The organism is Cohnella rhizoplanae (assembly GCF_948329515.1).
GTDB lineage: Bacteria > Bacillota > Bacilli > Paenibacillales > Paenibacillaceae > Cohnella > Cohnella rhizoplanae.
Window position 1 is genome coordinate 1 of sequence record NZ_CAOJCN010000005.1, and the last position, 115,343, is coordinate 115,343.

General features: G+C 62.3%; 88 protein-coding genes (1 of these 88 running past the window's edge). 17 read left to right on the forward strand and 71 right to left on the reverse strand.

The features are described from left to right. Positions 1 to 319: 319 nt before the first annotated feature. Positions 320 to 1,063, reverse strand: a complete 744-nt coding sequence (locus tag PQG80_RS10190) for an IclR family transcriptional regulator (protein ID WP_271751203.1) — start codon at positions 1,061 to 1,063, stop codon at positions 320 to 322. A gap of 211 nt (positions 1,064 to 1,274) precedes the next feature. Between PQG80_RS10190 and PQG80_RS10195 the strand changes: the two genes are divergently transcribed. From PQG80_RS10195 to PQG80_RS10205, 3 genes are all read left to right on the forward strand, one after another. Beyond that, entirely contained in the window at positions 1,275 to 2,315 is a 1,041-nt protein-coding gene (locus PQG80_RS10195; RefSeq protein ID WP_271751204.1) for an alpha/beta hydrolase, read from the forward strand. An 89-nt stretch (positions 2,316 to 2,404) separates the two neighbouring features. Continuing rightward, positions 2,405 to 3,562: a superoxide dismutase gene (locus PQG80_RS10200; protein WP_271751205.1), complete on the forward strand. Its 1,158-nt coding sequence runs from the start codon at positions 2,405 to 2,407 to the stop codon at positions 3,560 to 3,562. Between the two features lie 210 nt (positions 3,563 to 3,772). Continuing rightward, the gene (locus PQG80_RS10205) at positions 3,773 to 5,377 is read left to right on the forward strand and encodes a M4 family metallopeptidase (RefSeq protein ID WP_271751206.1); all 1,605 of its coding nucleotides are present in this window, start codon (positions 3,773 to 3,775) and stop codon (positions 5,375 to 5,377) included. Between the two features lie 133 nt (positions 5,378 to 5,510). Here PQG80_RS10205 and PQG80_RS10210 read toward each other — a convergent pair whose 3' ends face one another. The 3 genes from PQG80_RS10210 to PQG80_RS10220 all read right to left on the reverse strand — a co-directional run bounded on the left by PQG80_RS10210 (position 5,511) and on the right by PQG80_RS10220 (position 16,985). Continuing rightward, positions 5,511 to 13,868: a cadherin-like beta sandwich domain-containing protein gene (locus tag PQG80_RS10210; RefSeq protein WP_271751207.1), complete on the reverse strand. Its 8,358-nt coding sequence runs from the start codon at positions 13,866 to 13,868 to the stop codon at positions 5,511 to 5,513. A 230-nt stretch (positions 13,869 to 14,098) separates the two neighbouring features. Next, positions 14,099 to 15,712, reverse strand: coding sequence for a sensor domain-containing diguanylate cyclase (locus tag PQG80_RS10215; RefSeq protein ID WP_271751208.1), 1,614 nt, complete (start codon positions 15,710 to 15,712; stop codon positions 14,099 to 14,101). 196 nt (positions 15,713 to 15,908) lie between these two features. Beyond that, positions 15,909 to 16,985: a Gfo/Idh/MocA family protein gene (locus PQG80_RS10220; protein ID WP_271751209.1), complete on the reverse strand. Its 1,077-nt coding sequence runs from the start codon at positions 16,983 to 16,985 to the stop codon at positions 15,909 to 15,911. Positions 16,986 to 17,214: 229 nt separating this feature from the next. On the opposite strand from PQG80_RS10220, the gene PQG80_RS10225 reads away from it, so the two are divergent. Next, the gene (locus tag PQG80_RS10225; RefSeq protein WP_271751210.1) at positions 17,215 to 17,967 is read left to right on the forward strand and encodes a GNAT family N-acetyltransferase; all 753 of its coding nucleotides are present in this window, start codon (positions 17,215 to 17,217) and stop codon (positions 17,965 to 17,967) included. A gap of 55 nt (positions 17,968 to 18,022) precedes the next feature. On the opposite strand, the gene folE is transcribed toward PQG80_RS10225, so the two are convergent. From folE to PQG80_RS10260, 7 genes are all read right to left on the reverse strand, one after another. After that, positions 18,023 to 18,616: a GTP cyclohydrolase I FolE gene (gene folE / locus PQG80_RS10230; protein WP_271751211.1), complete on the reverse strand. Its 594-nt coding sequence runs from the start codon at positions 18,614 to 18,616 to the stop codon at positions 18,023 to 18,025. A gap of 59 nt (positions 18,617 to 18,675) precedes the next feature. Then, positions 18,676 to 18,912: a YneF family protein gene (locus PQG80_RS10235; protein ID WP_271751212.1), complete on the reverse strand. Its 237-nt coding sequence runs from the start codon at positions 18,910 to 18,912 to the stop codon at positions 18,676 to 18,678. 134 nt (positions 18,913 to 19,046) lie between these two features. Next, positions 19,047 to 20,066, reverse strand: coding sequence for an HD-GYP domain-containing protein (locus PQG80_RS10240; RefSeq protein WP_271751213.1), 1,020 nt, complete (start codon positions 20,064 to 20,066; stop codon positions 19,047 to 19,049). 150 nt (positions 20,067 to 20,216) lie between these two features. Next, on the reverse strand, positions 20,217 to 21,368 hold the full coding sequence (queG, locus tag PQG80_RS10245) for a tRNA epoxyqueuosine(34) reductase QueG (RefSeq protein ID WP_271751444.1): 1,152 nt from the start codon (positions 21,366 to 21,368) through the stop codon (positions 20,217 to 20,219). Between the two features lie 87 nt (positions 21,369 to 21,455). Beyond that, entirely contained in the window at positions 21,456 to 22,040 is a 585-nt protein-coding gene (lepB, locus tag PQG80_RS10250) for a signal peptidase I (RefSeq protein ID WP_271751214.1), read from the reverse strand. Next, complete coding sequence (locus PQG80_RS10255; protein ID WP_271751215.1) at positions 22,037 to 22,633, reverse strand: DUF402 domain-containing protein; 597 nt, start codon at positions 22,631 to 22,633, stop codon at positions 22,037 to 22,039. The genes lepB and PQG80_RS10255 overlap by 4 nt, the downstream gene beginning before the upstream one ends. Before the next feature lie 148 nt (positions 22,634 to 22,781). Then, positions 22,782 to 23,204 carry a GNAT family N-acetyltransferase gene (locus tag PQG80_RS10260; protein WP_271751216.1) on the reverse strand — a complete coding sequence of 141 codons (423 nt, stop codon included), beginning with the start codon at positions 23,202 to 23,204 and terminating at the stop codon, positions 22,782 to 22,784. 479 nt (positions 23,205 to 23,683) lie between these two features. Between PQG80_RS10260 and PQG80_RS10265 the strand changes: the two genes are divergently transcribed. Next, the gene (locus PQG80_RS10265) at positions 23,684 to 24,295 is read left to right on the forward strand and encodes a superoxide dismutase (RefSeq protein ID WP_271751217.1); all 612 of its coding nucleotides are present in this window, start codon (positions 23,684 to 23,686) and stop codon (positions 24,293 to 24,295) included. A gap of 72 nt (positions 24,296 to 24,367) precedes the next feature. On the opposite strand, the gene mutY is transcribed toward PQG80_RS10265, so the two are convergent. Continuing rightward, positions 24,368 to 25,822 carry an A/G-specific adenine glycosylase gene (gene mutY, locus PQG80_RS10270; protein WP_271751218.1) on the reverse strand — a complete coding sequence of 485 codons (1,455 nt, stop codon included), beginning with the start codon at positions 25,820 to 25,822 and terminating at the stop codon, positions 24,368 to 24,370. Beyond that, entirely contained in the window at positions 25,819 to 26,724 is a 906-nt protein-coding gene (locus PQG80_RS10275; protein ID WP_271751219.1) for a helix-turn-helix transcriptional regulator, read from the reverse strand. Before PQG80_RS10275 ends, mutY begins: the two co-directional genes overlap by 4 nt. A gap of 79 nt (positions 26,725 to 26,803) precedes the next feature. On the opposite strand from PQG80_RS10275, the gene PQG80_RS10280 reads away from it, so the two are divergent. Then, complete coding sequence (locus PQG80_RS10280; RefSeq protein ID WP_271751220.1) at positions 26,804 to 27,175, forward strand: c-type cytochrome; 372 nt, start codon at positions 26,804 to 26,806, stop codon at positions 27,173 to 27,175. Between the two features lie 241 nt (positions 27,176 to 27,416). Here PQG80_RS10280 and acpS read toward each other — a convergent pair whose 3' ends face one another. From acpS to PQG80_RS10305, 5 genes are all read right to left on the reverse strand, one after another. Then, positions 27,417 to 27,812 carry a holo-ACP synthase gene (gene acpS, locus PQG80_RS10285; protein WP_271751221.1) on the reverse strand — a complete coding sequence of 132 codons (396 nt, stop codon included), beginning with the start codon at positions 27,810 to 27,812 and terminating at the stop codon, positions 27,417 to 27,419. A gap of 7 nt (positions 27,813 to 27,819) precedes the next feature. Continuing rightward, on the reverse strand, positions 27,820 to 28,629 hold the full coding sequence (nadE, locus tag PQG80_RS10290; protein WP_271751222.1) for an NAD(+) synthase: 810 nt from the start codon (positions 28,627 to 28,629) through the stop codon (positions 27,820 to 27,822). A 129-nt stretch (positions 28,630 to 28,758) separates the two neighbouring features. Next, positions 28,759 to 29,193: a BrxA/BrxB family bacilliredoxin gene (locus tag PQG80_RS10295; protein ID WP_271751223.1), complete on the reverse strand. Its 435-nt coding sequence runs from the start codon at positions 29,191 to 29,193 to the stop codon at positions 28,759 to 28,761. A gap of 131 nt (positions 29,194 to 29,324) precedes the next feature. Continuing rightward, a complete protein-coding gene (locus PQG80_RS10300; protein ID WP_271751224.1) occupies positions 29,325 to 29,453 on the reverse strand; it encodes a hypothetical protein in 129 nt (42 codons plus the stop codon). Between the two features lie 63 nt (positions 29,454 to 29,516). Then, positions 29,517 to 31,187 carry an ATP-binding protein gene (locus tag PQG80_RS10305; RefSeq protein WP_271751225.1) on the reverse strand — a complete coding sequence of 557 codons (1,671 nt, stop codon included), beginning with the start codon at positions 31,185 to 31,187 and terminating at the stop codon, positions 29,517 to 29,519. Positions 31,188 to 31,335: 148 nt separating this feature from the next. Between PQG80_RS10305 and PQG80_RS10310 the strand changes: the two genes are divergently transcribed. Next, positions 31,336 to 32,646, forward strand: a complete 1,311-nt coding sequence (locus tag PQG80_RS10310; RefSeq protein ID WP_271751226.1) for a BaiN/RdsA family NAD(P)/FAD-dependent oxidoreductase — start codon at positions 31,336 to 31,338, stop codon at positions 32,644 to 32,646. A gap of 345 nt (positions 32,647 to 32,991) precedes the next feature. On the opposite strand, the gene PQG80_RS10315 is transcribed toward PQG80_RS10310, so the two are convergent. The 5 genes from PQG80_RS10315 to xylA all read right to left on the reverse strand — a co-directional run bounded on the left by PQG80_RS10315 (position 32,992) and on the right by xylA (position 38,813). Beyond that, positions 32,992 to 33,390: a hypothetical protein gene (locus tag PQG80_RS10315; protein ID WP_271751227.1), complete on the reverse strand. Its 399-nt coding sequence runs from the start codon at positions 33,388 to 33,390 to the stop codon at positions 32,992 to 32,994. 65 nt (positions 33,391 to 33,455) lie between these two features. Then, complete coding sequence (locus PQG80_RS10320) at positions 33,456 to 34,859, reverse strand: ABC transporter permease (protein ID WP_271751229.1); 1,404 nt, start codon at positions 34,857 to 34,859, stop codon at positions 33,456 to 33,458. After that, positions 34,856 to 35,626, reverse strand: coding sequence for an ABC transporter ATP-binding protein (locus tag PQG80_RS10325; RefSeq protein ID WP_432432746.1), 771 nt, complete (start codon positions 35,624 to 35,626; stop codon positions 34,856 to 34,858). The genes PQG80_RS10320 and PQG80_RS10325 overlap by 4 nt, the downstream gene beginning before the upstream one ends. A gap of 331 nt (positions 35,627 to 35,957) precedes the next feature. Next, complete coding sequence (gene xylB, locus PQG80_RS10330) at positions 35,958 to 37,454, reverse strand: xylulokinase (RefSeq protein WP_271751231.1); 1,497 nt, start codon at positions 37,452 to 37,454, stop codon at positions 35,958 to 35,960. Positions 37,455 to 37,493: 39 nt separating this feature from the next. Continuing rightward, entirely contained in the window at positions 37,494 to 38,813 is a 1,320-nt protein-coding gene (gene xylA / locus PQG80_RS10335) for a xylose isomerase (RefSeq protein WP_271751232.1), read from the reverse strand. Between the two features lie 189 nt (positions 38,814 to 39,002). Here xylA and PQG80_RS10340 point away from each other — a divergent pair, with 189 nt between their 5' ends. Next, a complete protein-coding gene (locus PQG80_RS10340; RefSeq protein WP_271751233.1) occupies positions 39,003 to 40,169 on the forward strand; it encodes an ROK family transcriptional regulator in 1,167 nt (388 codons plus the stop codon). Between the two features lie 661 nt (positions 40,170 to 40,830). Here the strand turns inward: PQG80_RS10340 and fucU are convergent. The 9 genes from fucU to PQG80_RS10385 form a co-directional block, all read right to left on the reverse strand. After that, a complete protein-coding gene (gene fucU, locus PQG80_RS10345; RefSeq protein ID WP_271751234.1) occupies positions 40,831 to 41,265 on the reverse strand; it encodes an L-fucose mutarotase in 435 nt (144 codons plus the stop codon). 258 nt (positions 41,266 to 41,523) lie between these two features. Beyond that, complete coding sequence (locus PQG80_RS10350; RefSeq protein WP_271751235.1) at positions 41,524 to 41,982, reverse strand: RrF2 family transcriptional regulator; 459 nt, start codon at positions 41,980 to 41,982, stop codon at positions 41,524 to 41,526. 145 nt (positions 41,983 to 42,127) lie between these two features. Continuing rightward, positions 42,128 to 43,792: an extracellular solute-binding protein gene (locus tag PQG80_RS10355; protein ID WP_271751236.1), complete on the reverse strand. Its 1,665-nt coding sequence runs from the start codon at positions 43,790 to 43,792 to the stop codon at positions 42,128 to 42,130. Further along, on the reverse strand, positions 43,789 to 45,219 hold the full coding sequence (locus tag PQG80_RS10360) for a response regulator transcription factor (protein ID WP_271751237.1): 1,431 nt from the start codon (positions 45,217 to 45,219) through the stop codon (positions 43,789 to 43,791). Before PQG80_RS10360 ends, PQG80_RS10355 begins: the two co-directional genes overlap by 4 nt. Further along, the gene (locus tag PQG80_RS10365; RefSeq protein WP_271751238.1) at positions 45,197 to 46,954 is read right to left on the reverse strand and encodes a sensor histidine kinase; all 1,758 of its coding nucleotides are present in this window, start codon (positions 46,952 to 46,954) and stop codon (positions 45,197 to 45,199) included. Before PQG80_RS10365 ends, PQG80_RS10360 begins: the two co-directional genes overlap by 23 nt. Positions 46,955 to 47,158: 204 nt before the next feature. Beyond that, positions 47,159 to 48,949 carry a type 2 periplasmic-binding domain-containing protein gene (locus PQG80_RS10370; protein WP_271751445.1) on the reverse strand — a complete coding sequence of 597 codons (1,791 nt, stop codon included), beginning with the start codon at positions 48,947 to 48,949 and terminating at the stop codon, positions 47,159 to 47,161. Between the two features lie 162 nt (positions 48,950 to 49,111). Next, on the reverse strand, positions 49,112 to 50,008 hold the full coding sequence (locus PQG80_RS10375) for a carbohydrate ABC transporter permease (RefSeq protein ID WP_271751239.1): 897 nt from the start codon (positions 50,006 to 50,008) through the stop codon (positions 49,112 to 49,114). Between the two features lie 24 nt (positions 50,009 to 50,032). Continuing rightward, complete coding sequence (locus PQG80_RS10380) at positions 50,033 to 51,010, reverse strand: ABC transporter permease (protein ID WP_271751240.1); 978 nt, start codon at positions 51,008 to 51,010, stop codon at positions 50,033 to 50,035. 668 nt (positions 51,011 to 51,678) lie between these two features. Next, complete coding sequence (locus tag PQG80_RS10385; protein ID WP_271751241.1) at positions 51,679 to 52,926, reverse strand: MFS transporter; 1,248 nt, start codon at positions 52,924 to 52,926, stop codon at positions 51,679 to 51,681. A gap of 275 nt (positions 52,927 to 53,201) precedes the next feature. Here PQG80_RS10385 and PQG80_RS10390 point away from each other — a divergent pair, with 275 nt between their 5' ends. Continuing rightward, complete coding sequence (locus PQG80_RS10390; protein ID WP_271751242.1) at positions 53,202 to 53,825, forward strand: peroxiredoxin family protein; 624 nt, start codon at positions 53,202 to 53,204, stop codon at positions 53,823 to 53,825. A gap of 134 nt (positions 53,826 to 53,959) precedes the next feature. Further along, complete coding sequence (locus PQG80_RS10395) at positions 53,960 to 54,958, forward strand: acrylyl-CoA reductase family protein (RefSeq protein WP_271751243.1); 999 nt, start codon at positions 53,960 to 53,962, stop codon at positions 54,956 to 54,958. 401 nt (positions 54,959 to 55,359) lie between these two features. On the opposite strand, the gene PQG80_RS10400 is transcribed toward PQG80_RS10395, so the two are convergent. Together PQG80_RS10400 and PQG80_RS10405 are read right to left on the reverse strand one after the other, a co-directional pair. Beyond that, entirely contained in the window at positions 55,360 to 56,043 is a 684-nt protein-coding gene (locus PQG80_RS10400) for a queuosine precursor transporter (protein WP_271751244.1), read from the reverse strand. Positions 56,044 to 56,208: 165 nt separating this feature from the next. Then, positions 56,209 to 58,557 (reverse strand): S-layer homology domain-containing protein, encoded by a 2,349-nt coding sequence (locus PQG80_RS10405; protein ID WP_271751245.1) that lies wholly within the window; start codon positions 58,555 to 58,557, stop codon positions 56,209 to 56,211. 184 nt (positions 58,558 to 58,741) lie between these two features. On the opposite strand from PQG80_RS10405, the gene PQG80_RS10410 reads away from it, so the two are divergent. Beyond that, positions 58,742 to 61,372 (forward strand): winged helix-turn-helix domain-containing protein, encoded by a 2,631-nt coding sequence (locus tag PQG80_RS10410; RefSeq protein WP_271751246.1) that lies wholly within the window; start codon positions 58,742 to 58,744, stop codon positions 61,370 to 61,372. A 273-nt stretch (positions 61,373 to 61,645) separates the two neighbouring features. Here the strand turns inward: PQG80_RS10410 and PQG80_RS10415 are convergent, their stop codons facing one another. After that, positions 61,646 to 61,852: a helix-hairpin-helix domain-containing protein gene (locus PQG80_RS10415; protein ID WP_271751247.1), complete on the reverse strand. Its 207-nt coding sequence runs from the start codon at positions 61,850 to 61,852 to the stop codon at positions 61,646 to 61,648. Then, entirely contained in the window at positions 61,849 to 62,295 is a 447-nt protein-coding gene (locus PQG80_RS10420) for a hypothetical protein (RefSeq protein ID WP_271751248.1), read from the reverse strand. The genes PQG80_RS10415 and PQG80_RS10420 overlap by 4 nt, the downstream gene beginning before the upstream one ends. Before the next feature lie 190 nt (positions 62,296 to 62,485). Between PQG80_RS10420 and PQG80_RS10425 the strand changes: the two genes are divergently transcribed. After that, entirely contained in the window at positions 62,486 to 63,784 is a 1,299-nt protein-coding gene (locus PQG80_RS10425; RefSeq protein ID WP_271751249.1) for a WD40/YVTN/BNR-like repeat-containing protein, read from the forward strand. 83 nt (positions 63,785 to 63,867) lie between these two features. On the opposite strand, the gene lspA is transcribed toward PQG80_RS10425, so the two are convergent. The 13 genes from lspA to PQG80_RS10490 form a co-directional block, all read right to left on the reverse strand. After that, positions 63,868 to 64,443 carry a signal peptidase II gene (gene lspA, locus PQG80_RS10430; RefSeq protein ID WP_271751250.1) on the reverse strand — a complete coding sequence of 192 codons (576 nt, stop codon included), beginning with the start codon at positions 64,441 to 64,443 and terminating at the stop codon, positions 63,868 to 63,870. Between the two features lie 111 nt (positions 64,444 to 64,554). Beyond that, positions 64,555 to 65,394, reverse strand: a complete 840-nt coding sequence (locus tag PQG80_RS10435) for a M56 family metallopeptidase (protein WP_271751251.1) — start codon at positions 65,392 to 65,394, stop codon at positions 64,555 to 64,557. A gap of 2 nt (positions 65,395 to 65,396) precedes the next feature. Then, positions 65,397 to 65,816 (reverse strand): BlaI/MecI/CopY family transcriptional regulator, encoded by a 420-nt coding sequence (locus PQG80_RS10440; RefSeq protein ID WP_271751252.1) that lies wholly within the window; start codon positions 65,814 to 65,816, stop codon positions 65,397 to 65,399. Positions 65,817 to 65,966: 150 nt separating this feature from the next. Continuing rightward, positions 65,967 to 66,416 carry a CBO0543 family protein gene (locus PQG80_RS10445; RefSeq protein ID WP_271751253.1) on the reverse strand — a complete coding sequence of 150 codons (450 nt, stop codon included), beginning with the start codon at positions 66,414 to 66,416 and terminating at the stop codon, positions 65,967 to 65,969. 28 nt (positions 66,417 to 66,444) lie between these two features. After that, positions 66,445 to 66,903 (reverse strand): hypothetical protein, encoded by a 459-nt coding sequence (locus PQG80_RS10450; protein WP_271751446.1) that lies wholly within the window; start codon positions 66,901 to 66,903, stop codon positions 66,445 to 66,447. After that, on the reverse strand, positions 66,903 to 67,691 hold the full coding sequence (locus PQG80_RS10455; RefSeq protein ID WP_271751254.1) for a hypothetical protein: 789 nt from the start codon (positions 67,689 to 67,691) through the stop codon (positions 66,903 to 66,905). The genes PQG80_RS10450 and PQG80_RS10455 overlap by 1 nt, the downstream gene beginning before the upstream one ends. Positions 67,692 to 67,986: 295 nt before the next feature. Continuing rightward, complete coding sequence (locus PQG80_RS10460) at positions 67,987 to 76,581, reverse strand: glycosyl hydrolase (RefSeq protein WP_271751447.1); 8,595 nt, start codon at positions 76,579 to 76,581, stop codon at positions 67,987 to 67,989. Between the two features lie 408 nt (positions 76,582 to 76,989). Further along, positions 76,990 to 77,823, reverse strand: coding sequence for a carbohydrate ABC transporter permease (locus tag PQG80_RS10465; protein ID WP_271751255.1), 834 nt, complete (start codon positions 77,821 to 77,823; stop codon positions 76,990 to 76,992). Next, positions 77,820 to 78,713, reverse strand: coding sequence for a carbohydrate ABC transporter permease (locus tag PQG80_RS10470; protein ID WP_271751256.1), 894 nt, complete (start codon positions 78,711 to 78,713; stop codon positions 77,820 to 77,822). Before PQG80_RS10470 ends, PQG80_RS10465 begins: the two co-directional genes overlap by 4 nt. Positions 78,714 to 78,833: 120 nt before the next feature. After that, positions 78,834 to 80,171 carry an ABC transporter substrate-binding protein gene (locus PQG80_RS10475; RefSeq protein ID WP_271751257.1) on the reverse strand — a complete coding sequence of 446 codons (1,338 nt, stop codon included), beginning with the start codon at positions 80,169 to 80,171 and terminating at the stop codon, positions 78,834 to 78,836. 367 nt (positions 80,172 to 80,538) lie between these two features. Next, complete coding sequence (locus PQG80_RS10480; protein WP_271751258.1) at positions 80,539 to 81,609, reverse strand: LacI family DNA-binding transcriptional regulator; 1,071 nt, start codon at positions 81,607 to 81,609, stop codon at positions 80,539 to 80,541. 151 nt (positions 81,610 to 81,760) lie between these two features. Then, complete coding sequence (locus PQG80_RS10485; protein ID WP_271751259.1) at positions 81,761 to 82,756, reverse strand: Gfo/Idh/MocA family protein; 996 nt, start codon at positions 82,754 to 82,756, stop codon at positions 81,761 to 81,763. Between the two features lie 191 nt (positions 82,757 to 82,947). Continuing rightward, complete coding sequence (locus tag PQG80_RS10490) at positions 82,948 to 84,069, reverse strand: Gfo/Idh/MocA family protein (RefSeq protein WP_271751260.1); 1,122 nt, start codon at positions 84,067 to 84,069, stop codon at positions 82,948 to 82,950. 129 nt (positions 84,070 to 84,198) lie between these two features. Between PQG80_RS10490 and PQG80_RS10495 the strand changes: the two genes are divergently transcribed. After that, the gene (locus PQG80_RS10495; RefSeq protein ID WP_271751261.1) at positions 84,199 to 85,104 is read left to right on the forward strand and encodes an AraC family transcriptional regulator; all 906 of its coding nucleotides are present in this window, start codon (positions 84,199 to 84,201) and stop codon (positions 85,102 to 85,104) included. Positions 85,105 to 85,281: 177 nt separating this feature from the next. Here PQG80_RS10495 and PQG80_RS10500 read toward each other — a convergent pair whose 3' ends face one another. The 8 genes from PQG80_RS10500 to PQG80_RS10535 all read right to left on the reverse strand — a co-directional run bounded on the left by PQG80_RS10500 (position 85,282) and on the right by PQG80_RS10535 (position 94,140). After that, positions 85,282 to 87,411, reverse strand: a complete 2,130-nt coding sequence (locus PQG80_RS10500; RefSeq protein ID WP_271751262.1) for an alpha/beta hydrolase family protein — start codon at positions 87,409 to 87,411, stop codon at positions 85,282 to 85,284. Between the two features lie 349 nt (positions 87,412 to 87,760). Next, positions 87,761 to 88,219: a NanQ anomerase/TabA/YiaL family protein gene (locus PQG80_RS10505; protein WP_271751263.1), complete on the reverse strand. Its 459-nt coding sequence runs from the start codon at positions 88,217 to 88,219 to the stop codon at positions 87,761 to 87,763. Further along, complete coding sequence (locus PQG80_RS10510; protein ID WP_271751264.1) at positions 88,216 to 89,244, reverse strand: ROK family protein; 1,029 nt, start codon at positions 89,242 to 89,244, stop codon at positions 88,216 to 88,218. The genes PQG80_RS10505 and PQG80_RS10510 overlap by 4 nt, the downstream gene beginning before the upstream one ends. Next, complete coding sequence (locus PQG80_RS10515; protein WP_271751265.1) at positions 89,241 to 89,948, reverse strand: N-acetylmannosamine-6-phosphate 2-epimerase; 708 nt, start codon at positions 89,946 to 89,948, stop codon at positions 89,241 to 89,243. The genes PQG80_RS10510 and PQG80_RS10515 overlap by 4 nt, the downstream gene beginning before the upstream one ends. Beyond that, on the reverse strand, positions 89,935 to 90,876 hold the full coding sequence (locus tag PQG80_RS10520; RefSeq protein WP_271751266.1) for a dihydrodipicolinate synthase family protein: 942 nt from the start codon (positions 90,874 to 90,876) through the stop codon (positions 89,935 to 89,937). The genes PQG80_RS10515 and PQG80_RS10520 overlap by 14 nt, the downstream gene beginning before the upstream one ends. A 30-nt stretch (positions 90,877 to 90,906) precedes the next feature. Further along, positions 90,907 to 91,746 (reverse strand): carbohydrate ABC transporter permease, encoded by an 840-nt coding sequence (locus PQG80_RS10525; RefSeq protein ID WP_271751267.1) that lies wholly within the window; start codon positions 91,744 to 91,746, stop codon positions 90,907 to 90,909. A gap of 10 nt (positions 91,747 to 91,756) precedes the next feature. Next, positions 91,757 to 92,659 (reverse strand): carbohydrate ABC transporter permease, encoded by a 903-nt coding sequence (locus PQG80_RS10530; protein WP_271751268.1) that lies wholly within the window; start codon positions 92,657 to 92,659, stop codon positions 91,757 to 91,759. An 80-nt stretch (positions 92,660 to 92,739) separates the two neighbouring features. Beyond that, positions 92,740 to 94,140, reverse strand: a complete 1,401-nt coding sequence (locus PQG80_RS10535; RefSeq protein WP_271751269.1) for an ABC transporter substrate-binding protein — start codon at positions 94,138 to 94,140, stop codon at positions 92,740 to 92,742. A 217-nt stretch (positions 94,141 to 94,357) separates the two neighbouring features. Between PQG80_RS10535 and PQG80_RS10540 the strand changes: the two genes are divergently transcribed. Together PQG80_RS10540 and PQG80_RS10545 are read left to right on the forward strand one after the other, a co-directional pair. Further along, a complete protein-coding gene (locus PQG80_RS10540) occupies positions 94,358 to 96,010 on the forward strand; it encodes a helix-turn-helix domain-containing protein (RefSeq protein ID WP_271751270.1) in 1,653 nt (550 codons plus the stop codon). A gap of 4 nt (positions 96,011 to 96,014) precedes the next feature. Then, positions 96,015 to 97,847, forward strand: a complete 1,833-nt coding sequence (locus tag PQG80_RS10545) for a cache domain-containing sensor histidine kinase (protein ID WP_271751271.1) — start codon at positions 96,015 to 96,017, stop codon at positions 97,845 to 97,847. A 125-nt stretch (positions 97,848 to 97,972) separates the two neighbouring features. On the opposite strand, the gene PQG80_RS10550 is transcribed toward PQG80_RS10545, so the two are convergent. Continuing rightward, on the reverse strand, positions 97,973 to 98,848 hold the full coding sequence (locus PQG80_RS10550) for a helix-turn-helix transcriptional regulator (RefSeq protein ID WP_271751272.1): 876 nt from the start codon (positions 98,846 to 98,848) through the stop codon (positions 97,973 to 97,975). A 150-nt stretch (positions 98,849 to 98,998) separates the two neighbouring features. Between PQG80_RS10550 and PQG80_RS10555 the strand changes: the two genes are divergently transcribed. Further along, positions 98,999 to 100,969 (forward strand): alpha-amylase family protein, encoded by a 1,971-nt coding sequence (locus tag PQG80_RS10555; RefSeq protein WP_271751273.1) that lies wholly within the window; start codon positions 98,999 to 99,001, stop codon positions 100,967 to 100,969. A gap of 61 nt (positions 100,970 to 101,030) precedes the next feature. Here PQG80_RS10555 and PQG80_RS10560 read toward each other — a convergent pair whose 3' ends face one another. From PQG80_RS10560 to PQG80_RS10600, 9 genes are all read right to left on the reverse strand, one after another. Then, a complete protein-coding gene (locus tag PQG80_RS10560; protein ID WP_271751274.1) occupies positions 101,031 to 101,591 on the reverse strand; it encodes an NADPH-dependent FMN reductase in 561 nt (186 codons plus the stop codon). Positions 101,592 to 101,693: 102 nt separating this feature from the next. Beyond that, complete coding sequence (locus PQG80_RS10565; RefSeq protein ID WP_271751275.1) at positions 101,694 to 102,692, reverse strand: type I glyceraldehyde-3-phosphate dehydrogenase; 999 nt, start codon at positions 102,690 to 102,692, stop codon at positions 101,694 to 101,696. A 64-nt stretch (positions 102,693 to 102,756) separates the two neighbouring features. Then, on the reverse strand, positions 102,757 to 103,728 hold the full coding sequence (locus PQG80_RS10570; RefSeq protein ID WP_271751276.1) for a ring-cleaving dioxygenase: 972 nt from the start codon (positions 103,726 to 103,728) through the stop codon (positions 102,757 to 102,759). Positions 103,729 to 103,781: 53 nt separating this feature from the next. Beyond that, positions 103,782 to 104,186, reverse strand: coding sequence for a DoxX family protein (locus PQG80_RS10575; RefSeq protein WP_271751277.1), 405 nt, complete (start codon positions 104,184 to 104,186; stop codon positions 103,782 to 103,784). Positions 104,187 to 104,495: 309 nt separating this feature from the next. Continuing rightward, positions 104,496 to 105,695, reverse strand: a complete 1,200-nt coding sequence (locus tag PQG80_RS10580; RefSeq protein WP_271751278.1) for a low temperature requirement protein A — start codon at positions 105,693 to 105,695, stop codon at positions 104,496 to 104,498. A 67-nt stretch (positions 105,696 to 105,762) separates the two neighbouring features. Next, complete coding sequence (locus PQG80_RS10585) at positions 105,763 to 106,647, reverse strand: DMT family transporter (protein ID WP_271751279.1); 885 nt, start codon at positions 106,645 to 106,647, stop codon at positions 105,763 to 105,765. A gap of 142 nt (positions 106,648 to 106,789) precedes the next feature. Continuing rightward, positions 106,790 to 108,202 (reverse strand): alpha-galactosidase, encoded by a 1,413-nt coding sequence (gene melA, locus PQG80_RS10590; protein WP_271751280.1) that lies wholly within the window; start codon positions 108,200 to 108,202, stop codon positions 106,790 to 106,792. Between the two features lie 24 nt (positions 108,203 to 108,226). Then, positions 108,227 to 109,276: a Gfo/Idh/MocA family protein gene (locus PQG80_RS10595; RefSeq protein ID WP_271751281.1), complete on the reverse strand. Its 1,050-nt coding sequence runs from the start codon at positions 109,274 to 109,276 to the stop codon at positions 108,227 to 108,229. A 5-nt stretch (positions 109,277 to 109,281) separates the two neighbouring features. Then, a complete protein-coding gene (locus tag PQG80_RS10600; protein ID WP_271751282.1) occupies positions 109,282 to 110,367 on the reverse strand; it encodes an FG-GAP repeat domain-containing protein in 1,086 nt (361 codons plus the stop codon). A 154-nt stretch (positions 110,368 to 110,521) separates the two neighbouring features. On the opposite strand from PQG80_RS10600, the gene PQG80_RS10605 reads away from it, so the two are divergent. Continuing rightward, positions 110,522 to 111,355: an AraC family transcriptional regulator gene (locus PQG80_RS10605; protein WP_271751283.1), complete on the forward strand. Its 834-nt coding sequence runs from the start codon at positions 110,522 to 110,524 to the stop codon at positions 111,353 to 111,355. A gap of 3 nt (positions 111,356 to 111,358) precedes the next feature. On the opposite strand, the gene PQG80_RS10610 is transcribed toward PQG80_RS10605, so the two are convergent. The 4 genes from PQG80_RS10610 to PQG80_RS10625 all read right to left on the reverse strand — a co-directional run. Then, entirely contained in the window at positions 111,359 to 112,252 is an 894-nt protein-coding gene (locus tag PQG80_RS10610) for a hypothetical protein (protein ID WP_271751284.1), read from the reverse strand. Between the two features lie 204 nt (positions 112,253 to 112,456). Next, positions 112,457 to 114,016: an extracellular solute-binding protein gene (locus tag PQG80_RS10615; protein WP_271751285.1), complete on the reverse strand. Its 1,560-nt coding sequence runs from the start codon at positions 114,014 to 114,016 to the stop codon at positions 112,457 to 112,459. Positions 114,017 to 114,091: 75 nt separating this feature from the next. Further along, positions 114,092 to 114,979, reverse strand: a complete 888-nt coding sequence (locus PQG80_RS10620) for a carbohydrate ABC transporter permease (protein ID WP_271751286.1) — start codon at positions 114,977 to 114,979, stop codon at positions 114,092 to 114,094. Positions 114,980 to 114,981: 2 nt separating this feature from the next. Continuing rightward, positions 114,982 to 115,343, reverse strand: partial view of an ABC transporter permease gene (locus tag PQG80_RS10625; RefSeq protein ID WP_271751287.1) — the 3' portion only. The gene runs 589 nt beyond the window's last position; only the last 362 of its 951 coding nucleotides appear in the window; the start codon falls outside the window, past its right edge; the stop codon is at positions 114,982 to 114,984.

Here is a 115,343-nt window from a genome sequence, read left to right on the forward strand (position 1 = left end):
CACCTCGAGCTACTGTGCAGGTGGAGTTAGTGCCCTAATGACACTATCGACGCCCCTCAAACGACTGTGCAGGTGGAGTTAGTGCCCTAATGTCACTAACGACGCGACCCGAGCTACTGAGTAGGTGGAGTTAGTGCCCTAATGGCACTATCGACGCCTCTCGAGCGACTGTGCAGGTGGAGTTAGTGCCCTAATGACACTATCAACGCGCCTCAAGCTACTGTGCAGGTGGAGTTAGTGCCCTCATGACACGATCGCCGCGCCCCAAGCTACTCTGCAGGTGGAGTTAGTGCCCAAATGGCCTCAACGGGTGCCCCGGCTAATCCAGCAGCGCGCCCATGCGCGTCGCCGCCCCGATGATCGCAGGCGCGCGCTCGTGCATGACGTCCGGCGTCAGGCGGTTGGACGGCCCGGAGACGGCCAGCGCGGCGAACAGCTTGCCCGAGCGGCTGAAGATCGGCGCCGCGACCGCGGCGGCGCCCGGCTCCCTCTCCTCGAAGCTCGTCGCGTAGCCCGCGGCCACGACCTCGTCCAGCTGCGCGGCGTAGGAAGCGCCTCTCAGCCCCGCCGGCCAGGCGGGATCGTTAAGCAACAGCTCCCGCGTATCGGGATCCGCGAACGCCAGCAGCACCTTGCTGGAGGCGCCCACCGACAACGGCAGGCGGATGCCGACCTGCGCCACCCGGCGAATCGCCTGCCTGCTCTGCACCGCCTGAATACGCACGCGCTCGAGGCGGTCGCGTATGTACAGGCTGACCGTCTCCCCGAGCTGGTCGCGAAGCTTCTCCATCTCGCCGATGAGGACGATCGTCGGGTCGTCCGATCTCGCGAAGTGCGCGGACAACTCCAGTATGCGCAGTCCCAGCCTGTACTTGTCCGTCGCATCGTCCCTCACGACGAAGCCTTTCTCCTCCAATGTCGCGAGCAGCCGGTGCACGGTGCTCTTGTGGAGACCGCATCTCGCCGCGAGCTCGGTCAGACTCCATTCGCTGCCCGTCGTGAACACGAGCAAAATATCGAGCGCGCGTTCGACGGCGCGTACCGTTTTCTTTTCCTCTTCCACAGGGCCTACCTCCGTTTCACCACATGAAACCTTGTTACACTGAGTATAACTCACGATCGAATGAACGTAAATCTCCAAAACTAGTATTACAGTTCGATTACGCCTGCTTAACAATTCGACAAAGCCCGTTGACGGTTTAGGCCGTAAGCACTAAATTTGAATTATCAGATAATAATGCGCTTTCAGAAGTAGATTGATAGGAGGCGATCCCATGAGCACCACTGTCCTGACGCCTATGCCTCTACACGCCGGATCGCTTCACCTCGAGGAAGATTCTCCCCGTCTCACCGCGGCCCGCCGCCTCGCCCGGATCTTCGGGTTCGCTACCGCGTCGCTCGCATTCGCGTCCGTGCTGCTCGTGTTCGGACTTTACGGCTATATGAGCTGGCAGTTCACCCATCCGCCGATCGCCGCGCTCCATACGGATCCGATGTCCGCCAAAGGACTCGCCTTCGACGAGATCTCCTTCCAGGCCTCGGACGGCGGGCGTCCGTCGGACGGCTGGTGGATACCAGCCGTAGGCGCCAGTGCTCGCACCGTCGTGCTCAGCCACGGCTTCGGCGCGAACCGCGAGGAGTACTGGGTGCCGATGTACGATATCGCGGAAATGCTGCATATGCAAAATTACAACGTATTGATGTTCGACTACGGCTACGCGGATCCCAATCGCAGGACGGCCGCGACCTTCGGCATAGGCGAATCGAAGCAGCTCGTCGGAGCGCTTGAATATGCGCGCGACCGGGGCTCCGAAGAGCTCGTCGTGTGGGGATTCTCGATGGGCGCCGGCACAGCGCTTCAGGCCGCTCTGCAGACGTCCCTGATCGACGGCATGATTCTCGACAGCACCTTCGTGACGAACGCGGACACGATCGCCTACAACCTCAAGCGTTACGGCGCGCTGTCCTCTCGTCTGACGATGGACCTGCTCTCGCTCTTTACCCCCGTGTGGGCGGGCGTCAGGCTCGATCAGATTCCGTCGGACGAGATTCAATCTACGGCTTACAGTTTCCCGCTGCTGCTCATCCACGGCAAACTGGACGACAAGGCTCCGTCCGAGATCTCCGAGCGGATCGCCAAGGCGCAGACCAATGCGGACTCCTCGCTCTGGCTCGTCCAAGACGCGATTCACGAGATGGTCTTCCGCACGCATCCCGAAGAATACGTGAAGCGCACGACCGCCTTCCTGGAGACCGTGGACATGGATGCCCGAGCGAGCCGCGCCTCGAACATGGGCATGCTGGAGTCCGCTTGATGGCATAGAAATGGGAATGGGAATGGGACGATTCTCCCCCCGCATACGATGGAACGAAGCCATCAACCGGGATAAGGGAGGCCAGGCCCATGTTGCCAGGCAAGCTGTTGGCGCAATTGATCGACTATAAGTGGCGGGAATACCGGCATGCGCAATCGCTGCGCGAGACGGTGCCCGATCTCGAGCCGCCCTATGCGGAGCTGTTGCGGCAATGGGAGACGGCGCTGGGCGGGACCCTCTCCGCAGCGCAGTTCGCGGCGCAGGAGCAAGCCGCGGACGACGCGCAGGGCGTCTACGCGCATGCGCCGGCCAGAGAGGCTCGGCTGCGGAGCCTCATCGCCGAGTCGATGCTGCAGAGCCGCGAGTTCGACAAGCATCTGCTGCTCCTCGGGAGCGGCAGCGAGGCCGTGCGGCGGTTCGGGCAGAACATTCGCCTCGTCGCGGGGGACGATGCAGCGCCGTCCAACGACGACGGCTACGGCGGGCCCGAGCCTGCCGACGCCGAGCGCCGGGAGGGTGCGAAGAACGCGAAGAGCCAGGCATCCTCGCCGGCCGCATCGCCGGCGGCCGGCGGCGGCGCTGGCGGCGTCTCACCCGGCATCTCCGGCGCCGGCGCGGCCCCGGTGCCGATCGGCGGCCACAAGCTGCCGCCGCTGCCCTACGCGTACGGCGCGCTGGAGCCGCACATCGACGAGGCGACCATGCGCATCCATCACGACAAGCATCATCAATCGTACGTGGACGGATTGAACAAAGCCGAATTGAAGCTGGCCGAAGCCCGCCGCAGCAACGACTTCGAGCTGGTTAAGCACTGGGAACGCGAGCTCGCGTTCAACGGCGCGGGCCACTACCTCCACACGCTTTTCTGGGATACGATGGCCCCGGGCGGGGGCGGCAAGCCAGCCGGACCGCTCGCCGACCAGATCGCCAAGGACTTCGGCAGCTTCGACGCCTTCAAGCGTCAGTTCTCCGAAGCCGCAGGCAAGGTCGAAGGCGGCGGCTGGGCGATCCTCGTCTGGAGCCCGAGAGCGCATCGCCTGGAGATTCTTACCGCCGAGAAGCATCAGAACCTGTCTCAATGGGACAACGTGCCGATCCTGCCGCTCGACGTATGGGAGCACGCTTACTATCTCAAGCATCAGAACAAGCGCCCGGACTACGTGAAGGACTGGTGGAAAGTAGTGAACTGGCCTTACGCCGCCGCCCGGTTCGAGGAGGCGCGGAAGCTGAAGTGGCAGCCTTTCTGAGCGACGGGACATGCGGAAAAGCCTCGCCGTGCCGAACGAATCGCGTTCGGCATGGTGAGGCTTGTTTTATGATAGGACATTATCGCTACAGGAATATAATGGATACATATTTTATGACCTATATCCTTTATATGGTGTATAGTTAATTTACAAGCATTGAACGGCGTGCGACCGTTACGGTCAATGAAGAAATCGCATCAGGAGGCGCATATGATCTCAAGACGCACTCGCATTCAAACATTTGGTTTTCCATTCGCTCGGCTCGCTCTCGTGACGCTGACGGCGGCCATGCTCCTTCCTTCAACCGGACTCGCCTCCCCCGCCGGCACCGCGCCAGCTGACGCCCAAGTGGACTCCCTCCCGTCTGCGTACGCGGACGATCTCGTCGTCTATCGTTCCGCGGACGCTGACGGCGGCGCCGGACTACTGCTTCAGTCGCAATATCAAGGCATACCCGTATACGGAAGCTATGTGCGTCTGGACAAGCAGGCGGAGGCCGATACGTATGAAGTCCGTCAGCTCTCCGGCGGAGCGGCCGATCTGTCCGGCTTAGCCTCGACGAAGCCCGCGATCCAGGCAAACGAGGCGATAGCGGCTCTGAAGTCCGTGTTGGAAAAGGATCTTAGCGGCGCCATCGGCGCGGATCCTGCCGACGGAGACGTGCCGGGTCCGGTCGCGAAGCTCCTCGTATATCCGAATCGCGGTCAAGCGCACCTCGCGTACGAGGTACAGCTTCGGTTTACGCGCCCCGTCATCGGCGATTGGATCGGCTACGTAGATGCTACGACCGGCGATATTATCGATCGCTACGATCGTCTGAGCGCGGCGCAGGCTGCGTCACCGATCGGCTACGGCAAAGGCCGGTCAGGCGCCGCGCAGTATTTCTACGTCAAGCCGCGCGTGGACGCGGGCAAGACCGTCTATCAGATGCTGGACGCCACCCGCCCCGCTGCCATCCAGACGTTCGATTTCCGCAAGCCGTCGGCGCGCAAGGATCTTCCGGAAGGCTATGACTATGTCACTTCCGCTTCGAAGGGGTTCGCCGACGCCGCGGCGGTGGACGCGCACGTGAATGCCAAGCGAGTATACCTTTTTTATAAAAACAAGTATGGCCGCAACAGCATCGACGACAAAAACATGGCCATCCGCTCCTACGTTCATGCGGGCGGCAACGCGCAAACCCGGAACAACGCCTTCTGGAGCGGATGGGCGATGTACTACGGCGACGGCACGGGTCTCAAAAACGGCGGCGTCAACTGCACCTCCTGCGCCTACGACCTCGTCGCCCACGAGCTGACCCACGGCGTCACGCAGCACACGGTCGGACTCGAGTACCGCGGACAATCGGGCTCCTTGAACGAAGCGGTCTCGGACATCATGGCCGCGGTGATGGACGCGGACGATTGGGAGATCGGCGAGGATACGGGAGCGGCCGTCCGGAGCCTGGCCGATCCGGGCAAGTACGGCCAGCCCGCCCATATGAACGACTACGTCAACTTGCCCGTCGACGCCCTGCATGATAACGGAGGCGTTCATATCAACAGCGGGATCCCCGCGCATGCCGCCTACCTCATCGCCCTCAAGATCGAGAACGCGGATATCGGACTCGGCGGCCGCGACACGCTGGGACGGCTGACCTACATCATGCTGCGCGATCGCTTGATCTCGCCGACAGCCGACTTCTACGAAGCGCGCGACGGCTACGTCGCCGCAGCCGGCCGGCTGTCCGGATTAACGGCCGCGCAGAAGCGCACCGTGGCGCAAAAGGTCCAGGATGCCTGGACCGCCGTGGGGATCGAGGCACGTCCAAGCTGAAGTAAGTTGCATACAGGGAAAGGAAGGCCTCGGCGGGCATGCCGGGGCCTGTTTTGATGCGATTTCCCAGAATAATAAAACGCCTTTCCGGACCGATTGCTCCCGGAAAGGCGTTTGGTCTTGCAGCCTGCTATTACTTGTCCTGTATCAGCTTGGACCGGATCAACAGATTGCGCAGCATCGCAGCGGTCTCTTCACGGGTGACCGTGCGCAGCGGCTTGACGCCGCCGTCCTCGTAACCCGAGATCAGGCCCAGCTTGAAGGCCGATCCGAATGCCGGGCGAACCCAGACCGGGATGTCCCCGTTGTCCGGGATTCCGGCCAGCGCTGCAGTCGCTTCGCTCTCGACTGCGGCCGCTTGGCCGGCCAGCGTCCAGGCCTTGCCGACGATCGCGACCGCTTCGGCGCGGGTGATCGTCTGCTTCGGACGGAACGTGCCGTCCGGATAGCCGCTGATCAAGCCGTACGACTTGGCCGCGGAGACGAACGGCGCGTACCAGTCGGCTGCCTTCACGTCCTTGTAGACGCCGTCCGTCTTCGCCGGAAGTCCCAGCGCCCGGACGATCATCGCCGCGAACTCGGCGCGCGTGACGCTGCGCGCGGGCTCGAACGTGCCTGCGCCGGTGCCCGTCAGGATCGTACGGGACGCCAGATCTTCGATCGCTTGCTGCGACCATCTGCCCGCCGCGTCCTTGAAGCTCGCCTTGTTCACGATCAAGGCGTATACGCTGTTGGTGAAGCTGTTCATGACCGCCAAATCGCGATCTCCGTCCTTCTTCACGAAGGTCGGGACGTGATACAAGCTTCCGTCCTCCAGAATGCGAACGCCGGTCGTGACTTTGCCTGCGTCACCCGCCGGCAGCTCGATCGCGCGCTCCACGTATTGCGAGAAACGGTCTGCCGCGATCGTCTTGCCGTTGTACGTGTACGTCACGCTGAAATCAGTCGGCGTGCCGATGACGGAGGCGCCGGACTTCGCGGCTCTCTTGCCAATCGCTTCCTGCTCGTCCTCGCCCGGATGCTTGATATCGATCGTGACCGCTACGTTCGCCAGATCGTCCGGCGCGAAAGTATTCTCGATCTGCGCGATGTTCAGCGCGGACGCCGGCAGCGTGTAAATCGAACTGCCCGCATCGATATGCAGTACCGCTTCTTTCTGCTGCATGCTCTTCACCAGATCCGCGGTCAGGCCGGTCACGATCCGGTCGATCCCCGTGCCCGCGTTGATCTTGATGATCGGCTTGTCGCTGCCGGACGCCAGCAGCTTGTTCAGTTCATCCTTCACGAAAGAGATGCGCAGCACTTGGATGCCGTTCTCTTCCGTCTTCTTGCCCTTCGCGACCCTGTTGTTGCTGTCGTCGTTGACCTTGACGACGAATTCATCGGTCGGCGCCGCGTTCGTCGCGTTTCGTACGATCGCGATGGAGTACAGGTTGGTTTCATTCGTATCCGGCGACTGTACCTGCACTTGCACGGCGTTGATTCCTACCGCGAGCGATGCGCTAGCGGATCCGTCTTTGTCCGTCGCCTTGCCGTTGACCTTGACGGTCGCGCCCGTCGCTTCCGGCTTCGCGATTACCGTGATCGTGTCGTTATAAGTGCTCTCCTCGACCCGGTAGTTTCTCGTCAGCGGGTTGAACTCGGTCGTCAGCTCCATGTCCTTGACGGACAGCTCGCTCAGCAGGAGCGAGGAAGAGAATGCCGTATCGCGATAGATCACGAGCGAATACGACTGGACCGTTCCGTCCGCCGCGTGAACTTCGAGCACGAAGCGGTTGGTTCCCGCCGCGAGCGCGAGGGTCTCGGTGCCGGCGGCGCTCTTGGCCGCGCCGTTGATCCACACGGTAGAGGTCGCATCCGCAGCCGCGAAGCTCAGTTGCGCGGTAGCGGTGCTCGCGCCGACGCGGGCGTTGTAGTCGAGCACGGCGCTGTCGAACGCGCCCGGCGTCAATGCGATGCCGGACAGCGCCAGCTGCTTCAGGCTCGCGTCCGAGGCAACTTTGCGTTCAATGGCGATCACGAATCTCTTCGCGTGCGTCCAGTCCGGCGTTGCCGCCTTCGCATCGTTCGGCGACAGCACCTCGATCGTGATTGTCTTAGTCCCTACCGCCAGCGCGATCGGCGCGGACAGTTGGCCGGAGGATACCTGCACGCCGTTCAAGCGGATCAGCGATCCAGGCGAAGCCTCCTCCGGCTTCACGCGTACGGATGCGATCGCATTGTCGACCTGCGCCGTGTAGTTGACCGTATTCTCGGCGAACGCGGCTCCGTAATCCTTGCTCAGCTCGACGGCTTCGGCGGCAACCGCCCCGCCTGCGTCCAGTCCGGACACCTCGAGCGACTTGAGGCCCGCGAGACCGGATTCGGTCGTCACGTTCAAGCTGTACGTACGGGTCGTATCGCCGTTCTTGACGACTGCCTGTACGGCGCTGCCGTTCGACATGTCGATAACCGCGGAGAACTGTTCGTCGACCGGCTTACCGCCGATCGTGACTTCCGCCTCCTGATCGACAGGTACCGCCCATACCCGAGTCTGCTTCTCGCGCACGTCGATCGAAGTCTTGTACGTCGTCTGGCTTGTGAGGAATAGCGCGTCCAGCACGCCCTCCCCGGTCCCGAACGCCGCCAGGTCCGCATTCGATTCGCCCGCCGCGCTCGCGCCGCTGGCGAGAACTTCAAGCTTGTGCAAGGTCTCGTTGCCGGCGGCATCGGTCGCCTTGAGCTCGAGCGGCAGCACGCCGTCTTCAGGGAATGCCGCGTAATAGACGAAGCGTCCGATCGCGTCGACCGGCACGACGGTGTCGTTGACGGTGAGCACGGTGCCCGCCTCGGTCGCGCCTTCGAGTCTGGCGCGGCTGCCGTCTACGATCGCGCCGTTCGTCGGCGTCTTCAGATACAGGTACGGCGCGGTGCGGTCCACGATCAGCTGGCTGTAGCTGTAGCTGGTGTCGCCGCCGGCGTTCGTCGCCTGAATCTCGATGCGATATTGTCCTTCTTTTAGGGTGCCCAGATCGAATGCCTTCGGATCGCCGCTAGTCGCGACTTCGGCGTCATCCAGATACAGCTTGAGCGTCGCGGTCTGATCGCTGCCGACGTGAACGACGACGTGATCGGAATCCGTCACGACAAGCGTATGCTGCAGCGCTTGCTTCTCCTCGTCGCTCAGGCCGGCCAGCGTTTCTTCCTTGACTTCGTAAGGATAGTACTTCTGCTCGGACGGCACGCCCCCGCCCGTCTCGTACGATACGTCCAGCTTGGCCGGATTCGGCTCGGGCAGGAATACCTCGGCCCCGTCGGACAGCTCGCTGACGAGGAGCGACTTCAGCGTCTCTCCGTCCGGCTCGTAGGCCGCGCGCACGATCATCACGCGCAGATTGTAGGTCTGCTCCGTCGTGAGCCCCGCCAGTACGAAGCGCTGATTCGCGCCGAGCGTCTGGTCCGGTTGGAATTCGAACGATTTGCCGTTGTAGTCCACGTTGCCGTCGGCATCGGCCGGATAGACGCGGTAAGCGGTGGTGCTCGCGTACCCGGCATCCGTGAAGCTGATCGTTACGCCTGCATCTCCGGTCGCATCGGCCTTGACGCCGGCCGGCTTGGCCAGCATCTGAGAAGCCTTGTAGGAGATCGGCTGCGCCAGGGTCTTGAACACCGGCGCGTAGGACTCGCTATCCGCGACGAGCGCCAGATAGTAGTCGCCCGGCAGGTTGTTCGCAGGCAGCGTCACCGTGACGATACCCGAAGCCGGGAGGTTCTCGGCGAGCACTTGACCGACGGGTTCGTCGGCTTCGTTCGCCATGATCAGCTTGACCTTGGTGTCCGGCTTGGCGTTGTCCACGCGCCAGGTCACTTCATAGGCGTTGCGTTCCGATTGGGCGGCTGCCGTCAGCTCGGTTACCTCCGGAATCGGAGTAAGCAGATACGACTGGATCGTCGTATGACCCTTCGACTGTACCTTCAACATGCCGATCGTCTTGACGTCTACCGTAACCTTGAGGCCTTCGTCGTCCAGAATCGCGTTGCGACCCGCCGCATCCTGCGTCGCACTGATCGCGATCTCGCGACCGTCGATATCGTAGATCTTCGTGCTCATATCGCCGCCGGCGATATCGAGCAGATATTTGCCCTTTTCCATCATCGACAAGGAATACGTATATACGGCTTCGGGACCGTACATATCGGCCATCGTCGACTTTTGCAGCAGCGTCATGGCGTCCAGATCGGCGAAGCCGTTCGACTTCACAGTCCAGATGCCGTCCTGGTCGATGTCGATCAGCGCGCTGACCACGCCGTGCTGCTGGTCATATATCGCATTCCAGTCGGACGAGCTCTTGTCGAAGTTCAGCGGATACAAGGTGCCGTCGGGACGGTAAAGCTTGCTGTCCTCGTTGCCGCCGTAGATATCGAGCGTCGCCTGGAATCCCTCGAGATCCGTAAAGTTCGCCGCGGCAGCGAACTCCGAACCGCTGCGCCATGCCATGGTTTCGTTCATCGTAGCGTCGGCGCGCATGCGGTACAGATTCACCTTCGCGTCCATTCCCGCATCGACATACCAGCGCTCCGCGCCGGGCGCTTCGATGAGCATCCACGTCGTGCCGTCCGCTTCGTCGCGCTTGACGTTCCAAGCTGCGTCTGCCGCGTCGGCTTCGGTGGCATAAGCGCGCCCGTCCGCCTTGATCAGCGCGGCGTCGGCTGTGCCGCCGACGATCTCGACCAGGTATTTGCCTTGACGGACGATGTCCAGCGGCACCAGATTCTTGGACGCGTTGCCGTACAGGTCGCCCGCGATCTCGTCGATCGCGCGATCCTCGCCAGCGTACAGAACCTTGTGCACCGCGATGCCGAGGCTAGCTTCAGCCATGACCTTCCAAGTGCCCGGCGTCAAGGCCGCCTCGATGACGAGCATGCCTTTATCCGCATCGTAGTAAGCGTTCGGCGACTTGCCGTCCTTTTCTTCGAATCGAATGCCGTACTCGGTTCCGTTCGAAGAGATCAGCTTCATGCCGTCCGCGGCGCCTTGAATGGAGATAAGCGCATGATAGGATTCGTTTACGGAAAACTCGTGAGAAATTTTGCCGTCCGCCGTTCTCGCCACGGTCGGATTCGTCGCCGTGACTTCGGTCGCGATCCGGCCCTTCTCGTACGTTCCCAGCAGCGAAGCGCGAATGCCGCTCTGGCTGAACAGCTTCTCGCCGACGATGCCCGGCACGTCGCCGAAGTCGGCGGCCGTCGATTCGCTTGCCGCGTTCGGGTCGATGTACCAGAACCAGCTTTTCACTGCATTTACGACGGACTTGCCTGCATTGACGACTGCGCCGCCGATGTTCTTCAGCGTCGAGCTCATATCGACATCCCAGTCGAAGCTGCGCGTCGAGAACGGATACTTCACGACGAACCCGATGCCGATCACGGATAGCGCCGCTCTGAAGCGCGAGGAATCGACGCCGACTTCGGCTCTCGAGATGCGCTGTCCGCCGACCAGCGGCACCGACCGCGGAATCTGGACGCCCGCGCTGGCATAGCCGGTGAACGAGGAGCCCTGGAAGTACTTGACGACGATCTGGCCGACCAGAATGTCGAGCACGTTGATGTTCGCGCCCATATCGAAGCCCGCGCGGTCGTAGCCGCGGTATCCGGTCGGATTGAACACGATGAACATATCGACGCCGGCTACGTTGATCGAGTAGATGGCCAGCTTGCCGGATGCGCCGAAATGGTTGGCCGACAGGTCTACGCGCAGATCGTTGCCGTTGACCATGTAGTTCCCGCCGAGCTTCGGCGTGAGGTAGTCGGACAGTCCGCCGAGCACCGAGAACGTGAGCGGGGTGTCGGCCAGCGCGGACATGCCGCTGACGCCGCCGCCGAGCTTGGTAATCTGCGCGCCCGTGGAACCGATCTTGATTTCTTTTTTGACCGCGAAGCTGATGGAGTCCAGCTTCTTGTCCTTGAGCAGCAGGTCGATATCGAAGCCGACCTTCGCCTTCTTGAGCTCGGCCGATGCGCCGACGCCGAATTCCGGCGTGCGGGTATCGATGCTGAACCGGAGCTCGGCCGCTTCGAGCGGTCCGCTCTTGAAGTCCGCGCCGGCTTTGAAGTTGGCTGCCAGATCGAAGCGGTTTTTCATGAAGTCGAGTGCCTTCACGTCGGCGCTGGCTTTAATCTTGGCGCCACCCACCTTAAAGCCGAGGTCGGCGTTGCCGGTAATTCGGATGCCGCCCTTGATGAAGGTGAACGAAGTTATGCTCACGGGCATATTCATGCCGGTGTAATCCAGCGCCTTGGAAGCCAGCGATGGAAGCTTGAATACGAAGTTTTGCGGATCGAGCTCGAAGTCGCCTTCGAGTACGGTGTACGTCGACAGGATCGGAACCGTGTTTTTGCCGTTGACGTACAGCCTGCCCTTGCCGCGAATCACTTCGTGCGTCGGGTCGGTCTTATCGACGACCAGCTCGGTGCCCTTGAATAGCAGGTTGTCGTTGAGCGTGACGACCGCATTCGTATCGCTAAGCCTGAATACGCCTTTCTCGGACGCGTTCTCGACGAACGGACCGCGCAGCTCGATGAAGTCGACCTCAGTCGGGTCGCGCCGGATCGACTTGTTCTCTACCTTAACGACATCGTAGTTAATCGAACGGTAGGCCTTGTCGTCCGTCAGTTCGATCGCGGAAGTAAAGGTCTTGTCGTCGAAAAATTCGTGCTTAATCTCGACGTCGTATACGCCGAGCGGAAGCTTGGCGCCGTTCGGTGCGGGTAGCTTGATCTTCAAGCCCGAGGTGCCGACCGACTGAATGTCGGCGCGCGGTATGGTGTACGTCTGCCCGCCGCCGCTGATCTTCACGCTAAGGTCGGAGTACGGCAGACGCTTAAGCAGCCAGTACAGGTTCTCGCCGACGACCTGCACGGACTCGGCGTCTTCATAATAGACTTTGGAGGGACCGACGCGCGTGTACTTGACGCCGTTTTGCGGCATCGGGATTTGCACGGCGAACTGTACCGGATCGCCCTCGGAAGTGCCTTTGCTATTGGTCGCTACGGCCTTCGCCTCGTAATACGTGTCCTCCTTCAGGTGCTCCAGCGTGACGCTGTAATTGCCCGAAGAGTTCACGACCGGAGGAACGGTGCCTTCGGCACTTAGCCAGACGCCGCTGTTGTCGTCTTTCTTCTCTCTATATTTGACGCCCCATGTCGCGCTCGCGCCACCGCTGTTGATGACGTTTACCGGTATGGCGGCTCTCTGTTCGTTGGTATTGTCCGCATTATACAGCGGTGCGGGCGTGCCCGTCGCGACTTGCGGCGGTGTCGTCACTTTGACGTCGTAGTAAGCGCCGTATTCCGTCGAGATCCGGAACGTCGGGATCGGCTGCGTCGCGTCGATTGCCGTATAATAGTAGGTTGCATTGCCATTCTCGTCCGTCTTCAAGCTCGGCTTCGAAGCTAGAGGCGCGAACTCGTTGTCGGGATCGAGGAAGATCGTATTTTGCGGGTTATCTACAAACAGATCGATATCTTTTCCGGGATTCTTTTTAGAATCCTTCAGATTCAAATCCGCTTTGTAATACACGGCATTTTGCACGCTGTTCTCCGTGTTCTCGGAGCTCGGCGGATTGTAAACCGCGGCGTTCACCGACATGATACTGGGGGCTTCCACGTAAGAAGCGCTGTTCAGGTCGATCGGATCGTATTTGTTCGTGAAGTACCATTGTTTAATCAAATGGTTTTGCCAGGCGCCCCCGGTCGCCGCGGTGAAGCCGACGTATACGTCCTCAGATTTGATTACGTTCTGAAGATCGAGCCCCGTATAAGTAAGCTTCGGCGTGCCAGGTCTTGTAGTAGAGTTGCTGTAGAAGACTTCCAGCGTCTTGTTTGCCGTCTTGTAGTCGATCCAGACGTTCACATCTTGTCCCGAATTAAAGTCGATGCTCGGCTCGGCGTACACGCCTTGGCTGCCGTGGGATACGGAGCCGTTCAGATCGACCGCGACATGGTTGGCGCTCGGATCGCCGGTCTCCGATGCGTTATCGTACGTATCGAACTCGACGCCGACGCTGTTCTGAATGCCGCCGAAGCCCATCCCGACGCCGACGCTGCCCGCGCTGTTCGACTTGGTTTGTACGGCGAACACAATGCCGTCGGCTCCGGCCGGCGGGCCGCCGCCCGGATTGGTCATCTTGAACGTAAAATAAGTACTGAAGCCGCTGTTATCGCGCAGCGACACCTTATCCCAATTAAATACAGTGCCGTATTGGTTGCCGCCATTCGACGTCAGCCGCAAGCTGCCATCGGCCGTAAACGTCGACGCACCATTAAATGACAGCCGATTGGCCGCCTCTTTAAAATCCGTATACAAGAACGTAATATACTTCTGAGGCTTGTCCGCCGCATGGGCCGTGCCTCCGAACGAACCGAACCCCGATAGCGCCATCTGGAACATAAGCAAAAACGCGAGCACGGCCGCAATTCTGCGGCGGCTGCCTATTGCCGTGAAGATGCTCATTAAGATAGTCTCCCTCTCTCTAACTAAACTATTGTTGCGAGTCGGCTTTCCTATATGAATCGCGTTCTCCCGCCCCTCCTTGAATATCGATAAGTGGGACTATTATATTAAAACCCGCTTAAAAAACACTAAAAAAAATGGAAGAATTACGCATATAAAGGCGTTTTATGTAGAAAAAAGGCCGCCAGAACGAGGCTGGCAGCCCTATAACCTTAAAATTTCATTAAAAATCAACCGATCTCATCCTCTCGGCAACCACGCTCCCGGTCGTGCAGCATCGTCCGGTTCCGCCCGCCTTCCTTGGCCCGGTAGAGCGCTTCGTCCGCGCCATGTATTACTTCCGCGGCGCTCTCGCCATCCTGCGGGTAAGCGGCGATACCCAGCGACAGCGTGACGGGCCTGCCGATCGGCGCGTCCTCGTCGGCCATCCGGATGCGCAGACTCTCCGCGAGCAGGTACGCCAGCTCCTTGTCCCCATAGGGCAGCAGCAGGATGAACTCCTCGCCGCCGTACCGGCAAGCGTAGTCGCAATCCCGCTTCTCCTCGTGCAGCCGCGCCGCGAGGAAGCGCAGCACCTCGTCGCCCTTGAGATGGCCGTACGTGTCGTTGACGATCTTGAAGCGATCCAGATCCATGAGCACGACCGCATACGGAATATGCTGGCGGTCCCACGACGCGAGGATCGAATCGAGAAAACGCCGGTTGCGCAGTCCCGTAAGGGCATCCGTATGCGCTTCCAAGGATAGCGCTTCCGTCCGGTCGCCCATCATCCTGAACGCGTCAATCACCGCACGGTTCAGCTCATTGGCTTCATAGAGCAGATGGCGGGTCTGAACGGGGACTTCGGCCGTCTCTCCATTGTTTAACAAGGAAGCGTATCCCGCTAGCTTGCGCAGCGGATAAGTGAGCCGGTGCGACGCCCAGATCACCAGCAAGGCGATGACCGCGACGAATGGCGCGGAGATTAACGCCATACGGAGGACGATGCCTTTGACGCTGTCCGTCACGTTCGAGGCGGGCGTCTGGGAGACGATGCCCCACTTCACCGAAGGAACGACGGCGTACCCCGCCAACACGTTCAGCCCCCTCGTGTTCGTCGTCGCCATCTGGCCGCCCTTGCCCTGCATGATCTCGGCGACGGCTTTATTTTCGGCTACATTTTCGCCGATCCTGGATTTGTCGGGATGATAGATAATGTTGCCGCGATTGTCGACCACATAATAATAAGAGCCGTTCATATTCGCTTCCTGCGTGCCCAGGATCGTCTGCACGACATTGCCTTCGTCCAGGTAGATCGAGCCGCTGACGAAGCCGCGGTAGGTCGCTTGCTCATCGAAGATCGGGTAAGTGACGAGTACGATCAGACGCTTGGTCACCGCGACGTAAGGCTCGGACACGAGCGGCTGGCGCTCTCGCAGCGCCTGTTGGACGCTTACCGAGGTCAGCACCTGTCCCACCAGGTCCCCGTTGTCCGGCGATATCGCCTTGACCTTGCCATGCTCGTCTACGAGTGCGATTGAATTAAAAAAGGACATGCTGCCCCTCATGAAATCCAGCCACGAGCTCGCGTCCCGATCCCTCATATCGTTGGCGGAGAAATGCGCGCTCGCCATCTGGAGGGACTGCGTCATCGAGCCGAATATCGTATCGACGGCGACGCTCAGTTCGTTGGCCGTGATCCGGTTCAGTTCGAGCGTGGTACGTGAGAGCGAATCCTTTTGGGCCTGATAGCCTACGATCGTATTGAGCGCGGCCGTAAACGCGATGGACAGCAAAACGACGGCGGTGAGGATCACCGAGAGATGGATGCCCTTCTTTCGCCGCAAGAGCCTAAATCTACGCATGAACGTTCTCCAGTCTGTATATTAACGTGCAGCATGTAATCTACACCGTTCGACAACCTTCCGACCAAACCGTATTCTACCACAGATTGCTAGATCAATATAGTGAAAGTAAAACAACCCCGGACCGAAGCGCGGGCTTCGATCCGGGGTTGCGCGCGCGGCAGGGGCCGCGGTGCGAGTTGATAAGCATTTGTACTTAGAGCGACCAGTCCAGCTTGACCTCGCCGCCGGTACGCGACGATTCGTAGATCGCGTCGATGATCAAGTTGCTGCGCAAGCCAGTCTCGGCTGACGTCATCGGCGTGGCGCCGGTGCGCACGCAGTCGATGAAGTGGCGGCTCAGCTTGACGCGCGCGCCCTCGTCCTCGATCGGGGCGATGAGCGGGATGTCGACAGCCTGGTCGAAGCGTTCGGTGAGGAACTTGCCCTCGTTGCCCTTCAGGAAGGCGCCGCCGTCGGAGCCCATCAGATGGACGAACGGCGCGCTGTCGGTATCCATATGGACCGCCCAGCTGACCTCGAGCGTCAGCGAGGAGCCGTCCTCCATCTTGATGATGGCGGTCGCCAGGTCCTCGACGTCGTAAATGCCGTTCCAATCCGGCTTGCCCCAGGTGCCGATGCCCTTCTTGCGGGGACCGAACTCGGCGTAGGTCGAACCGTACACCGATACCGGCTTGGGTTCGCCCATGAGGAAAAACGCCAGATCCAGCATATGCACGCCAATATCGATCAGCGGACCCCCGCCGGATTGCCCGTGCTGCGTGAACCACGTGCCCCAGCCAGGGATGCCCTTACGGCGGTACCAGCCTGTCTTGGCCGTGTAGATGCGGCCCAACTCGCCCCGGTCGATCTGCGACTTCACGAGCTGCGGGAGCCACTCCCATCGCATCTGGTGCGCGACCATGACGGTCTTGCCGCTCTTGTGCTGCGCGCGCACGATATCCTTGGCGGCAGCCGCGTCGAGACCCATCGGCTTCTCGACCAGGACGTGCTTGCCGTGCTCGAGCGCGCTGATCGTCAGCGGCGCATGGCTCTGGTTGGGCACGGCGACGATCACTGCGTCGAGGTCGAGGCGCTCGATGAGCGCTTGCGGAGACGGCGATACCGTCTCGATGCCGTACTGCTGCGCCCTGGCTTCCGCGAGCGGCAGATATGTATCGGTGATGGCCGCGATCTCGCAGATCTCCGCCAGCTTGCCGAATTCCTGCAGATGCACGTTCCCGATGTTGCCCGCGCCGATGAGGCCGATGCGGATTTTATCCGATTTTCCCATAAGCTTGCTTCAGCCTCCAATGATTCCGAATTCGCTTTTTAGTGTTACCGCTATCATATCTAAATTACCCAACTCGTATCATGAACGATTTAGCCCTGTTCTTATTCGCGTTAGGCCTGGGCCAAGCATAATGACTCCGTTTGCATATTTATTAATATTTATGTATATTTATTCTTAACGACTGTACCGGCCTTTTACCGGACTCATTCTTACCGAAGGAGCGTGCGTCATGCGCGAAGATATCCGCGCCGTCGAAGACAAAGCGCTGAGCGCCTGGCCTGCCCTGCAGCAAATGACGCACGGCGGCTGGCTGCTCAGGCAGTCGCGAGGGTACACGAAGCGTTCCAATTCCGTGCAGCCGCTCTGGACCGAGCCAGGCGCGGACCTCCGCGGCATGGTCGGTTACTGCGAGGACGCTTATCATCGGGCCGGCCTGCCTACGATATTCAAGATCACGCCGCTCTGCGAGCCTTGCGGCTTGGACGGCCGCCTGGACGAGTACGGCTATGCGTTGACCGACCGCTCCCAGGTTTTGATCCGCTCCTTGGAGGAGCAGTTGGCGGTGCCATCGGCGGACGGACTGCGGGTCGACGCCGTCTTGACGGAGGAATGGCTCGCAGCCGCCTCCGCGATACTGCCGCTGAAGCCCGGGCAGCGGGAGACGGCGTCCGCGATGCTGGCGGACAGTTCGCTGCGAAGAGGCTTCTTCCTCCTCAGTTCCGGCGACATGCCGGTGGCGATCGGGCTCGGCGTCGTCGACGACGGATATCTGGGCTTGTTCGATATCGCGACGTCCCCGGCGCACCGGAACCGAGGACACGCCGAACGGCTCGCCAGACACATTCTGTCGTGGGGTCAAGCCCATGGCGCGCATAGCAGCTACCTGCAGGTCGTGGATGGCAACGTCCCTGCGCAGCGACTGTATGCGAAGCTCGGCTACGCGCGATTATACGACTACTGGTATCGCATGCGTTGGCCATAAATGGAAGAGCCTTATCTCGGCCGTCGTATGCGGCGGAGATAAGGCTCTTGTCGTCTTAATCCTTAAGCAGGGAGAGAAACTCGGACCGCAGCGCCGGACTTCCCCGGAACTGCCCCCGCACGGCGGAAGTGACGGTCTTGCTCCCGTACTTCTTCACGCCGCGCGAGCACATGCACAAGTGCTCCCCGTCGACGACGACCATGACGCCGTGGGGCTTCAGCGCGTCGTCTAGGATATCGGCGATCTGCGAGGTGATCCGCTCCTGCACCTGGAGCCTGCGCGTCACGGCTTCCACGAGGCGAGCCATCTTGCTCAGCCCCACGATCTTGCCGCTCGGAATATAGCCGATATGCGCCTTGCCGAAGAACGGCGCCATATGGTGCTCGCACTGGCTATAGTATACGATATCCTTCACGATGACGAGCTCCTCGTGATGCTCGTCGAACGTGACGCCGAGTGCGTCCCGCGGATCGATCGCATAGCCGCCGAAGATCTCTTCGTACATGCGCGTGACGCGCGCCGGCGTCTCCTGCAAGCCCTCGCGCTCGACGTCCTCGCCGATCAGCTTGAGAATCTCGCGTACGTGATGCTCCACCTGCTCGCGGTTTCGCGTGACGTTCGTATTCAGATAGTCCTTTAATCCGGCCATCCTGGGACCCTTCTTTCATCATGGCGGCCGGACGGATCGCCCGCGCGCCGCCGCATCGATTATTTGCGGGGTTTAAAGTTTTGGTTCTGGTTCTGGTTTTTCATCATTTGCTGGGCCTTTTGCAGCTGCTGCTTGTTCATATTGTAGCCCATCTGCTTGGCCATCTTGGCCAGCATGTCCGGGTTGCTCTGCATTTTCGTCATCTGGTTGCGCAGGTAGAATACGCCGCCGAGGAAGCCAAGCACAAGCCCGACGATTAACGTCAGAACCGGAATCAGAATATCCCAAAAGCTCATCTGCCATACCTCCAAATTTTACGCATGATTGCGGCTGTCCGTCGACATGGGCATGCGGGACAGCCAGCCTATAATAGCATGAGCCCAACCGACTAATCAACCCGGCTGCGGCGCGACTGCAGCGGGACGCCGGATCAATTGAGGACCGACTCGACGAACAGCGTGGGCAGCTTCGCGAGATCGAGCTCGCGCGCGGCGGAGGACTCGCCCTCCCTGGCGATGACCCGGACGATCGGCCTGCCCGGCAAGCCCCGGTGCTGCGCGACGACGATGCCGATCAACCGGTTGGAGAGTCTCACCGAGACGCCGTTCGGGTAGACCGACACGATCTTGAGAAATTCGATCAGCACCTCGCGGTCCAGCGCCGTCCCCGAGAGCGCCAGCAATTGCTCGACCGCCTCGTGCGGCTGCATGCGCGGCCGCTCCGGCGTCCCGTGCACGAGGTTGTCGTACGTATTCACGACCGCCGTGATCTTGGCGTAGACGTGAATCTCGTCGCCCGACAATCCGCGGGGTTGTCCGCTCCCGTCCGGCGCCTCGTGATGCTGGAACGCGACGTGGGCGGTCAGCAGGCTGTATTCCCGCTTGAGCTTGAGCAGCTCGAACCCCCGCCATGCATGGTGCGAGCGCCCCTCTTCGATGCCCGGCGCCCCCAGCTTCCCGATGTCGTGGAGCAGCGCGCCCATGGCAAGCTCCTTGAGCTGAATCATGTTGAGTCCCATATTGGCGCCGACCATCGTCGCCATCATGCAGACATTCATGCTGTGAATGTACATCTCGTTGTCCGCGGTACGGATATCCGAGAGCTGGACGAGCACGTTCTGGTTGCGCAGCACATCCTCCATCAGTTGATCGACCGACAGGCTGATCGCCCTCGCGTTGAACTCCTTGCCCGAACGCAGCGCGTTATAGGTGGCGGACATCTGCGCGATCACTGCCTGCTTGGTCTGCTCGGACAGCACCTCGTCCTGCGGAATCTCCTGCTCGCCCGGCTCCGTGATGTACACCATCGGGACCCCGAGCCTGTGAAGCGTGCTGATCATGAATACCGTCAGTTGAACGCCGGCCGAGAGCAGCACCGTACCGTTTTCCGAGAATAGCGTCCTGCCGAGCAGCTGCCCCGGCTCGACGCTATCGATGTCGACCAGCTTCATAGTTACGCTCTCCCATGGATGCAACGGCATATGCCGATTTTTTCTTTCTACTTTATATATTATCGGCTGGCAGGCCCGTTATAGCAAATAAAGAAATGGAGCGCCTGCGTCCGTTCGAAAAAAAACCGCAGCCGGCGGGGACGCGTCCCCTCAGCTGCGGTCTTCCGCGCGAACGCTCCCGCGGCGCCTCGGCGCCGGCTCCGCGAGCGCGGCCAACCCGCGGACGGCCGCGGCGCGCACCCGCTCGTCCGCGTCCGCCGAGGCGGCCTCGGCCAGCGCCGCCTCGGCGATCTCGCCGCGGATGCGGCCGAGCGCCCAGGCCGCGGTCGCGCGCAGCTCGAAGCGCGGATCCTCGCGCAGCACGCGGGCGACCTCACCCGCGGACGCCTCGTCGCGAAAGTTGCCGAGACCGATCAGCGCGTTGCGCTGGATCGGCTTGCGTCCGCGCCAGGACGCGCTGCTCGCGCCGAACGCGTCCTTGAACGCCCGGTTGCCCATCTGCAGCAGCGGCAGCAGTAGGGGCTTGGCTACCTCCGGATCGGGCAACGTCTCCGCCTGATGCCTCGAATCGATGCCCCGGTTGATCGGGCATACGATCTGGCAGGTGTCGCAGCCGTACAGCCGGTTGCCCATCTTGACCATCGCGTCCTCGTCCAGGAGGCCCTTGCTCTGCGTCAGATAGGAGATGCACTTCTGCGCGTTCAGCTGCCCGGGACCGACCAGCGCGCCCGTCGGACAGGCGTCGATGCAGATGGTACAATCGCCGCATTGGTCCGCGAGCGGCGCGTCCGGAGGCAGCGGCAGATTCGTGATCATCTCGCCGAGATACATCCATGAACCGAGCTCGTCGTTCATGATCATGCAATTTTTGCCGCTCCAGCCGATGCCGGCGCGCTCCGCCACGGCGCGGTCGGAGAGCGCGCCGGTATCGACCATGGACAGCCAGCGCAGCTCCGGCGCCCGCTCTGACAGCCAGGCGGCCAGCCGCTCCAGGCGTCTGCCGAGCACGCGGTGGTAGTCTTCCCCCCATGCCGACCGAGACAGGATGCCGCGGCGGGCGCCCGGCTCGGATACGGGCGGGTTCTTCAGCTTCGACGGGTACGCGACCGCGATCGCGACGATCGAGCGGGGCGCTTCGAACAGCAGCGTCGGCTGCGTCCGCTTGTCCAGATCCGGTTCCTCGAAGCCCGACTCGTAGCCGAGCTCCCGATGAACCGCGAGCCTCTCCCGCAGCTCCGGGAAAGGCTCGGCAGACGTCACGCCGATCCGGTCGATGCCCAGCGACTTCGCCGCGGCCAGCATCTCCCTTTTCAACGACGACCAATATGCGGGGCTGCGGCCGGGAGCCTCGACGCCCTTCGTATCCAAGGTAACTACTCCCTCCTCGCGCTACAGGCCCTTCCAGCGTACGATGGGCCACATGATGAATTCCGTACGGCCGAGCAGCAGCGAGGCCGGCACTTCGCCGAACGTACGGCTGTCCTTGCTCGCGCCGAGATGGCGGTTATCTCCCATGATAAAGTATTTCCCGTCGCCGACCTTCACCGGTCCGAAGTCCCCGTCCTCGATCGGACTGTCCGTATAAGGCTCGACGCGCAGCTCCCCGTTCACGTACAGCTGACCCCCTCTGCCCTCGATCGTATCGCCGGGCATGCCGATGATGCGCTTCACGAGATACTTCTTCTTGTCCGGCCCGTCGCTGGGATCCTTGAGTATGACGACGTCGCCCGACTTCGGATCGCCGAGCTCGTAGGCGACCTTGTTCACGAACAACCACTCATGCTCGTACAGCGTGGGCTCCATCGACTCGCCCTTGACCGTGGACAGCCTGAAGACGAAGGCCCACAGCAGGATGACGATCGTAAAGGCGATGCCCAGCGCGCGCAGCCACTCCCACAGCTCGCGGCGCCAGGCGGATGCGGGCTTGGCCGAGCGGGTCCTGCCGGTCTGAGGGATGCCAGATGTCTGCTTCATATGAACGGCTCATTCTCCTTCGCCTGCGGACTGTCTCTCCACTCCCGGTAATACCGTCTCGCTTCATCGTCGCCGAAGGGATGTCCAAACGCCGCCACCCGCTCGTGCAGCGCGCGCAGCCCTTCCTCCACCTGGCTCCGTACGGATGCGCTGTAACGGTACTCTTCCTTGTGCTTGTCGTATTCGTCCCGGTCCAGATCGAGCACCGTGCCTCCTGGCAGCAGCACCACGTCCAGGTCGTAGTCGATATAGGTGAGCACGTCGTGGTACCGGTAAGGCGGCGAAGCGACGTTGCAATAATATCGTACGCCCCGGTCTTCGAGCAGCGCCACCACGTTAAACCATTCGCCAGGCAGAAAAAAAGAAACGGCCGGCACCCGGCTGATCCATTCCTTGCCGTCGGCTTCGCGAATCGGCGTATGGTCGTTCACGTACACCATGATGCCCGCTTCCCGGTGCGCGGGATGGAGCCTGTCCTCGGGGACCTTCCAGTTCTCGAGCCACATGCGGTGGAGCGAGCCGTTGTGCTTGAAGCTCTTGATCGTACAGCTCTCGTATATAGATGTAGATAATAGGCCGCCGCTGCGCTCCATGCCAAGCCCCCTGCCGTAGAACCAATTAAGATAATATAAGAAAAGCATATCTTATGGCCAAAAGCAACCGGTATTCGGCGCCTGTCGACACGTAAGATATGCTCTCCTGATTGCAATGCGGTCCAGCGAGGTTCGAGCGTTGAGGCGTTCAGCCTGCTACGATGGATAACGGACGTTGCGGCGTCACGAGATCGAGCATCTGCTCGCTCACGGATTGATAGAACGGAAGCAGCAATTCATTGTGCTTGTCCACCGCGACAAACACCTTCAGCACGTTGCGCTGGCGGAAACGCGCATTCATGGCGGTCACGAGCGCGCGGCCCACGCCCTGGCGGCGACGGTCCGGATGAACAGCGATCCGGTACACATAGCCCTTGCTCTGGTCGATCGTGCCGATCATGATCCCGGCAAGCTCGTCGTCCTTAAGCGCCACGAGCACGAGCTCGCTGTCCCAGGACAACTGGCGGGATAACGCCGACATCGTCTCTTCACAGCATTCCTCCGACAAAGCCACTTTCAGAAGCTCGGATACGGAACGGTAATCCGACAATTGAAAAGTCCGAATCTGCATATGCTTGTCTCCCCGGATTCAGTTAAAGTAGAGGCTGAACTGTGAACATCGCTTTAACGTCTTTTTATATTACGACAAATTCGTGATTATTTCATGCTATTTTAGGAATATCGCATAAATTATTTTGGAGAAACGCCGCGCAAAAGAGTGTAAACGCTTTAAATAAACCGCTTACATATGGTTTTACCGAAATATTCACCGAAAATCGCCGAAAACGCGCTAAAATCGACTTTTAACCGACACGGGTCTTTATTACTTCCATGCCAGTTATATTATGTAAAAACGAGGGCGCAGCAGGAATGCCTGGCGAAAGTTGTATCGAATAAATCCGCAAAGCGTGGAAATGCTGTTGGAGCGACGCGAGCGCCGTTGGCCCCGGCGACTTTCTATACACCCATGTTGATTTAGTATCCGAAATCGGAGATAATACAAAAGAAGATTTCCAAACCAGATTCATACTTAGAGGAGGCTGTTCCATTATGGCACACGTTCTGCCCGCTCTTCCTTACTCCAACGACGCACTCGAGCCGCATATCGACGCGCTCACGATGGAGATCCACCACGACCGCCATCACAATACTTACGTAACGAACCTGAACAAGGCCCTCGAATCCGCTCCGGAACTCGCGGACAAGAGCCTGAACGACCTGATCTCCGACCTGAACGCCGTACCGGAGGCCATCCGCACGGCCGTTCGCAACAACGGCGGCGGCCACGCCAACCACTCCCTGTTCTGGGAGACGATCGGCCCGAACGCAGGCGGCGCCCCGACCGGCGCGCTGGCTGCCGCGATTGACAGCGAGCTCGGCGGCTTCGACAAGTTCAAGGAATCGTTCGCGGCTGCGGCCACGACTCGCTTCGGCTCCGGCTGGGCGTTCCTGGCCGTCGACAAGGCCGGCAAGCTGAAGGTTTACAGCCTGCCGAACCAAGACAGCCCGATCTTCGAAGGCGAGACGCCGATCCTGGGCCTCGACGTATGGGAGCACGCTTACTACCTCAAGTATCAGAACAAGCGTCCCGACTACATCGGCGCGTTCTGGAACGTCGTCAACTGGGAAGAAGTCGGCAAGCGTTACGAAGCTGCCAAGTAAGATAAGCATGGAAAAGCCAGCGCCGTAATTTGAGGCGCTGGCTTTTTTGTGCGGTCGTCGCAACTCGGTGCATTAATGCTCCGAGCCGGCGTTCAGCGGACCGAGCTTGCCGGCGAAGTGGGCGCCGAGCAGCTTGCTGAACACGTTCGGCCACGCAAGCCGCTCGAACTCGGCCGGACCGATCCAGCGATAGCCGGCGGGCAGCGCGGAATCGGAAGCGTTCAGTTGCGCGTTCGGTTGCAGGACTGCGTCGGATAGCGGAGCTGCGTCGGATACCGGAGCTGCGCCCGGCTGCTGGTCTTCGTTCGAAGACTGCGCGGCAGGCAAGCCGCGCGGTTCCCCGGCGAATGCAGCCTCGGGCAGGTAGGCCGTTTGCCCTTCAGCGACTTCCGCCGATTCCATCGCTATTGCTGTTTCCGCTTTTACCGCTGATTCCACCGCCACTGCCTTTTCCGCCGTTATTACCGGTTCCACCGCTGCTGCCGTTTCCTCCGTTGCCGCTGCTTCGGCGGCTCCCGTCCATTCCGCGGCCTCAGCCGCCGCCTGCGCTGCTCCCCCGTGCACGCGCAGATGCCAGTGCAGATGCGTGAACACATGCTCTGCGTCGCCCAAGTGGCGCAGCGACTCGGCACGGATGCCCGCGAGCCCCTCGGCGGCCAGCGCAGCCGAGAGCAGCGCCTGCCCCAGCGCGGGAGAATCCCACGCGTCGCGCTCGGGAGCCACCACATGCGGCAGCTCCCACATCCGCGCGAGCAGCCCGCTCTCCGGGCGCTGGCGCACGAGCACGCGCCCCTGCGCGTCCTGGATGAGCGCCGCCAGCCGATGCTCGGGCCGCGGCGGCTTGGCCTTGCTCTTGACCGGCAGCTCGGTCTCGCGGCCGGCCAGGCGGCCCTGGCAATGCGCCATGACCGGGCACAGCAGGCAGCTCGGCGACTTCGGCGTGCAGACGAGCGCCCCTAGCTCCATGAGCGCCTGGTTGAAGTCGGACGCCTCGCCCTCCGGGATCAGCTCCCGGGCCAGTCCCTCCATGCCGACGCGCACGGCCGGCCGCGCGATATCCTCGTCGATGCAGAAGTAGCGCGACAGCACGCGCATGACGTTGCCGTCCACCGCGGGCTCCGGCCTGCCGAACGCGATGCTCATGATCGCCCCGGACGTGTACGGACCGATGCCCTTCAAGCCCGCCACGACGCTCTTGTCGTCGGGCAGCAGGCCGCCGTGCTTGTCCGCGATCTCGCGGGCCGCGGCCTGCAGATTCCGGGCGCGCGAGTAGTAGCCGAGTCCCTCCCACGCCTTGAGCACGTCTTCCTCGGGAGCGCCGGCCAGCGCGACGATTGTCGGGAATTTCTCCATGAAGCGGTTGAAGTAAGGGATGACCGTGTCCACTCTCGTCTGCTGAAGCATGATCTCGGACACCCAGATATGGTAGGGGTCCCGGCTGCGACGCCACGGCAGGTCGCGCTTCGCCTGCTTGTACCATTGCAGCAGTTCCCCGCTGAAAAACGATTTGATCTCGCGCTCGTTCACGCTTCTCCGCCTTCCTGGTCCTGCGATTCCGCCGTTCCCGCGTCTTCCTTGGCCGCGCCGCCTCCCGCGCCGTAGCCGAGAACCAGCTTTTTGTATCGGCTGGGGGTCAATCCCGTATAGGCCTTGAACATCCGCGAGAAATAGTAGATTTTCATGCCGATCCGGGCGGCGACGTCCGAGACGTTGCTGGACGGATCCGCGAGCAGCGTCCGGGCCACCTCCAGACGCCGCTGGTTCACGTACTGGATCGGCGAACAACCCATCAGCCCTTTGAAGAATACGATAAAGTAGTTCGGATGCAAATAAATGAGCCCGGCCAAATCCTCCACCGTGATCGTGTCGACGAGATGCTCGTCTACATAGCAGAGCACGGTCTCCAGCTTCTCGATCTCCGGCGAGAGCGGCGCCCGATGCTCCGAAGCCGCCACGAAATGATCGATGTAAATGGAGATCAGCTCCATGAAGGAGGTCTTGATCCTAAGTCTTGCGGTCGGCTGCGCGGAGAGCAGGTTGGCGCGGATGCGGGCGAACATGGCGGTCGCCTTGCCGAGGTCGGGGATGCGCACGTGCTCGGGCATGCCGATCGCCTGATAGAGCGCCCGGTCCGAGTAGCTCGCGCGGAAGTGGCACCACCAGTAAGACAGCTTCTCTCCGCGCTTCGCCTCGATCCAATGCGCCTTGCCGGCGAGAAGGAAGCTGAAGGTCCCGGCGATCATGGGAAAAGACCGGTCGTCGATGTGCAGCAGTCCGCTGCCCCCGGTTACGAGCAGCGCCCGGTTGCAATCGTATATGTCCGGCCGGCCCTCTTCCACCCCCCCGTACTCGTCGAACGATGCCGCGGCGACCTCGAACTGCATCTTTTCGAGATGATTCATTAATATGTTAAAATAGCGTATGCTCATGCTTTGCACTCCAGGAAGCTTGTCATAAGATGTCTAGTCGGTTCTATTTATTATACTTAACATTGGGGGCCGGGTAAATTTGCAAAAATATGCCTACTTCAGCCGGTTATGGCGAACCGCCGCGGTCCTCTGCTGCGTCGGTTCGCTCTTCCTCGCCGCGGCATGCGGCGGCCGGGAAGAACCACGGAGCGGCGCGGCTTCGGCAGCTCCGCTGTCCGGACCTGCGGATACAGTGGCGCTGTACCGAAGCAACTGCATCTCCTGCCACGGTACCGGTCTCGCGGGCAATATGGGAGCGGACAGCGACCTTCGCGCCGTCGGCTCCCGTCTCACCGAGGCGCAGATCGCGGCGCAGATCGCGAACGGCGGCGGGCTGATGCCGGCTATGAAGGACCGCCTGACCGCGGAGGAGATCGGCAAGCTCGCCGCTTGGCTGGCTGCCAAGCAATGACGGGGATCGCGCTTCCGCTGCGACGCAGAAGCTCCCCGCAAGGCCCGAACATAATACAACCGTCAGGAGACAGGTTCCTGACGGTTTTTTAAGTTGCCGCCGCGATGCGGCCTTCCGCTTTACGGCAAGCGATCCTGCGCGCGAGCGATCCCGGCATCCGCGCCGTGAACGCTTCGCCTTGCGCCGCCCGGAAGCGCCGCAAGCCGAGCCCGGGCGGCGCCACCGTGCTCGGCTGCTTCGATTATTGGATCCGCTCCACCGTGGCCGTAGCGGCCGCCAGGCGACGCTCGTGCGTGATCGCCACGTGCACGCGGTAATCCCGCTCCGCCAGCCCGAGCCGCGACCAAGCCTCCGGCGAGAGCCGGCAAGCCGGCCGCCCCCGCTCGTCCGGCAGCACCTCGATGTCGCGGAATCCGACGCAGCTGCCGATGCCGCAGCCGAGCGCCTTCACGACGGCCTCCTTGGCCGCGAACCTGCCGGCCGCGAACTCCACCGCGCGGCGCGGCTGCATCTGCGCGTACCGCTCCAGCTCGCCGGCCGTGAGCACGCGCGCCGCGAACCGGCCGCCGCTGTCGTCCGCCAGCAGCCTGGCCATCCGCTCCATCTCGACGACGTCGATTCCGATTCCCTCGATCATCCCCGTCTTAAACGCCGGGAATCGCCTGGCGTTTGTGCTGCGTGCGCCGGTAATGCTTCTCGAGAATCTCCCGCGCCGCGTCCGGGATCGCTTTGCCTTCGAGATAATCGCTGTTGTCGTCGTAGCTCACGCCCAGCTCGGCCTCGTCGGTCTGGCCCGCCCACAGGCCGGCTGTCGGCGCCTTGTCCACCACGTCGGCCGGCACGCCGAGCGCCCGCGCCACCTGGCGCACCTGACGCTTGTTGAGCGAGCTCAGCGGCGTGATGTCGACCGCGCCGTCGCCCCACTTGGTATAGAAGCCCGTCAGCGCCTCAGAGGCATGATCCGTGCCGACGACCAGCAGATTGAGATCGAACGCCAGCGCGTACTGCACGACCATGCGCGTGCGCGCCTTGACGTTGCCCTTGCCGCCGCGGCTGATATGGCGGGACATGCCCAGCGACTTGAACGCGTGCTCGGTCTCGAGCGCGATCTCGTCCACCGCTTCTTCGATGTTGGTCTCGGCCTTATACTTCAGGTCGAACGCTTCGGCCACCGCATAGCTGTGGGCGATATCTTCCTGCTGCCCGTATGGCTGGAATACGCCGAGCGTCATGTATTCCTTGCCGGTCTCCGCGGTCAGCTCGTCCGTCGCGCGCTTGCACAAGCCGGCTGCCACGGCGCTGTCGACGCCGCCGCTGATCGCGATCAGCAAGCCGGACGCGCCCGCCTTTTGCACGTATTCCTTCAAGAATCCGACCCGCTTCGCGATCTCCGCTTCGGGATCGATCGACGGCTTCACGCCCAACAGGGAAATAATCTCTTCCTGCAAACTCATATGAACGCCTCCATTCGGTTGTTCTTCTACATATGTAATACGGCCGCGCATCGCTGAAACAAAAAGCGCCGCCGCCCTCGCATACGAAAAAGCCGCGGATGCGCAAAGTCATCCGCGGCTGCGCCCTGATTAGCGGCAGAAACGATCGAAAGCGTCGGTCAGATCGGCGGCGATATCCTCCGCGCTGCGGTTCTCGATCTGATGGCGTTCGATGAAGTGCACGAGCTCTCCGTCCTTCAGCAGGGCGATGGAGGGAGAAGAAGGCGGATAAGGCGCGAAGTACTCGCGAGCCTTCGCCGTGGCTTCCTTATCCTGACCCGCGAACACGGTGTACAGGTGATCGGGCAGCACTTCGTGGCGAAGCGCCTCGGCTACGCCCGGACGCGCTTGGCCGGCCGCGCAGCCGCATACGGAATTGACGACGACGAGCGTCGTGCCCTTGCTGTCCGGCAGCGCCTGCTCCACTTCCTCCGGCGTTCTCAGCTCCGTAATGCCGACACGGGTCAAGTCGTCGCGCATCGGTTGGACCATGTCCAGCATATATCGTTCGAATGACATCGACATGTCTATCCCTCGCTTTCGATAGAATCGCTATTCGGCGGGCATGCCGCTTACCTTATTATAGCGCGGCCATGCGCGAGCCGTCAAAAGCGGCGCGCGCCCGGCACGTCCCGGACCCGCCTCGATACCGATCCTTAAACCGAAGGACGATTGGGACCGTCGAGCTTCTTGTCGTATCCCGCCGACTCCGGAGAGGTTCCCTCTCTCGCCTTCGACGAAGCAGGCGCCTCCGAGCGTCCTTTTTGCTTGGGCTGCTTGGCCATCGCTATCCCTCCTCCCGCCGCTTGTGAATGTATCGGAGGTAGTGTAAGCCGCAGGCGGTCCGCTTATTCGGCGGAGGCCCAGCAGGCATAGCCGCTCTTGCAGAACGACACGATAAACGTCGTTCCCTCGTCCACCTTGGACTGCACCTCGATGCGTCCGTCGTGACGCTCCGCGATGCTGAGGCAGAGCGCGAGGCCGAGTCCCGTCCCCTGTTCCTTCGTCGTATAGAACGGTTCGAACAGCCGCTCCACCTTTTCCGGCGGGATGCCTTTGCCGATGTCGGACACGAGCAGCTGCACCCGATCCTCGAGATCGCGCGTCTCGATCCGCAGAACCCCTTTGTCGTCCATCGCCTCGAGGCCGTTGCGCGCCAGATTCAGGATCAGCTGCTTGATCTCCTTGCCGTTCAGCTCCAGCACGTCCTGCTCCTCGCAGAGCGCGAGCTCGACGGACTGGCCGCGCAGGTTCGCGTCCGCCCAGATGAGCGGCAGCATATCCTTGAGCACCGACTGGAGGCTGCTCGTCTCCTTCTCTACGATGCGGTTCTGGGCCAGCGACAAAAAGTCGTTGATGATGGCATTGGCCCTGTCGAGCTCCTCCATGACGATCCGGAAGTAGGAGCGCTGATCCGGAGGACTTCGTTCGTTGAGCAGCTGGACGAAGCCCCGGATCACCGCCATCGGATTGCGAATCTCGTGCGTGATGCTGGCCGCCATCTGGCCGACCAGGCTGAGACGCTCCATTTTATCCAGCTCGTCCTTCAGCCGCTGCGTGTCGGTCACGTCCTGCGCGATGTAGACGACGCCTTCGGATACGCCCTTGGCGCCCTTCTCGTCGATGGATCTGGCCGTCGCGAGCAGCGTACGGCCCTGCATCTTGAACATCTCCGAGGATATCCCCTCGCCCTTGTTAAGAACCTTGTTGATGATGGAGGCGGTCGCGTCGAGACCCATCAAGCGGGCCAGCTCCGAATAATGCAAGCCGACGACGTTGTCGGCGACCCGCTTGCCCATCTCCAGCGCGATCTCGTTCACGTGCGTGACGACGCCCTTGGCATCGATAAAAATGACGGCGAGGGGCACCATATCGAGAAATTGGCGCATACGGACCGACTCTAGTTTGTATTCGCGGGAGAGCTCCAGCAGCTGGGTCTGCAGACTCACGCGTTCGTAAGCGATTTCGATAAAATAGACTGATAAGTGGGGTATGAGGATGAGCGCGGTCAAGTACGCGACGCAGAGCAGGACGAACTGCGCATCCCATTGCACCGAATCGTGGACGTAAGCCATGACGAGGGATGCCAAGAAGGAGATCGAAGCGAAAGACCACAGAAAGGCGATCGACCGCATCTTCGGCCCCCGGCCCCTGGAACGGAAGGTCGACGAGGCCTTGTACAGGACGATCATAAACAAGAGAAAAAAAACGATCAAGCCGACGATGACGCCCTCGTCCTCGACCGATGCGGCCTGCAGCAGAACATATGCCGCGCCGAGCAGCACCGCGAACGGGAAGCCCCCGTACAACGATGCGACGATAATGGCGACGAAGCCTAAATCAAGAATAACTGGGCCAAACTGTATCGTATAACAGTGGCCCAGGAGCATGCTGAAGCCGCTAACGATGCCGATGAACAGGCGGGAGTGCTTCAGTTGGCGCTGGCGGGTGAACCAGACCTGAAAAGTGCCAACGGGCAGCAGGGCGATTAGCACTTGAAGAAGCAGGCCGTTAACCAACAGAAATCCCCCCGCACGATCGTCCTTAATACTAGAGCAATTCATTCTGATTAAAACATATAAACATTCCGCTTACAATAATAGGAATATAGTTTAGACTATATTATCGAGAATTAAAACTGCGGTTACGAATCGGAGAGGAACGCGCGTGGAATACAATCTTAATAACCGAAATACGGAAAAATATAACATCCTTGTAATCGGCGGCGGATCCGCCGGTCTCATGGCGAGCATCGCGGCCAGCCGTTCCGGCGCGAGCGTCCTGCTGCTGGACAAGGGAGACAAGCTGGGCCGCAAGCTCGGCATCTCCGGCGGCGGCCGGTGCAACGTCACGAATGCCAAAGAGACGGACGAGCTGATCCGGCATATCCCGGGCAACGGCAGGTTCCTGTATTCCGCGCTGTCGGTATTCGGCAACCGGGATATCGCCGCCTTCTTCGAAGGGATGGGCATCCGGCTGAAGGAAGAGGACAACGGCCGCATGTTCCCGGTATCGGACAAGGCCAAGACGGTGGTGGACGCGCTCGTGCGCAAAGTGAGGGATCAGGGCGTGCGGATCGAGACGCATGCCCCGGTCGCCGAGGTGCTCTACGAGGACGGCAGGGTCGCCGGCGCAAAGCTCGCGGACGGACGCGTATTCCGCGCGCCCTCCGTCATCGTCGCGGTGGGCGGCAAGTCGGTGCCGCACACCGGGTCGACCGGCGACGGCTACGCTTGGGCCGAGCAAGCCGGACACACGATATCCGAGCTGTTCCCGACCGAGGTGCCGCTGACCTCCTCCGAGCCCTTCATTCGCAGCCGCGAACTGCAGGGCTTGTCGATGCGCGACGTCGCGCTCACGGTATGGGGAGACAAGGGCAAGCCGCTCGTCACGCACCGCGGCGACATGATCTTCACGCATTTCGGCCTGTCGGGGCCGATCGCGCTGCGCTGCAGCCAGTTCGTGGTCAAGCAACGAAAAAAGACGGGCGGCGGTCCGGTGCGGCTCACGCTAGATCTATTCCCGGACCTGAGCGCTGCGGAGGTGTACGACCGTACGTATGGCCTGACCACGGAAGAGCCCAAGAAGGCCGTCAAAAATATATTGAAAGGCGTTGTCGCCGAGCGACTGCTGCCGCTGCTCCTGGCGGGGGCCGGCCTGGACGGCGATACGACGCACGCCAATATCCCGAAGCAGGCCTGGCAGGGTCTGTCGGGGCTGCTGAAGGCGTTTCCGATCGAGGCCGACGGCACGTTGTCCATCGAGGAAGCGTTCGTGACCGGCGGCGGCGTGAGCCTGAAGGAGATCGATCCCAAGACGATGCAATCCAAGCTGATGCAGGGTCTGTTCTTCGCGGGAGAGGTGCTGGATATCCACGGCTATACCGGGGGCTATAATATTACGGCGGCGTTCTCCACCGGCTACGTGGCCGGGCTGAACGCCGCCGAGTACGCGGAAGCTGCGAGTAGCGAGGAATAACATGCGGGTGCAAGGCGGTCTGCGGCGTGATAGCGGAACTTTTTTCCGCTATCGCGGATGCCAGGCGACTCTGCGGCGCGATAGCGGAGCTTTTTTCCGCTATTGCGGATGCAAGGCGGCTCTGCGGCGCAATAGCGGAACTTTTTTCCGCTATTGCGGATGCAAGGCGGCTCTGCGGCGCGATAGCGAAACTTTTTTCCGCTATTGCGGATGCAAGGCGGTTCTGCGGCGCAATAGCGGAACTTTTTTCCGCTATCGCGGATGCAAGGCGGCTCTGCGGCGCGATAGCGGAACTTTTTTCCGCTAATCGCTCATCCCGAGTCGGTTCCCGGGCGCTTGCTCGCCCTAATACGCTTCGAAATGGTTGTAGCTGCCATCGTCGGCATCCTCGTCTCCGGTCAGCGCGCCGGCAAATTCGTCTCTCCCGGTCCCCGCACCGACCCCGGTGCCGAAATAGGCGGGATCCCAGTCCTCGTTGACGGTGTGCGCGGGAATCTGGAGCTCGTCCAAGGCGTAAGCAACAGCGGTCAGCTGGGCGTCGTCGGCCGCCGCTTCGGAGATCAGTTCGCCGCCGTGGCTCTGGGCGATCTCCAGCGCGCTCGCGAGATTTTCCCCGTCGACATGAATGTGGAGCCGGCCGACGCCATGCGGCTGCGGTTCGTACCCGAGCTCGTCGAGCGTGCCGCACGCCTTGTGCGCGCTGTCTTCGTCAGGGAATTGGAACATCAGTGCTCGGTAAGCCATTCGAAAAGTCTCCTCTTCTAGGTAGCGGATTGGAATGCTTGTAGCATATCCGCTCGCGGCCGGCTTCATGTAGCATCCCCGGCATCCGACCGCGATTTGCCCGCCAGCCTTAACGCGAGTACCGAAGTCGCGGCGCCGTTAATCCACCCTAGCAGCAGGTAACCTGCAGCCGGCAGCAGCGCGACCGCGAGCCACCAGAGCCCGCCGTACATCCATCCGGCATGCGTGCCGATCACTACGCACCAAGCCAGTCCGATCGCACGAAGGAGCAGCAGGCGACCGATGGCCCCGGAAGCGTCCCGCACATCATCGCGCCACTCAAAGAGCGCCATGTATCGTTCCCCTCGCCACCTGCCCCACAAGCCGTTCAGCCAAAGCAGCAGCAAACCGCACATGCCGGTCCATGCGATCGCCGCTAACCAGAGCGGGGACAGCCAGAGCGCGATCATGCCGAGAAAAGCGAAGTAGAGCAGCGTCCGCGCCGTCTCCCATTCCCGGAGCAAGCTGCGCAGCCAGAGCTCGGCGATCCGCAAAGGTTCGTCGCGGCGCCTAAGCAGCGGCTTCGGTCTGCGCAGCACCCAAGGCCTGCGGCCCGCGGGCGGCATCTTCGCCTGCTCCGTGTCGATCAGCACCCAACCGACGTTTTCCCCGTAGGCCCGCTGCTCCGCTTCAAGCTCGTGCGCGAACGTGCCCGATACGCCGAGGCGGCGCCACCCAAGCCCTATGCACGCCGCTGCCAATGTGGCAATGGCAACAACGGCGACGACCGGATCGTTCCGGCTTAAGGCCCATGCCGCCGACGATACCCAGGCAGTCATGAACGCCGCCCGCAGCGCCAGCAATGCCGCTACGCGGCGCAGGCCCTGCCAACGTCGTTCGGCCGCGTCGCGAATCGCCGTCCAGACAAAGCCCGACAGGCCGGCGGACAAAGCGAGCGCGGCGCCCGAGCCGAGGCTCCAGCCCGCCGAGTGCGCCAGAAGCGGCAGCAGTAATCCCGCCGCAGCGAACGACACGGCCAGCCTTGCGGCCAATGTATAGGTTAGGCCCGCTGCCGTCATCCGCCTAACCCATCTGCCGCTCGAACGCAGGAACAGCCCGTCGCCGCGTTCGGCAAAAGTCCGCAGCCTGGCGCGCACCATGAGCAGAGCAAGGATCGCGGTCGGGGTCTGCGCGGGCACGCGGTCGATCCAGGCCGGCGGATGCCGCAGCAGGTCCGCGTACATCCCCCCGATCACCCACAGCGCCGGCAAGACTAGATAGAGCACCACGGTCCAGTCCAAAGTGAGGCGCCAGGCGCGAACCGACTTGAGCCAGAAAGCGCCGCAGCGCAGCAGGACTAACCTCATCGGACTATACTTCCCGTGAAGGCGTGCAATCAGGCTGCCGGCGGGCGGCGACGCTCCGGCGACGGGCTTCGCGGCGGGCGGCGCGGCGGGCGGCGCGGCTGCCGGCTTTGATGCGGGCTTCATGGCGTTTCCGCCGTCCGGGTCAGCCTGTGGAAACAATCGAACAACGGCGTCCCTTCGGGCATGCCGGCCGCAGCCCGAATATCGGCGACCGTGCCCGATGCGGCCGCGCTCCCCTCGTGAACGAGCACGAACCGGTCGCACAGCCGCTCGGCCGAGTCGAGCACATGCGTCGTCAGCAGCACGCCTGCACCCCTTGCGCGCTCCTCGTCGAGGGCCTCGAGCAGCTCCATGATCGCGGCGGGATCGAGGCCGATGAATGGCTCGTCTACCAGATACACGCTTGGCTCCAGCAGGAACGCTGCGACAAGCATCGTTTTTTGCTGCATACCCTTGGAGAACTTGACCGGGTAATCGTCTTTCACGTGCCGTAGCCGAAACCTGGCCAGCAGCCCATCCGCCCGCTCCGCGAGCCGCTCCTCGGATATGCCGCACACCGCCGCGGCCAGCTGAAGATGCTCCCACAGCGTGAAGCGGTCGTACAAGATCGGCATCTCCGGGATATAAGCGAGCCTGCCGTTCATGGCGCCGCCGGACTCCGCGCCGTCCCGGCGACTGCCTTGACCTTTCCTCCGACCTTGCTCCCCTCGCCATTCAACGTCCGCCACCCAATACGGCAGCTGTCCCAGCAATCCCTTCATGACCGTGCTCTTGCCCGCTCCGTTCGGTCCGAGCAGACCGACGCGCTCCCCGGGCCTGACTTCAATCGCTACGTCGCGAAGCACCGCTTTGCCCTGCTCGTATCCCGCTGCCTTGATCGCGGCGCGCATCAACCAGTCTTCTTCACCGACGTCCTTCACGTCCTTCACGTTCTTCACGCTCTTCACGTCCTTAACGTCCTTAACGTCCTTCACGCCCTTCACGCCCTTCACGTGCTTCATCGGTTTCATCGGCCCCCACCTTTGCCTTACGTGTCTTCTGTTGCGAATAACTACGAGTCGGCGGCGCGGGCGGTTGCGTAGCCGGTACAGCGGGCAGCGGATAGCGCCACGCCAAAGAGCCCCCACCCGGCTACAAGCCGAAATGGGGGCTCTCTCTTCCTGCCGGGAGGCCAGCCGTCCGCGAAGACAAGCTTCTCCCGTCTATACTATAACTGCCCGCTTAGCTGCGGAAGGCGCGCAGCGCCTCGTTCAGGGGCTTCGTGCTGGCGTACACTTCCCGGTAAATGCCGAACAGCTCGCCGTAGCGGCGGGCCCGCGCATCGTCCGGCACATAGGAGGCCGCCTGCTTGACGAACGCTTCCGCGCAGGCTTCCAGGCTGCCGTACCAGCCGCCGCCCGTCGCCGCCAGCATCGCCGCCCCGAGACCCGGTCCCTGCTCGCTCTCGAGCCGCACGACCTCCGCGTCGAACACGTCCGCCTGCATTTGCAGCCAGTCGGGATTTTTGGCGCCGCCTCCGATGGAGACGACCTTGGACACCGACTTGCCCGCCTTGCGGAAGACGTCGACGGACTCGTTAAGCGAGAACGTGATGCCCTCGAGCACCGCTCTCGCGAAGTGCGACCGCGTGTGCGCGCCGTCCATGCCGACGAAGCTCGCGCGGATGACCGCGTCCGCGTGCGGCGTCCGCTCGCCGACGAGATAAGGCGTATACAGCAGTCCGCCCGCGCCAGGCGCGATGTCGCCTACGCCGGCCAGCAGCTTGTCGTAGGATTCGCCAGCCGCGAACGTATTGCGGAACCAGCTCAGGCTGTAGCCCGCCGCGAGCGTCACGCCCATCGCATAGAACGCACCCGGTTTGCCGTGGTTGAAAAAATGCACCTTGCCCGCATAATCGGCTGAAGCGTCCGGCTCGTGCGTGAGCACCACGCCCGAGGTGCCGATGCTGCAAAGCGTCAGGCCGGGCTTCAGAATTCCCGCGCCGATGGCGCCGCATGCGTTGTCCGCGCCGCCGGCGAACACGCGCGTCGAGGCGGGCAAACCCGTCTCGCGCGCCGCCCGGTCGTCTAGCGTGCCCGTCTCGGCGACGGACTCCACCAGCGGCGGGCAGAACGAAGCGGGGATGCCGAACGCCGCCAGCACCTCCGAGCTCCAGACACGGCCAGCGACATCCAGCATCAGCGTGCCCGCCGCATCGGACAGATCCATATGCACGGCGCCGGTCAGCCGGTAACGCACGTAATCCTTGGGCAGCAGGAACGACTCGGCTTTCTCGTACAGCTGCGGCTCATGCTCGCGCACCCACAGCAGCTTGGGCAGCGTGAAGCCCTCGAGCGCCGGGTTGCGCGTCAGGCGCAGCAGCGCGTCCCCGAGCTTGCGTTCGATCTCGCGGCACTGCTCCGTCGTGCGCGTATCGTTCCAGAGGATCGCCCGGCGCAGCGGCCGCATATCCCCGTCCAGCAGCACGAGGCCGTGCATCTGGCCGGAGAAGCTGATGCCGTCGATCTTGCCGCCCGCGGCGACCGTTCTGTCGCCCAGTTCCTTGAGTACCTCGATCGTCGCGCGGACCCAATCCTCGGGATCCTGCTCGCTCCAGCCCGAGCGGTCGTGGTACAGCGGATACTCGCGGGAGGCCTCGGCCGCGACCGCTCCATCCTGCCCGACGAGGAGCGCCTTGACGGCGCTCGTGCCGAGATCGATGCCGATGACATAGTTCATGTAGGCCCGTCTCCTTCGATCTTCATTTACGCCGACTTCTTATACGCTGAAAATAACTTCGTTCACGGCCTGGCGAATTTGCTCCAGACGCCCGGAACGGTTCACGATCGGCTTCTGTCCGCTCAGCACGTAGGCTTCGAGCGAAGCGAGGGTATGCTTGCCCGCCACGATCTCTGCGCCTACGCCTTCGCCGAAGCTCGCATAGCGGCTGTCGACGATGCCGTCCAGCACCTTGTTCTCGATCAGCTTGGCGGCAGCCTTCAGGCCGTGCGCGAACGAGTCCATGCCGGCGATGTGGGCGTAGAACAGATCCTCGTCCTCGAAGGAAGTCCGGCGTACCTTGGCGTCGAAGTTGACGCCGCCTTTGCCGATGCCGCCCTCGTTCTTCAGAATCTCGAACATCGCGAGCGTCGTGGAGTACAGGTCGGTCGGGAATTCGTCCGTATCCCAGCCCAGCAGGTAGTCGCCTTGGTTGGCGTCGATGGAGCCCAGTGCGCCATCAAGACGGGCGACGCGGAGCTCGTGCTCGAACGTATGGCCGGCCAGCGTCGCGTGGTTCGCTTCGATGTTCAGCTTGAAGTGGTCCTTCAGGCCGTATTTGCGCAGGAAGCTCAGCGTCGTAGCGGAGTCGAAGTCGTACTGGTGCTTGGTCGGCTCCTTCGGCTTGGGCTCGATCAGGAATTGGGCGCCGAAGCCGATCTCCTTGGCATAGTCGACGGCCATGTGCAGCATGCGCGCCAGGTTGTCGAGCTCGAGGCCCATGTCCGTGTTGAGCAGCGACTCGTAGCCTTCGCGGCCGCCCCAGAAGACATAGTTCTCGCCGTTAAGTTCTTTGCCGACCTCGAGCATCTTCTTGATCGTAGCGGCGGAGTACGCGAATACGTCGGCATTGTTGGAAGTTGCGGCGCCGAAAACGTAGCGCGGGTTCGTGAACAGGTTGGCCGTGTTCCAGAGCAGCTTCTTGCCCGTAGACTGCTGGAATTCCTTGAGCTTCGCGACGATGACGTCGATGTTCTTGTTCGTCTCGGCGAGCGTGGCGCCTTCGGGCGCGATGTCGGCGTCGTGGAACGCATAGAACGGCACGCCCAGCTTCTCGAGCAGCTCGAAGTTCGCTTCGACGCGCACCTTGGACTTGTCGAGCGGGGACAGCGAATCCCAGCTGCGGACAGCCGTGCCGGCGCCGAACGGATCGGTGCCGTTGGCGTTGAACGTATGCCAGTAAGCGACGGCGAAGCGCAGGTGCTCCTCCATCGTCTTGCCGAGCACGACTTCGCTGGCGTTATAGTGTTTAAAGGCGAACGGATTGTCGGATTTGCGGCCTTCGTACTTAATCTGCGGTACATTCGGGAACAGGCTCATAGTGGGGATTGCCTCCTCGGTTGATGGTATGAATTCGGTTACATGCTGAACTAAGCATAGCACCTGCAACTTAGTTTGTCTATCCAATAAACTAAGTTTTATGTTATCATGACGTTAAACATTAACGACGCGAACGGAACGCTGCCCCGCAAACGGAAGCACACGAGAAATAGAAGGAGCCTACGCCCCATGAAGACCCCGACCGGAGACCAAGCGCTCATCAAAAGAATGAATACCGCCATCGTGCTCGAATCGGTGCTCCGGGACGCCCCTCTTTCCCGCGCGGACATCTCCGCGCTGACAGGATTGAACAAGGCGACCGTGTCCAGCCTGGTACAGGATCTGATCGACAGCGGCCTGGTCCGGGAGATCGGCACGGGGCAATCCAGCGGCGGTCGCAAGCCTGTCCTGCTCGAGTTCGTGGCGGAGTCCGGCTACGCCGTCGGCGTCGATCTCGGCGTCAACTACGTGCGCGGCGTGCTGACGGATCTGCGGGGCGGCGTCGTGCTGGAGCGGACGGCGCAGCTGCCCCGAACTTCGCCGGAAGAAGTATTCGGCATTTTGCGTCCCTTTATCCAAGCGCTCGTCGACGAGGCGCCGGAGAGCGCGTTCGGCGTCGTAGGCATCGGCGTCGGCGTGCCGGGTCTCGTGGACCGCGGCGGCTCCGTGCTGTACGCGCCCAACCTCGGCTGGCGCGACGTGCCGCTGCAGGATGCGCTGTCCCGCGCCTTCGGTCTCCCCGTGCTGATCGACAACGAAGCCAACGTCGGCGCGATCGGCGAGCGCCAGTTCGGGAGCGGGCGCGGCATCGGCAGCATGATCTACGTGAGCGTAGGCATGGGCATCGGGACCGGACTCATTTTGCAAAAGGAACTGTACAAGGGGGCGGCGGGCTTCTCGGGGGAACTGGGGCATCTGTCGATCGAGGCGAACGGTCCGGCGTGCCGCTGCGGCAACAGGGGGTGCTGGGAGCTGTACGCCTCCGAGCAAGCGCTGCTCGCCCGCGCGGCCGAAGCCGGCCTCGGCGAGGGCACCCTGGACAGCCTGCTCGCGCTTGCGGAGCGGGGCGACGCGCGGACGCGCGCGCTGTTCGCGGACATCGGCGAGTCGCTCGGCGTCGGCATCGCCAATATCGTGAACGTCTTCAACCCCGAGGCTGTCGTCATCGGCAACACGATGAGCCGCGCGCGGCCATGGCTGGAGGAGGAGATGATCCGCACGACCGAATCTCGGGCGCTGAACTTCCATCTCCGTGGCATCCGCTTGCTCTTCGCCGAGCTGGGCGACCGCTCCGCCGTCATGGGCGCCGCAGAGTCCGCGATCTCAGCCTTCTTCAAGCGGCTGCGGTCGGCTTGACGGCAACTTAGCACGACCGCCTTCTGATAGGAGGCGGTCGTTTTAATACGGGAGGTCGTTTGCGGATTCGGCTGACGTCCGAGTTACCTCGAAAAACAAGCTAACTCGCTTCTTGCCACGCTGCAGAAGTCCGAGTTACCTCGAAAAACAAGCTAACTCGCCCCCAGCCACGCTGCTGAAGTCCGAGTTACCTCGAAAAACAAGCTAACTCGCATCTCGCCACGCTGAAGAAGTCCGAGTTACCTCGAAAAGCAAGCTAACTCGCATCTCGCCACGCTGCAGAAGTCCGAGTTACCTCGAAAAACAAGCTAACTCGCCCCAGCCACGCTGCAGAAGTCCGAGTTACCTCGGAAAACAAGCTAACTCGCCCCCAGCCATGCTGCAGAAGTCCGAGTTACCTCGAAAAACAAGCTAACTCGCTTCTTGCCACGCTGCAGAAGTCCGAGTTACCTCGAAAAACAAGCTAACTCCGCCCCAGCCACGCTGCTGAAGTCCGAGTTACCTCGGAAAACAAGCTAACTCGCCCGCAGTCACACCGCTGAGGAGCAATTTCCAAGCCAGCAAGTCAGCAAGCCCCCACGCGCCTCCCCTAAAAGCCAAGAGCCGGACACACCCCCGCGCATCTGCGCTAGAGAACGTATCCGGCTCCTCCGGTCACCCGTTATTCGGGTGCAATGACGCCCTTTTTAAGAATGATGTTGGCGTAAATGGCGCTCTCGCCCGTCGCCACGATCGCATACGCCTGCTTCGCCCGCTCATAGAACGCGAACCGCTCGACTTCCTCGAACGGCTCGGTCAGACCGGTCCGCTCGCGCACGATGTCGCCGTACCTGGCCCAGATCGGCGTCTCGGCCGTATCGCCGGGCACGACCTGCATGAGCGCGGCCGGCCGCGCCGAGTACTGGTCGAGCGGCATCAGCTTGAGCACCGCGTCGAGCAGCTCCGGGACGCCGTGTCCGTCGCAGCGCACGAGGCGTCGCGCGTGGCTGGCCGCTGGGAAGTTCCCGTCGCCGAGCACGATCTCGTCGCCGTGCCCCATTTCCATCAATATCTTCAGCAGCTCTGGCGACACTATCGCCGGTATTCCCTTCAACACTCCAATCGCCCTCCCGCCGGGTTCTGCGCATGTCTACGGTCAGAACGCGCGGGCCGGAGCTCCCGATTCTGCCGTCTTCTGCCAGTATAACCGAAGCGGTAAGCGTTGTCTTCACTTCCCCGAGCCCCCTAGCGCGCCCGAGATAACCTATACAACCGACCCTGCGGGCGACCGCCCAATCCGGCCATCTCCCGGATGCCCAGGCAAATTGACTCGGCCTTCTCCATAAAGATAAGGGGCGGCAGCGCCGCCCCTCCGTCATACCTTCTGCCCGAATACCTGCTCGATCATGTCCGCGATCGTGCGGCCGTCGAGCACCTCCATCATCTTGCGCTCGGTCTCGCGGATCACGTCGCCGAACGCTTCCTTCATGCCGGAGCCGAGCGCGGTGCAGTCGTCGGCGCTGTGCAGCATCCCGCTGTGCAGCGGCTCCGCGATCTCGAGCGCCCGGTACACCTCGCCGAGCGTGATGGCCTCGGGCGCCTTGAGCAGGAAGTATCCGCCCTCTCTGCCCTCTCGCGCCCCGACGATCTGCGCCCTGGCGAGCCGCGACAGGATGCGCCGCATCAGCGTCGCCTCCGTGGCGCAGCCACCCGCGATCTCCCCGCTCGGACAGCGGTCGTCCCGGTCGGCGTGATGGGCCAAGTAAACGAGGGACTGCAGCGCGTACCCGAACCACCTCGGCGTCGCCGCGCCTCCGCATTTATCGATTGCCATGTCCGCACCTCCATCCGACGTACTCGCTTTTTAACAGTATAGCTCATGGGGGCACGCAATGTCTCTATAAAGGAATTTCCTGTGCAAGGAAAGCACCCGGCCGGGGCGGACCGTCGCATGCAGCCTTGGGTCGAATAAGCTGTTCCTACTGTTCCGCCGCCGCCCGCACGGCTTCGGCCATCAGAGTGCCGCCCTCCGCGTACCATCGCTTGACGTAGTCGTCGAACGCAGACAGCGGCAGCTCGCCCGTGATGATCTTCGCATACGTCTCCAGCTCCAGGCTCAGCAGGCTCGACCACTTGTCCGCCAGCGACGGGGGCGGGTCCGCGAAGAAGCTCTCGATCTTCACCGTGTCGGTCCGATCTACGCTGCCCCACAGCTGATAGGCCGTCGAGCCGCTCCAGGCGTCCAGATTTTTGCGCGGAGACTCTCTCTCCGTCAGCGAGTCGTCGTACAGCCGCTTGGTCTCCTGGTCGAGCTGTCCCGGATCGAGCTTGCCGTCCAGCGCCTCCGCCAGCCGGTCGTGCCGCTGGGCGATGGCGTCGGGATAATCCAGCAGCAGGTCGAACGGATAGTAGTTGCGAAGCTGCGTGTCGAGCTGCTCCGTCACGGCGAGCATGCGCCTCGCCGCCGGGTCTTGATTGCGCTCGAGGCGCGTGAAGACGTTCAGCAGCTTGATCGCCGCCTCGGAGTGCGCATAGCCCTTGCGGACCACCAGGTAGCGGTCCGTGACCGGCGCTTCGCTCACGTTGAACCGTCCCTTCCCGTCGAGCGGCGCGGCATAGACGCGCCAATCCGCCTTGGTGTCCTGCGAGATCGACTTGGACAGCGGATAGTAGGGCGCCCACCACGGCCCGAAGAAGATGCCCGTCTGATTGTCCGCCACCAGGTCCTGCGGGTCCTGACGCAGCATGAACTGCTGATCCAGGACGCCGGTGCGGTACCACTCCGCGAGCAGCTTGAGCGCCTCCTTGGCCTCCCGCTGCACCGAGCCGTACACGGGCCGTCCGTCCGATCCGGCGATCCACTTGCGAGGATAGGCGCCGAAGGCCGCGAACACGCTGTTCAGCCCGTTATTGCCCGTCTTCTCGCCGTACGCCATCCCGCGGTCGACCGGAATGCCGACCGTGTCGCCCTTGCCGTCGCCGTCGCGGTCGATCCCGCGGAACGCCGCCGCGATCCGGGCAATATCCTCCAGCGTCCTGGGCGGCGCGAGCCCGAGTTTGTCCAGCCAATCCTGCCGCACCCACAGGTACGTAGGCGCGTCCGCCTCGATCGCGACATTGGGCAGCCCGTACAGACGACCGCCAATGGAGGCTTCCTGCAGCGCTTTGCCGCCCGTCGCGTCGTAGAACGACTTCACCAGCGTGGACGCGTACCGGCCGTACGCTTCGTTGAGATCCGCCAGCACGCCCGCTTGCGCCAGCTCCCGGAACTGCTCTCGGTCGACCACGAAGGCGTCCGGCAGATCCCCGCTGCGGATGGCGTAATCCATCTTGGCCGCGTACTGCACGCCGCTCGGCGCTTCCCACGCGTACTTGATCGAGACGCCGGTCAGGTCGCCGATGTAACGGCTCACGAAGTTATTCTCGCTCGTATCGCCGTCCGGCAGCGCGATATCCGAGAATTGATGCGGGATGCGCAGCGTGACCGGCGTCTCGTACTTGGCATAAGCAAGCCGGTCGGCCGCCGCGACGGCCGCTTCAGCGCCTTCCTTGGGCCTGCTCCCGCCTCCGTCCCCGCCGAAGCAGGCGGTCAGCGCGAGCGCGCAGACGGCCAGCGCCGCCGACAGCTTCCCCGCGGCGGTCACGGAAGACCGCCTTCCGCCAGATCCTGCCGCGCGCTCCGGTATTCGGATGGGAGCACGCCCGTCCGGTCTCGGAACAGGCGGCTGAAGTACTTGTCGTCCTCGAAGCCGACCCGGCCCGCGATATCGCGGATCGGCAGGTCCGTCCCGCGCAGCAGCTCCTTCGCCGCGGCCAGGCGCAGCTTGCGCAGCGCGTCGCCGAACGCCTCGCCGGACGCGAACTTCTTGAAGCACTGGCTGAAGTAGCTGCGGCTCATGCCGATGCGGCGCGCGACCTCGTCCTGGTTCAGGTCCTGCCCCGCATGGCCCTTCATGTAGAGCACGGCCCGGATCAAACTGCCGAACACCTCCCGCGACAGCGACAGCTCGGCGAGCCGCTGCTGCGTGAGGAGGGCGGCGGCGGACAGCCAGCTTTTCCACTGCTTCCAGGTATACAGCTCGCAGGGGTCGCCGAGCGCGTCCGCCAGCGCGGCCTCGTCGCCGGCTTCGCCGCGCCACCCTAGGTACTGCGCCCACTCGGCTGCGAGCGAGCGCAGCCAAACCTGCAGCCGCATAGGGTCGACCTGCCACTGCTCGACCTGCGCCGCGAATCTGCGCCAGTCCTCGCCGTACAGGAGCCAGCGGCACTCGGCCCACTCTCCGAACGCCGCGTCGAGCTCCGCCGGCGACGCCCCTGCGTCCGCGCGAAGCTCGCTCAGCGCGACGGCGCGCCCCGCGGCCTCGCCGCCGCCGCGGTAGAACAGATGGAGCGGCAGCCGCTCCGCGATCGCCCGTTCCGCCTCCCGGGCCGAGACGCGCTCGTCCGAGCCGGCCGTCACCCACGCCGCCTGCCACTTGCCGGCGATATGCGCCGGCAGCTCGCGCAGCCACTCCTCCGCCTGCTGCGCCTGCGCCGTCCAGAGCCACAGCCCGCCGCCCAGGCGGCGCGGCTTGCCTTCGGACGCCAGGCTTACAGGCGGCGGCGCCTCGTCCGGCAGCGCTTGCCCCTTCGGCGCGAGCACGACCGCGGACTCGAACGGCCGCTGCGTCCCGCCCGCCGTATGCCGGCGCTCCCATTCAAAGCGCTTCACGATGCGCTGCAGCGTCTCGTCCACGTTGCTCTTGTTGAGAAGCGTCTTGACGATGTAGTCGATCGCGCCGAGCCGCAGCGCCTCCTGCACGTAGTCGAACTCGTGATGGCAGGTGAGGATGACGGCCTTGGTCTTGGGATACCGGCTGCGCGCCTGGTCGATCAGCTCGAAGCCGGACATGCCGGGCATGCCGATGTCGACGAACATCATGTCGATCTCATGCTCGCCGAGCAGCGCCATCGCGGCGTTGCCGTCCTTGGCCTCGCCGACGATGGAGATGCCGTAGGCGGACCAGTCGGCCAGCGCGATGAATCCCCGCCGCACGCGTTTCTCGTCGTCAACGACCAGCGCTTTGATCATAGAGCTCCACCTCGCTTCGAATCGGTATGTTCACGGACAGGGTCGTACCCTCCCCGGGGGCGCTGCGGATGCGCAGCAGGTCGCCGCTGCCGTAGTAGCTCTCGAGCAGGCGCTTGACGTACTTGAGACCGATGCCCATCCCGCGGCGGGAAGCGCCCTGATCGTCTTCCAGCAGCGCGGCGAGCGTCTCTGCGTCCATGCCGGGACCGTTGTCCGTCACGCGCAGCGTCAACATGTCCGGCGCGTCCTTCACCCGCTCCACCGCGATATCGATCGCGCCGCCTTCCTCGCTGTGCCCGTGATAGATGGCGTTCTCCACGAGCGGCTGCAGCAGGAAGCGCGGCATGGCGATCCGCTCCGTGCCCGGCTCCACGGCGATGCTGAACGTAAGCTCGTCCTCGTACCTGTAGCTCTGCAGCTCGATATAATGGCGGAGCGCCTCGAGCTCCTGCCCGACGGTGACGATCAGGCTGTTCTTGCCCATATTGTACTGCAGCACCTGCACGAGCAGCGTCACGATCCGGTCGATCTCCTCCTGGCCGCCCGCGCGCGCGACCCACTGCACCGTATTGAGCGTGTTGTGCAAAAAATGCGGGTTGATCTGGCTCAGCAGCTTCTCCGTCTCGAGCTGGTACTTGGTCCGCTCGTTGTGGCCGATCTCCCGGATCAGGTCGTTGACCGTCGTCTTCATGTCCTGGAAGCTGCCAAGAAGCTGGTCGAACTCCTCCACCTTCATATACTGGACGGGCGCTTCGCGGTCGCGGGTCATGCGCACGATCTCGCGGTTCACCTTGCGGATCGAGCCGTACACCTTGCGCCAGATCAGCATCGCCAGCAAGATCGCGAATCCGAAGGCGAAGGCGAACAGCAGCGCGAGGCGCCGGAACCAATCATTGATCTCCCGGTTGAACGCGTCCTTGCTGACGGCGGTCATCAGCTTCCAGCCCTGCGGACTCTCGTAGCCGAACAGATAATAGCCGCGGTAAGGCCCGCCCCCCGATGCGGCGATCTCCTCGTAGCGCAGCCGCTCCGGGTCGAGCGGCGGCTCCCCGTCGTCCGCGAACAGCGCGTCTCCGTTCTCGTCGATCAGATAGTGCGACACCTTCATGCCGTAGAGCGCTTCGTTCAGAATCTTGCGGAACAGATTGTAATTCGATTCCAGATAAATGTAGACCGGCCGCGCCTGGTCCGTGCGCACGACGCGCAGCGACGAGATGACCGTATTGTCGCTGTTCTTGTACTGCGTCCGGTGCGGCCCGCTGAATACGGCGCCCTTGTACTGTACGAACGGCGGCAGACCCTCGATCGAGAAGCCTGCGGTCACCGGCAGGTTGTTGAACAGCACCGGCTCCGCGGCTTGGGGCATATAATAGACGGTCAAGCCCACGTTCGGGCTCGTGAAGTTGACCAGATTCAGGCTGTCCTCGATATCCTGCTTGATCTCCGCCTTGTCATAGGTCTGGCTCGCCGTCAGATAGCTGTTGATCAGCTCGGCCAGCCGGCCGTCCAGCGCGAACTGCTTGGAGACGAAGTCCAGGTCGTTCAGCATGTTTTCCATCCCCGTCGCCTCCTGCTTGAGGCTGGCGTCGATGCCGCTGCGGATCTTGCCTGTCAGGATCGAGTGGAGCGACGAATACGTATAGGCGGAAAACAGGATCGGCGGAAACAGGCAGGCGATCAGCAGGTAGACAACTAGCGTGCGCCTGAGCGTCCCCTGTTTGAAGGGATGAGGCATCTTCATATATCGCGACAGGAACAGTGGCTCGCATCCCCTCTCGTTGCATCTGACTCGCCGTTCCTGTATACGCTTTCTATCTATTCTAGCAAATCGCGCGGCATCCCGACAGCGGAAGACACTTCCTCCCCGCAATGCGGGAAAAGCTTACCGCCGTCCCTAACGAGGGCGGCGATAAGCTTCAGGCTGCTGCGTTCTCGACTATTACTTGGCGCGGTACTCGAACACCTTTTCGTTTTGCTGCTTGTTCCAGTTATAGACGTCGTCGTAGCCGAGGCCTTTGGCCTTGGTGATCAGTTCCTTCTTCAGCTTGTCGAACTCGGCCTCGTTCTTCGCGAATACCATTTTCCAGGAATACTGCTTGATGACCTGCGCGACCTGGCCTTGCTTCTGCGACAGATCGTCGGAGATGACTTCAGGCGCGGTGCCGGTGAAAATCTGCTTGTTGATCGCGATCTTGTCGTTCTTCTGCAGGTAATCCTTGGCGCTCGTCGCGCCGCCCATCGCGGCTCTCCAGTTTTCCTCCAACTTGTTCGGCGCCTGGGCCAGCGTCGACGTCCACAGCGTGTAGTCGAACGGATCGCCGGTCTCCGGGTTGATGCTGGTCAGCTTGAGCGTCGTGTTGTTGATCTGATTCTGGCCGTCCTTCCACGTGCCGCCGCCGAATTCCTCAGGCACGGCCGCAGGGTTGGAAGGGAGCGCCTCCTTGCCGAAGTCCGTCAGAACCGGCTTGCCGCCTTCGAGCTTCCATACGAGACCTTCGGGGCCGTAGTTGGCGACCATCGTGCCCTCGGGGCTGTACATCCAGTCGAGGAATTCGAGCACGCGCTCCGGATGCTTCGCCTTGGCGCCGATCGCCCAGACGCGGTTGCCGCCGTACGGATTGTAGCCGTAGGAGAACGTGCGCTCCTCCTCGAACGGCACGAGCGCGAAGCCCTTGCCTTCGGCCAGACGCTCAGGCGTATTGTACGTGTTGAGCCACGGGAACCAGGTGAACAGCAGCTGGCCGTCCGTCATCTTGTTGACGACGTCGTCGAACTTCTGCGTCATGGAGTCCGGATCGACCAGACCCATCTGGTTCGCGTCGAAGTACAGCTTGAGGCCGCGCATGTAGTAGCCGTCTTCGTCGAGCACGCCCTGAACCTCGTTCTTGTCGGCCGAGATGAGCGTGAAGCCGCCGTTGTTGAAGCCGTCCGTCTCGTCGAAGCCGTTAAGCCCCGCCCATGCCTTGGTGTTCATCATCATGTTGCCGTCCCAGTCCTGCCACATCGAGAAGGCGTACGTCGGCCGTCCCGAATCGCTCTTGGGCTCCAGCTCCTGCATCTTCTTGAGCACCGGGAGGTAGTCTTCCATCTTGGTGATCTTCGGACTGCCCGCCTTCTGGTACAGGTCGAAGCGCAAATTCGGATTGTAGGTCATGTCCTTGCCCTCGGAAGGACCGTCCCCTTCGCCGACGTCGAAGCCGATGCCGTATACCTTGGAGCCGCCGCCGAAGTTGACCTTGTTCTTCTCGATCGCCTTGGATGCGTACTTCATCAGGTTCTGGCCGTACTTGTCCAGCAGGCCGTCCTGCGTCCAGTCGAGCAGCATGCCCGCCTTGATCGCGTCCTGGTACTTCTGGCCGTCGTCGCCGAATACGACCAGGTCGCCCAGATTGCCCGCCGACATCATCGCGGAGAACTTCACGTCGCCGCCGCCCTCGAGATTCGAGGAGATGATGTTGAGGTCGAGGTTGAACTTGTCCTTGACGACCTTGGCGAACCAGCCCTGCTGCTCGCCCGAGAAGTTGGACAGCATCGAGAACACGTCGATCTTGTATTCGTCGCGCTGCGGCGCGCCGGAAGCGGAAGCGCTTGCAGAGGCGCCGGACGAGGCCGAGCCGGACGGCGCGGCGGACGAGGCGGCGTTGTTGTTATTGTTGCCTCCGGAGCAAGCCGCGAGGCTCGTCGCGAGCAGGACGGCGACGGACGCGGTGAGCGCCTTTTTCTTTTTCATTTGTGGCACGGGGTAGTCCTCCCTTTATATGTTGGCTGATGGCGATGCGGTCTGGCATGGAGCGTCGGGCAGTTCAGGTCCGATTGCGGCCTCCGTGCTCACCTCCTTATAGGGTCGTTGCCGCGGGCGTTCGCGGCTTGGCGCCGCGAGCTCCCGGCGTTCTTATCCCTTGACGGCGCCGATCATGATGCCCTTGACGAAGTACCGCTGGAAGAACGGGTAGACGAACAGGATCGGGATAACGACGATCATCGAGACGGTCGTGCGGATCGAAGTGGCCGTCTGCATTTTGGACAAGTCTACGTTGGCCGATCCCCCGCTGCTGCGGATGATCGCCGCGAGCGAGTTGGACTCGTTGAGGTACTTGTAGAGCACGAACTGCAGCGTGTAGTACTTCTGATCCGTCATCAGGAACACGGTGTCGATAAACGAGTTCCACTGCGTCACGGCGGCGAAGATGGCGATGGTGGCGGCGATCGGCATGATGAGCGGCAGGATGATGCGGAAGAACAGCGTCATCGTCCCCGCCCCGTCGATTTCGGCCGACTCCTGGAGCACCTCGGGCAGCGACTCGACGAACGTTTTGACCAGGATCACGTAGAACGGCGACACGATCATCGGGAGGATGTAAGCCATGAAGTTGTTGGTCATGTTCAGCTTCATCATGATGACGTACCAGGGGATAATGCCCGCGTTGAAGTACATCGTGATCATGATGAACCGGTACCAGAACGTGCGCGCCCACATCTTGCGCTTGGTGAAGATGTAGCCGAGGAACGCCGAGCCTGCCACAGTAGCGACAGTCCCGATGACCGTCCGCCCGACCGAGACGATCGCAGCCTGTGACAGGCCTTTGAGCTTTAGCACCTGCACGTAGTTATTGAAGTGAATCTCCTTCGGATACCACATGACGAGGCCCCGGGAGCTCAGGTCGTTGCTGCTGATCGTGTTGATGAACAGATAGTAGAACGGGAACAGGCACAGCAGCGTGAAGATGGCGAAGAACAGGTAGTTGAACGTGTGGAACACTTTGTCCCCGGTCGTGCTGCGGATCTTCAAGTTCGGCCCCTCCTTTGCTTTTGCTTAGATGATCGATTCGCCGCGCACCCACTTGGACAGCCGGTTGGCGAAGAACAGCAGGCCGATGCTGATGATCGACTTCAGCATGCTGACGGCCGTCGCGAACGAGAAGTTGGTGCCGAGCATGCCCGTGTTGTAGACGTAAAGGTCGAGCACCTCGATGTGGTCCTTGTTGATCGGGTTCTGGAAGACGAAGTACTGCTCCATCCCGTTGTTGATAAAGTTGGCGATCGAGAGCAGCAGCAGCACGAAGTACGTCGGCATGATGCCCGGCACAGTGATGTTCCACATCTGGCGGAAACGGCCCGCGCCGTCGACCTTCGCCGCATCGTACTGCTCCTGGTCGATCCCGGTGATCGCGGCGATGTACATGATCGCGCCCCAGCCGAGTCCTTTCCACGTTGCCCATAGAATCATGGCGAGCCATGTGTGGCTGTCGTTCGCCAGATAGTTGTAGCCGCGTTCCTGAATGCCGAGGTCGATGAGAAGCCGGTTGATGAGACCGTTGTCGACGTTGAACATCATGAAGGCGATCGCGTACACGAGCACCCAGCTGATGAAGTTCGGCAGCGTCGTGAGGATCTGCACCGTCTTCTTGAAGCGCATCGAGCGGATCTCGGAGAGCAGGATGGCGAAGGCGACCGGCAGCACCGAAGTTACGATGCCGAGCGTGCTCATCGCGACCGTGTTCTTCATGACGCGCAGCACCTCTTGGGTCTGCGTCGGGTTAGCGAAGATCGAGCGGAACCACTGCAAGCCGACGAACGGCGTGTCGCTCAGCTTGAAGCCCGGACGATAATTGTACAGCGAGTAGATCCAGCCGTAGAGCGGCATATAGCTGAACATGAACACGAGCACGAGAAAAGGAAGCGCATACAAAAACAATCGGTAACGCTCCGGAATGCCACGCCTTCGTGCGGCGGCGGGCGGTGCGACGGGCTGAGAGAGCGGCGAGGCGTTCGTGCCGGCAGCCGGATTCATAAGACTCCTCCTTCTAGAGATGCGGGTTGGGCTAGTTGCTTGTATGGGGCCGGCGGCTTCGGCTGGCGGCTTCGGCCGGTGGCTTGGGCCGGTGGAGCGGCGGATAAGCCGAGCACGATCGACCGCTAAAGGAACGGACGGTTGGAAATCGTTTTCCAAGCAGGGGCTGCGACTCCGTCGTTCCTCTCTCCTACGCCTCTTATTGTATAAACAGCGAGGAATGTAAGGGGATACAAAACGGTTTTGCGTTTTGGAAAGCGGTTGCGAGAAAGCGAACAAGGTTCCACCTGCGGCGAACGAAAACCTACCCTGCGTCCGAAAAGCGCCAGCAAAACACCGCGTTTTCAGTGCATGACTAGGTTTGTTTTTTGCCGTTTTAACGATATCCCCTTTAGTCAGGCGGGGCTTCGCTGCTAGGGGCACCTCTCTCTGTCTCAAGGCCCGTAGGTCACTGGGCACCTTGCTGCGCAAGGGAACTAAACTGCTTCCTCCGGCGGTGAGCTAGCGGAACTATTTTCCGCTATTGCGGGGTCGGTGAGGGCTTGCGGGGCGATAGCGGAACTATTTTCCACTATTGCGGGGTTGGTGATGGCTTGCGGGAGCGACGGACGTAAAAGGCACCCTCTTTCCGTCAAGCGACGGAGTCGAGGGTGCCCGCACCATATAAACTAGGCGACGCGCTTGCGGTCGGACGGGAGCAGCATGGCGAGGAAGCCGACGACCGGCAGAATGCCGATGGTGCGCATAACCTCGGACATGCCGTAGACGTCGGCGGCCTTGCCGAGCACGACTGCGCCGATGGCGCCCATGCCGAAGGCGAGGCCGGTCGTGAGGCCGGAGGCCATGCCGACCTTGGTCGGCAGCAGGTGCTGCGCGTAGACGACGGCCACGGAGAAGCCGGATAGCAGGATGAAGCCCATGATCGCGATGACCGGATAGACGGCCCACAGCGGGAGATACGGCAGTGCGAGCGAGAATGGCAGCGCGCCGACGATCGAGAGCACGATCATTTTTTTCAGTCCGATCCGGTCCGCCATCACGCCGCCGAAGAAAGTGCCCGCCACGCCGGTAGCCAGGAAGAGGAAGATGGGAATCTGGGCGGATTCCTTGGGCAAGCCGTAGTGGTCGATCAGGTAAAACTGGTAGAATCCGCTGATCCCCGAGTGGTACCAGGAGCGTCCGAAAACGATGAAAACGAGCAGCGTCATCGCGAACAGCGCACGCGGATGATTCGTTAGCTCCGCCGCGACGCTGCCGCCCGCTTTGCGCTTGGCGCTAGCTGCCTCGCTTTTCTCCCGCCAGGCGTTCAGCTGTCCCTTGTACCACGGCATCAGCCACATTAGCGCGGCGATGGCGAGCGCAGCGAACAAGGTCATCCAGACGGCGCCATGCTGACCGAAGGGGATAAAGATAGCCGCGGCCATGAGCGGCGCGAGCGAGCTGCCCGCGTTGCCCCCGACCTGGTAGATCGACTGGGCGCGACCCCGCTTGCCGCCCGCCGCGAAGTAGACGACGCGCGAGCCTTCGGGGTGGAAGATCGCGGAGCCGAGGCCGATGAACATGACCGCGAGCAGCACGCTCCAGAACGCGGGGGCAAAAGCGATGCCGACCATGCCGACCAGGCTGAGGCACATGCCGAGCGGCAGCAGGTACGGCCGGGCGGTCTTGTCCGTGTAGGAGCCGACGACCGGCTGCATGACCGAGGACGTCATATTGAGCGCGAACGTGATCCAGCCGACCTGGGCGAACGAGAGGCTGAGCGACTTTTCCAGGACGGTGAACATCGCCGGTACGACCGCCTGCATCGAGTCGTTCATCATATGCACGAAGCTGATGCAGAGCAATACGGGCATGACGGCGAGAGAGGCGTCGCGGGCGCTCCCCGGCTCGGCTCGCGTCGATGCGGTGGATGACATGATGATTCCTTCTTTCGGGTTTTCCGGTTGATGACAATAAAGTTTAGGAGCCGCGGTCCGCGAAGTCAAGCGGAGAATATCGATTAAGGTTATCAAAGAAACACGCGCCTACCGCCGGCATCGTCCCGCCTCCTGCATTTCCTCGTTCCACGGATGGATTGTCGGCGTTGGTTGCGGACATATTGAGTATTGAATAGTGAATACTGGGATGCGCTTCCTACTCTTCATAGGTGTGGAAGACGTATCCATGATCATGTGGAAAAAGGAGTCTGGACATGTCCAAGCAAGTTGTCCGCGATTGGGCGATGCTCGCCGTCTTCTTGACGGTCGCGCTCGTATTGCTGCTGCTCCATAGGGATCCTGCGCACGGGGCGCAGAGCCGCGAGACTCCCGCTCTTGCCGGGTCGGCGCGTGAAGCCGCAACCGCCCAAATCGCTTCACTGTCCGCCCGCTCCGCGGCGCCGAGGCTTCATGCGTTCGCCCCTGACTTTACATTAGAAGGACTGGACGGGGCGATGCATTCGCTGTCCGAATATCGTGGCAAGCCCGTCGTACTCAACTTCTGGGCCTCCTGGTGCGGACCTTGCCGGGACGAAGCGCCCGTACTCGTCGGTACGGCCGCCAAGTACAAGGACAAGGCGACCATCCTCGCCGTCAATCTGACCGCCTCCGACGACGAGTCCGCCGCGCGCTCGTTCGCCGAGGGGCAGCGCTTCCGGTTCCCCGTGCTGCTCGACCGCCTTGGCACCGTCGGGGAGCTGTACCGCATCCGTCCAATTCCGACGACGTTTTTCATCGACGCGCGTGGCGTCATCGCAGGCGAAGCGCTCGGCTCGCTCGGCGAGGAGGAGCTGGATCGAAGAATCGATGCGCTGCTGCAGCCTGCCGATCGACAGTAGTTCTGCTTGCGGAGCCTCGCCGCATCCTCTTGCAACGCCTCCTTGGACGGTTAATAATGAAGGAATGCGGTTTTACGCGCGGTGAGGCCATCGCGAAGAATGCCGTGCCATCAACGCCGGGGAGGCATGCAAGCATGGAACGATATCGGGCATTGGTCGCCAGAGCGGACGGTGAAGAGATCGCCTCATCGGTCGAGGAATTGGAGACTGCGCCGTTGCAGGAAGGTTATGTGCGCATTCGCGTCGCTTACTCGAGCGTCAACTTTAAGGATGCGCTCGCGGTCACGCCTCGCGGGAATGTCGTCAAGCAGTATCCACACGTGCCAGGCATCGATCTGGCTGGCAGCGTGACCGCGACCCGGGACGCGCGCTTCCGCGAAGGAGACACGGTACTCGTCACGGGATTCGGACTTGGCGTATCCGCCCCCGGCGGCTATGCCGAGATCGCGCAGGTGCCGGCCGACTGGGTCGTCCCGCTGCCCGGCGGAATGACGGCGCGGGAGGCGATGGCCTACGGCACGGCGGGTTTCACGGCAGCGCTGTCCGTGCTGCGCCTCGAAGAGGCGGGCCTTGCGCCAGGCGGACAAGGGCCGGTGCTCGTCACGGGCGCCACCGGCGGCGTAGGCAGCGTCGCGGTGTCGATGCTGGCCGGCCTCGGCTACGAGGTCGCGGCCAGCTCGCGCAAGGCCGACGCCGAGGCGCAGGCGCTGCTGCGCAGACTGGGCGCGAGCGAGCTCCTGGCGCCGGACGCGCTGCGCATGCCCGAGGGCAAAGCCATCGTGCGCGAGCGTTGGGCCGGCGTCGTGGACCCCGTCGGCGGCGTGGCGCTGCGGGACGTGCTCGGCTCGGTCCGCTACGGCGGGGGCGTCGCGCTGAGCGGCTTTACGGGCGGCGCGGACTTCGCCGCGAACGTCTATCCGTTTATCCTGCGAGGCGTGAAACTCCTCGGCATCGACTCGGTGCTCTGCCCGATGCCGGAGCGCTTGCGCGCCTGGGAGCGCATGGCCGGCGACTTGAAGCCCGCTGGCCTGTTGGACGCGATCGCGAGCGAGACGACGCTCGAGGCGTTGCCGGAAGCGCTTCGTGCCATCCTGCGCGGCGAGATGCGCGGGCGCGTGGTCGTAGCGCTATAACTTTCGGTGCCGCTGGCGCATCGCGTCTCGAGTTACGCTGTTTTCCGAGCTAACTCCCCCGCCGCAGCCTGTGCCAGATTCGAGTTACGCTGTTTTTCGCGCTAACTCCTCGGCTGCGGACTTCTGCGACTCGAGTTACGCTGTTTTCCGCGCTAACTCCCCCGCCGCAGCCTGTGCCCGACTTGAGTTACGCTGTTTTCCGCGCTAACTCCTCAGCTGCAGCCTTACGCGACTCGAGTTACGCTGTTTTTCGCGCTAACTCCTCAGCAGCGGCCTGCGCGTGACTCGAGTTACTTTGTTTCTCGCGCCAGCTCTTGTGCCCCGCCGTGTTCCCAGCATTACCGACAGCGCAAAACGCCCCGCATCCGGCTACCTGGCCGTTTGCGGGGCGCTTCATTTATTTAACGCTCATCCGCGAACTTGAAGCTGCGCGCCAGATAGATGACCGGCGTCGATGCCGCGGAGATGACAAACTTGAGCACGTAGGTCGTGATGGCGATCTCCCACCAGACTTCCCATGGGTATTCGCCCGCGAAGGCGATGAGACAGAAGATGAGCGTGTCGACCAGCTGGCTGAGACCCGTGCTGCCGTTGTTGCGGATCCACAGTTGCGAGCGGCTCGGATACGCGACCTTCAGGCGGCTGAAGATGCGGACGTCCAAGAACTGGCTGACAAAGTAGGCGCACAGGCTGCCAAGCACGATGCGCGGCGTCATGCCGAAGATCGTCTCCAGCGCATCCTGGCTGATATCGTCTATGCCAGGTTTAAAGTGCAACACCATCTGCATGATGATGAGCGACATGATCATCGTGAAAAAGCCGAACCAGACCGCCTTCCGCGCTTCCTTCTCCCCGTACTTCTCGTTGAGCAGGTCGGTGGTGAGGTAGATCGTGGCGTAAATCGTGTTGCCGAGCGTCATGACGATGCCGAAGATCTCGATCGTCTTGACGACCTGGATGTTGGCGAGCAGGGTGGCCGCGCCGATCCAGGCGTACAGCCCGTTCTTGCCGAGCAGGCGGTAGCAGACGAGGAACAGCGCGAAGTTGACCGCGACGAATCCCACGCCCCAGAGCAGATTGAACATATTGTACTTCCTCCTAGTTTTGATGACGCGGGAGGTCCCGAACCGCGGCCCCGTGTCCCGGAGCAATGCCTACCATTATAGCATAGCGCTCTGCGCGCGCCAGTAGAAAAAATCGGCTGCCGCGGCGCCGAAAGGCGCCGGGACAGCCGGCGAGCGAGAAGTGTGTTATTCAGACGGCGGCAGTGGAGGCGGAGGCGGGGGCGCGAGCGTGCTATAATCCACCGCGTTCGATTCCCCCTTATTGTATCCGCCAATGACGATCAGCTGGAGCTGATAATCGACGCCGGCAGCGAGGTTTTTAACCCATACGCGGCCTTCGCCCCATTCGAGGTTCCCGTCGGACCATCTGGTGACGTTATTGCCTTTGATGACATACACCCACAATTGATTGCTGTCCAGCGGTTCGGTAAAGGTAAGGTGCACTTGGGTCTCGTCGTTGTCACCGGTCGGATCGATCGCCAGATCGTCGATCTGCCCGAGCGAATCGTAGGCGACATGAATGTCTTCGGGCACCAGTTCGAACAGTGCGTCCTCTTCCTCCGGAGCGGAGGCGTCGGCTACCCAAGCTTTGAGCTTCAAGTCCCGGTCTATCGTGGAGGTGCCGATATCGACGGAATACGTAATATCGAACGCCGCCTCATGCGGCAGCGAATAAGGCTCCTCCGGATAATGCCCGATAAAGCGATCCGTGCCTTCGACGCGCTCCAGTTCGAACCAGTCGTTGACCGGCCCGTACCAATAATAGACTTCCACTGTGTCGCCATCGTAGTTCGGAAGCGTCAACTCGATTCCGTTAACGGCATTATAAAGATCAAGTCCGGTGTTTTCGACATGAACCTGCACTCTGAGCTCGCCGTCGAACTTATAATATTGGCGGAAATTGGTGCTGAGGCTTACGTCGGCAGAGAGCGTGAATTGAATCGACGTTTCGCCGCCCTCGTTATTCGTGGCCACGAGCACATAGACGCCGGTTTCGGACAATTCGTCTCCGAATTGATAGCCGACGACCGGAACGCCGTCTTTGGTCAGCGAGTAGGATTCTGCCGTCTCTCCTTCGCCGAGCTCCGGCGTCACGGCTGCCGTGTAAACTTGGCCGTCATCTACGCCGATAATGGCTGGTCCAGGAGTGGGGCTTGGTTCCGCGCTCGGCGACGGGCTTGGCTCCGTGCTTGGCGACGGGCTTGGCTCCGTGCTCGGCGACGGGCTTGGCTCCGTGCTTGGCGACGGGCTCGGCTCCGTGCTTGGCGAAGGGCTTGGTTCCGCGCTTGGCGACGGACTCGGCGACGGGCTAGCGCTGGGTTCAGCCGAAGGCGTCGAGCTCGGCGATGGTGTAACGCTCGGTGCAGGCGTCGGCGTCGCGCTACCGCCGGAGGACGACCCGCCGGAGGCAGACTCGCCGGCGAGCAGCACGCCCGCCTCGCGCTCTAAGCTGCCCGGCGCTTGCTCGAACGAAGAGCCGGATACATAGAGGCGCGCTAGGGCGATCTTGCCCGTGCCGGTTACCTGAATGATCGCGTAGGCGAAGAGGCTGCCTACGGACGAACCGGACGGCACGATGAGCAGGCCAACCGTGCGAAACTCAAGCTTGGCGATGTTCGTCGTCCCCTCGAGCACGAGACGCAGCTTGCCGCCCGGCTTGTTGACGACGACTTGGCCGAGCACGGCGTTCGACAGATGCACGCTGCGCTCGCCGCCGCCGGCCAAGGTCAGCGTCCCGCCAACGGTGACGCCCTCGAGCGTCGCGTCGCCTTCGCCTACCTCCGCGCCGATCGTCAAGTCGCCGCGAACGGCCGTATTGCGCAGAGTCACGCCCGGCGCCTTGATCACCACGCTGCCGGCAATTTCCTGCGTGCCTTCGGCGGGACCATATATACCGGCCTTGTCGTACACGGTCGTGCGCGACCGCTCATGCAGCGCCCATGCCTTGTCCAGCGCGACGACGGCTTCGGCCCGCGTCATCGCGCGCGCCGGGCGGAACGTGCCGTCCGGATAGCCGCCCAGCAGCTTCGAATACACCGCTGCGCCTACGGACGGCTTGCTCCACGACCGGAGCTCCACTGCATCCGAGAACGAGGACTCCGCGCCACCGGCTTCGGTCAGTCCGTTCAATTTCGCCAGCATTACGGCAGCTTCCTCCCGCGTGACGCTCCGGGTCGGACGGATCGTCCCGTCCGGATAACCCGTCAGAATACCCGCCTCCGCCGCGGCATCGATCGCGCCCGCGTACCAGCTGCCGTCGCGAACGTCGCTAAAATTTGCAGTCGCATCGCCAGCTTGCAGCCCGAAAGCTCTGACCGCCAGCGTGGCGAATTCCGCCCGCGTGACCGGCTGGTCCGGCTGAAGCTCTCCGCCGTTGCCTCCCGCGAGCCATCCTTTGCCGACCCATGCGTTCAGCGTCTCCTGCGCCCAGTGCTCCTCCGGCGCCGCGGCCGAGACCGCGCCTCCCCAGCCGGTACCGATCATCGATAACGCGACGGCGCACGCCGCGAATCTAACCCCTTGTCCCCATGCCATCCGCTATTCTCCCTCTCCTTCAGAGCTTCATCTAGATGCTTATCCTATCAGGAGAGGGGCGGCGAATCGATTTACTTTCGTTAACTTTCGACAGCTTCTGCCAAAAGGGAATTGCCCCTTTCGTGCCGAATACCTTTTTGATACCAACTGACGCTTTAAAAATTGTCGAATCGAGGTAGTAAAATTGCCTTCCGATATCATACTGCGAACGAAAATTCGCATACCGCCCGTCCGCGGCGACGGCGTCATCCGGACGAGGCTGCTCGACCGGCTGGAAAAGGCCGTCCGCGGCAGACTCACTCAGCTCGTAGCGCCGGCCGGATTCGGCAAGACCACGCTGCTCGCCCAATTCCTGGCGGACCGGTCCGAACGGTCGGCCTGGCTCTCGCTCGACGACACCGATAACGACCCCGCCAAGTTCTGGCGATACTTCATCCATGCCCTGGGCGCCGCCATCCCCGAGCTTCCCGGGCGTGCTCTGCCGCTGCTGGACGCCTACCCCAACGTCTCGCGGGAGACGATGCTGGACATGCTGCTGCGCGAGATCGACGACCACGCCGAGCGGACCGGGCAGCGCCTGTCGATCGCGCTGGACGACTACCATGCCGTCCACGACGAAGGTATTCATGACAGCCTGTCCTACTTCATCGACCACTTGCCGGACAGCGCGCATCTGATCATCGCAAGCCGCCGGCAGGCCCCCGTCAAGGCATCGAAGTGGCATGCGCGCGGCCAGAGCAGCGAGATCACAGGCGGCGAATTGACGTTTACGGCCGAAGAAACCCGCCGATTCTGCGAGCATACGGCGCAGCTCAGCCTTACCTCCGAGCAGGTCGACCGGATCATGGCCTGGACGGAGGGGTGGGCGGCGATCGTTCAGATTGTGTCCGTGTCGCTCGAAGGGCGCGATCCTCGCTCCCTGGACCGGATGACGGGAGAGACGGCAGGCGATCGCGACAATATTATGGAATATCTGGCGGAGGAGGTGCTCTCGCAGCTGCCGGACGACCTCCGACGGTTCGTGCTGGACACCGCCGTGCCCGAGCGGTTCGATGCCGGCCTATGCGACGCGCTCACGGGCCGCGACGACGCCGTCCGCATGCTGGGAGACCTGCGCAGGCGCAATCTGTTCCTCGTACCGCTGGACGACGGCGGCGCCTGGTACAGATATCATCACATTTTCCGCGACTTTCTGCGGGAGCACCTGCTCCGCGAGGACCCCGAGCGCGCGAGTCGCCTCAGCCGAATCGCCGCCCTGCGCTTCAGCGAGCTCGGCCTGCACGAAGAGGCGATGGAACAGATCCTCGGAAGCGGCAACGACGAGCTGGCGGCCCAGCTGCTGCAACGCAGTCTGTTCGTGGTGCTCGGACGGGGCGAGTTCACGACGCTGCTGCGCTGGATGGGCGCGGTCTCCCCTGCGGCGCTGCCGGCCGAGCTGCATCTTCTCCGCACGTTCGCGCTCGTCGTCACGGGACAGTACGCTGCCGCGGAGGAAGCGCTGCTCGCGCTCGAGCGGGACATCCAGGCGCTGCCGGATGACGCCAGGCGCGGGGAATTGCAGAGCGGCTTGTTTTTCGTCAAGGTGAACTATGCATTTTCGACCGGCGATTACGACCAATGGCTGCGCTATGCCGACCGGATCCCCGACATGCTGCCGGAGAGCCCGCTTTTCTACAATTTGAATTACAACCGGAGCGAGCCGTTGGTGAGGCGCACGCTGTTCGGCCTGAACGGCGCGATCCCGCCGAATACGAACGTCATCGCGCTGCGGATGATCGATATCATGAACGCCCACGGCTGGAAGCAGTCGCTGTTCTCGCAGTACGTGCTGCAGTCCGTGGCGGAAGGCTACTACGAGTGGGACCGGCTTACGGAAGCCGAGCAGCTGCTCAGAGAGGTAGAGACGGTCGCTTACTTGAAACGGTGCGCCGGCCTGTACGTGCCCTGCAGAGTCACGATGGCGCGCGTGCTCCATGCGCGCGGACGCGGAGACGAAGCACGGGGCGTGCTTCAGGCGACGGCGGAGACGACCGGCGGGTGGGGCGAGCCGCGCTGGGAAATGCCGTTGGCCGCCTACGAAGCCCGCATCGCGCTGGCCGACGGCGATCTGGGCGGGGCCGAGAGACTGCTGAAGCGGACCGGCGTGGCCGCATCCGATACGCCCACGCTCTATCGGGAGACGGAATACATGACGCTCGCCCGGCTGCTCGGCGCGCGCCGCAAGGAAAAGGAAGCGCTGAGGCTGCTCGAAGGCCTCGCCGCGCTGGGCGCCCGCGAGCGCAGCCTGATCACGACGGTCGACGCCGCCGTGCTGCGGGCGCTGCTCGAGCGGCAGCGCGGTCGGCGGGACGCGGCGCTCGACCGGCTGCATGAGGCGCTGGCCGCAGGCGCCGTGAGCGGTTATGTGCGCAGCTTTATAGACGAGGGTAAACCGATTCTCGCGCTCCTCCAGGCATACCGCGCGCAGCGCCTCGGGTCTCAGGGTGCAGTTGAGCCGCAGGCAGGTTCGGGCGTCCAGGTGCCGGGCGTCTATGTGGATGGGCTCATCGCCCGGCTGGAGACCGAGCTTGAAGCGGCGGCAGCCGCAAGTGAAGGCGACATGGGCGGCGAGCGGCTGATCGAGCCGCTCACGGACAAGGAGCTCGCGCTGCTGCAAGAGCTGGACCGTGGCGCGCCCAACCGCGAGCTGGCGGCCAAGCTGCAGCTGACGGAGGGCACGGTCAAGGTGTACCTCAGCCGCGTCTACGCCAAGCTCGGCGTCTCCTCGCGCACCCAAGCGCTGAGCCGGGCGCGGGAGCTCGGCATGCTCGATTGAACGTACAGTAAAAACCGTCAGGCGCATGATCGCCCGACGGTTCTTTCGCGTGGTGCGCATCGCCTCTCCTAGTGCAGGCGATCCGCCTCGCGTACGCTCAGCCAGCCCCATCGGCTCTCCTAGTGCAGGCGATCCGCCTCGCATACGCTCAGCCAGCCCCATCGCCTCTCCTAGTGAAGGCGATCCGCCTCGCACACGCTCAGCCAGCCCCATCGCCTCTCCTAGTGAAGGCGATCCGCCTCGCGTGCGCTCACCCCGCCGACTCAACCCAGCTCAGGTATCCGCCTTTTTAAACGACAACCCCTGCTCCGCCAGCGCCTGCTCCAGCGTATCGATCCCCTTGCGGCCCATGCCGTGCAGCTTGAGGACATCCTCCGCGCGCCAGTTCGTAAGTTGCTCGAGACTTTCGATCCCTGCGCCGGCCAACGCCCGCAGCGAGGGCTTGGACATCCCTCTTGGCCAATCGCCAATCTGATTCACTTGGACGCCTCCTCGATCCATCGGTTAATGGTCAATCCGTATCGCTGAAGTCTCACGCCCGCCCACATCAGCAGCGAAGGCACGGCGAAGAACCAGAACGTCCCCTCCGGCCTCGGCGAGAAGCCGCAGATCGACGATAGGGCGAACGCATACATGTTGTATCCCAAAAAAATCATCCAGTGAAAGCCCATCATGCCGGGAAACGCCCAGAAATACAGCCCCATCGCCAAGCCGATCATGCTGGGCGCGCCGGCCGAGTACAGACTCCATGCACCGGATCTGATAGGTCTGAGCAGCTTGTAGCCCAAGACGACATATCCTGCGAACGATGCGGTCATGACGAGAGCGAGGGAAAACGCCGCCGGACTCGACAGGTAAAAGGGAATGGCGGCCATCGAAATGCCCAAGTGCAAGGCCAGGGAAAGCAAGAGATTGCGCAGCATAGCTTCGCCCCCTTCACCCATGAGACTCGTGCCCGACTGCTTTCATCTTAACTTGATTTACATTTTTCTTCCATACATAATCTTCGCGCGCCTTATTCCGACAATCGCATGGCAACCTCTTCTCGATGCGATTCGTCTAACTACTTGAAGGATAAACTACTACCACCATGAAGAAACGGAGATGAATCGTATGTCGACCACTTTAACCTCTAAATGGCTCAGCCTCCTGCTGGCCTCGTTCATACTCGCCGTGCCGCTGACCGCATGCGGCAGCACGCAGGCTGCCGACGGCGGCTCGCAAGCCACCGCCACTACCTCTCCCGCCGCTACCGCTTCGGCCTCGCCGACGTCGTCCGCGACCGGCGCAGGCGCAGCCTCGCCGTCCGCCATTCCGGCGCAGACGGCCTCGGCCGAGCCGACCGCCTCGCCATCCCCATCGCCGACCACGGTCGCATCGAACCCGCAAACCGTCGTCCTGGGCACGCCGACCGCGCTGCGAATGGCCGACTTCAAGCATGGCTGGGCAGGCGGCGCCGGCTGGATTGCCAGAACCGACGACGGCGGCAAGACCTGGAGGACGCAGTTCAAGCAAAAGTATGAAGTGCAGCAGATCTTCGCCCTGAACGAACAGAAGGCTTGGGCCACCCTCGATACCGGCGACGCCAAGTCCGTCAAGCTCGTGAAGACAACGGACGGCGGCAAGACCTGGAGCGAAGCCGGTCAAGCGCCGGGCCACGACTTCGTGCATTTTGTCAGCGACAAAGAAGCATTCAGCGGCCAATGGACGACGACCGACGGCGGCAAGACGTGGAAGGCGCTCCAGGTGCCTGAAGGCCAGGTGGGCGAAGTATACTTCCATGACCGGAACAACGGCTGGGCCGTGACGCAAGCGGCAGGCAAGAAGTTCAGCTTCCTGCGCACCAAGGACGGCGGGAAGTCCTGGCAGTCCGTCTACTCCAAGGCTTGGGAAGAACCGTTGAACGGAGCCGTCATCCGCTCGGCCGGCCAGAACGATGCATGGATCGAGCTTATCGGGGGTTCGGGCATGTCGCAAACCTCGTACTCGCTGTTCCACACGGCGGATGGCGGCAAGAGCTGGCAGCCCGTCGTCGCCAACAGTACGGCCGGCGCCGGACCCGCGCCCGGCTTCAAGACGGACGACAAGAGCGTGCCGTCCAACGCAGGCAGCAAGCCGGGCACCCTCTACGTCGTGGACACGAAGACGGCGTTCCTGGGCGGCCAATGCCCTGCGTGCGACAACGGAAACACCCTCGGCTACACGACGGACGGCGGCAAAACGTGGGTCAACGACAAGCCGCAGCTGCCGGGCTACGGCAAGCAGCTGATCGCGGCGGCGGATGCGAAGCATGTATGGTGGATCCTCACCGACGCCGATAACCCATCCGTCATGTACACGTCGACGGACAGCGGCGCGCACTGGACCAAGGCGCACTCGTTCGCGAAGCCGAATAGCGGCGCGGCAAAGTAATTTAAGGTGCGCAAAAAAGAAGCATCCCCGCTCGCGTTGACGAGCTGCGGGATGCTTCTTTTTTGCAACCCTTCATGCCGGCATTACCGGGCTTCGCATTCCTTCGGCTCCACAGGACCTGTCTCCTTGCGCGCTCTTCTCGAAGCGAGCAGCATCCCCGCGATTCCGAGCAGCACGCCGACGTTGATCGCGAGATCCGCCAGATTCATGATGCCTCTGCTGCCCGTCCATTCCAGAAAGTCCGTCACTCTCGCGAAGAGCAGGCGATCGATCGCGTTGCCGACGGCCCCGCCTGCGAAGAAGCCGGCGCCTGCGGCGAACCATGCGTTCTCGAGCTTGCCCCGGCGCTGCGCGTAGATCACCCAGGCGACAACGGCGATGGCCACCGGGATGAACAACCGGCCCCATCCTTCGAACGAGCCGCCTGCGGCACCCGTATTCTCGATATGCGTGAACTGCAGCACGCCAGGCCAGAAGGCCTGGGTCTCGTCGATCGGCAGCCAGCGCCGAACCGCGATCTTGGACAGCTGATCGACCGCGACGACGGCAGCTAGCACAAGATACACGACACGGGATTCAATTCGCCTCCGCCTCGAACCTTCGGAAATCTGCTCCGCTGTCATGGCGTACGCTTCAGCGGCTTGACGCTCGTCTTGCATGGCAATTCCTCCTCTATGCCTTTGATACGCGTGCCGGAAGCACTCCGTTGCGGCGAACCGACAGCCCGCGATAGTCATGCCCGATGGGCAAGGCTTCGGCGATCCGCTCCTTTAGCCGTGAGCGGCGAGGAGCAGCAGCCCCAGCATCGCGAGCGATAGCAGCGTCGAACGGACCGGCGGCCGCAACGAGGGCCTGTAGTGCGGGTCGAGCAGCAGCCGGATGCGGACGTTGACCGATGCGTCGGCGAACGATGCGCTCGCTGCGGGCCCCGCTGCCGCGCCGCCCTGACGAAGCAGCTTGAGCAGCGCGCTGCCCAGCGCCTTGGCGCTGCCGGAAGCCGCGATCGCGTGCCGGTCGGCCATCACCTCGATCGCCATGCGGTACTTATCCTCGGTCCAGCCTATCAGCGGAACGTACCACAGCGCCCTGCGCATCAGCGACAGCGCGAACAGGGCGAGCGGATCTCTGCGCAGCATATGATGCCGCTCGTGCGCGATGACGGCCGCGATCTCGGATGGATCGAGCAGCCGCAGGAGACCCGTCGACAGCACGATCCGGGGGCGCACGAAGCCGATGGTCATCGCGACGGGCGCTTCATCCCGGATCACCGTCAACTCTCGCTCGCCGAAGCCGAACCTGCGCGCATACCTGCGGGTACCGCGCCGGTCGGCCGCGTATCGAAGCATACGGCCGAACCGCCGGGAGAAGCCCGCTTCGCGGATCGCGAACCGCAGACATACGGCGAGCGTGGACACGATGACCGCGCTCATCAAAGGAAGCGATATCGGAAAACCTAAGTAGCGGAACCCGGCGACGCAGTAGTCGAACAGCACGAATGGCATCCGTACGCAAAATACGACCTTCAGCACGAACATGGCCATCTGCGCCACGACGAACGCCGAAGCGGCCAATGAGGCGGCCAGCAGCCATCTCGAGCGGGCTTCCCACATGATTATCGTTCCTTTTTGTGTTGTTTAAGCTGCCGTTCCAGCTGCTCCAGCAGATCGGGGTCGACCTGCTCCAGCGCATCGACCATATGCGCGACCGCGCGCGAGCCGAACTCCTGCACCAGCTCGAAGGTCAGCTCCTTGGACTGCGCTTCGAGAAATGCGTCCCGGGTAAGCACGGGTAAGTAGCGATGGGACTTGGATGCCGTCTTCTTGCTCAGGACCCCCTTGTCCACCAGCCGGTTCATCACGGTCATCACCGTGTTAAAGCTCATCGCCTTATCCTGGTTCAGCGCCTGCTGCACTTCTTTGATGGTCAGCTCGCCGGGAGCGTCCCACAGCGCGCTCATGATCCGGGCTTCCAGCGGGCCGAAAAACCGTTCAAGTCCGCTGCTGCCGTGAAACCTGAAATTTTGTAGCTTCATCGCCTACACATCCTTCACACTACGGATTATAGTTTTCCGGCGGCTTCCCAGTCAATGTTCGGAGCATTCCCCCTCGAAAGTCGCCGTTCCACGCAAAAAAGACTTCGCTCCGAGCCTGCCGGAATGAAGTCTGCCTTCGCTTTATCGTCGTTAGTCCGCTCTGCGGATAAAACGCAAATGCCACCGCAGGAACAAGAGACCGAGCACGTAGACCGGCAGCGAGTAATACCACTTCCAGCCCTTGTATTCCAGGTAACTGGTCTTGATCGACACCCACTCGAACACCAGCGCGAGAGCGGTGACGAGGATCAGGTATCCGATGAACCGCTTGGCGCCGTCCGGCATAAAGTTCAAGGCCAGTACGCCGGCCGTCGGCGGGAGCGCGATCTGCAGGATAAGGTCCGACGTCGAGATGTCAGGATTGATGAAGTCGTACAGGTCGAGCACCAATCCGCAAAAGAGATCCGTGTAGATCGTCAGGGAGATCATAACAAAATACGTAATATAGATTTCCCTTCCCGTAAGCCGCTTGGGCAAAAAAATCAATGCGGCGATGGCCACGACGGCGCTGGCGTAAGCAAGCAGATTCCCTGAATGCATCGGATCACCCTGTCCTCCGTAATTCGGTTTATTTCGTTTTGGCCAAGCCGAGCGCTCTGTGATCCCATAGGATGTCTGACGCGAGCGACGCTTGTTCTTCTTCGCAGGTGACGACCAGGATGACGTCCCCCCGCTTGCCCTTGAGGAGAGCGGTACGATTTCTGCGACGCGTCCGAAGATAGAGGAGCCCATTGATGGCCACGCCGAGCGTGAACCCGACCGCTCCCCCGATAATCCCCCAGATCACCGGCCCCCAAGTCCATACGAACCCTTTGCTTGCTCCGACCGTAGCGAACATGAAGGCGAGGACCATCCCTTTGTCCATAAAGGAGAAGCCATCCGCGCGGTGCAGGCTGTCCATCAGCCGCGGCTCCTCCTTGCGAAGGTCCAGCGGCACGGCATATATCGACGTTATGCCATGCGACTCCAGCTCGGTAATGGCGAGCTCGAGAAAGGTCGAGTAATCAAAGGTCGCGAAGATCTGCATCAATCCACTTTGCTCCCGATCGTCAGTTTGACGCCTGACGGCTGATAGTTCCGAATTAAGTGATTCTTGAGCGCGTGGTCGAAAAGCTTGTTGTTCTCGACGCAGCTGACGTACGCATCGTAAATCGTAAAAAAGTAAAAGGACGGCACATACAGCAGCCACTGTGCGTCCACTACCTTCGAAGCGGAACGCGCATCCCCGAGAATGAGGTCATGCACGGCGAGGATCAAGTGAGATTCGCGCACGAGCACGATGGTACTCATCAGGATAAAGACCGCCAGTACGATGCGATGGAGATACAGCTGTCCGACGCTGGGTATGCCCATCGACCAGATGGCCGCGACCCACGGCTTGCGCTTATCGAGATAATTCACCTCGAGCGCTCCGATGCTGAATTCGCTGAATATCGCGTTTTCCCGCCGGGCGAGCGCGTACACCTTGTTCATGTCCACCGCCGTCCGATAGCTGTCCCAGATCGCGAACATATAGACTGGAATGTAGAGGGACATGAACCGCGGGTCGAGAACGTCCCTGGCCGCTTGGAATTGACCGTTGAACGAATAAACGATGGCGAGATTCAGGTGGATTTTCTGATTGATGAAAACCTCCCATAATACCAGCGCGTACCCGCGAATGTACTTGTTCAGCAGCAGATGGCCGAAGCCCGGGAACGCCGTCGACCAGCAGGCGATCGTGAACGGATTGCGCTTGTGGATCTGCGTCGTACCGAACATGCTGACGTAAGCGAGATAGCGTTTGGCGCGAAAGGGATTGGAGAAATTGTTCATCGGTTCACTCCGCAGTCCGTGTCCGGCGTTAAGCAAAATACGCGATTCGGCTGAACCGCACGGTTGTAGATTGTCCCTGGGCCGGATAAATTATCCGATGCAAATCTTCTAGCGAAAATATGCATGGCGATCGAGCCAGGCTGATTTGTTAGTCGTTGGCGTTGACATACGACAAAGAGGCTGTCCTCCGGGTCATTTGCATAACCGAAGGAAAGCCTCTTTGTGCGCATAGCCTAGTGACCGGTCAAAAAAGAAAGTGCCCTTCCCGTGTTCCTTCGTTCCTTGAGGTTGCTGGTTACTTCAAGCCCAGCAGCTTGTAAATGACCTGCGCCGCCTGCGCCCGGGTCGCCTGACCCTTCGGCGCGAACGTGCCGTCCGCGAAGCCGTTGATCAGGCCGGCTTCGGCCAGTTCTTGCACCGCTTCGCGGGCATAGTCGGCGATCGAAGCCTGATCTTTGAAGGCTGCGGCCTGACCGGACGCAGACTGCGGACCCGCCGGCGCGAGCGCTCGGGACAGCATCACCGCCATATCCTCGCGCGTGATCGTATCGCCTGCGCCGAAGGTGCCGTCGGCTCTGCCCTTCACGATGCCGAGCTTGGCTCCCGTCGCGACCGCGCCGTAATACCAGGCATCCGTCGCCACATCATCGAACGACGCCGTTGCCTGCGCGTCCTTCAGATCAAGCGCTTCGAGCAGCAGCTGCAGGAACTCCGCCCGCGTCACCGCGCGGCCCGGCTCGAACTTGCCGGCTCCCGTGCCGCTGGCGATCTCCCGCGCCGCCAAAGCCTCGATCGCCTCCTGCGCCCATGCCGCACCGGCCAGGTCGCCGAACGTTACGTCCGCATAGCCGATCGCATAGCGGCTGAAATGCTGCGGTTTGAACGCGATCGTGCCCGCCGACGCATCGACTGCCGTCCGCTTGACCGGCGCAAGCGTACCGTCTTCCGCGATAGGGTACACGACGAGCTTGTGCGCCTGCTCGCCCGCCTTCGGCTTGTAATCCAACGTCACGCTTACCGCGCCGCCGTTCACGCCGAACGATGCCGGCTTCGCGCCGTCGACCGTCAGATTCAGCTCGTAGACCGGACGGTCGCCGATCTTGCTCTTCGCGTCAGCCGACAGCGAAGCCGCTTCGACTTTTGCGATCGTCAGCGTCAACTGCTGCGCATTCGCTGCGAGCAGGCCCGCGTCCGTCCGCACGACGATCGTCGCGCCGTTCGCGGTGACTGCGATCTCGCCGACGCCGCTCGCCGCGGCTGCGCTCAGAATATCCTGCAGCGGCAGTCGGACCGTCGCCGTGCCCGCGATGGATGCCGCGCCCGTTTCGATCGCGATCTGCAGCCTGCCGTCCTTCGCGCCTGCCACCGCCTTTTTCACATCGTCCGCGCTCAAGGTAACCGCGATGTTGCCCTGCGCGTCCGGCGTCGCCTTTACGGCGACCTTGCCATCGGACACGACTGTGCCGGCATTGCCCGCCGGCGGCGTCGCCGTGCCCGGATTGCCCGTATCCGGATTGCCCGTGCCCGGGTCGACCGGCGGCTCCTGCACGCTATTGTCCCGCGTCGCGAAGCGCGGCAAGCCTTCGATGCCGATGCTGTTCCGATAGAAGGCCTCCATCGCGTCCTTGGTGTTGTAGTTCCAGGTGCGGATGCCCCACGGCATCGCCAGCGTCCAGTCCGGCTGCGCCGCCTGCTCCTCCTGCGTCGGGAAGACGAACGTCTCGCCGATGATCATCGGCTTGCCGTCGGCCGCCGCGATGCGCTTGGCCTGCTCGTAGTGACGCTGCTGGTATCCGAGCGGATCGTAGAAGTCCACCGACAGGATATCGTAGTAGTCCTTGCCCGGATTGAAGCTGTTCCAGTCGTTCGCGTCATACTCGGCCAGACCGCCGTCCAGACCTTCGTAACGGTCGAACTTGGCGTCGCCGTCGGCATAGCCGTAGTTGTCCGGCAGGTCCTGGATATTCCACACCCAGATAATATTGGTGAGACCCTTTTCCTTTTCCATGTAATCGTGGAACATCCGGTACAGCGCCGCGCTCCCTTCTGGTCCCGGGCGTCCGCCCCACCAGAAGACGTGCTGGTTCATCTCGTGGAACGGCCGCAGCATGACGGTCACGCCCGCGTCCTCGAGCTGCTGCAGGAACTTCGCGTATTCGTCCATCCGCAGCTTCCAGTTGGCGTTGAGCTCGGTGCCGTCGGTCAGCAGATCCTTCCATTGATCGTTGTAAAGATAGCTGAAGATGCGGTTCGGACTCGGCAGCGTCTCCGGCGCCGTGTCTCCGCCCCAGCCGCCTTCCGCCTCTTGGGCGACCGTGTACTGCGGCGGCGAGACGTGGAACATGATCTGCACGAGACTTCCGTTCGTCCACTGGCGCTTGATCTCGTCGATCATGTTCTGCCGGTACGGCACCGTGCCTCCCGTCAGGAAGTCCGCGCTGTACAGCGCCGGATACACGCCGAATTCGTTGGCCACGCGCTGATGCAGCACGTCATTGGCCGCCGGGTTTGAGTAAGACTGATCGTGGTGCATCGCGGACAGCATGCCGTGCCCGGTGAGCTGCTTCAAGTAATCGACCACGTCGACGGCCGGCGCCAGATGGCCCACCGCGACGCTCAGCTCGGCATTGACGTCGATCGTGAACGTCGTGCCGTCCTGGTACAGCTTTACCTGCTTCAGCGTGATATTCGTATGCCCTTCCTTCAGGAAGTCGCCCTTCGGCACGAAGCGATCGAAGTTCGGCAATACCGACGCGTCCGAGGATTCATAAGTAGCCTGGACGATCTTCGCGCCCGCCGGGAGCGTCGCATGCTCGTTCAGCAGCGAGATCAGGTTGCCGACGCCGTCGGCCTGAAGCTCCGTCTGCGCGAACGAGATCTCAGGCAGCACCGGCTTCTCGCCGAACACCAGCTGAATCTCATCCAATATCAGGGCACCTCCCGTAGCGTTGCCCACCTTGTTCACGTACAGCGCGAACGAGGCGACGCCCTTCGTGTTTAGCGTACCGCTGCCTTCCTTGCGCTTGAACTCGCCGATCGGGATGACGAGATGCTGCGGCGCTGTCGACGTCTTGTCGAATCCTGCGACGTTGTTCAGATGCGCTTCGTACGAAGCGCCGTCCGACAGCTGCAGCAGGATGTCCTGTCCCTTGCCGTCCGTCTGCACCCGCAGCTCGACCGCCTCGAGGCCCGGCCAGTAGCCGTTCACCGTGCGCGAGCGGCCGGAGTAGCCGTTCGTCAGATCGTACTCGAAATTCATCGCGTTGCCCAGACCTTCGCCGAACGGCGACGGCACGAGCGTCAGCGTGTTGTTGCCGCCGTTCGTATTGCGTCCATAGACGCCGGAGAGCTGCGCGCTGTCCGCATAAGCCGAGAAGTCGTCGAGCGCAACCTTGTACTTGCCTGGATCGACAGGCCCGCCGCCGTCCAGCGACTGCGCGAACAGCCAGTCGAACGGCTTCGCGCCGTACTTGGCGTCGGAGGCGTTGTCCAACACCGGCACCCACGATTGATGCCCGTCATAGGTGACGCCGTCGTACACGACATCCGCGAACTCGGTATAACGGATGTTCCCGCCCAGCGCGGTGAGCGCCTCGCTCGCGGCACGGCTGTTCGATACGCCTATGGTTGTATCGCTGGCCGCATGGAACAGCCAGATCGGCACGTCCTTCAGCTTTTCATAATCGGCCGTCTTCAGGTCGAGATTGCCCGGCACGGTCGTCGTGCTGGCGATCGCGATCGCCCCGGCGTACAGCTTGGGCTCCTGCAGCAGCAGCTTCCAGGTGCGCGTGCCGCCGGCCGATGCGCCGACGAGGTACACCCGCGACGGATCGATCCGGCTGTCGTCCGCCAGCAGCTTTTTCACGAGCGCGGTGACGCCGTCTACGATGTCGTCCGCCGCCCCGTGCGCCGCGCTGAACTGCGGCGCCAGCACGTACATGCCGCCGTACGCGGCCTGTGCGGCAGGCTCCGCGAACGCAGTCGCGCCCTTGCTCGAGAGCATCGGCAGCAGACCTTCGCTGCCCCGCTCGCCGTTGCCGTGCAGCCAGAGCACGAGCGGATACTTTTGCCCGGCCTGCTTGTTCTTAGGCACGAACAGATTGTACGCATGCTCGCCGTTCGCGTCGGCATACGTGCCCTGCTCGAAGTCGTCGACGATCAGGTTCGTCTGCTTGCCCTGGACGTACTTGGCGCCCAGCGGCAGACGGGAACCGATCGCGGTCTTCTGCTTGACCGCGTAACCCAGATTGAGCAGCGTCGTCTGCCTCGCCGCCCCGTCCCAGGAGGTCGTCGCCGCTTCCGGCAGGTCCTTGCCGGTCTTGAATTCTAGCACGACGTAACGTCCCGCGGACGTACCCGCGCCGTCGATCTTGCCCGTGTCGTTGACGTAGGCATTCGTGGTCGTGCGGAGGCCTTCGTAAGCGACCGCGCCCGTGCCCGTCGCGTTGCGGACGGACACTTCGAAGGTGTTCTTGCCAATGTCCGACGCGTTCACCTTGGCGCCCATGTCGATGACGAGTCCCTTGACGTTCTGGCCCCAATCGTAGACTTCGGTCACCAGATCGTAGTTATAGGTTTGCGTCTCGACGCCGCCGCCGCCCTTCAGCGTGGAGGCGAATACCGGCGTATCGAGCAGAGACACCGTGTTCTTGTAAAAAGTACGCAGCGCATCGTCGGTGTTGTACACCCAGGCGTCGTCCGCCCAAGGCATCATCATCGCGTAGTCCTTGTACTTCGCCAGTCCCGCCGTGTCGAGCAGCTTGAAGCTCTCGCCGATGCCGATCGGCTTCGGCCCTTCGGCGCCGCCCGCGTCCGCCGCGAACTGCTTCATCTGGGCGTAGTAGTCGTCGCCCTTGCTGCCGAGGCCGTTGGTGTAGGCGTCCAGCGTCAGGATGTCCCAGTAGTCGTTGCCCGGATTGTAGTCCTGCCAGTTCATCCGGTTGTCGAAGTCCTGCATGTTCCACATCCAGATCATGTTGTCCAGACCTTTGACGTTCACCAGGTAGTCCTTGGTCAGGCGGTAGAGCGCGGCCGTATTCTGCGGCACGCCGGCCCACCAGAAGGCATGCTGGTTCATCTCGTGGAAAGGACGGACCATCGGCACGACGCCGGAGTCCTCCAGCTGCTGCAGGTACTTGGCGTACTCGTCGAGACGCAGCTTCCAGTTGGCGTTCAGGTCGCCGCCGTCCGTGAGCAGGCTGGTCCATTGCTCCGGCGTAAGGTCGGTCTGCACCGCGTTCGCGCTGCCGGACCAGTCCGCGCCCAGCTTCTCCTCCTCGACCGTCCGGGTCGCGGACGGGACGTGGAACATGATGTTGATGAGCGCGCCGTCATTCCACTGGCGGATCGCTTCATCGATCATCCGCTGCCGGTTCGCGACGTCGTCCTTGAGGAACAGGAAGTCCCCGCTCCAGATGGCCGGTGTGACGCCGGTCGTCTCCATGATGCGGTCGGTCGTGATGCGCGGCCGCTCGTTCGGCTCTTTGTTGTGCATCGCCGACAGCGTGCCGTTGCCGGTCAGTGCCTTGAGGTATGCGAGCACGTTCACCGGCTCGGCGAGATCGCCGACGTCGATCGCGACCGTGCGGTTCACGTCGATATAATGCTGCTTGTTGCCTGCATACACGGTTACCTGCTTGATCGTGACCTCGACCGTGCCAGACTTGCGGAAGATCCCCTTGGAGGAGAACAGCCCCTCGTTCTTCAGGATCTCGTCGTCGCTGCTGTCGTACAGCACCTGGAAGAGGTACGGCGTGGCGCCCGTCGTTCCCGCGCCCAGCGCGGCGATCGTCGTGTTGGCCTTGAGCAGCTTCATCAGCGTGTCGCTGCCGGTCGCCTGCCAGGCGTCGCTCTTGAAGTCGATCTTGAAGCTCGGCGCTTCCTTGGCCGGCGCGAGCTTGGAATATGAGATGCTATCGATCGTCAGCGTACCGCCGCGGTTCTCCCCGCCGAGCTTCTTGACGTAGAAGCCTAGGCCGAGCAGCTTGGACGGGTCGAAGGTCGTGCCCGCGGTCAGCGGCTTGAACGCTTCGATCGGAATCTCGAGATACTGCGGCGTCTTGGCGGTGGCGCTGTAGCCGCGCAGGTCGAGCAGATCGAACTCGAACCAGCGGTCCGGCGCGCCGGAAGCGAGACGGATCAGCACGGTCTGGCCGCTGTTGCCGTTGCCCTGGAACCACAGCTTGATCGTCTTGGCGCCCGTGATGTCGAGGTCGAGCGCGCGGGAAGTCCCCGTGTAACCGTCCGGCCCGTTCGTGTTATAGGTCATCGCGAGCGCCTGCTTGCCGCTGCCGCCGAGCGGGGAAGCCTGAAGCGCGACGGAATTGGCGCCTCCAGTGACGTCCCTCGTGTAGGCCGCTGCCAGCGCGGCGCTGTCCGCATAGCCCTCGAAGTCGTCGATGGCGATCGTGCCGACCCTGCGCGTCTGGAAGGCCGGCGTGTCCTGGAGCGTCAGATTCGACTGATAGAACGTCTTGATCTTTTGCGCCGAGTTGTAGTCGAACGTATCGCCAGCCCACGGCATCGCGAACACCCAGTTCGGCTGCGCCGCGAGCTCTTCCTGCGTCGGCAGCACCCAGCACTCGCCGATGGCCATCGGCTTGTCGCCGGCGATCGCTACCGCCTGGTCGTAGTTGGCCTGCGTGTAGCCCTTGGAATCATATACATCCAGCGCGAACACGTCCCAATATTCTTCGCCCGGATTGAAGGAAGACCAGTCCGCGGCATCGTAGCCGTAGCTGTCGCCGTAGTTCTCGGGCAGATCCTGCACGTCCCACACCCAGATCAGATTATCCAGTCCCTTGACGTCGACGAGGTAGTCGTGCGTCAGCCGGTACAGTTCCTTCGTATGCTCGGGATTGCCCGCCCACCAGAACACATGCTGGTTCATCTCGTGGAAAGGACGGAACATCGCGGTCACGCCCGCCTGCTTGAGCTGGATCAGGTACCGGTAATATTCGTCGAGGCGTTTCTTCCAGTTGTCGTTCAGCTCGCCGCCGTCGGTCAGCAGACTGTCCCATTGCGCTTCGCTGAGGTATGCCTGCACGCCGTTCTGATCGGCGGTCGCCGTACGGTCGTCCCAAGTGGCGCCTGCCTTTTCCTGCTCGACCGTGCGGTTCGGCGGCGCTACGTGCAGCATGATATTGACGAGCGCGCCGTCGTTCCATTGGCGGATCGCTTCATTAATCATCGTCTGCCGCGCGTTCACGTCCCGCGCCTGGTACAGGAAGTCGCCGCTCCAGATCGCGGGCGTCTCGCCCGTCGCGGCGAGCAGCCGGTCGGTCGTCTCGCGCGGGTTCGTGTTCGGCTCCTTGTTGTGCATGGCCGTCAGCACGCCTTGGCCTCGCAGCCCCTTCAGGTAATCGAGCACGTCGACGGCCGGTTCCAGATTCGAGACCTCGATCGTGAGCTCGCCGGTCACCGCGATCTCCTTGACCGAACCGTTAATCTCGGCCTGCACGGACTGCAGCTTGACGCGCACGGAGCCGGGCTGGCGGAACAGTCCTTTGTAGACATAACCGTTGACGTTGGCCAGAATCTCGGGCTTGCTGCTCTCGTACTTGACGCCCACGATGCGCCCGTCGTCGGATACGGTCGCGGCGGCGTTCAGCACGGACAGCAGGTTGTCGCTGCCTTGGGCGGTCAGGCTGGTCTCGTCAAACTTGACCTCGCCGCCGCCCGCCTGCTCCGAGCCGCTCGGCACGAGGCGGACGATGTTGTCCATCGTGAGGCTCGAGGACGCCGCGATGCCGGAGCCGGTCTTGTTGACGTAGAGCGCGATGCCCTTCATCTGATCCGGCGCGAGCGTCATGCCGCTCGCCTTGGGCGTGAACAGGGCGATCGGGACGATCAGGTGCTGCGTCGCGGTCGATGTCGGGTCGAAGCCCGGCACATTGTTCAGATGGGCCTCCATCGAGGAGCTGGCGCCACTCGTAAGCTGGAGCAGGATGTCCTGCCCGAGCCCGTCGCCCGTGAAGTCGAGCGCGACGGCGCCGGTGCCCGTCCAGTCCTGGCCTGCCAGCGACTTGACCGCGCCGGTGTAGCCCTTGCTGTTGAACGACGCGGCATCATACGCGAAGGTCATCGCCTTGCCGGCGCCTTGGGCCGCCAGCGTGCGGGCGTTAGTGCCGCCGCTCGCGTTGGGCGCCCATGCCGCGGCGAGCGCGGCGTCGTCGGCGTAGCCGTCGAAGCTGTCGACGGCGAGCGCCTTGGCGAAGATGAGCTTCGCTTCGTCGAGCGTGACGCTGCCCTGACCCGAGCCGCCCATGTACATGGCGAAGGAGACGACGCTGTCCGTGCTCGGGATCGGCGCGGTGCCGCCCTTGACCGTGAACTCGGCGATCGGGATGACCAGATGCTGCGGCTCGGCGCTGTTCGGGTCGAATCCGGCATGCTTCTTCAGGTCGGCCTCATAGGAGGTGCCCGGCCAGGCTTCGCCGATGTTGAGCTGCAGGATCGGGTTCGGAATGGCCGTGTCCGCCTGCACCGTCAGCTCGATCGCGGCCAGTCCCGGCCATGCGCCGTTCTGCGGCAGCGCGGCGCCGATATCGCGGCGCAGGATGACGCCGTTGTAGCCTTGCGCGAGATCGTAGTTGAATCGAAGCGCCTTGCCATACTCGGCGCCAAGCGGCGAATCGGGGAAGACGACCGAGCCGGACGTGCCCGGATTGCGGCTGTACTTGGCCGGGTCGGCGGCGTCGAAGTTGTCGAGGACGACTTTGAATTCGGGGCCGAGCAGTCCGAGATTGCTCTGCGGGTAGGCGGCGGCGATAACGGACATCGAGGTAGCGGTAATTCCCGCTGCGTCAGCCAGGCCCTCGCCTTCTGCCGCGGCCCTCGCCGTCAACGGACTCGAGAATAAAGGAGTGATCATCATGACTGATAGCAGCATTGCCAATCCTGAGCGAAGTCTCTTTTTACTTGGCAATTCCATTTGCCTCCTTCGAGATATGAGTTCACCGGCGCGTCGGCGCCGTCAAGCAGTCAAGCAGTCAAGCAGTCAAGAATGGGCAACCGCTGCGCTGCGGCTGCCCGGTACGGTGCGAGGTCGGGGGGCGGGTAAAGTCGATCCGCCGATTGTTCTCGGGCAAGATCACTTTGAATCACTGGCGAGCGTCCGTCCGCCGTTTGTTCTCAGGCAGGATCACTTCGACCCTCCGTCGCGCGTCCGCCCGCCATTTGTTCTCGGTCAGGATCACTTCGCCCCCCGTCGCGCGTCTGCCCGCCATTTGTTCTCGGTCAGGATCACTTCGACCCTCCGTCGCGCGTCCCGCCCGCCTCTTCCTCGTTTCCCCCGGACTCACCCCTTCACCGCACCGTTCGTCACGCCCGAGAAGATAAAGCGCTGCAGAAACAAGTACAGCACGACGGTGGGGATCATGATGAGCAGGATGATGGCGCAGATGTAGCCCCACTCCGCCTGGTTGTTGCTCGCGAAGCGCATGATCGACGTCGATACGACCGCCAGCTCCGACTTGGGCATATACAGGAACGGGATGTAGAGCTCGTTGTAGATGTTGATCGTCTTGAGGATAACGAGCGTCGCCGTCGCCGGTCCGAGCAGCGGGAAGATGATCGAGCGGTAGATGCGCCACAGGCTCGCGCCGTCCATCATCGCGCTCTCGTCGAGCTCGTACGGAATGTTGCGGATGAACTGCAGGTAGATGTAGATCTGGATGACGTCGGCCCCGATGAACAGGATGACCGGCGCGTACAGCGAGTTGTACAGTCCCATCCACTTGATGACCGAAAAGACGACGACCTGCGTCGTGATCGTCGGTACGATCGTCGCGAACAGGAATGCGCCGAGCACCAGCTTCTTGCCCTTGAACTCGAGTCGTCCGAGGCAGTAGGCCATCATCGTGCCGAGCACGACGTTGCCGACGAGCGACAGCGCGACGATGTAGACGGTGTTGCCGAACGAGTGCCACAGATGCGTGCGCTCGACGACGACATGGAAGTTGTCGAAGTTCAGGAAGCTCCGCGGCAGCGCGAACGGGTCGTTGCCCTCGTCGCCTCGCTTGAAGGCGTTGACGACGACGACATAGGGCGGGAACAGGACGATGAAGGAGGCGAAGAGCAGCACGACGTACTTGAGCCACTGCACCGGATCCCGCCTGACGGACCTGCTCATGCGTCCTTCCCCCCTCTCCCGATGACCAGGTTTTGCAAGCTCAGCACGACGACGACGATCAGCAGCAGTACGACGCTCATCGCGGAGGCAAGGCCGAAGTTGTTGAACTGGAACGCGGTGTTGATCGTTTTGAAAAGGAACGTCTCGCTTGCCCCGGCCGGTCCGCCCTTCGTCAGCACGAACGGCAGGTCGAAGACGGCGAGCGCGCCGCTCAGCGTCAGGAACATGTTGAGCTGGATGATCTTCGTCAGATTCGGCAGCGTCAGCCGCGCCAGCTTCTGCCAACGGCCTGCGCCGTCGATTTCTGCCGCCTCGTACATGTCGGCCGGGATCGACTGGAGCGCTCCCAGGTAGATGACCATGTTGTAGCCGAGGAAGCGCCACATGCTGATCGAAGCGAGCGAGAAGTTGACGAGCGACGTGTTGCCGAGCCAGCTCGTCCGGGCCAGGCCGTCGAGGCCGATCGCGCCGAGGAGGATGTTAAGCGAGCCGTTCGTCGTGTCGAACACATATTGGAACATGAAGGCGACGGCGACGGCATTCATGATGAACGGCAGGAACATCAGAACGCGGAAGCCGTTCCTTCCGCGGAGTTTCGAATTCAGGATGACGGCGAACACGATCGCGATTGCGTTCTGCGCGATGCCGACGACGGCGTAGGGAATCTGGTTCAGGAAGACGCCGAACAGGTCGCGATTCGTGAATACCTCAACGAAGTTGGCGAACCCGATCCACGTCGGATTGGCTTCGAGACCGTCCCAGTCGGTGAAGCTCATCCAGACGAGCTTGACGGCCGGGTAGAAGGTGAACAGCGCGAGCAGGGCCAGCGGCACGGACATGAAGCAGAGCAGTATGATTCTCTTTTGGGTTTGATAGCTAAGTCCGTTCATTTCTCCCACCCCGGATTTGATCTGTGCATCGAACGCGGCTGCGCCGGCCGGCGGAGAGGACTCTCTCTTCGGAAAAGCTTCCCTCGCCGTCGGCGCTGCGCGGTCCGATGCGCGTCCAGCTTACTTCGCCAGCGCCTTTTTGGCTGCCGCCCACTTCTTGTTGTACGCGTCGATGACCTTCTGCGGGTCCTTCGCGAGCACGAATTCCTGCACCATCGCTTCCTTGACGATCTGCGCCTTGTTGACGATTGCGGTCGATTCCTCGGAATCCGCTGCCGCTTCGATCGTCGTCGGGCCATAGCTCTGGAACTCGGTCAGCTGCGCCATGTTGGCCTGCTTATCCTTCAGCACCGGGATGAAGCCCGCGAAGTCGTCGAAGCCCGAATCCTCGAGCATCCACTTGACGAACGCCTTGGCCGTCTCGAGATGCTTGCTGTCCTTGTTGACGCCATAAGCCCAGTCCGGCGCGAGCAGCACGTTCGTCTTGCCCGAGTTGTCGTACGGAAGCGGGAAGAAGCCGACGTTGTCCGAGGTCGTGCCGGACGAGACGACCTGCGGGATGACCCAGTTGCCGAGCATGTACATGCCGAACTTGCCGCTTGCGATATCCTTCTTGGACTGCTCCCAGTTCGTGGAGTTGACGTCCGGCTCCAGATAGCCCTTCTCGTACATCGTGCGGACGATCGTCAGGCCCTGACCGTATGGATTGTCCATCGCGTACGGGGCGTCGGAGTTGATGCGGTCGTTGTTCAGGTTTTTGTCGCCGGAAATGGAGATCGGAACCTCGGATGCCCACGGGTAGAGCGGCCATTGATCCTTGAAGTTGGAGGCCAACGGCACGATGCCTTTCTGTTTGAGCTTCTCGGCGGCCGCGTAGAATTCGTCCAGCGTCTTCGGGATCGACGTGATGCCGGCGTCGGCGAACGCTTTTTTGTTGTAAACGATGCCGGTCGTGGTGGCGCCAGCGGAGATGCCGTACAGTTTCCCGTCAGAGGCCTTGTAGTCGCTGAAGTAGATCTTGTCGTTCAGGCCCAGGTCGTCGAGCGGCGCGAAGTACTTCGGAAGATCCGAATTCGGGATGGTCGGGATCAGCAGGACGTCCGGGTATTCGCCGGAGGACAGACGGACCTTCGTGTTCTTGTCGAGATCCGTGATCGCCTCGAATTCGACCTTGGCGTTCGGATATTTCTCGTTGAACCGCTTGGCGTAGTCCACGTATTCCTTATCCACCATGTCCGTGCGGTTGGTGAGGAAGGTGATCGTGCCGCTAATGTCGGCTGCGGGATCGGCCGAGGGCGAAGCTGCGGCGGAAGCGGTTGCAGATGCGCTCGCCGAAGCGGACGGACTGGCGGCAGCGGACGGCGATGCATGGCCGTTGTTGTTGTCGTTGCCTCCGCACGCGGTGGCGATCATGCTCAGCGTCGCGATCGCGGCAGCCAGCGTAAGACCTTTTTTCATCGATGAATCCCCCTATGGAAAATGGTGATGAGACCGCTTACAGTTCCAGAGTTTAACACACGTATATTTTTTCTTCAACATTTTTATTTAATTTATTTATAACTTATTTACATTTGTATAATTAACAAGTTTAAATACTAATGCTCATGTTTTGTGTTTAATCCATCAAGCCTCTTACGCTGCGCATCCTCCGCGCCGGGTGGACCGTAATTCCGAAAGTCGAGGGGTGGGAAGGTGGCGTTCTAAAGTGGTTGCGAGTCGAGCGTGGCTTCCAGTGGGCTCCAGTATGAACGAGAGGCAAGCGATCGCGCATAACAAAAAACGCCCCTCGCCGAAGCGAAGGACGCATGTTCCTGCACAGGATGGATTACGTGCGAGCCTCTGCCTCCCCGGCGGCAGCGACGCTCCGGACGGAGTCGCGACGGATCAGCGCGGTGGCCAGCAGCACGAGCTCGGGCACGAGCTCGGGATCCTGAATGCGACGCAGGATCAGCTCGGCCGCGCGCGCGCCGATCGCTGCCTTAGGCACGCGCACGGTCGTCAGGTTAGGCCGCATTAGCTTGGTCAGCGTGAGGTCGTCGAAGCCGACGATCGAGAGGTCCTCCGGGCAGCTTAGACCGAGCGTCCCCAGCCGCTTCAAGGTCTCGAACGCGCACAGGTCGTTGGCGCAGAACAGGCCGGTAACAGGCGCCTCGCGCTGCACGGCGTCCTTGATCCGCTCGTCGAGCGCGGGAGCCGTATACATTCCGTTGCCGCTGACGCCGATGCCGCCGATGACGAGCGTCTCGACGGCCTCTCCGCGCGCCGACGCGAAGTCCGCTACGGACTCCCGGAAGCCCCGGTACCGCTCGCGGAAGCTCCACGACGTATCGGCGTCCCCCACGAATCCGAGCCGGCGATGCCCCGCTTCGAGCAGATGCGAGGTGGCTTCATAGGCGCCCAGGTAATTATTGGCCAAGATATGATCGACCTCAGGATCAAGTCGGCTGGCATCCACCATGATGAACGGAAACTGCTTGGCCTTGAGCGCCTCGATATAGCTGTCGGGCAGATGGCCCATGGCGATCGCTCCGCTCACCTGATGGTCGTCGATCGAGGACAGCAGCCCTTCCTTGGGCGGCAGCGAGATATCGATGCTCGAGAGCAGCATGCTGAAGTTGTGGCGCAGCAGCTCCTGCTCGATCCCTTGGATTACGTTGCCCCAGTATTCCATATCGTCCAGATAAGCTCTCGGCATCAGCACCGCCATGATCCCCGGCTGGGCGTCCGGACCGAAGCGCCTGGCGTTGCGGAACCGGTAGCCCATCTCCTCCGCCGTCTTCCAGATCGTCTCCCGCGTCCCCTCGTTGACCGCCGGATCTCCGGCGAGCGCCTTGGACACGAGCGCCTTGGACACGCCGAGCCGATCCGCGATCATCTGGAGCGTTATTTTTTTCATCCTGCGTTCCTCCAACCTTCCACTAACAAACTCTAAATTTAGCATAATCACTTTTTTAACTTTTTTCAACATTTTAGCGCGTAAAAAAGGACGACGAGAGAGGCTGGCCTCCGCTCATCGTCCTTCCCTTTTACATTTTCGGCTCGACCGATCAGGCTTCGCTCGGATACTTAAGTCCCCACGGCTCCCGGATCCGGTCCAGCGTCTCCATGATGCGAACCGTCTCGTCGACGGTCAAGACTTCGCTCTCCTTGCGGCCCGCGCGCAGGCACTCCATCGCCTCGATCGCCTGGTAGAAGTGGCCGGACGGCTCGAGCTCGTGCTTGAAGGCGACCGGCTCCTCCCCGTTCACGTGCAGCGTCGCGGCCTTGGCGAACAGGAATCCCGGCACTTCGATCCGCCCCTTCGTGCCGTAGATGACGGCCTCGTTGGTCATGGACAGGCGCACCGCGCTGTGCAGGGAGGCCGAGCGGCCGCCGCCGTATTCGAACAGCAGCGAGAACTGCTCGTCGACGCCCGTCTCGCCGATGACGACGGAGCTCGCGATCTTGGAGGGTTGCTCCCCGCCGTACACCATCGACGCGAACGACACCGGATAGATGCCGGCGTCGAGCAGCGCGCCGCCGCCTTTCTCCTTGTTCAGCAGCCGGCCCTCGGGATTCCAGCCCGCGTCGAAGCCGAACTCGGCCTTCACGATGCGCACGTCGCCGATCGCGCCGCTGTCCAGCCACTCCCGTACCTTGACGATCGCGGGCAAGTACCGCGTCCACATCGCTTCCATCAGGAACAGGCCCTTCTCGCGGGCCAGCTGGGCGATCTCCCTGGCCTCGGCCGCGTTGATCGTGAACGGCTTCTCGCAGAGCACGGACTTGCCGCCGCGCAAGAGCGTCAGCGCGTTCTCCTTGTGGATCGGATGCAGCGTGCCGATGTATACGATCTCGACGTCCGGGTCGGCCGCGAGCGCCTCGCAGCTGCCGTAAGCGCGCGGGATGCCGAATTTATCGGCGAACGCCTGCGCCTTGTCGAGCGAGCGTCCCGCGACGGCGACGAGCTCCGCGCCCGGCGCGTGCGGCAGCTCCGTAGCGAAGTTGTCCGAGATGCCTCCCGGTCCCATGATGCCCCATTTCACGATGCGTTGTTCCGCCATGATCAAGTCCCCTTTTCCCCTCAGATAACTCTACCTTAACCGATTCGAAGACGATTGCAAAGCGATTCGGCCAAAGTTAAACGCGCGTTCACAAAGGAGCGTAAAAACAACGGGGGATGGCGCCCCCGCTGCTTGATTAAGCCCGTTAAGCATGAATGCCATTGCATATCGATGCCATTAAGCGTCACCGGTCAACGCAGCGATATCGTCCGCTTCTCCTCGTGCGAGCGCACGATCGCCTCCAGCACCCGCTGGTTCTCGTAACCCGCGCCGAAGTCCGGCAGCCCTGGCCCCGGCTCCCCGTTCAGCATCGCGGCGAAGTCTTCCCACTGCGTCAGCCGCTCGCGCTGCGGCGACCGGCGCGTCTCCCGGACGAGCTCGCCCGTCTCCGCGTCCACGCGGATCCATACGACCTCCTCCGGCCGCTCCGTGCTCGCCATCAGCGTCCCCTCGTCGCCGAAGATCGACGCCTCCAGCTGGTTGCCGGAGCCCACCGCGTTGCGCGTCGTCTGGAACAATCCCGCCGCCCCGTTCGCCATGAGCGATTGGAAGCTGGCGAAGTCGTCCACCTCCACGGCCCTCGCCTCGCCCGTCCGCGGATCGATCCGCTCCGGGATGAGCGTCTGCAGCCGCGCGGACAGCTCCTCGAACGACCCGAACAAATAATGCGCCAGGTCGACCATATGCGCGCCCAGATCGCCGAGCGTGCCCGTGCCGGTAACGTTGCGGTCGAAGCGCCAGACGAACGGCGTCTTGTAGACGGCGGCGCCCCAGCCCTGAAGATACTGGATCGAAAAGCTGCGCACCGCGCCGATACGGCCTTCATCCAGCATCCGCTTCGCGAGCCGGAACGCCGGCGTGTAGCGGTAGCTGAAGCCGATCATCGCGGGCACCGGATGCGTCGCGTAGAGCGCGTTCAGTTCCTCGGCTTCTTCATACGTTCGCGTGAACGGCTTTTCGGACAAAAACGGCTTGCCTGCCAGCAGGCACAGCCGCATGACCTCCGCGTGCAGCGCGTTCGGGGTCGCGGAGACGACGGCGTCGACCGCGTCGTCGGCGATCAGCCGGCCGTAGTCCGTGTGCAGATGCTCCGCCGGGATGCCGAACCGCTCCCCGGCCTGGTCCAACGCCGACTGCTGCACGTCGCAGATCGCCGAGATCGAGATGCCCTCCAGCTTGCGAAGCCCTTCGATATGGGCCAGCGCCATGCCGCCCAGTCCCACGACGCCCAGACGACGCGTCTGGCGGGCGCCCGGGGCGGCAAGCGCTTCCACAGACTCGCCCGCAGGCCTGTCGATCGAGAATCCAGCCATCTATCGTTCAGCTCCTTTTGCGTATCTTTACCCCTCCAAGTATAGGCCGTGTTAAGATGAAGGAGAATGTCCGATTAAGACTTAACATGTACGATAGCGACTTTTTAGCGCGGGAGAGGAGGGTTCGTCATGCTGTCCATCCGTGCGGACTTCGTCCCGGGCGTCCGGGTAGCGGGATTCGTCTCTTATCAGTCGCCCTGGCTTCACTTCAAGCGGAACCCGGACGATTATATCCTCTACTTCATCAAGAGCGGTGAGCTCCATATCGCGGAGGACGGCACGGCCTATAGGCTCAAGCGCGGCGATGCGCTGCTGCTGGAGTCCGGTCTCGAGCACGAGGGCATCGAGAAGCGCGCTTGCGATTATTTTTATATTCACTTCAGGCACCCGGATATCCGCAGGCAGGACGATCTCGATCCGATCGCGCTGGCCAGGCGCACGCTGCTGCAGCAGGACGCGGGGCCGGAGCAAGAGCAGGACGGGGAACATGCGCGTTACTACGTCCCCAAGTTCATGTCGCTCTTGGGCAAGCCGTACCTGCACCAGACGCTCCATGCGCTCGGCGAACTGCTGCAATTGAACGGCCGCCGGCAGTACAACCGCCATCTGATCGCGCTCAAGTTCGCCGAGCTGCTCGTCGGACTCGGGCGCCAGCACCTCACCGAGGCGTTCGCGAGCTCGGGCGGTAACGGGGCCAAGGCGCTGGTCAAGGTCAACGGCCTGCTCGAGTATATCCACCAGAACTACGCGCGCCGCATCACCGGGGAGGAGATCGAGCGGGCCTTCGACGGCAACTTCGACTATCTGAATCGCGTCTTCCGCCAGACGACGGGCTTGCCTATCATCCGGTATATCAACCGGGTCCGCATCGGCCATGCCAAGGAACTGATCCAAGCGACGCCCCTCAGCTTTGCCGAGATCGGCTACCTGACCGGACTGAGCGACCCCTATTACTTCAGCAAGGTGTTCCGGAAGCACGCCGGCATGTCGCCCACGGGGTACTATCGGTCGGTGCGCGAGAACCGCACGGACTGAGACGACGCCGCACCGCGCGTCATAGGCTCACTTTTTGAGCTTGCAGTCGCGACCTCGCTTCTCCGCTTACCGCCGCGACGCCCGGCAAAAAGAGCCTGCAGACAAGTCCAAGTCCGCAGGCTCTTTTTCTCAAGCTACGCTACCATCGTCCGTTCGCCGACGCTTACGGCGCTGCCGTCAGACCAGATTCCAGAACAGGGCCGTATTCGCCACCGCGATCATCGTGAACAGGATCGTGTTCAGGAAGGCGCCCAGCCACACGTTGTTCGTCTTCTCGAACAGCTTGCGGGAATACACCGCCGCGACCGCGAGGCACGGCACCAGCGCGAACAGCAGAATCCCGTTGAGTGCCTGCCCGGGGTACATCGCCACGCCCGTCATGAAGTCCTTGCCGTACTGGAAGGCGAGCCACAGCACGAGCCCCCCTACGTTCAGCACGATCGCCCAGAAGTAGCCGCCGCGCTGTCCCCGCGTATTCGCGTTGAGCGCCACGGTGCCGACGAAGTAGTAGATGAGGAAAAACGGCATATATCGCAGCGCCGTAATAAAGTGCTCCATCTCGAACGTGCGGACCGCAAGCACCCAGAGACGGAAGTCGGTGCCGAACGCCGCCTGCACGCCGAACAGGAGCAGGTACCCACCCAGCGCAGCCAGCGCCGCGACGCATAGGCTGGCGACGATCGTCGTCGGATTCAGGCTGATGCCGTAGTGACTGAACTGCGTGCCTGCATCCTTTTTGACGTAATAATGGAACGCGAAGGTGACGAATACCATGATCGCCGCCGACACGAGCGCCCAGAACACGATCTGGTTGGTGGTGGGTTCGTTGAAGAACGAGCCGAGCGGGAAGAGATCCCCCGCATTGTGGAAGACCAGCCACATGACCAGCGCGACGACCGCCAGGATCAGCGAGCCGATCCGCGTTCTGACCAGCCATGCGCCCGTCCTCGACTTGGCACCTGCATAACCGGCGGCGAACGCGACGACGCCGAGACCGGCCAGGACCAGGCTGACGATCTTCAGCGCGCGCAGTCCGTCGGCGCCCTTATCCATGAGCGTCGGGAACAGGATCGCGGGAATCAGCGTACAGAACGCGACGGCCAGCCAATACGCGGTCTTCTGCTTGCCGCCGGCAGGCGCCGACACGGTAGAGATCGAACCCGTCACCGCGCCGCGCAAGAACGGCGCCCGAAGCAGCAGCGTGATCAGCGGGACGAACAGCAGGAAGAATCCGACGAGCGCGACCGCGTTGAAGGCTTCCTTCAGCCACCAGATCTGATGGCCGGACCCCAGATCCGCATGAGTCTGGTTCGGCGAGGTTACGCCCTTAAAGGCATGCTCGTAAAAGGAGATGAGATCCGCGGTCGCCGCAGGCGAAAAGTGATTCCACGGATGCGTCTGATTCGGCGTGAAGATGACGCGCTCTCCGGCTTGCGACGGACGGACGACCTTGTCCTCGAGCTTCAGATCGCCGGATTGCACTTGATAGAACTTGCCCGATTCGCCCGTCGTACCGGATGGAAGGCCGAGGAACGCTTCGCCGGAGGCCGTCGAGGCGAAGTTCTTGCTCGTCACGGTGCCCTTCACCTTTTTCTCCGAAGCGCTCTTCTCCGCATCCGACTTGTTGAAGAAGAATTCGTCGTACTTGCCGGCGACCACTCCGACCGTCCGGCTGCCGAACGCCGCCTGCATCTGATCCTGCGGCGCGACCGCGGCGGCGTACGAGAAGTCCGCGCCAGCGGGAATGCCTGCATAGATCATGCGGTACCCGGCCTGCAGGGCGTTCATCTCGTCCATGTACATCGCGACGAGCGAGGAGAAGCCGCCCATCGAGTGCCCGCTGACCGCGATATAGGCGTTGCCCTTCTCGTCCTTCTTGGTATAAGGCTGCCCGTACACGTACTTCGCGGCGTCGAACTGGGAGTACACCCAGAACGTGCCGAACATATCCTTGGGCTGAATGTCCGCGCTCCACCGCGAGTCGCCGTGGTCGTACATGTCGAGCGCCAGCACGATATAGCCGCGTCTGGACATCTCGATCGCCGGCGCATCCTGCATTTCCTTGGAATTCAGATAGCCGTGCGTCGTCACGATGACCGGACGCGGATCGTTCGCGCCGGCTCCCTTGGGCATGTACAGCAGCGCGTTCAGCGTGCCGTGATCGCCCTTGAAGGAGATCTCCTTGACCTTCACGTTGTAAAACGAAGTGTTGAACATGCCCGCCAAAAAGCTGCCGACAAGGATGAGCGCCAGCGATAGAGCCAGCAAGCCGAACGGTTTTTTCATCAGCGGATTCATCTTGGCCATCGAGATCGAAGTCCCCTTTTTTCATCAAAATGAATTACGTTGCCATTATGGTAGCGCTATCAAAAAGAGCGATCACGCCATTTTGACAGCCACCTCCCCCCAAGCGATCGATGTCCGCGATCTGAGTTGTACTAGAGCTACTTATACCTATCGGGTTGTCTTCGCGATCATGCCAGGAAGACCCCGGGCACGAGAAAAAACACCGCAACTTCCGGCTGCGCGCGAAACGCGGCCGATCGCTGTGGTGTCTCCTTTTCTCCTACCGGACATTAACTTTGCGTTCATCATAGCACAATTTCCGCCGGACGCCATAGTGTTTTTTTCTAAGGCTCGTACCCTGCGAAGCCTGTTACTTCGCGGGCGCTTCCGGGAGCACGGCTTTCGCGACCAGCTTCTCCACGTCCGAGGGCTCGTCCGTATGCCGGCCGACGAGATGCGCGTCGTGCGGGAAGAAAACGACGAAAAAGCCGGGCGTCAACCACAGGGAATTCTTGAACGGACGTACGCAGTCGCCGAAATAGGTGTCCCGTTCCGCGTCATAGCGCGTCGAATCGGTCAGTTCATCCGCTTGCGCCCACTCGACGTACTCCCGCCCCCGCAGTCCGACATGGATATCGACGTGGCGCCTGTGCGCCTCGAAACGCGCCCCGTCGAGCGGGCTCGTCGTGAATCGCACGAGGCTCGACTTCACGCCGTCCGCCTGAACGGGCGTGCCTGCCGGTCCGCAGAGCAGCGCGCGCATCGCGGCCGCCAGCGGCGTATCTCCGTGCGCGTACAGGCCCATGCGGTCGATCCGGTCGTAGATCACTCCGCGTCCCTCCCCGCCGGCTGCCAGACCTGCAACGCGGCGCCGATCATGCCGCTCCAATTGCCCCGGTACGCCGGCTCGATGCGTACCCCCGCCATCAACGCGGGCATCGTCCGCTTCGCGGTCTCCGCCCGGATGCCGGCAAGCAGCGGCTCGCCCGCCTCCGCCAGGCCGCCGCCGATGACGATGAGCTCCGGATTGAATGCGTGGATGAGCGAGGCCGCCGCGCTGCCGAGCGCAGCCGCGGCATCCCCGATGATCGCCGCCGCCGCAGGGTCGCCGCCGCGCCAGCGCTCGAATACCTCCCGCGCGTCCGCGCACCGGCCCGCGCCGCCCGATGCGGCGAGGCGCTCGTTCATCCGGTCGCGAATGCCGGTGCCCGAAGCGAAAAGCTCGAGGCAGCCCCGGCCCCCGCAGACGCAGGGCGCGCCCCGGAAGTCGACGCACAGATGGCCGAGCTCGCCCGCCGCGCCCCAGGCGCCGTGCAGGAGCGCGCCGTCCGCGACGACCGCGCCGCCGACGCCCGTGCCGAGCGCGAGACAGACGAAGCTCCGCACGCCGCGGGCTGCTCCAAGGCGCTGCTCCGTCAGCGCAAGCACGTTGACGTCGTTGTCCACGCGCACCGGCAGACGGTAGCGATCCTGCAGCAGCTCGCGCAGCGGCGTCCCCGCATAGCCGGGGATCAGGTCCGACGCGGAGCGGATGCTTCCGCTCACCCGGTCGACCTGCCCGGCCGTACCGACCCCGATCCCTCTCCACGGCGCGTCAGCGCCGAGCGTCTCCGACATGAGGCGGTCGACGGCCGCGACCACGCGCTCGCCCGTGTCGGCCCTGCCCGCCATCGTATCGAGCGAGATGCGATGCAGCACGTTCCCTTCAGCGTCGACGACTCCCGCGTTGATCTTCGTTCCCCCGACATCGACGCCGACCGCATAGGCGCCGGCGCTTCGCGGCAGCTGGTCGGCACCTCCCGCGGGCTGGGCGCCGCTCCCCGCGCCTTGGCTCTGTTGCAGCATATCGCTCATTCGGCCGGCCGCCTCCCCGGCACGTCCGCCGCGCGCATAGCCTTCACGTACCGTTCGGCGATGAGCTGCGGACGCGTGATCGCGCTGCCGACGACGACATGCGCGGCCCCCGCCTGCAGCGCCCTCGCGGCGTCCTCGGGCGTCCAGATCCGGCCTTCCGCGACGACGGGCGCGCGGACCGCCCGGCTCAGCGCCTCGACGAGCGCCAGATCCGGCGCTTCCTGCTGGCGGCTGTACGGCGTGTAACCGGACAACGTCGTGCCGATATAGTCCGCGCCGAGCGACTCCGCCGCCATGCCCTCCGCCAGCGTAGACACGTCCGCCATGACGGCGACGCCATGCTTCTGCGCATAGGCGATGAGCGGCTTGACCGCCTCCAGGCGGCCTTCGCGGTCGGTCATGTCCATCGCCACGATATCGGCGCCGGCGGCGACGATCGCGGCGACCTCAGTCAAGGTCGGGGTGATAAACACCGCCGAGCCCGGCATATCCCGCTTGATCAGGCCGATGACCGGCACCTGTACGGCCTGCTTGATCGTGAGTATATCGAATACCCCGTTCGTCCGAATGCCGACCGCGCCGGATTGTACGGCCGCGACCGCCATCTTGGCCATCGTATCCCCGCCGTGCAGCGGCTCGTGCGACAGCGCCTGGCAGGAGACGATCAGCCCGCCGGCCGGGAACAGCGACTTAGACGCCGCCATGCGCCGCTGCCTCCTCTGCCTTTGCTTGCGCGACGAAGGCCGCGATCCGCGCGTCCAGCGCCGCGATCCGCGGCAGGTCCGCCTCCTCCACAGGCAGCAGCGGCATCCGCGGGCCGCCGATATCCAGTCCGCGATGGCGGAGCAGCGCCTTGCACGCGCCGTACAGCGAGGGATAGGCGAGCAGCTCCTTGATCAGCTCGTTCACGACGAACTGCCAGCGCTGCGCCTCCTCCATGCGACCCGCCCGGACGCACGACTCGATGCGCAGGAACAGCTCCGGCATGACGCCGTACGTCCCGCCGATGCCGCCGTCCGCGCCGATCGCGCGCCCCGCGACGTACTGCTCGTCCGGGCCGTTCAATACGAGGAAGCCCTCGCCCCCGATCGCCTTGAACTGCTGCAGCTCGTAGGTGCTCTCGGCCGAGATCTTCACGCCGATCACCTTGGGCTGCGCGGCCATCGCCGCGAGCAGCTCCGGCGACAGGTGGAAGCCCGTCGTCTGCGGAATATGATAGATGATAAAGGGCAGCTCGGTGCTGTCTATGATCGCCTGCCAATGCGCCTGCACGCTGCGCGCGGACAGCCGATAGTAGATGGCCGGTACCGCGGAAACCGCGTGTGCGCCGATCCGCTCGGCATGCCGCGCCAGCTCGACGCTCTCGCGCGTCGACGGCGCGCCGACGTGCGCGATGACCGTCAGCTCGCCGCCGACCTCCGCCACGACGGCCTCCAGCGTTCTTTTCCGCTCGTCCGCCGTCTGGAGCATCCCTTCGCCGCTGCTGCCGCCGACGTATAGTCCCTTCACGCCGGCCGTCGCGTAGTAACGCGCCAGCTTGCGGGCGGCTTCCGCGCTCACCTCGCCCTGCTCGTCGTAGCAGGCGTACATCGCTACGATGATGCCCTTGAACCGTTCGATATCGTATGCCATCCTGATCGTCCTCCCCTTGTTTCCTTCAAGTTACTTGACTGCGCCCATCGTGATGCCCTGAGTGAACGCCTTCTGGAACAGCACGAAGATCGCGATCATCGGCAGGGAAGCGATCGCCGCCCCGGCCATCAGCACGCCGTAAGGCGTCGTGTATTCGCCCTGCAGCGTCGCCACGCCGAGCGGCAGCGTCATCATGAGCGTCGAGCGGATCATGATGAGTTGGCTGAAGTAATCGTTCCAGCCGCCGACGAACGTGAAGATCGCGAGCGCGCCGATCGCCGGCTTCAGCATCGGGAGCATGATCGTCCCGAACATCCGCAGCTCCCCGCAGCCATCCATCTTGGCCGCCTCCATGAGCTCGCTCGGGATCGTCTGGGCGAACTGCTTCATGAGGAACACGCCGAACGGCCAGCCGATCGCGGGCAGGATGAGTCCTCTGTACGTGTTGATCCACCCGAAATCCGCGAGCATCGTGAACAGCGGCACGAGGATGACCTGCTTGGGCAGCGCCATCGCGGAGACGAAGAGGATGAAGATCAGGTTGCGGCCGGGGAACGACTTCTTCGCCAGCGCGTAACCGGCCATCGAGGCGACGATGCAGACGCCAAGCATCTCGCCCGCCGCCACCGCGAAGCTGTTGAACGTCCAGCGCGGCACGGGATTTTTGAACAAATCGATGAAGTTCTGTACCGTCGGCGCAAGCGGGAACCACTCGGGCGGGTAGGCCACGGCGACGTTCTGGATCTTGAAGGCCCCCGTGAGGATCCAGTAGAACGGAAAGATGAAGAATAACGCGGCCAGCACCAGCAACGCCGTCAGTAGCGGCCGGGTCAGGGACAGCCTGGATCTCGTTATCGTATGGTCGCTCATGCTGCCCCTCCTAATACTCGACGTCGCTGCCGAAGTACTTGAATTGAATGAATGAAATAATGCCGATAACGATCGCCAGCATGACGCCCATCGCCGAAGCGACGCCGAAGTGGCCCAGCTTGAAGGCTTGCTCGTACACGCCGTACATGACGGTCGAGGTGCTGTACATCGGCCCGCCGCTGGTCAGCAGCTGGATAATCGCGAAGCACTGGAAAGTGTTGATCGTCGTGATGACGATGATATATAGGTTCGTTGGCATCAGCATCGGCCAAATGATTTTCCTGAATATCACCCAGGGCGTCGCCCTGTCGATCTGTGCAGCCTCGATGTAGGAGGCCGGAATGTTGCCGAGGGAAGCCACGTAGAGAATGATCGGCTGTCCGACCGAGGTCGTGACGAGCACGGCAATGATCGAGAGCAGCGCGGTCCGCGTGTCCCCCAGCCAGGCGACGGGCTCGGCGCCGAACAAGCCGGTGACGTAGTTCAGCAGACCGTAGTTGGGATGGTAGATCGATGCCCAGACGACGGTGATGCTGACGACGGACGAGACGGCGGGCAGATAGAACACGGCTCGGAAAAAGGAACGGCCGAACGCTCTCATCTTGTAGATGCTCATCGCGACGAACAGCGAGAACGCGATGACGGCCGGCACGGTCACGAGGACGAGGAGCAGCGTATTGCGCATCGACTTGAAAAAGACGTCGTCCCGCAGCAAGTTGCGATAATTGTCCAAGCCTACATAATCGAAGTCGCTTAGCGAATAGTCAAAAAAGCTGATATATATGCCTTTGCCCATCGGATAAACGACGAACAACAGGAAGAAACCGAGCGCGGGCAGCAAAAACAGATAGCTTGCCAGCCATTCCCGCCAAGGCTTGCGTCTTCTGGGCGCATGGAGAGCCGCGGTTGACATTCTCTTTCACTCCTTCACCCGGTCGCGACAGGGGAGCGGCCCCCTCTCGGCTTGCCGCTCCCCTGCGCTGACGGGATACGTTACTTGCCAGCCTTCGCCTTCGCGTCCGCGATCGCCTTGTTCGCCTTCTCCGCGAAGGCGTCGAGCGCCTCCTTCCCTGTCGAGGCGCCGAGCAGGGCGCGTTGCAATTCAGGGAACCAGAACGTGCGGATGTCCGCGTAGCCGTCCGCTACGGTAGGCGGGTCCGTGATGAACTTGCGGGCGAGCTCGGAATACTTGTACTCGCTGTCGTCGCCGTACAGCCCCGTGACGGAGTTCCGCACCGACAGACCGCCCGTCTGGATAATGTTCTTTTTGCCCCATACCTCGTCGTTCGCGACGAAGTCGACCAGTTTTTTGGCTGCCTCGACCTTCTCCGCGCTGTCGTTGTCGAAGATCGCCATGCCGCCGACATACGGCTCGAGCTTCGGCTCGGAGCCGTCAAGCGTAGGGAACGGCAGCAGCACTTCCTCGAACGGCACCTTTTTGTTCGGGACGTTCTGCGCCTTGAGCACGGCCGAGTAGTTCAGCGTGAAGGCGAGCTTGCCCTGCAGGAACAGGTCGTTGACGTCCGCGGCCGCCAGCGATGCGGCTCCGGATACGACCAGGCCGTCCTTCGAGCCTTTGACGATCCAGTCGAGCGCCTTGGCGGCATTGTCCGTATTGATCGCCACCTTGCCGTTATCCTCGCTCAGGAAGCGGGATACGCCTAGGTTGGCGATGTAAGCCCGAGTCCCTTGGTCGCCTGCCTGGCTCTTCGCGAAGAAGCCCGAAGGGATGACATCCGGCGCTTTTTCCTTGACCGCCTGCAGCGCCTTCTCGTATTCGGCCAGCGTCCAGGTGCGGTCCGGCTTGTCGAGCGGCAGCAGATCCAGCGCGCCGATCTTCTCGAAGACGGTCTTGTTGACGGCCATCAGGAAAGGCGCGGTGTTGATCGGGTACATATAGATCTGGTCGCCGACCGAGGACTGCTTCCAGAAGGCATCGGAGATGTCGCTCTTGACTTCGTCCGTCACCATGTCGTTGAGCGGCGCGAGCAGGCCCTTCTTGCCCCAGTCGACGATCCGCCCCGGGGCGTCGTAGATGACGTCGGGCGCCGAGTTCGTGGCGATGGCGACGTTCAGCTTTTCCGGGCCGCCGTCGAAGGTGATCATCTCGAGATTGACCTTGATGTTCGGATACTTCCCGTTAAAGGCGGCGATGATCTGCTTCTCGTATTTTCCGACCTCGCCGTCGAGTGCCTGATAGTTCGGGAAGTTCCACCATGTGATCTCGACGGGCTTGGCCTCTGCCGATGCCGTGCCCGATGCCCCCGCAGCGCTGCCTGCCGAGCCGGACGGCGTCGCGCCGTTCGAATTGGAGTTGCCGCTGCAGCCTGCCAGCATCGTCAGTACGAGTCCTGCGCCGATGACGGCTCCGAGCTTGTTTCTAATCGCTGCCATACCGTTCCCCCCCGTGCCATGATTGATTTGTCGGAATTTGCGGGCCCCGCTTCCTTAATCAAGCATACGGCTTGCAACCGTTTGCGAAAATACCCCATCCTTTACTTCCGGGGTCCGATTCTGACTATTTGCTCCCCGGCTCGCTTGACGGCCCTAAAACGTCCTTTCTTCAAGTATAATGGGGTTCATAAGCCGTCGCCGGCGAAATTCAGCGGCCATGCAGCCAGAGGTGATCCATACGTACAAGCTGATGATTGTAGAGGACGAGCCGCTCATTCGCGAGGGACTGAAGCTTTACTTCGACTGGCCGGAGCTCGGCGTGACCGAGATCTTCGAGGCTGAAAACGGAACGGAGGGCATAGAGGTCGCCCTGCGCGAGCGGCCCGATCTCGTCCTGACGGACATCCGGATGCCCGAGCTCGGCGGCCTGGAGATGATCGAGCGCCTGCATCCCGCGCTGCCCGATGCCAGGTACGTGATCCTGACAGGATACAACGACTTCGCGTACGCGCAGCAGGCGATCCGGCTCGGCCGCATCTCGGCGTATCTGCTGAAGCCCCTGCAGTACGAGGAGAGCCTGGCCGCCATCCGGGATTGTCTGGAAGCGCTTGCCGCCGAGCGTGCGGCCAGCGCGGCCGGCACGTTGCGTGCGGAGGCGCATGACGCGCTGCAGGGCGGCTTGCTCGTCAAGTCGTTGTTGGACGGCGAGGATGACGGCAGAGCAGAGCGCTGGCTCGCCTCCGCCGGCTTCGACACGCCGCTCGCATACCGCCCGCTCGTGCTCGCCTACATTCCCGAGATCGGAGCGCAGGCGGGACACCAATGGCAGGCGCTCGCCGAAGCGCTGCTCGGATCGGCCGTCTCCGCGCTGTACCCCGATTGCCCCGGCACGCGCACGCTCTGCTATTTTCATCGCCGAACGTTGTACGCGCTCGCGATCGTGCGGTGCGAAGGAGGCGCGGCCGACCTTGCGCCGGACGCAGCTCGAATCGAGCAAGCGATGCGCGAGTCGGCCGGCGGCCTCGCTCCCTGCTTCTACCTGTCGGCCGGCGCGGCGGCGACCGTGCCCGGGGAGGCTGCGGGCGGGTGGAGGCAAGCGGAGCGGCTGCTCATCGGCCGCTTCTTCTACCCGGACCGCCGCTTCTTCGCGCAGCCGAGAGAGGCGCCAGTGGTAACGGGCGGGCGGCCGCCGCATGGGCTGGATCCCAAGGACAAGGCGATGCTCGCGGCCTGCCTGGCGCATGAGCAGAGCGACGCCGAGGAGACCCGCCGATGGCTGCGCGAGCTGGGGCTTCGCTCCGCGCAAGCGGATGCGAAGCAGACGCCCGACCGCTGGCTGGCCTTAATTCAGGAGATCGTAGGCGACTGTCTGCGCTTCGCGTACAAGCACGGCATCGAGGTCGAGGAGATCTATTCGGTCACGCTGCTGGACTTGTCCTTCGTCGCGGACTTCCGGGACGCGGAGCGGCTGTTCGGCTGGCTCGCGGAATGGATCGTCCAGCTTGGCGCCGTCTACCGGGCCGGGAAGAGCCGCCCCGCGCCGCAGGATGCGCTCATTTTCGAACAGATCGAAGCGTTCGTGACGCAGCGCCTGAACGAAGACGTGACGCTGCAGATGGTCGCCGACCGCTTTTATTACAACCCTTCCTATCTGAGCCGGCTCTTCAAGAGCAAGCTGAATATCAATTATCTGGCCTTCGTCACGGAGATCCGCGTCCGCCATGCGAAGCGCTATCTGGAAAATCCGAAGCTGCTCGTAACCGAAGTGTGCGCGATGTGCGGCTACAAGAGCTACAAGCACTTCGTGAAGACGTTCCGCAGCGTCGCCGGGATGTCGCCGACCGAATACCGCAAGCAGATGGGAACGTGACGAGATGCGCGAAAACCGGCCCTGGCCCCGCGGTATCCGCTTCAAGCGGGTCAACCACCAAATTTTTATCCTCGTCATCGCGACCATTACCATTCCGCTGCTCGTTCTGTCGGTCATCATCTACCTGTTCTCGCTGCAGACGGTGAAAAACGAGTATCAAAAGAGCTCTGACTTGATCCTGACGAATCTGAGCTTCAACATCGATCAGTACCTGCAGAACATCGAAAAAGGTACGCTCGGCTCCCAGATGGACAGCCAGCTGCAGGGGGCGCTCGAGCAATGGGCCGTCAACAAGACGGAAAGCACCGAGGACAAACGGCTCCAGTACGGCTACGTGATCGAGCACTTCATCAGCTCCATCGAGATGACGATCAAAAATGTCGACAGCGTGCGGATCTACGCGAGCGACAGCGTCTTCTACTCGTCCGAGTTCAACCGGTCCGACTACGACGCAAGCGGCTTCGCGGAGGAAGAATGGTACAAGCGCACGCTGGCGGCCAAGGGCAAGGTCGTGCTGTTCGGCGCGCACCGGCCGTTCCACCGGCTGGACTCGGGGGAGTCGGTCATCTCGATCGCGCGAGTCATCAACAAGGTCGGCAGCAAGCAGCAGATCGGCGTCATCCTGATCGACATCCGGCTCGACTCGCTGCGGGAGATTCTGAATCTGTCGGAGAACAGCAACCGCAGCTTTATCATCGTCGACGACAAGGGCGGCGTCGTCTACGCGTCCGAGCGGGAACAGACGAACACCGTCCTCGCGGAGAACAAGGATATCGGACCGCTGGAGTCGAGGCTGTCGCTGGACAAGGACAGCTTCTACGCTCAGGTCGACGGCGCGCCTTCGTTCGTGAACTACGTCACCTCGCCGTATTCCGGCTGGAAGGTCATTCAGTTTATCGAGGAAAAGGAAATGACGAAAAACGCGGAGATGCTGCGCTTGATCATCCTCGGACTCGCGGGCTGCTCGCTGGCCGCAGCGCTGCTGCTTATGTACGTATTGTCCAGGCGCGTCACGAGACCGATCGTGCAGCTCAGCCGACAGGTGCGGATGGTAGGCGGCGGACAGTTCGACGTCAATCTGAGCAGCGACCGGCAGGACGAATTCGGCGTGCTCTATCAGGGCATTCGCAAGATGGTTGAAGACTTGCAGGCGCACATCGAGCGCGCGTCCATCATGAGGGCGCAGGAGAAGGTCGCCCAGTTCGGCGCGCTGAAGAGCCAGATCAATCCGCACTTCCTGGCGAACGCGCTGGAGTCGATCCAGATGAAGGCGATCCTGAGCGGCCAGCGGGACATCAGCGAGATGGTCGGTCTGCTCGGACGGCTGTTCCGCACCTATATCCAGACAGGCAAAGAGACCGTCACGCTGGCCGAGGAGCTGTCCACCGTACGGCTGTACATCCAGGTGCAGCAGATGCGGTTCGGCGACAAGATCCGATACGCCGAGCGGCTCGAGGAGGGCTGCGAGCGGGCGCCCGTCATGCACTTCTTCCTGCAGCCGATCATCGAGAACGCGATCGTCCACGGTCTCGAGCGACGGGCGGGCCCGGGACTGCTCGAGGTCGAGGCGACGATCCGCGGCAACAACATGCGGATCGAGGTGCGCGACGACGGCGTCGGCATGGAGGAAGAGCGTCTCCTGGAGCTGCGCGAACGCCTGCAGAGCCCGCCGGATACGCTGGACGCCGAGCATATCGGCGTCAAGAACGTGCATGACCGCATCCGCTTCTATTTCGGCGATGCCTACGGCCTCGAAGTGGATAGCCGCCCCGGCGAAGGCACCTGCGTCGCGATCACCGTGCCTTACCTGCCGTCCGCGGGAGATTCGGCTGGCTGAGGGCGAAAATAACCCGCCCGGGCGCTAGCGCCACGGGAACGGGTTATTTCTTCATCCATCTTGCCCGGCCACGCCCGCCGCTATTGCGCGGGAAGTCGGTGTCGCCGCGCGTTAAGACGTACAATCTAAGCGTAACCCGCGTGCAGCCTGCGATACGCGGCGGGCGACATGCCCGCTTCCTTGCGGAACAGCCGGCCGAAATAGTTGGCGTCCGCGATCCCCACGGCCTCCGCGACCTGTCGCACCGACAGCTCCGGCGAGTGCTCCAGCAGCCTGCGCGCCCGGTCGATCCGAACGTGGCGTACGTACTCGACCGGGCTCATGCCGGTGTGCCGTCTCATGCAGCGGGCGATATAGTCCGGGTGGAAATGAAATTCGCGCTCCAGCGCCTCGATCTCGAACGGCTCGCATGCGGTGCGGCGCAAATAAGCGGACACGTCCGCCGCCAGTCGGCTCGAACGGGTCTCGGCCGCCGAGCCCCGCACGAATTGCTGCATGACGGACAGCAGCTGCACGAATGCCGCCTGCATGCGCCATACCCCGTCGACCGTCAGCCTGTCATGCAGCCTGACCAGCAGCTCCAGCGCCGCCCACGCCTCGTCCATCCGGAAGGCTCCGAACTTCGGGATATAAACGGGCTGCACGCCCGGCTGCAGATCCTTGTCCGTCCCGGTGCGAAGCACGAGCGACCATGGAATATCGTCTGCGGCAACTACGCGATGTTCGGAATCGTGCTTAAGATGGAACCAATACAACTCCGTCGGCACCTCGCAGGGCCGCCACCCCTCGTGCGCTTTTCCCGGCTCGAGTACAAGCAGATGGTTGGGCCCGATCGTATATTCGATGCCGTCTTCCGCCATGTACAAGCACCCGGACTTCACGAATACGATGTCGTAGAGATCGAAGGAACGCCGGAAATGCTGCATGCCCGGGCGCCACGTTCCGTGTCCCGCAGTCACCAGCTGCGGCATCGGCGGAATCTGCCACTGTATACTATCCACGACATCCCTCCTTGCTCGCCTGCCTCTTGCACCCATCATAATCCGAGAAGTCGGTTTTGTGCTAGATACTGTCGTTCCTATAACTATCGGAAGAGGTGCGGGCGCTTTACACTGATAGGCAAACAGAACGATTCGCTGGAGGTTATCGTCATGCGTTTTCGCCAAGTCCACTTAGACTTCCATACTTCCGAGCTGATCGAGGGCATCGGCTCGTCGTTCTCCGCGGACCAATTCCAGTCGATGCTCAAGCTGGGACACGTAGATTCGATCACCGTCTTCTCCAAATGCCATCACGGCTGGGCGTACCACCCTACGACCGCGAACGAGATGCACCCGCAGCTCGCGTTCGACCTGCTCGGCGCCCAGATCGAGGCCGCGCACGCGATCGGCGTCAAGACGCCGGTCTATCTGTCCGCGGGCCTCGACGAGAAGCTGGCGCGCACCCGACCGGAATGGCTGGTCCGCCGCGCCGACGAGAAGACGCAGTGGGCGCCCGACTTCCTCTCGCCGGGCTACCACGAATTTTGCATGAACACGCCGTATCTCGACGTGCTCGTCGCGCAGATCGAGGAGGTCGTCCAGCATTACGACGCGGACGGCATCTTCCTCGATATCGTCGGCGTCCGCGAATGCTACTGCCAATTCTGCGTCAGAACCGCGCGCGAGGCGGGCGTCGATCCGCGCGACAAGACCGCCATGCGGCCACTTCGCGAACGCGCGTATCTCCGGTATGCGGAGCGGACGAACGAAGCCGTCCATCGGCATCGCCCCGACCTGCCGGTATTCCATAACGGCGGTCATATTCCCCAAGGAAGACGGGACCTTGCGTTCCTGAATACGCATCATCTGGAGTTGGAATCGCTGCCGACGGGCGGCTGGGGCTACGACCACTTCCCGCTGTCCGCGCGGTACGTGCAGCAGCTCGGGCGCCCCTTTCTCGGCATGACCGGCAAGTTCCACCTGTCCTGGGGCGAATTCGGCGGCTACAAGCATCCGAACGCGCTGCGGTATGAGGCTGCTCTGAGTCTGGCCAACGGCGCAGGCTGCTCCGTGGGGGATCAACTGCATCCCGACGGCCTGATGGACGAAGCCACGTACCGGCTGATCGGAGAAGCGTACAAGGAAGTGGAGGAAAAAGAGGGTTGTTGCGAAGGGACGGTTAACGTCGCCGATATCGCCGTCCTCGGCGTGGAAGCCTCCGGCCGTCACCGCGGCGCCGGCGATAACGTCGCGGACGCCGACAGAGGCGCCGTGCGGATGCTGCTGGAGACGAACCGCCTGTTCGACGTCGTGGATATGCAGTCCGATTGGACCGCTTACCCCGTGCTGATCCTGCCGGACCGGATCCCGGCCGACGCCGAGATCGAAGCGAAGCTGGCGGCCTATGTCGGCCAAGGCGGCAAGGTGCTCGCGACGGGCGAATCCGGCCTGCGCCCGGACGGCTCCGGCTTTGCGATCGACTTCGGCGCGCGCTGGATCAGCGCCCATCCGTACAGACCGGATTACTTGGTGCCCGCGGGACCGTTCGGCCCGGGCGAAGGCGCCTCCGCCGTCATGTACGGCGAAGGTCAGCGCATCGAAGCCGCCGGCGGCCGGGTGCTCGGCTACCGCCAGAACCCTTATTTTAACCGGGACGTCTTCTCCTTCTCGTCCCACCTGCATACGCCCAACGACAAGCGAAACCGCGAACCTGGCATAGTGGAGCACGACGCGGGCGTCTACATCGCCTGGAACGTCTTCGGCGACTATGCCGAGCACGGCAGCCTCGTGCTGCGCCAGATGGTGGACTATGCGCTGAGCCGCTTGCTCGCAGCGCCGACGCTCGCGACCGCGCTGCCCGCGCAGGGCGTGACCACGCTGCAGTCGCAGCCCGCCCAGCGCCGTCTTGTGCACCACCTGCTGTACGCCTCTCCCGTCCGCCGCGGACGCAACGTGGAGATCGTCGAGGACCTGATCCCGATCCGCGACGTCGCGTGCGCCGTACGCACGGACCGTCCCGTCCGCAGCGTATACCTGGCGCCGCAGATGACGGAGCTGCCGTTCCGCAGCGAGGCCGGCTCGGTCGCCTATACGGTGCCCGTGGTCGAATGCCATCAGATGGTCGTCATTCAGTTCGACTGACCTGGATAGGTCCGGCAGAACGGCATTTAACCGGGGGGCGTATACGCCCCCCGGTTAAATTTTATTTCAGCGAGCGAGACTGATCGATCCAGCCGAGCAGCGACTCGACGTACCGGCGCAGATACTTAAGCGTCGTCTCGTCGGTCAGGCGCCCCTGCTCGGCGTCCACCTTGTCCATGACCTGGGAGATGTACATTTTCTGAAAAGGCAGCACCCAAGCCTGTGCCGCTTCCAGCGTCTGACGGATCTGCTGCTGCGACAGAATCGTACCCTTGGGTCCTGGCGTAGCGCCAACGATACCCGCAGGCTTGTGGATGAGCGCCGCCGTACGGGTCGGCGTCGAGGCCCAGTCCAGCGCGTTTTTCAGCACGCCGGGCGTTCCCGAATTGTACTCGGGGCTCACGATTAAGATGCCGTCCGCGCGCCGGATCGCTTCGCGATAGACCTCCACGGCTGCAGGTCCTTCCTCCCGATCCAGGTCTCCGTTGTATAAAGGCAGGTCCGCGATGGAAATCAACTCGAATGAAGCTTCGCTCAGGCCGAGCTCGGGAATCGTCTGCGCGATCATGCGGTTGTACGAATGCTCCCTCAAGCTGCCCACGATCATGCCGATCTTTTTCATATAATACGCCTCCTCCTGTAATTCCGATCCGTTCGCTAAGCGACATCGGCGTCCGAAAAAAGAAGGACGACCGGCTGACTGCCGGCCGTCCCGTTGCTTCAGTTAGTTGTTCGCGAGGTGAGCCGCGACCTCCGCGAGCCGCGAGGCGTAGCCCCACTCGTTGTCGTACCAGGCGGCGATGGATACGATGTCGCCCTGCACCTGCGTCAGCGGCAGGTCGATGATCGAAGAGTGCGAATCGCCGACGATGCGCGAGGACGCCCATTCGCCTTCCAGCACGTCGAGCACGCCCTTCAGTTCTCCCTCCGCGGCCGCAGCCCGGAACATATCGTTGATCTCTTGGGCCGTGACCGGCTTGTCGGTGATCAGGTTGAGCTCGGCGATGCTGCCGGTGCGGGTCGGGATCCGGTAGGCCTTGCCGGTGATCTGCAGATCGGGCCAGATGAACTTCAGCGCCTTGGCCGCGCCGGACGACGACGGGATGATATTCTCCGCGGCGGCCCACGAATCGCGGCGATCCTTCATCGGCTGATCCGTCAGCGACTGGGTGTTGGTATAGGAATGGACGGTCGAGAACAGGCCGTGCTTGATGCCGTAGTTCTCGCGCACCAGCTTGACGACGGGCGCCAGCGCGTTGGTCGTGCAGCTCGCCATGCTAATGATCTTGTGCTTGTCCGGGTCGAATTGGTCGAGATTGATGCCCTTCAGGAGCACGGCGTCGCAGTCGTCCAGCGTCTTGCTTGGTCCGCTGACGAGCACGCGCTTCGCGCCGCGGTCCAGGTGAACCTGGGCGACCGATCGCGTGACGGCTCTGCCCGTACAATCGATGACCAGGTCCACGCCGAGCGCCTTCCAGTCCGGCACCTCGCTGGCGGAGTTGATATAAGGGATGTCCCGGCCGCCGATCACGATGCGGCCTTCGCCGCCGGATACCGCCTCGGGCCACCTTTTATAATTAGTATCTACCTCGAACAGCGCGGCCAGCGTGGCCTCGTCCTTGATGTCCGAGATGGATGCCGGCACGAATAGATTGTCTTGAAGAGCGACCCTGAGCAGCTGCCTGCCGATGCGTCCGAATCCGAATACCGCGATTTTGCCCATGTTTGCCCTCCGTTATGAATCGAATTTTGTAGTGCGGTACAGCCGTATTTGTATCTCTCTCAATTTACACCGAATCCCGTCCCGATTGAAGAGCCTCGGGCATTAATTCGCGCACCTCGATCGGCATCAGGTTCGCCTCGATCTGCTCGCGGTGCGGTTCGTACCACGACGGGAGCATCAGCTTGCCGCCCAAGGCGTCGGCCGGCTCGTCGTTCGCGAAGCCGGGCGGATCGGTGGCGATCTCGAACAGGATGCCGCCGCTCTCGCGGAAGTAGATGGCGTTGAAGTACTGGCGGTCGATGACCTCGGTCGGATGGAAGCCGGCCCCGCTCACCTTTTGCTGCCATTCTACATGCTCATCGAAATCCTTGGCACGCCAGGCGATATGGTGGATCGTGCCGGCGCCGGGCGTCGCCCACGGCATGTCGGCGGTCGGAACGTCAACGATGTTGCCGATGTCGCCGGAGGCCCGGAAGCGAGTATAACCCGACTCCTCGCCGATCCGGTCCATGCCGAGCACATGCTCGAGGGTCGCCCCGGTCTGCTTGACGTTCGTGCTGAACAGGATGGCGCCGCCAAAACCCTTGATCGCCTTGTCCGCCGTTATGCCGCCGAACGACCATTCGCTGTTCGCGCCTTGCTCACGTTCGACGAGCTCCAGACGCAGGCCCTCATTGTCCTCGAATTGTACGTAGCTCTCGCCGAAGCGCGACGTCCGCTCGAAGGAGATGCCGAAGCTTGCGAGACGCTCTTCCCAGTAGGCCAGCGCCCCGACCGGCACGACGTACGTGGTCACGCCGACCTGGCCGCCGCCGACGCGCCCCTTGCGGGAGTCGGGATGCGGGAAGAAGGTGATGATCGTGCCGGGGCTGCCGGTCTTATCGCCGAAGTAGAGGTGGTACACCTCGGGGGCGTCGAAGTTGATCGTCTTCTTCACGAGCCGGAGACCCAGCACGCCAGCGTAGAAGTCTACGTTCTCCTGCGGATTTCTTGCGAATGCCGTGATATGGTGGATGCCTGCGGTTTGAATGGTCATGATCGATCGCTCCTTGTATAGGTAATGGGATTCAGTAGAGCCTTAGGGCCGGTTTAAAATAGGTTCAGCGCGTTGTCGAGCGAATATGCGCCGGCGCCGGTGAGCGCGACTCCGATGGCGATGGCGAGCAGCACGAGCGGGTATTCGTAACCGTTGGCGGTAGCCCACAGCCCGTTGGCCGCGTGCACCTTCACGATGGCGCCGATCATGGCGAGCGCGATGAGCGCCGCGGCCACCGGCGTCAGCAGGCCGACCGCGAACAACGCGCCTCCGACCAGCTCCATCAACCCCGCCGCCACCGCCATCGCGACGCCCGGCTTGATGCCGATCGATTCCATCCAGCCGCCCGTCCCCTTCGGCCCGTAGCCGCCGAACATCCCGAACAGCTTTTGCGCGCCATGCCCCACGAACAACAATCCGACGACGATCCGAATAATCAGCAATCCTGTATCCAACATGATAATTCTCTCCTTTAAAATGTTTAATTTGACTTTCTTTAATTAAAGATATTAGGCAGTCGAAAACTTCATATTCTAAATCGGCTCCCGCCGCATCCCAACCTGTAACGCTTGTGAGCTAGCCATGGCGTAATTCCCTCATTTCATTGTTTATTCGTTTCGTTTCTTTGGTTGTTCGCGGTTCGTTTATCTCTTGAATTAAAGATACTTGATTTCGTGCGATATGTCAACACCCCAGTTTAAATACAAAAAAGCCGCCGGCCCCATCGCTTCGGATGGACGCCGGCGGCTGATCGCCCGACCGCGCAACTAATGATGGCGCTCTGGAGCGAGCGTGCAAAGGCGGCTGGAAAACCGGCTCCCCCATACGGCCACCGCGACCAAGACGAAGACGGCCGCGGCCGACAGCGCCAGCGGGGTCAGCTCGCGGGCGAACAGCGCGAGCACGGCCAGGGCTGCCAGGCCCGTCGCGTGAGGTACGGCGAACGTGCGGGATACGATCCGGATAAAGATCATGTTGCTAAGCAGATACAGCGCCGGCGAACCCAGAATGACCAGCGCCGCCCCCGTTTCCATATGACCCGCGGGATGCGCAAGCAGCAGCTCGTCCGCGACGGCCGACAGCACGATGCTCGCCGCAAGCAGCAGGTGCGTGTACGTGTAGGCCGCTCTGGCCAACTGCCCGGGCACCGAGGAATTGACGATGTAATGATGGCCGATGCGCGAGGTCGTCTCGAAGTAGATCCACCACAAGGACACCGTGCCCGCGAAGGAAACGAGAAAGGCCAGCACCGTCTCCATATTCCTTTCCAAGCCGCCAAAGGTAGCGCCCGTGACCAGAATGGACTCTCCGAGCGCGATAATGATGAACAGTCCGGCCCGCTCCGCCATGTGAGCCCCCTCGACGGCCCAATCCTCCGCCGTGGAACGGCCGATCCGGGGCACCCAGAATCCGAGCGACGGCGCGAGATAGTCGATGAACAACGCGACGCCCCACAGCAGCAGCCTGACCTCGTCCTCCTGCGTTCCGCCCGCGATCCAGAAGACGCCGGAGAGGATCAGCCAGCAAAGGATGCGCACCAAGTTAATCCGGTTGACTGGCGCGCCGTGCCCGAGCGCCCATACGGCGAAGGCGGTGCGTCCGATCTGGAACGCCGCATAGGCGATGCCGAAGTACAGGCCGGCATGTCCGAACGCCTCGGGAATCGAAGTGGACATAATAAGGCCGATCAGCATGAGCGAGAATAGCATAATGCGCACGGGAAGCGCGTCCGGGCTCAGCCAGTTGATGACCCAGGTGGTATAGTTCCACGCCCACCATACGGCCATCGTCAGCATCGCCGTATGAAGCGCGCCGGTCCACGTGAAGTTCTCGAGCAGCGAATGGGACAGCTGCGTGACGGCGAAAACGAAGATGAGATCGAAAAACAGTTCGATAAACGATACCTTGCCCGAATCGCTCAGGCCTCTGCTGCGAAACCATTCGGGTCTGTGATGCACACGCGCCATGCCGGCGATCCTCCTCTTCGCTCTTCTCGTTTAAAGCTGAGTATAGCAGACAACGCCGGGGCTCGGACTAAAGTTTATCCCTACGCCGCGCCGCTCTGGTCATCGGGACAGCGAACGCGGCGAGCAGGCTCCCGAAAAGCAGCAGGATGCCCGCCGTCTGCAGACCGCCTGGGCGGAAGCCGGAGACGCCGATGTCGAGCAGAATGGCGACCGCCGGATCGACGAACACGGCGATGGAGACGACCGGCGACGGGAGGCGGCGGATGCTGCCGAAGAAGAGCAGATAGACGAATCCGGTATGGACGATGCCGGTCGCCACGGCATAAATCCACTCGCCGCGAGCGAGGTCCGCGTATGCGGGGAACCGTACGAACGGCAGCAGGAGCAGCATGCCGATCGCCATCTGAACGAATGTCGTCGCGTAGACGCTCGTCCGCCGGACGCTCCGCCCCAGAAGCATCGTCGCCGCGTAGAAGACAGCCGCCAGCACGCCGCAGAGCATCCCCTTCCAGCTCGGAGAGGCGCCGCCGAAGCCGCCCGCTCCCATGATGAGCAGCGTGCCTGCGAAGCACCCGGCCAGCGAGAGGATCGCCGTACGGCCGAGCTTGTCCCGGAAGATCAGTCCGCCCGCGATGAGCGCCAGAATGGGGGCAAGATGGTACAGCGAGATGGCGATCGTCACGGAGACGAGCCTGAACGCGGTGAACAGGAAAACCCAGTTAAGCAGGTTGGACATGCCGCACGCCGCGACGATCAGCGCCTCCCTGGCATCCCACCGCTCCCGCTTGAAGCTGCCCGACAGCAGCCAGGCCGCCAGCAGGATCGCAAAGGCGCAGACGCAGCGGACGAACACGAGCTCTACGGCCGGCAAGCCCGTACGCGTAGAGAAAAAGCCGACCGAGCCGAAGATGGCCATGGATACGATCAATTGGGATAAAGCGGACTTGTGCATGGTCTGGATGATTCTCCCCGCAGTCTGATGGACCTAACTCTACTATAGAATCGGGGATCAGGACAAATGCAGACACCCCGCAGCGCTCCCGCTGGCGCGCGGTTGCTCTGCGGGGTGGTTCCCCAGATCAATTTTGTGCGACTTACTTCGCCAGCTCTCCGAACCGCGAGAACACAGCCAGCGCCGGATCGATCGGCACCTCCGCTCGCGCAAGGCCCGCCGGCGTGTCGATCGTCGGCGTCGGCCGCGGGAGGCGCCCTTCGAACTGCGGCAGCCAATCTCGCTGTGCCGTCAGCATCTCCGTGACCATGTCTCGGATCTCCTTCAGCGTCAATACCGAGGACGTAAGCGGATCGAGCGCGATCGCCTGCACGACCGTCTCCGGATCGCCCGACTTGGCCGCCAGTACGGCCAACCGCTGCACGTTGATATTCGTCATGTTCAACGCGGCGCACTGCGGCGGGATCTCGCCGATGACGGTGCGATGCAGGCCGGTGCGGTCGGCGAACACCGCGCCTTCGGCGCAGCAGTCGGCAGGCAGGTTCGCGATCATGCCTTCGTTGCGGATATTGCCACTGAACTTGAACGTCTTGCCGGTCTCCAGCGCCTCGATGATATAAGCGCAATATTCCACGCTGCGCTGCGGCAGATCGTACGATTCGTCGGCCAGAATGTCCTGATCCTTGTACTTGTCCGCGACGTACGCGCACCAATTGTAATAGGCGCCCGTCTCTCCGCCGAAGGAAGGCTCGTCGCAATACAGGTCGAGCGCCTTCTGATTCTTTCGGAACCAGGGGACGTACTCCGACAGATGACCCGTCGACTCGGTCATGAAGTAGCCGAAGTGGCGGAACACCTCGCCGCGCACCTTCTCGTTGACGTAAAATTCGGGTTGCTCGAAGCGTTCTCTCAGCAGCGGATACAGGTCCTGCCCTTGGTGGGACAGCTTCGTGAACCAGCCCATGTGGTTAATGCCGGCGGACACGTAGTCGATCTCGTCCTTGGGAACGCCGGTGTAGCCGGAGATCAGATCGAGCGTCGTCTGCACGCCGTGGCACAGGCCGACGTATTGGATCTTGGTCTCGCCGAGCGCCCAGCAGATCATGGCCATCGGATTGACGTAGTTGAGCAGCGTGGCTTTCGGGCAGAGCTCCTCCATGTCCCGCGCCACGTCCAGGATGACCGGGATGCTGCGCAGCGCGCGGAACACCCCGCCCGGGCCGAGCGTATCGCCGATGCACTGGTCGACGCCGTATTTCATCGGAATCTTGTAGTCCAGTTCGAAGGCGGAGACGCCGCCGACCTGGAACGACGTGATGACGTAGCTCGCGCCGGCCAGCGCTTCCCTGCGGTCCGTCGTCACGAGGACGCGCGACTTCAGCCCGTTCCGCTCGATGACCTTGTCCGCGAAGGCCTTCACCTGCGAGGTCTTGCCGGTGGAGGGGGCCATCAGCACGAACTCGGTGTCCTCCAGCTCCGGCGTCGCCATGATGTCCAGGATCAGCGTCTTGCAAAATACGATGCTGCCCGCTCCGATGATCGCGACTCTTCTCATTGTACGATCCCGTCCCTTCGCGCTCTATTGGTACTGCTCCATCAAGCGGATGTAATCCCTGGCCAGCTTCAGATCCTCCAGCGCTTCCTTCGAGTCGCACGGCGCCGGGCGCTCGCCGCGGACGGCCGCGATGAAGTTCATCGCCTGCCGCCGCATGGCGGACTGGTTCGGCATAATCGGCATCTCGTAGGACGGCGCGCCGTTGCCGTCCTTCATGATCGTGACCTTGCCGGCCTGCTGGCGGGCGAGCGGCGGCGGCAGGTCGATGCGGACGAAGCCGCGCTCGAAGCAGACGAGCAGGCTCTCGTGCCATTCGATCGACGTGTTGTACGGGGCCATCTCCAGCGCCACGGTGACGCCGCCTTCGCTCTCGCCGGCCAGCAGCACGCCGCGGCGGTCGGCGAAGGTGATCTTGTAGGGTTCGCTCAGCAGGAAGCGGATCGCGTTCACCTGGTGGATGTAATAGTTGACGAAAAAATCGAGCTGGCGGGTCTGCTCGTCCGTGAAGTACGCCGGCCCGGGCTCGAACGCGATGTCCGGATACGGTTCGTCCGAGTTCAGCGGCGCATCCGCGCCGCCGATCCAATCGCCTGGCGGCATCGTGACGCGGATGTACTGCAGCTTGCCGTATTCTCCGCTCTCCTTCCACTGCTCGACGACGCCGCTGGCATATTCCATCGCGGGGTCGGAGCGCTTGTGGTAGCCGACCATATGCAGCGTGCGGCGCTCATCCGCGAGACGTACCAGCTCCTCGCCGGCCTCGACGGTCAGCGAGATCGGCTTCTCGGTGAATACCGGGATGCCCGCCTTGAGGATATCGGGGATAAGACGGATATGACCGCGGTACGGCTGCGGCGCGACGATCGCGTCCACCTTCGCGTCATTCAGCAGCTCCAGGTGATTGGCGTACACGCTGGGCACGCCGTAGCGGTCCGCGACCGTCCGGGCAAGACCCGGCCGCACCTCCGCCAGCGCGACCACTTCGCATAGATCTCGCAATACGGCGTAGTTGGACAGATGGGCCATCTGCCCCATCCCGCCGACGCCGACGAATCCGATTTTCAGCTTGTTCAATGCGCTCACTCCCGAGGTCCCAAATTTTCGAATAGATAGAGGCCTTCCGTGCCCGGCGCGACGATGTCCGGATACCCGTTGCCGGTGATATCCTGGATCCACATGTAAATGCCGTTCCCGGAGCCCTCGCCCGCGGGTCCGTAGTCGATGACGTGCTTCTCGAAGGCGCCGCCGTTGATCTTGAAGTAGTAGAGCCCGAGCGGATCGTCGAAGCCGGGATCGTTGTCGTGCGCCAGGTACCGCTTGCCCGTCACGAGCTCCAGCTCGCCGTCGAGATCGAGGTCGACCAGCATCAGATCGTGATACTGCGAGGCGGTCGCATCGATGTCGTGGCGGATCCAGCTGCGGGAGCCGTCCGCCTCGCGGCGCTGCTCGTACCAGTGCAGCCCGTAATCGTGCGCCTGGCCGACGATGAGGTCGCATAGGCCGTCGCCGTTCACGTCGAACCCGATGACCGGCACGCTGGCCGAGCCGAGGGAGAATTCGGGGTGAAACGTCCAGGGTCCGGCGAACGGAACCTCCGGCTGCTCCAGCCAGCCGTTATGCAGCACGATGTCCGTCCGGCCGTTGCCGGTAATGTCCGCGAAGCCCATGCCGTGTCCGCTCGGCCCCTCGGAGATGACGGTCTTGCGGAACCGCCCGGTTCCCTTGCCGTTCTCGTCCACGATCAGCTTGTAGAAGGCCTGGGGCGACTCCGGCGTATTGGGGAAAATCTCCGGTACCCCGCAGCCGTCGATGTCGAAGTAGCGGATCGTCTCGATCGGGGTGCTGGGGTCGATCTCGATCGTTTCCCATTCAGAGTCCAGGTTCCCCGGATTGCGGCGCCACTTGAGCGCGCCTCCCCACCAAGAGCCCGTCACGATATCGATGCGGCCGTCTCCGTCCACGTCCATCGGGAAGTCGGAGAAGTCGTCGCGGTAATGCGCGTAGGTCGCCAGCTCGCAGATCTTGTGCCGCTTGACGAAGTCCGGGCCCTCGTACCAGTAGCCGCCGCTCACGATATCGAGCGTGCCGTCCCCGTCGACGTCGAAGACGGAGCAAGCTTCGAACGTCTCGCCGCTCAGCTTCCGCTTGTTGAATTGAATAGGCATGCGCATGTCCCTTTCCCCGCGGATCTATGGATTCGTTATGAAAGCGCTATTGAATCTCTCTTCGCTTATAATCTACAATACATACAGATCAAGGAACAATGCGGAGAGTTGCGGGATTTGGCTATTGAGAATTGGGTTTAGGAGGCGCATGGACATGCGGCATTCGATCATCTCCGGGAAGCCGGAGATCCTGAGCGGATCGCTCATCCACGGGAGCAAAGAAGCGCCCTTCTACTTCCCGCTGCACCAGCACGAGCTGAACGGCGAGGTGTTCTTGATTATGGAGGGAGATGGAGAGTTCCGCGTGGACGGCAGGCTCTATCGCGCCAAGGCGGGCAGCCTGCTGATGTACAATCGGGGCATCTGGCATGAGGAAAGGTCGACCAGCGACAAATTCACGGCCGTGTATGTCGCTTATACGGGCCTGCAATTACAGGGGATGCCCGCCGACTGCCTGTCGACGTCCGCGCAGCCGGCGATGGTCGAGCTGCAGGAGCATTTTTTGCCCGTCAAAAAGCTCTTCGCCGAGATGATCGAGGAATGGAGCAGCCAGCTGCCCGAATCCGCCGTCGTGGCGAACGGGCTGCTGCGGGCGCTGACGGGCCGGCTAGCGAGGCTGCTGCATTATTCGGCCGAGGATCAGGTGAAGAAGCGCCCGAACAAGGAGCTCGTGCATCTGGCCAGGCGCTATATGGAGGAGAACTATCCGTTCGACGTGACGCTTGAGACGCTGGCCAACCTCACCTATACGAATCCGTACCATTTTATCCACGTATTCAAGGCGGAGACGGGCATGAGTCCGATCCAGTACTTGATCCGGTACCGCGTCGAGGTGGCCAAGCAATACCTGGAGACGACGCGGCTGCCGATGGCGGAGATCGCCGAGAAGGTCGGGTACAAGAGCGAGACGTACTTCCAGAACCTGTTCAAAAAAACGACCGGGGTATCGCCAGGGAAGTACCGGGCCGCTGCAGGGGCCATCGAGTAACATTTACAGGCCGGAAACCCATTTCTCCCGGCCGCCGGGCCGCGTCCCCAGCGCTGCCCGGCGCAGCGCCGCCGCTCCGGCGGCCATCGAGACCAGGAAGCAGACGCTGGCCGCGATCGGCAGCGGCGACCATTCCATCAGCGCATGGCCGTTCATCGTCTGCCAGCCGGTCGCGGCGAGGCCGAGCAGATACGCGATGCCGGTTGTATGAATCAGAGCGCGCCTTGCCCGCGCGTTCGCACCGGTGCGCTCGGCGAGCCAGGCGACGAGCGGCACGGCCTGAAGCGCATGGAAGCCGAGTCCGTGCAGCCAGATGATATTGCCTTCCGCGCCGATGAACCGGCCCTGGTTGGCGGAGATCCAGATACCGGCCGCGAACGAGACGGTTACGGCGATCATGGCGTAGCGTATGCTGAGCGCCATCTCTGGGCGGAGCCAGTAGGCTCTAGCGCGGAAAAATTGCGCGCCCAGATACACATAGAACAAGACGAGAAATAACGCGACAAACGTAAAAATGTTGCCGACCGTCTGGTCGAAGACCGAATCGCTCTCGACGAATCTCGGATTCACGCCGCGGAAATTCTGAACGGTCTCCGCGCAGTAAGAATACAGAGCGAGACCGATATAAAACCTCCGGAACCAAACCCGGCTGCGTCTCCCCACGGCCGCGAGCGGCAGGATCGCCGCCGTCGACAATAGAAAGATGCCCAGCGCGGCGTCGAACGAGAACGCCTTCGAGACGTCGCCTCCCGGCGCGACCTCTCCCCCGTTGATCAGCGTCCATATCCCGCATGCCGCCGCCAGGATAAATCCGAGAATGCCGGTCAGCACCAGCGCTTTCTCTCCTTCGAATAGTCGACCGCTTCGCTTCGTCTCTTGATCGGTATCCCCTTGCATAGCACCGCTTCCTTCCCGTGAGTTGGTACTCTCACTTTACTGGAAGGGACCGGATGGCCGGAACGGTCTCGGGATGCGTTCATGATCGGACCTGAAGAGGTCCTCCCGCTCCGCCGGAGGTCTTAGCGGATTCGCATAGCGAAGGGAGGACCTCTCATCTTGCTCACGCTTGGGCGGACTTCCGTCTACTGGGTCCCGAGTGTCTTACTTATTCTTATACCATTCGTTCATGGCGTCGATCGCTTCCTGCCCGCCCTTGGCGTTGAAGTCCTTTACGTAGTCGTCGAATTCGGACAGGCTGCGTTTGCCCATAATGAACTTCATGGAATTCTCCTCCATGTAGTTGCGCAGCTCCGTGAACTTGGCGTCGTACGCTTCGACGGATGGAGCGTAGTTCGTTTCTTCGCGCAGCTTCTTGTATTGTAGCAACGGCTCGTAGTAAGGCAGCAGTCCCTTGGCCTTCAGCCTCGCCGCGAACCCGGCGTCGGTATCGCCGAGCGGGTAGATCGAACGCCACGGAATATTAGCGCTTTGCTCAGGCGTTTGAGTGATGACGCCGTCCTTCTTCGTGTAGTCGGTGCCTTCGATGCCGTAGTTGACGAGTTCGTCGGTCTCCGGCGTGTACAGGAAGTTCAGATATTGCGCGGCGCCGAGCTTATTTTTCGCCTGCTTCGGGATGATGATGTAGGTCGTGGAAATCGAGCTGTCCTGCAGGCCCGACTCTCCGTTCTTGCCGACCGGCGGCGCGATGAAGCCGACGGTGCCGCCTTCCTTCTTGTCCTTCAAAGCATTATCGATCTCGGGCACGCTCCCCCAGTACATCGGGGTAAAGACCGCCGTGCCGTTAATGAGCGTGTCCTGCGTGCCCTTCTTGATCGCGAACTCCTGGTCGAGCAGGCCCTCGTCATACCATTTTTTCATCGTCTCCAGAAACTCTTTGTATTCAGGCTGCACCCATGAGAACACCAGCTTGCCATCCTTGATCTTCGTCGGCGTGGCGACGCCGAAGGCCGCGGCGAAAGGCGTGAAGCCGTCGAAGAAGTAGCCCGGATTGGACGTCGCGATCGACAGCGGCGCGATGTTTTTCTTCTCCTTGATCGTCTTCATCGTCTCGTAAAACTCGTCGAGCGTCCCCGGCTCCTGGAGGCCAAGCTCCTTCAGGACGTCCGTTCGCGCCAGCAGGCCGTTGCCGACCTTCTGAGCCTGCCGATAGGGAATCGCGTAGATCTTGCCGTCGAACTTGACGGCATCCAGCGCTTCCTGGCCGGCCATGTTGGAGACGTTGGGCATCTCCTTGGCGATCAGGTCGTCCAGCGGTTCGAGCGCGCCCTGCTTGGCCAGCTTGAAGTAGTCGGATTTTCCGGCGATCGTCATAATATCGGGCACGTCGCCGGAAGCGAAGATGATCGAGATTTTCTGGGACGGATTCTCGAGCGGGAGCGCTTCGTATTGGATGTTGAAGCCGGATTCCTCCCGCAGCTTATCGATCAGCCGGTTGCTGTTGATCGTGTCGGAGCCCTTGAAGGTCTCCATCGCCCCGTGATAAAGGCGGGTGATTTTCAAGTCCTTGAGCGCCTTCGCTTGCTCCGTGCTTTTGACGCCTCCCTTGTCGCTCGCCGTTGCGGCAGAAGAAGACTGACCTTCGGTCTTGTCCGCGGCTTTGTTGCCGCCATCGTTCCCGCCGCATCCTGCCGCGAGCAGCATAAACACCATGACGCCGATGCCGACGGCCGTTCTTTTCGTCCTTCTCTTTGTCTTTGCCATGCTTGCGCGAGCCTCCCGTTAAATGGAATGTCTACACTTGCGACTGCTATATGCAGGCCGGGAAAGGGAGCTTCTCTACCCTTTCACCGCGCCGAGCATAATTCCTTTGACGAAGTAACGCTGGATGAACGGATACACGCACAGGATCGGCAGGACAACGCAGATGATCGCCGCTGCCCGCATCGACTCCGGCGTCACGCCGCTCAGCACGTCGTTGACGACCATGTCGGCCGGCTTATCGTTCGATACCAGCTGCAGCAGGAACACTTGCAGCGGCATAAGACTCCTGTCCGTGAGGTACATCATCGCTTGGAAGAAGCTGTTCCAATAGCCGACGGCGTAAAACATCGAGATCGTCGCGATGGCCGGCATGGACAGCGGCACGTAGATTTGGGCCAGAATCCGCAGGCTGGAGGCGCCGTCCATGCGCGCCGATTCCTCCATCGCTTCCGGCAGCCCGCTGAAAAAGTTGCGGATGAGGATCAGGTTGAACGGCGCCAGCGCACCCGGCAGAATGACCGACCACAGGCTGTTCAGCAGGCCGACGTCCTTCACGATCAGGTAGGTCGGAATGAGGCCGCCGCTGAAAAACATCGTGATGACGAAGATTAGCATCATCAACCGTCTGTACGGCAAACCGTTTCTGGAGAGCGGATACGCCGCAAGTAGCGTGACCGCCATGCTGATCAACGTGCCGACGACTGTGATGAACAGCGAATTGCCGAACGAAACGTAAAACTGCTTGTACGAGAGCACGAAGTCGTACGAGGAGAAGTTCAGCCCCTTCGGCCACAACCACACATCCTTCGCCACGACGTGGGACTGATCGCTTAGCGACTTCGCCGCGATGTGAATGAACGGCAGGAGCATGGATACCGAGATCAACGATAAAAACGCTGCGTTCAGGAGCTGAAAAACCGAATCGCTCCGGACGGCTTTGATACCCGGCTTTTGCGTTTGCACAGTCAGTACACCCCCTCTTCGCCCATTCGTCTCGCCAGCGTGTTGGCCAGCACCAGCAGGATGCAGCCGATGATCGACTTGAACAGCCCCGCCGCCGCCGTCAGGCTGAATTGCATGGTGCCGAGTCCGACGCGGAATACGTACGTGTCGATAATGTCGGATACGTCGTAGACGGTCGGATTGTACATGACCAGCACCTGCTCGAAGCCGGCGTCCAGTATGTTGCCGATCCGAAGCAGCAGGATAACGATAATCGTCGCGCGAAGCCCCGGCACCGAGATATGCCAGATCTGCCGCCAGCGGTTCGCCCCGTCCACGGTAGCGGCCTGATAGAGCTCGTCGTTGATCCCGATAAGCGCGGCCA

What these genes read in the sequence shown, in the direction of transcription:
- PQG80_RS10195 (WP_271751204.1), top strand. Translation starts at nt 1,275, where the DNA reads ATGAGCACCACTGTCCTGACGCCTATGCCTCTACACGCCGGATCGCTT.
- PQG80_RS10200 (WP_271751205.1), top strand. Translation starts at nt 2,405, where the DNA reads ATGTTGCCAGGCAAGCTGTTGGCGCAATTGATCGACTATAAGTGGCGG.
- PQG80_RS10205 (WP_271751206.1), top strand. Translation starts at nt 3,773, where the DNA reads ATGATCTCAAGACGCACTCGCATTCAAACATTTGGTTTTCCATTCGCT.
- PQG80_RS10210 (WP_271751207.1), bottom strand. Translation starts at nt 13,868, where the DNA reads ATGAGCATCTTCACGGCAATAGGCAGCCGCCGCAGAATTGCGGCCGTG.
- PQG80_RS10215 (WP_271751208.1), bottom strand. Translation starts at nt 15,712, where the DNA reads ATGCGTAGATTTAGGCTCTTGCGGCGAAAGAAGGGCATCCATCTCTCG.
- PQG80_RS10220 (WP_271751209.1), bottom strand. Translation starts at nt 16,985, where the DNA reads ATGGGAAAATCGGATAAAATCCGCATCGGCCTCATCGGCGCGGGCAAC.
- PQG80_RS10225 (WP_271751210.1), top strand. Translation starts at nt 17,215, where the DNA reads ATGCGCGAAGATATCCGCGCCGTCGAAGACAAAGCGCTGAGCGCCTGG.
- folE (WP_271751211.1), bottom strand. Translation starts at nt 18,616, where the DNA reads ATGGCCGGATTAAAGGACTATCTGAATACGAACGTCACGCGAAACCGC.
- PQG80_RS10235 (WP_271751212.1), bottom strand. Translation starts at nt 18,912, where the DNA reads ATGAGCTTTTGGGATATTCTGATTCCGGTTCTGACGTTAATCGTCGGG.
- PQG80_RS10240 (WP_271751213.1), bottom strand. Translation starts at nt 20,066, where the DNA reads ATGAAGCTGGTCGACATCGATAGCGTCGAGCCGGGGCAGCTGCTCGGC.
- queG (WP_271751444.1), bottom strand. Translation starts at nt 21,368, where the DNA reads ATGCTGGCCGCGGCGAAGTCGCTGGGCATCGACCGGATCGGCGTGACG.
- lepB (WP_271751214.1), bottom strand. Translation starts at nt 22,040, where the DNA reads ATGAAGCAGACATCTGGCATCCCTCAGACCGGCAGGACCCGCTCGGCC.
- PQG80_RS10255 (WP_271751215.1), bottom strand. Translation starts at nt 22,633, where the DNA reads ATGGAGCGCAGCGGCGGCCTATTATCTACATCTATATACGAGAGCTGT.
- PQG80_RS10260 (WP_271751216.1), bottom strand. Translation starts at nt 23,204, where the DNA reads ATGCAGATTCGGACTTTTCAATTGTCGGATTACCGTTCCGTATCCGAG.
- PQG80_RS10265 (WP_271751217.1), top strand. Translation starts at nt 23,684, where the DNA reads ATGGCACACGTTCTGCCCGCTCTTCCTTACTCCAACGACGCACTCGAG.
- PQG80_RS10275 (WP_271751219.1), bottom strand. Translation starts at nt 26,724, where the DNA reads ATGAGCATACGCTATTTTAACATATTAATGAATCATCTCGAAAAGATG.
- acpS (WP_271751221.1), bottom strand. Translation starts at nt 27,812, where the DNA reads ATGATCGAGGGAATCGGAATCGACGTCGTCGAGATGGAGCGGATGGCC.
- nadE (WP_271751222.1), bottom strand. Translation starts at nt 28,629, where the DNA reads ATGAGTTTGCAGGAAGAGATTATTTCCCTGTTGGGCGTGAAGCCGTCG.
- PQG80_RS10295 (WP_271751223.1), bottom strand. Translation starts at nt 29,193, where the DNA reads ATGTCGATGTCATTCGAACGATATATGCTGGACATGGTCCAACCGATG.
- PQG80_RS10300 (WP_271751224.1), bottom strand. Translation starts at nt 29,453, where the DNA reads ATGGCCAAGCAGCCCAAGCAAAAAGGACGCTCGGAGGCGCCTGCTTCG.
- PQG80_RS10315 (WP_271751227.1), bottom strand. Translation starts at nt 33,390, where the DNA reads ATGGCTTACCGAGCACTGATGTTCCAATTCCCTGACGAAGACAGCGCG.
- PQG80_RS10320 (WP_271751229.1), bottom strand. Translation starts at nt 34,859, where the DNA reads ATGAAGCCCGCATCAAAGCCGGCAGCCGCGCCGCCCGCCGCGCCGCCC.
- PQG80_RS10325 (WP_432432746.1), bottom strand. Translation starts at nt 35,626, where the DNA reads ATGCGCGCCGCGATCAAGGCAGCGGGATACGAGCAGGGCAAAGCGGTG.
- xylB (WP_271751231.1), bottom strand. Translation starts at nt 37,454, where the DNA reads ATGAACTATGTCATCGGCATCGATCTCGGCACGAGCGCCGTCAAGGCG.
- xylA (WP_271751232.1), bottom strand. Translation starts at nt 38,813, where the DNA reads ATGAGCCTGTTCCCGAATGTACCGCAGATTAAGTACGAAGGCCGCAAA.
- PQG80_RS10340 (WP_271751233.1), top strand. Translation starts at nt 39,003, where the DNA reads ATGAAGACCCCGACCGGAGACCAAGCGCTCATCAAAAGAATGAATACC.
- PQG80_RS10350 (WP_271751235.1), bottom strand. Translation starts at nt 41,982, where the DNA reads ATGGCAATCGATAAATGCGGAGGCGCGGCGACGCCGAGGTGGTTCGGG.
- PQG80_RS10360 (WP_271751237.1), bottom strand. Translation starts at nt 45,219, where the DNA reads ATGATCAAAGCGCTGGTCGTTGACGACGAGAAACGCGTGCGGCGGGGA.
- PQG80_RS10365 (WP_271751238.1), bottom strand. Translation starts at nt 46,954, where the DNA reads ATGCCTCATCCCTTCAAACAGGGGACGCTCAGGCGCACGCTAGTTGTC.
- PQG80_RS10370 (WP_271751445.1), bottom strand. Translation starts at nt 48,949, where the DNA reads ATGAAAAAGAAAAAGGCGCTCACCGCGTCCGTCGCCGTCCTGCTCGCG.
- PQG80_RS10380 (WP_271751240.1), bottom strand. Translation starts at nt 51,010, where the DNA reads ATGAATCCGGCTGCCGGCACGAACGCCTCGCCGCTCTCTCAGCCCGTC.
- PQG80_RS10385 (WP_271751241.1), bottom strand. Translation starts at nt 52,926, where the DNA reads ATGTCATCCACCGCATCGACGCGAGCCGAGCCGGGGAGCGCCCGCGAC.
- PQG80_RS10390 (WP_271751242.1), top strand. Translation starts at nt 53,202, where the DNA reads ATGTCCAAGCAAGTTGTCCGCGATTGGGCGATGCTCGCCGTCTTCTTG.
- PQG80_RS10395 (WP_271751243.1), top strand. Translation starts at nt 53,960, where the DNA reads ATGGAACGATATCGGGCATTGGTCGCCAGAGCGGACGGTGAAGAGATC.
- PQG80_RS10400 (WP_271751244.1), bottom strand. Translation starts at nt 56,043, where the DNA reads ATGTTCAATCTGCTCTGGGGCGTGGGATTCGTCGCGGTCAACTTCGCG.
- PQG80_RS10405 (WP_271751245.1), bottom strand. Translation starts at nt 58,557, where the DNA reads ATGGCATGGGGACAAGGGGTTAGATTCGCGGCGTGCGCCGTCGCGTTA.
- PQG80_RS10420 (WP_271751248.1), bottom strand. Translation starts at nt 62,295, where the DNA reads ATGCTGCGCAATCTCTTGCTTTCCCTGGCCTTGCACTTGGGCATTTCG.
- PQG80_RS10425 (WP_271751249.1), top strand. Translation starts at nt 62,486, where the DNA reads ATGTCGACCACTTTAACCTCTAAATGGCTCAGCCTCCTGCTGGCCTCG.
- lspA (WP_271751250.1), bottom strand. Translation starts at nt 64,443, where the DNA reads ATGCAAGACGAGCGTCAAGCCGCTGAAGCGTACGCCATGACAGCGGAG.
- PQG80_RS10435 (WP_271751251.1), bottom strand. Translation starts at nt 65,394, where the DNA reads ATGTGGGAAGCCCGCTCGAGATGGCTGCTGGCCGCCTCATTGGCCGCT.
- PQG80_RS10440 (WP_271751252.1), bottom strand. Translation starts at nt 65,816, where the DNA reads ATGAAGCTACAAAATTTCAGGTTTCACGGCAGCAGCGGACTTGAACGG.
- PQG80_RS10445 (WP_271751253.1), bottom strand. Translation starts at nt 66,416, where the DNA reads ATGCATTCAGGGAATCTGCTTGCTTACGCCAGCGCCGTCGTGGCCATC.
- PQG80_RS10450 (WP_271751446.1), bottom strand. Translation starts at nt 66,903, where the DNA reads ATGCAGATCTTCGCGACCTTTGATTACTCGACCTTTCTCGAGCTCGCC.
- PQG80_RS10455 (WP_271751254.1), bottom strand. Translation starts at nt 67,691, where the DNA reads ATGAACAATTTCTCCAATCCCTTTCGCGCCAAACGCTATCTCGCTTAC.
- PQG80_RS10460 (WP_271751447.1), bottom strand. Translation starts at nt 76,581, where the DNA reads ATGCTGCTATCAGTCATGATGATCACTCCTTTATTCTCGAGTCCGTTG.
- PQG80_RS10465 (WP_271751255.1), bottom strand. Translation starts at nt 77,823, where the DNA reads ATGAGCAGGTCCGTCAGGCGGGATCCGGTGCAGTGGCTCAAGTACGTC.
- PQG80_RS10470 (WP_271751256.1), bottom strand. Translation starts at nt 78,713, where the DNA reads ATGAACGGACTTAGCTATCAAACCCAAAAGAGAATCATACTGCTCTGC.
- PQG80_RS10475 (WP_271751257.1), bottom strand. Translation starts at nt 80,171, where the DNA reads ATGAAAAAAGGTCTTACGCTGGCTGCCGCGATCGCGACGCTGAGCATG.
- PQG80_RS10480 (WP_271751258.1), bottom strand. Translation starts at nt 81,609, where the DNA reads ATGAAAAAAATAACGCTCCAGATGATCGCGGATCGGCTCGGCGTGTCC.
- PQG80_RS10485 (WP_271751259.1), bottom strand. Translation starts at nt 82,756, where the DNA reads ATGGCGGAACAACGCATCGTGAAATGGGGCATCATGGGACCGGGAGGC.
- PQG80_RS10490 (WP_271751260.1), bottom strand. Translation starts at nt 84,069, where the DNA reads ATGGCTGGATTCTCGATCGACAGGCCTGCGGGCGAGTCTGTGGAAGCG.
- PQG80_RS10495 (WP_271751261.1), top strand. Translation starts at nt 84,199, where the DNA reads ATGCTGTCCATCCGTGCGGACTTCGTCCCGGGCGTCCGGGTAGCGGGA.
- PQG80_RS10500 (WP_271751262.1), bottom strand. Translation starts at nt 87,411, where the DNA reads ATGGCCAAGATGAATCCGCTGATGAAAAAACCGTTCGGCTTGCTGGCT.
- PQG80_RS10510 (WP_271751264.1), bottom strand. Translation starts at nt 89,244, where the DNA reads ATGAGCGATATGCTGCAACAGAGCCAAGGCGCGGGGAGCGGCGCCCAG.
- PQG80_RS10515 (WP_271751265.1), bottom strand. Translation starts at nt 89,948, where the DNA reads ATGGCGGCGTCTAAGTCGCTGTTCCCGGCCGGCGGGCTGATCGTCTCC.
- PQG80_RS10520 (WP_271751266.1), bottom strand. Translation starts at nt 90,876, where the DNA reads ATGGCATACGATATCGAACGGTTCAAGGGCATCATCGTAGCGATGTAC.
- PQG80_RS10525 (WP_271751267.1), bottom strand. Translation starts at nt 91,746, where the DNA reads ATGAGCGACCATACGATAACGAGATCCAGGCTGTCCCTGACCCGGCCG.
- PQG80_RS10530 (WP_271751268.1), bottom strand. Translation starts at nt 92,659, where the DNA reads ATGTCAACCGCGGCTCTCCATGCGCCCAGAAGACGCAAGCCTTGGCGG.
- PQG80_RS10535 (WP_271751269.1), bottom strand. Translation starts at nt 94,140, where the DNA reads ATGGCAGCGATTAGAAACAAGCTCGGAGCCGTCATCGGCGCAGGACTC.
- PQG80_RS10540 (WP_271751270.1), top strand. Translation starts at nt 94,358, where the DNA reads ATGCAGCCAGAGGTGATCCATACGTACAAGCTGATGATTGTAGAGGAC.
- PQG80_RS10545 (WP_271751271.1), top strand. Translation starts at nt 96,015, where the DNA reads ATGCGCGAAAACCGGCCCTGGCCCCGCGGTATCCGCTTCAAGCGGGTC.
- PQG80_RS10555 (WP_271751273.1), top strand. Translation starts at nt 98,999, where the DNA reads ATGCGTTTTCGCCAAGTCCACTTAGACTTCCATACTTCCGAGCTGATC.
- PQG80_RS10560 (WP_271751274.1), bottom strand. Translation starts at nt 101,591, where the DNA reads ATGAAAAAGATCGGCATGATCGTGGGCAGCTTGAGGGAGCATTCGTAC.
- PQG80_RS10565 (WP_271751275.1), bottom strand. Translation starts at nt 102,692, where the DNA reads ATGGGCAAAATCGCGGTATTCGGATTCGGACGCATCGGCAGGCAGCTG.
- PQG80_RS10570 (WP_271751276.1), bottom strand. Translation starts at nt 103,728, where the DNA reads ATGACCATTCAAACCGCAGGCATCCACCATATCACGGCATTCGCAAGA.
- PQG80_RS10575 (WP_271751277.1), bottom strand. Translation starts at nt 104,186, where the DNA reads ATGTTGGATACAGGATTGCTGATTATTCGGATCGTCGTCGGATTGTTG.
- PQG80_RS10580 (WP_271751278.1), bottom strand. Translation starts at nt 105,695, where the DNA reads ATGGCGCGTGTGCATCACAGACCCGAATGGTTTCGCAGCAGAGGCCTG.
- PQG80_RS10585 (WP_271751279.1), bottom strand. Translation starts at nt 106,647, where the DNA reads ATGCACAAGTCCGCTTTATCCCAATTGATCGTATCCATGGCCATCTTC.
- melA (WP_271751280.1), bottom strand. Translation starts at nt 108,202, where the DNA reads ATGAGAAGAGTCGCGATCATCGGAGCGGGCAGCATCGTATTTTGCAAG.
- PQG80_RS10600 (WP_271751282.1), bottom strand. Translation starts at nt 110,367, where the DNA reads ATGCCTATTCAATTCAACAAGCGGAAGCTGAGCGGCGAGACGTTCGAA.
- PQG80_RS10605 (WP_271751283.1), top strand. Translation starts at nt 110,522, where the DNA reads ATGCGGCATTCGATCATCTCCGGGAAGCCGGAGATCCTGAGCGGATCG.
- PQG80_RS10610 (WP_271751284.1), bottom strand. Translation starts at nt 112,252, where the DNA reads ATGCAAGGGGATACCGATCAAGAGACGAAGCGAAGCGGTCGACTATTC.
- PQG80_RS10615 (WP_271751285.1), bottom strand. Translation starts at nt 114,016, where the DNA reads ATGGCAAAGACAAAGAGAAGGACGAAAAGAACGGCCGTCGGCATCGGC.